General features: G+C 47.7%; 87 protein-coding genes and 1 riboswitch (1 of these 88 running past the window's edge). Of the genes, 24 read left to right on the plus strand and 63 right to left on the minus strand.

What is annotated here, in order from left to right; translation table 11 throughout:
- The 12 genes from V7S65_RS30250 to V7S65_RS30305 form a co-directional block, all read right to left on the minus strand.
- A protein-coding gene (locus V7S65_RS30250; RefSeq protein WP_336389299.1) for an efflux RND transporter periplasmic adaptor subunit crosses the window boundary here: on the minus strand, positions 1-127 show its start. 995 nt of this gene lie to the left of the window's left edge; 127 of the gene's 1,122 nt are visible here — the first part of the coding sequence; the start codon lies at positions 125-127; its stop codon lies beyond the left edge, outside the window.
- 30 nt (positions 128-157) lie between these two features.
- Complete coding sequence (locus V7S65_RS30255) at positions 158-3,430, minus strand: efflux RND transporter permease subunit (protein ID WP_111579807.1); 3,273 nt, start codon at positions 3,428-3,430, stop codon at positions 158-160.
- 53 nt (positions 3,431-3,483) lie between these two features.
- Entirely contained in the window at positions 3,484-4,866 is a 1,383-nt protein-coding gene (locus V7S65_RS30260) for a TolC family protein (RefSeq protein WP_336389298.1), read from the minus strand.
- A 121-nt stretch (positions 4,867-4,987) separates the two neighbouring features.
- Entirely contained in the window at positions 4,988-6,298 is a 1,311-nt protein-coding gene (locus tag V7S65_RS30265) for a sensor histidine kinase (RefSeq protein WP_111579806.1), read from the minus strand.
- Entirely contained in the window at positions 6,295-6,978 is a 684-nt protein-coding gene (locus V7S65_RS30270; protein ID WP_079473001.1) for a response regulator transcription factor, read from the minus strand. Before V7S65_RS30270 ends, V7S65_RS30265 begins: the two co-directional genes overlap by 4 nt.
- Before the next feature lie 443 nt (positions 6,979-7,421).
- Positions 7,422-8,630, minus strand: a complete 1,209-nt coding sequence (locus V7S65_RS30275) for a TlpA disulfide reductase family protein (RefSeq protein WP_336389297.1) — start codon at positions 8,628-8,630, stop codon at positions 7,422-7,424.
- 21 nt (positions 8,631-8,651) lie between these two features.
- Entirely contained in the window at positions 8,652-9,761 is a 1,110-nt protein-coding gene (locus V7S65_RS30280) for a TlpA disulfide reductase family protein (RefSeq protein ID WP_336389296.1), read from the minus strand.
- 14 nt (positions 9,762-9,775) lie between these two features.
- Positions 9,776-10,861, minus strand: coding sequence for a TlpA disulfide reductase family protein (locus V7S65_RS30285; RefSeq protein WP_336389295.1), 1,086 nt, complete (start codon positions 10,859-10,861; stop codon positions 9,776-9,778).
- Positions 10,862-10,880: 19 nt separating this feature from the next.
- Positions 10,881-12,302: a RagB/SusD family nutrient uptake outer membrane protein gene (locus V7S65_RS30290; protein ID WP_336389294.1), complete on the minus strand. Its 1,422-nt coding sequence runs from the start codon at positions 12,300-12,302 to the stop codon at positions 10,881-10,883.
- 18 nt (positions 12,303-12,320) lie between these two features.
- Positions 12,321-15,740, minus strand: coding sequence for a TonB-dependent receptor (locus V7S65_RS30295; protein ID WP_336389293.1), 3,420 nt, complete (start codon positions 15,738-15,740; stop codon positions 12,321-12,323).
- A 403-nt stretch (positions 15,741-16,143) separates the two neighbouring features.
- The gene (locus V7S65_RS30300; RefSeq protein WP_336389292.1) at positions 16,144-17,289 is read right to left on the minus strand and encodes a FecR family protein; all 1,146 of its coding nucleotides are present in this window, start codon (positions 17,287-17,289) and stop codon (positions 16,144-16,146) included.
- 88 nt (positions 17,290-17,377) lie between these two features.
- Entirely contained in the window at positions 17,378-17,932 is a 555-nt protein-coding gene (locus tag V7S65_RS30305) for a sigma-70 family RNA polymerase sigma factor (protein WP_336389291.1), read from the minus strand.
- Positions 17,933-18,090: 158 nt separating this feature from the next.
- On the opposite strand from V7S65_RS30305, the gene V7S65_RS30310 reads away from it, so the two are divergent.
- The 3 genes from V7S65_RS30310 to V7S65_RS30320 all read left to right on the plus strand — a co-directional run bounded on the left by V7S65_RS30310 (position 18,091) and on the right by V7S65_RS30320 (position 20,842).
- Entirely contained in the window at positions 18,091-19,221 is a 1,131-nt protein-coding gene (locus tag V7S65_RS30310; RefSeq protein ID WP_336389290.1) for a serine hydrolase domain-containing protein, read from the plus strand.
- A gap of 360 nt (positions 19,222-19,581) precedes the next feature.
- Positions 19,582-20,361: a hypothetical protein gene (locus V7S65_RS30315; RefSeq protein WP_336389289.1), complete on the plus strand. Its 780-nt coding sequence runs from the start codon at positions 19,582-19,584 to the stop codon at positions 20,359-20,361.
- Positions 20,342-20,842: a hypothetical protein gene (locus tag V7S65_RS30320; protein WP_336389288.1), complete on the plus strand. Its 501-nt coding sequence runs from the start codon at positions 20,342-20,344 to the stop codon at positions 20,840-20,842. The genes V7S65_RS30315 and V7S65_RS30320 overlap by 20 nt, the downstream gene beginning before the upstream one ends.
- A gap of 61 nt (positions 20,843-20,903) precedes the next feature.
- Here V7S65_RS30320 and V7S65_RS30325 read toward each other — a convergent pair whose 3' ends face one another.
- The 10 genes from V7S65_RS30325 to V7S65_RS30370 all read right to left on the minus strand — a co-directional run bounded on the left by V7S65_RS30325 (position 20,904) and on the right by V7S65_RS30370 (position 43,891).
- A complete protein-coding gene (locus V7S65_RS30325; RefSeq protein WP_336389287.1) occupies positions 20,904-23,291 on the minus strand; it encodes an ABC transporter permease in 2,388 nt (795 codons plus the stop codon).
- A gap of 268 nt (positions 23,292-23,559) precedes the next feature.
- Positions 23,560-26,790, minus strand: a complete 3,231-nt coding sequence (locus V7S65_RS30330; RefSeq protein WP_336389286.1) for a S41 family peptidase — start codon at positions 26,788-26,790, stop codon at positions 23,560-23,562.
- 261 nt (positions 26,791-27,051) lie between these two features.
- Positions 27,052-27,894 carry a glycoside hydrolase gene (locus tag V7S65_RS30335; RefSeq protein ID WP_336389285.1) on the minus strand — a complete coding sequence of 281 codons (843 nt, stop codon included), beginning with the start codon at positions 27,892-27,894 and terminating at the stop codon, positions 27,052-27,054.
- Positions 27,895-27,931: 37 nt separating this feature from the next.
- A complete protein-coding gene (locus tag V7S65_RS30340) occupies positions 27,932-29,482 on the minus strand; it encodes a right-handed parallel beta-helix repeat-containing protein (protein ID WP_336389284.1) in 1,551 nt (516 codons plus the stop codon).
- Between the two features lie 22 nt (positions 29,483-29,504).
- Positions 29,505-31,175 carry a RagB/SusD family nutrient uptake outer membrane protein gene (locus V7S65_RS30345; RefSeq protein ID WP_336389283.1) on the minus strand — a complete coding sequence of 557 codons (1,671 nt, stop codon included), beginning with the start codon at positions 31,173-31,175 and terminating at the stop codon, positions 29,505-29,507.
- Between the two features lie 29 nt (positions 31,176-31,204).
- A complete protein-coding gene (locus tag V7S65_RS30350; RefSeq protein WP_336389282.1) occupies positions 31,205-34,000 on the minus strand; it encodes a SusC/RagA family TonB-linked outer membrane protein in 2,796 nt (931 codons plus the stop codon).
- A gap of 28 nt (positions 34,001-34,028) precedes the next feature.
- Positions 34,029-35,756 carry a RagB/SusD family nutrient uptake outer membrane protein gene (locus tag V7S65_RS30355; protein WP_336389281.1) on the minus strand — a complete coding sequence of 576 codons (1,728 nt, stop codon included), beginning with the start codon at positions 35,754-35,756 and terminating at the stop codon, positions 34,029-34,031.
- 12 nt (positions 35,757-35,768) lie between these two features.
- Positions 35,769-38,894, minus strand: a complete 3,126-nt coding sequence (locus V7S65_RS30360; protein WP_079472984.1) for a SusC/RagA family TonB-linked outer membrane protein — start codon at positions 38,892-38,894, stop codon at positions 35,769-35,771.
- 202 nt (positions 38,895-39,096) lie between these two features.
- Positions 39,097-43,179 (minus strand): hybrid sensor histidine kinase/response regulator transcription factor, encoded by a 4,083-nt coding sequence (locus V7S65_RS30365; RefSeq protein ID WP_336389280.1) that lies wholly within the window; start codon positions 43,177-43,179, stop codon positions 39,097-39,099.
- Positions 43,180-43,285: 106 nt separating this feature from the next.
- A complete protein-coding gene (locus V7S65_RS30370) occupies positions 43,286-43,891 on the minus strand; it encodes a sterol desaturase family protein (RefSeq protein WP_111579783.1) in 606 nt (201 codons plus the stop codon).
- A gap of 154 nt (positions 43,892-44,045) precedes the next feature.
- Between V7S65_RS30370 and V7S65_RS30375 the strand changes: the two genes are divergently transcribed.
- The gene (locus V7S65_RS30375) at positions 44,046-44,948 is read left to right on the plus strand and encodes an AraC family transcriptional regulator (RefSeq protein WP_336389279.1); all 903 of its coding nucleotides are present in this window, start codon (positions 44,046-44,048) and stop codon (positions 44,946-44,948) included.
- A gap of 69 nt (positions 44,949-45,017) precedes the next feature.
- Entirely contained in the window at positions 45,018-45,803 is a 786-nt protein-coding gene (locus V7S65_RS30380; protein ID WP_079472980.1) for an SDR family NAD(P)-dependent oxidoreductase, read from the plus strand.
- Positions 45,804-45,837: 34 nt separating this feature from the next.
- Here the strand turns inward: V7S65_RS30380 and V7S65_RS30385 are convergent, their stop codons facing one another.
- The 5 genes from V7S65_RS30385 to V7S65_RS30405 all read right to left on the minus strand — a co-directional run bounded on the left by V7S65_RS30385 (position 45,838) and on the right by V7S65_RS30405 (position 52,621).
- Positions 45,838-46,623 carry a helix-turn-helix domain-containing protein gene (locus tag V7S65_RS30385; RefSeq protein WP_111579781.1) on the minus strand — a complete coding sequence of 262 codons (786 nt, stop codon included), beginning with the start codon at positions 46,621-46,623 and terminating at the stop codon, positions 45,838-45,840.
- Between the two features lie 4 nt (positions 46,624-46,627).
- Entirely contained in the window at positions 46,628-48,043 is a 1,416-nt protein-coding gene (locus V7S65_RS30390) for an aldehyde dehydrogenase family protein (RefSeq protein WP_336389278.1), read from the minus strand.
- Positions 48,040-48,930, minus strand: a complete 891-nt coding sequence (locus V7S65_RS30395; RefSeq protein WP_336389277.1) for an oxidoreductase — start codon at positions 48,928-48,930, stop codon at positions 48,040-48,042. The genes V7S65_RS30390 and V7S65_RS30395 overlap by 4 nt, the downstream gene beginning before the upstream one ends.
- 462 nt (positions 48,931-49,392) lie before the next feature.
- Complete coding sequence (locus V7S65_RS30400; RefSeq protein ID WP_111579778.1) at positions 49,393-49,968, minus strand: Crp/Fnr family transcriptional regulator; 576 nt, start codon at positions 49,966-49,968, stop codon at positions 49,393-49,395.
- Between the two features lie 292 nt (positions 49,969-50,260).
- A complete protein-coding gene (locus tag V7S65_RS30405; RefSeq protein ID WP_336389395.1) occupies positions 50,261-52,621 on the minus strand; it encodes an ABC transporter permease in 2,361 nt (786 codons plus the stop codon).
- A 313-nt stretch (positions 52,622-52,934) separates the two neighbouring features.
- Here V7S65_RS30405 and V7S65_RS30410 point away from each other — a divergent pair, with 313 nt between their 5' ends.
- Positions 52,935-53,777, plus strand: a complete 843-nt coding sequence (locus V7S65_RS30410; RefSeq protein WP_159454463.1) for a universal stress protein — start codon at positions 52,935-52,937, stop codon at positions 53,775-53,777.
- A 25-nt stretch (positions 53,778-53,802) separates the two neighbouring features.
- Positions 53,803-53,899: riboswitch (TPP riboswitch) on the minus strand.
- A 139-nt stretch (positions 53,900-54,038) separates the two neighbouring features.
- Here the strand turns inward: V7S65_RS30410 and V7S65_RS30415 are convergent.
- The 5 genes from V7S65_RS30415 to V7S65_RS30435 all read right to left on the minus strand — a co-directional run bounded on the left by V7S65_RS30415 (position 54,039) and on the right by V7S65_RS30435 (position 56,666).
- Positions 54,039-54,650: a response regulator gene (locus V7S65_RS30415; protein ID WP_079472971.1), complete on the minus strand. Its 612-nt coding sequence runs from the start codon at positions 54,648-54,650 to the stop codon at positions 54,039-54,041.
- A gap of 111 nt (positions 54,651-54,761) precedes the next feature.
- Entirely contained in the window at positions 54,762-55,979 is a 1,218-nt protein-coding gene (locus V7S65_RS30420; RefSeq protein WP_336389276.1) for a lanthionine synthetase C family protein, read from the minus strand.
- 109 nt (positions 55,980-56,088) lie between these two features.
- A complete protein-coding gene (locus tag V7S65_RS30425) occupies positions 56,089-56,274 on the minus strand; it encodes a hypothetical protein (RefSeq protein ID WP_111579775.1) in 186 nt (61 codons plus the stop codon).
- Positions 56,275-56,306: 32 nt separating this feature from the next.
- Positions 56,307-56,489: a hypothetical protein gene (locus tag V7S65_RS30430; protein ID WP_079472968.1), complete on the minus strand. Its 183-nt coding sequence runs from the start codon at positions 56,487-56,489 to the stop codon at positions 56,307-56,309.
- Positions 56,490-56,504: 15 nt separating this feature from the next.
- The gene (locus V7S65_RS30435; protein ID WP_159454461.1) at positions 56,505-56,666 is read right to left on the minus strand and encodes a hypothetical protein; all 162 of its coding nucleotides are present in this window, start codon (positions 56,664-56,666) and stop codon (positions 56,505-56,507) included.
- A 257-nt stretch (positions 56,667-56,923) separates the two neighbouring features.
- On the opposite strand from V7S65_RS30435, the gene V7S65_RS30440 reads away from it, so the two are divergent.
- Entirely contained in the window at positions 56,924-60,037 is a 3,114-nt protein-coding gene (locus tag V7S65_RS30440; protein ID WP_336389275.1) for a lantibiotic dehydratase, read from the plus strand.
- Positions 60,038-60,049: 12 nt separating this feature from the next.
- On the plus strand, positions 60,050-60,190 hold the full coding sequence (locus tag V7S65_RS30445; protein ID WP_159454460.1) for a hypothetical protein: 141 nt from the start codon (positions 60,050-60,052) through the stop codon (positions 60,188-60,190).
- Between the two features lie 45 nt (positions 60,191-60,235).
- Here the strand turns inward: V7S65_RS30445 and V7S65_RS30450 are convergent, their stop codons facing one another.
- Together V7S65_RS30450 and V7S65_RS30455 are read right to left on the minus strand one after the other, a co-directional pair.
- The gene (locus V7S65_RS30450; RefSeq protein WP_111579773.1) at positions 60,236-60,727 is read right to left on the minus strand and encodes a hypothetical protein; all 492 of its coding nucleotides are present in this window, start codon (positions 60,725-60,727) and stop codon (positions 60,236-60,238) included.
- A gap of 175 nt (positions 60,728-60,902) precedes the next feature.
- Complete coding sequence (locus V7S65_RS30455) at positions 60,903-61,460, minus strand: lipocalin family protein (RefSeq protein ID WP_336389274.1); 558 nt, start codon at positions 61,458-61,460, stop codon at positions 60,903-60,905.
- Between the two features lie 310 nt (positions 61,461-61,770).
- Between V7S65_RS30455 and V7S65_RS30460 the strand changes: the two genes are divergently transcribed.
- Together V7S65_RS30460 and V7S65_RS30465 are read left to right on the plus strand one after the other, a co-directional pair.
- The gene (locus V7S65_RS30460; RefSeq protein ID WP_336389273.1) at positions 61,771-62,643 is read left to right on the plus strand and encodes an alpha/beta fold hydrolase; all 873 of its coding nucleotides are present in this window, start codon (positions 61,771-61,773) and stop codon (positions 62,641-62,643) included.
- Positions 62,644-62,728: 85 nt separating this feature from the next.
- Positions 62,729-63,322, plus strand: coding sequence for a dihydrofolate reductase family protein (locus tag V7S65_RS30465; protein WP_336389272.1), 594 nt, complete (start codon positions 62,729-62,731; stop codon positions 63,320-63,322).
- A gap of 42 nt (positions 63,323-63,364) precedes the next feature.
- Here the strand turns inward: V7S65_RS30465 and V7S65_RS30470 are convergent, their stop codons facing one another.
- From V7S65_RS30470 to V7S65_RS30480, 3 genes are all read right to left on the minus strand, one after another.
- Entirely contained in the window at positions 63,365-63,565 is a 201-nt protein-coding gene (locus V7S65_RS30470) for a hypothetical protein (RefSeq protein WP_133256256.1), read from the minus strand.
- 343 nt (positions 63,566-63,908) lie between these two features.
- On the minus strand, positions 63,909-64,532 hold the full coding sequence (locus tag V7S65_RS30475) for a chloramphenicol acetyltransferase (protein ID WP_336389271.1): 624 nt from the start codon (positions 64,530-64,532) through the stop codon (positions 63,909-63,911).
- A complete protein-coding gene (locus V7S65_RS30480; RefSeq protein ID WP_079472961.1) occupies positions 64,529-65,224 on the minus strand; it encodes an HAD family hydrolase in 696 nt (231 codons plus the stop codon). Before V7S65_RS30480 ends, V7S65_RS30475 begins: the two co-directional genes overlap by 4 nt.
- Before the next feature lie 80 nt (positions 65,225-65,304).
- Here V7S65_RS30480 and V7S65_RS30485 point away from each other — a divergent pair, with 80 nt between their 5' ends.
- Positions 65,305-65,958: a Crp/Fnr family transcriptional regulator gene (locus V7S65_RS30485; RefSeq protein ID WP_111579768.1), complete on the plus strand. Its 654-nt coding sequence runs from the start codon at positions 65,305-65,307 to the stop codon at positions 65,956-65,958.
- Positions 65,959-66,018: 60 nt separating this feature from the next.
- Here the strand turns inward: V7S65_RS30485 and V7S65_RS30490 are convergent, their stop codons facing one another.
- The gene (locus tag V7S65_RS30490; protein WP_336389270.1) at positions 66,019-67,419 is read right to left on the minus strand and encodes a hypothetical protein; all 1,401 of its coding nucleotides are present in this window, start codon (positions 67,417-67,419) and stop codon (positions 66,019-66,021) included.
- A 629-nt stretch (positions 67,420-68,048) separates the two neighbouring features.
- Here V7S65_RS30490 and V7S65_RS30495 point away from each other — a divergent pair.
- From V7S65_RS30495 to V7S65_RS30520, 6 genes are read left to right on the plus strand one after another with little or no spacing between them, the layout of a single operon-like run.
- Positions 68,049-68,747 carry an HAD family hydrolase gene (locus V7S65_RS30495; protein ID WP_336389269.1) on the plus strand — a complete coding sequence of 233 codons (699 nt, stop codon included), beginning with the start codon at positions 68,049-68,051 and terminating at the stop codon, positions 68,745-68,747.
- Positions 68,747-69,589 carry a phosphoribosyltransferase family protein gene (locus V7S65_RS30500; RefSeq protein ID WP_336389268.1) on the plus strand — a complete coding sequence of 281 codons (843 nt, stop codon included), beginning with the start codon at positions 68,747-68,749 and terminating at the stop codon, positions 69,587-69,589. The genes V7S65_RS30495 and V7S65_RS30500 overlap by 1 nt, the downstream gene beginning before the upstream one ends.
- Positions 69,579-70,133 (plus strand): TerD family protein, encoded by a 555-nt coding sequence (locus V7S65_RS30505; RefSeq protein ID WP_336389267.1) that lies wholly within the window; start codon positions 69,579-69,581, stop codon positions 70,131-70,133. Before V7S65_RS30500 ends, V7S65_RS30505 begins: the two co-directional genes overlap by 11 nt.
- A gap of 36 nt (positions 70,134-70,169) precedes the next feature.
- Positions 70,170-70,784 (plus strand): TerD family protein, encoded by a 615-nt coding sequence (locus V7S65_RS30510; RefSeq protein WP_079472956.1) that lies wholly within the window; start codon positions 70,170-70,172, stop codon positions 70,782-70,784.
- Positions 70,785-70,829: 45 nt separating this feature from the next.
- Entirely contained in the window at positions 70,830-71,930 is a 1,101-nt protein-coding gene (locus V7S65_RS30515; protein ID WP_336389266.1) for a toxic anion resistance protein, read from the plus strand.
- A 13-nt stretch (positions 71,931-71,943) separates the two neighbouring features.
- Complete coding sequence (locus V7S65_RS30520; RefSeq protein WP_079472954.1) at positions 71,944-72,906, plus strand: hypothetical protein; 963 nt, start codon at positions 71,944-71,946, stop codon at positions 72,904-72,906.
- 71 nt (positions 72,907-72,977) lie between these two features.
- Here V7S65_RS30520 and V7S65_RS30525 read toward each other — a convergent pair whose 3' ends face one another.
- The 10 genes from V7S65_RS30525 to V7S65_RS30570 all read right to left on the minus strand — a co-directional run bounded on the left by V7S65_RS30525 (position 72,978) and on the right by V7S65_RS30570 (position 82,039).
- Positions 72,978-73,766, minus strand: a complete 789-nt coding sequence (locus V7S65_RS30525) for a TerC family protein (protein ID WP_111579764.1) — start codon at positions 73,764-73,766, stop codon at positions 72,978-72,980.
- Positions 73,767-73,792: 26 nt separating this feature from the next.
- Positions 73,793-75,301 carry a helix-hairpin-helix domain-containing protein gene (locus V7S65_RS30530; RefSeq protein ID WP_336389265.1) on the minus strand — a complete coding sequence of 503 codons (1,509 nt, stop codon included), beginning with the start codon at positions 75,299-75,301 and terminating at the stop codon, positions 73,793-73,795.
- A 13-nt stretch (positions 75,302-75,314) separates the two neighbouring features.
- Complete coding sequence (locus V7S65_RS30535; protein WP_336389264.1) at positions 75,315-76,718, minus strand: PP2C family serine/threonine-protein phosphatase; 1,404 nt, start codon at positions 76,716-76,718, stop codon at positions 75,315-75,317.
- A gap of 16 nt (positions 76,719-76,734) precedes the next feature.
- Complete coding sequence (locus V7S65_RS30540) at positions 76,735-77,790, minus strand: TerY-C metal binding domain-containing protein (protein ID WP_336389263.1); 1,056 nt, start codon at positions 77,788-77,790, stop codon at positions 76,735-76,737.
- Positions 77,790-78,419 carry an AIM24 family protein gene (locus V7S65_RS30545; RefSeq protein WP_336389262.1) on the minus strand — a complete coding sequence of 210 codons (630 nt, stop codon included), beginning with the start codon at positions 78,417-78,419 and terminating at the stop codon, positions 77,790-77,792. The genes V7S65_RS30540 and V7S65_RS30545 overlap by 1 nt, the downstream gene beginning before the upstream one ends.
- Before the next feature lie 11 nt (positions 78,420-78,430).
- Positions 78,431-79,066, minus strand: a complete 636-nt coding sequence (locus tag V7S65_RS30550; protein ID WP_079472948.1) for a vWA domain-containing protein — start codon at positions 79,064-79,066, stop codon at positions 78,431-78,433.
- Between the two features lie 17 nt (positions 79,067-79,083).
- Positions 79,084-79,722 (minus strand): vWA domain-containing protein, encoded by a 639-nt coding sequence (locus V7S65_RS30555; protein WP_079472947.1) that lies wholly within the window; start codon positions 79,720-79,722, stop codon positions 79,084-79,086.
- 102 nt (positions 79,723-79,824) lie between these two features.
- The gene (locus V7S65_RS30560; RefSeq protein ID WP_336389261.1) at positions 79,825-80,508 is read right to left on the minus strand and encodes a TerD family protein; all 684 of its coding nucleotides are present in this window, start codon (positions 80,506-80,508) and stop codon (positions 79,825-79,827) included.
- Between the two features lie 20 nt (positions 80,509-80,528).
- Positions 80,529-81,104 (minus strand): TerD family protein, encoded by a 576-nt coding sequence (locus V7S65_RS30565; protein WP_111579760.1) that lies wholly within the window; start codon positions 81,102-81,104, stop codon positions 80,529-80,531.
- Positions 81,105-81,208: 104 nt separating this feature from the next.
- A complete protein-coding gene (locus V7S65_RS30570; RefSeq protein WP_336389260.1) occupies positions 81,209-82,039 on the minus strand; it encodes an SGNH/GDSL hydrolase family protein in 831 nt (276 codons plus the stop codon).
- 165 nt (positions 82,040-82,204) lie between these two features.
- On the opposite strand from V7S65_RS30570, the gene V7S65_RS30575 reads away from it, so the two are divergent.
- Entirely contained in the window at positions 82,205-82,639 is a 435-nt protein-coding gene (locus V7S65_RS30575; protein ID WP_336389259.1) for a DoxX family protein, read from the plus strand.
- A gap of 1 nt (position 82,640) precedes the next feature.
- Here V7S65_RS30575 and V7S65_RS30580 read toward each other — a convergent pair whose 3' ends face one another.
- From V7S65_RS30580 to V7S65_RS30605, 6 genes are all read right to left on the minus strand, one after another.
- Positions 82,641-82,859, minus strand: coding sequence for a DUF4287 domain-containing protein (locus tag V7S65_RS30580; RefSeq protein WP_336389258.1), 219 nt, complete (start codon positions 82,857-82,859; stop codon positions 82,641-82,643).
- Between the two features lie 58 nt (positions 82,860-82,917).
- Positions 82,918-83,436 (minus strand): YybH family protein, encoded by a 519-nt coding sequence (locus V7S65_RS30585; RefSeq protein ID WP_336389257.1) that lies wholly within the window; start codon positions 83,434-83,436, stop codon positions 82,918-82,920.
- A gap of 177 nt (positions 83,437-83,613) precedes the next feature.
- Positions 83,614-85,128 carry a SusD/RagB family nutrient-binding outer membrane lipoprotein gene (locus V7S65_RS30590; RefSeq protein WP_336389256.1) on the minus strand — a complete coding sequence of 505 codons (1,515 nt, stop codon included), beginning with the start codon at positions 85,126-85,128 and terminating at the stop codon, positions 83,614-83,616.
- A gap of 18 nt (positions 85,129-85,146) precedes the next feature.
- Positions 85,147-88,725 carry a SusC/RagA family TonB-linked outer membrane protein gene (locus V7S65_RS30595; protein WP_339546929.1) on the minus strand — a complete coding sequence of 1,193 codons (3,579 nt, stop codon included), beginning with the start codon at positions 88,723-88,725 and terminating at the stop codon, positions 85,147-85,149.
- A gap of 101 nt (positions 88,726-88,826) precedes the next feature.
- Entirely contained in the window at positions 88,827-90,017 is a 1,191-nt protein-coding gene (locus V7S65_RS30600; protein ID WP_336389254.1) for a FecR domain-containing protein, read from the minus strand.
- Positions 90,018-90,097: 80 nt separating this feature from the next.
- Complete coding sequence (locus V7S65_RS30605; RefSeq protein WP_336389253.1) at positions 90,098-90,628, minus strand: RNA polymerase sigma-70 factor; 531 nt, start codon at positions 90,626-90,628, stop codon at positions 90,098-90,100.
- A 14-nt stretch (positions 90,629-90,642) separates the two neighbouring features.
- Between V7S65_RS30605 and V7S65_RS30610 the strand changes: the two genes are divergently transcribed.
- Positions 90,643-90,918 carry a hypothetical protein gene (locus V7S65_RS30610; protein WP_336389252.1) on the plus strand — a complete coding sequence of 92 codons (276 nt, stop codon included), beginning with the start codon at positions 90,643-90,645 and terminating at the stop codon, positions 90,916-90,918.
- A gap of 5 nt (positions 90,919-90,923) precedes the next feature.
- On the opposite strand, the gene V7S65_RS30615 is transcribed toward V7S65_RS30610, so the two are convergent.
- Complete coding sequence (locus V7S65_RS30615; protein ID WP_336389251.1) at positions 90,924-91,565, minus strand: tetratricopeptide repeat protein; 642 nt, start codon at positions 91,563-91,565, stop codon at positions 90,924-90,926.
- A gap of 150 nt (positions 91,566-91,715) precedes the next feature.
- Between V7S65_RS30615 and V7S65_RS30620 the strand changes: the two genes are divergently transcribed.
- Positions 91,716-93,284 (plus strand): discoidin domain-containing protein, encoded by a 1,569-nt coding sequence (locus V7S65_RS30620; protein ID WP_336389250.1) that lies wholly within the window; start codon positions 91,716-91,718, stop codon positions 93,282-93,284.
- 72 nt (positions 93,285-93,356) lie between these two features.
- Here the strand turns inward: V7S65_RS30620 and V7S65_RS30625 are convergent, their stop codons facing one another.
- Together V7S65_RS30625 and V7S65_RS30630 are read right to left on the minus strand one after the other, a co-directional pair.
- Entirely contained in the window at positions 93,357-96,524 is a 3,168-nt protein-coding gene (locus tag V7S65_RS30625) for a TonB-dependent receptor (RefSeq protein ID WP_336389249.1), read from the minus strand.
- A gap of 214 nt (positions 96,525-96,738) precedes the next feature.
- On the minus strand, positions 96,739-97,734 hold the full coding sequence (locus tag V7S65_RS30630) for a Gfo/Idh/MocA family protein (protein WP_336389248.1): 996 nt from the start codon (positions 97,732-97,734) through the stop codon (positions 96,739-96,741).
- A gap of 63 nt (positions 97,735-97,797) precedes the next feature.
- On the opposite strand from V7S65_RS30630, the gene V7S65_RS30635 reads away from it, so the two are divergent.
- Entirely contained in the window at positions 97,798-98,400 is a 603-nt protein-coding gene (locus V7S65_RS30635) for a DNA-3-methyladenine glycosylase (RefSeq protein ID WP_336389247.1), read from the plus strand.
- Positions 98,401-98,403: 3 nt separating this feature from the next.
- On the opposite strand, the gene V7S65_RS30640 is transcribed toward V7S65_RS30635, so the two are convergent.
- Complete coding sequence (locus V7S65_RS30640) at positions 98,404-98,997, minus strand: hypothetical protein (RefSeq protein WP_143313730.1); 594 nt, start codon at positions 98,995-98,997, stop codon at positions 98,404-98,406.
- 152 nt (positions 98,998-99,149) lie between these two features.
- Between V7S65_RS30640 and V7S65_RS30645 the strand changes: the two genes are divergently transcribed.
- From V7S65_RS30645 to V7S65_RS30655, 3 genes are all read left to right on the plus strand, one after another.
- Positions 99,150-100,457: a hypothetical protein gene (locus V7S65_RS30645; RefSeq protein ID WP_336389246.1), complete on the plus strand. Its 1,308-nt coding sequence runs from the start codon at positions 99,150-99,152 to the stop codon at positions 100,455-100,457.
- Positions 100,454-104,221, plus strand: coding sequence for a glycosyltransferase (locus V7S65_RS30650; protein ID WP_336389245.1), 3,768 nt, complete (start codon positions 100,454-100,456; stop codon positions 104,219-104,221). The genes V7S65_RS30645 and V7S65_RS30650 overlap by 4 nt, the downstream gene beginning before the upstream one ends.
- A 126-nt stretch (positions 104,222-104,347) precedes the next feature.
- Positions 104,348-105,178, plus strand: a complete 831-nt coding sequence (locus V7S65_RS30655; RefSeq protein WP_336389244.1) for a nuclear transport factor 2 family protein — start codon at positions 104,348-104,350, stop codon at positions 105,176-105,178.
- Here the strand turns inward: V7S65_RS30655 and V7S65_RS30660 are convergent.
- The 5 genes from V7S65_RS30660 to V7S65_RS30680 all read right to left on the minus strand — a co-directional run bounded on the left by V7S65_RS30660 (position 105,122) and on the right by V7S65_RS30680 (position 109,557).
- Positions 105,122-106,129, minus strand: a complete 1,008-nt coding sequence (locus V7S65_RS30660) for a cyclase family protein (RefSeq protein WP_336389243.1) — start codon at positions 106,127-106,129, stop codon at positions 105,122-105,124. The two genes, V7S65_RS30655 and V7S65_RS30660, sit on opposite strands and share 57 nt — an antisense overlap.
- Before the next feature lie 382 nt (positions 106,130-106,511).
- On the minus strand, positions 106,512-107,597 hold the full coding sequence (locus V7S65_RS30665; RefSeq protein ID WP_079472922.1) for an NADH:flavin oxidoreductase: 1,086 nt from the start codon (positions 107,595-107,597) through the stop codon (positions 106,512-106,514).
- A gap of 75 nt (positions 107,598-107,672) precedes the next feature.
- On the minus strand, positions 107,673-107,933 hold the full coding sequence (locus V7S65_RS30670; RefSeq protein WP_336389242.1) for a dihydrofolate reductase family protein: 261 nt from the start codon (positions 107,931-107,933) through the stop codon (positions 107,673-107,675).
- The gene (locus V7S65_RS30675; RefSeq protein ID WP_336389241.1) at positions 107,899-108,747 is read right to left on the minus strand and encodes an isocitrate lyase/PEP mutase family protein; all 849 of its coding nucleotides are present in this window, start codon (positions 108,745-108,747) and stop codon (positions 107,899-107,901) included. The genes V7S65_RS30670 and V7S65_RS30675 overlap by 35 nt, the downstream gene beginning before the upstream one ends.
- A gap of 33 nt (positions 108,748-108,780) precedes the next feature.
- Positions 108,781-109,557 (minus strand): pseudouridylate synthase, encoded by a 777-nt coding sequence (locus tag V7S65_RS30680; protein ID WP_336389240.1) that lies wholly within the window; start codon positions 109,555-109,557, stop codon positions 108,781-108,783.
- Positions 109,558-110,046 lie beyond the last annotated feature (489 nt).

Here is a 110,046-nt window from a genome sequence, read left to right on the forward strand (position 1 = left end):
CAGGCGCTGCTGCAATGGCGGATGTTTCTTTCCCCTCTTTGGCGCCGGAGGTACTGCAACTGTACAGTCCTGCGATGATCACCATTGCTGACAATAAAGGAAATGTAATACGGAAACCGCTGTTCATAAAATATATTTTAATAGAATTAGATAATGGTCAGGCTTTTTCGTCTGATGGGATATAGTGAATACTTTCTTCGTCTCTTGGATGCAGTGATACGCTTTGTGTACCTGCTTTACCTTGTCCCCATGCAAACGCAAGCGGCAAAATAAACAGTGCGGCAAAGGTGGAAGCTATCAGTCCGCCTACTACTGCCCTTCCCAATGGCGACGACTGATCACCGGCCTCACCCAGTCCGCTGGCCATAGGAATCATACCTACCACCATGGCGAGGGCTGTCATCAGGATAGGCCGCAAACGCAATGCCGCCGCTTCTGTAGCAGACAAGAGCGCATCGCCGTTATGCTTGCGCAGCTGCTCTGCATTTGTGATCAGCAATACCGCGTTGGAAATAGATACCCCTACCGACATGATCATACCCATGTAAGATTGCAGATTCAAAGTAGAACGGCACAACATCAGCAACACCAGTGATCCCAGTAATACCGCCGGCACGGTGGCCAGTACTACGGCAGATACTTTGAACGACTGGAAGTTGGCGGCCAGCATCAGGAAAATTACCACGATAGCCACTAACAAGCCACTCTGCAAACTATCCAGCGTATCGGTGAGCGTATTGCTTAACCCGATCAGGTCCACGTTCAGGCCACGCGGCAGCGTTCCCAACCCGGCAATGGCTTTCTTTACATCCTTTGCCGCCGAACCAAGATCGGTATTATTCAGGTTAGCCGTTACCGTTAGTGTGGGCATGGCGCCGAGGTTATCTACTTCACCATAAGTGGTATCTACCGACATGGTAGCCACATCACTCAGCAACGGGCGGGAGTTATTTCTCAGCAGCGGAATTTCACCAATCTGTTCTTTGCTGTTCATCTTACTTTCCGGTACCTGTACCTGTACGTTATAACTCAAACCCGCTTTTTCATCTACCCATATATTCTTTTCCGTTAACCTGGAAGAAGAAGTAGACGCCACGAGTGAACGGGAAATATCGTTCATATCCACGCCCAGCTGCGCCGCCCGGATACGGTCTATATTTACATTGATAGAAGGGTACTTAATAGATTGCCCTATTTGTACGTCGCGCAGGTAAGGCAGCTTATTTAATTCCGCAATCAGTTTCTGTGCATATTGCTCACCCAGTTTACGGTCACGACCCGCGAACCTTACTTCAATGGGTGTTGGTGAGCCCTGGCTAAGGATCTTATCCGTTAGTTCTATAGGTTCAAAAGAAAGTTTCATCGTTGGATCAATCATCTTTGCCTTCTCCCGGATCTTATCTTTCAACTCATCCAGGTTGGTGTGATAATGTTCGCTGAGTGATACCTGTAATACTGCTTCGTGCGGGCCTGCCATCCAGAGGAAGATAGGCGCGGTGGAAAACAGCTGCGGGTGCATGCCGATGTAGGCCGAAGTAATGGATACATTTTCTTTTCCCACGATCTGGTTAATACCATCCAGCAATTTGATGGTTTGTTGTTCCGTACGTTCAATACGGGTACCATCCGGTACGCGCATTCTTACCTGGAACTGGCTACCATTTACCTTTGGCAGTACATCACGGCCAATGTTGGCGAGCAGCAATACCACGATCCCGCAAACCACCACCAGGTAACCAATCACAATAGGTTTACGGTAAGGCATCATTCTTTTGATAAAGCGCAGGTACCGGTTTCTCAGTTGTTCGAAGCGGCTGATTTTTCCGTTGCCGTTAAAGTCTCCGCGCTCTACCAATACTTTTTTCTGTTCCCAGGTGTCCTTCTCCCCGGAAAGGCCAGCAGCTGCAAATTCTTCGGCGTCGGTCATCTCCCCTCCGTCTGCTTTCTTGTGATGTTTTACTTTCATCACCCAGTTGGCCATGATAGGTACAAATGTTTGTGCCAGGAAGTAAGAGATGATCATGCTGAATCCTATAGCCAAAGCCAGCGGCAGGAACAGGGAGCCGGGGATACCGCCCATTGTAAAGGCCGGCGCAAATACCGCGAGGATACAGAACAGGATCAGTAATTTAGGGAATGCAATTTCCTGACAGGCATCCCAGATAGCCAGTGCTTTGGGTTTCCCCATATCCAGGTGCTGGTGTATATTTTCTATGGTCACCGTACTTTCATCTACCAGGATACCGATGGCCAGCGCCAATCCGCTCAGCGTCATGATATTGATGGTTTGCCCGAACAGGCTCAGGAAAAGTACTGCTGAAATAATGGAGGTGGGAATGGTGAGGATCACAATCATTGCCCCGCGCGGATCGCCCAGGAACAACAGCACCATCAAACCCGTGAGGATAGCGCCGATGGTACCTTCTGTGAGCAAACTTTTTACGGAGTTGATTACGTAGGTCGACTGGTCAAATTCATAGCTCAGTTTCACATCTTCCGGCAACTGCGCCTGCATTTTCGGCAATGATTTCTTCAGGTTCTGCACTACTTCCCAGGTAGAGGCATCCGCGCCTTTGGCGATGCTCAGGTATACTGAGCGACGGCCGTTTACCAGTGCATAACCAGCCGTAACATCGGCGCCGTCTTCTACAGTAGCTACATCTCTCAGGTAAAGATTTTGTACATCTCCCTTAAACAAGGGAATATTTTCAAAATCTTTTACGTTACGGATCGTAGTGTTGGCGGGTGTGATGTAGTTATTATTCCCGATACGCACGTTACCGGAAGGAGCGGTTTGGTTATTGAGACGCATGGCTTCCACCAGTTGATCCGGTGTCATATTATGCTGACGGAGCAGTTCAGGATCGGCTTTGATTACCACGGTACGCATGTTACCACCAAATGGCGTGGAGCCTATCAGCCCCGGAATGGAGGTAAAGGAAGAACGTACATACACGTTCGCCATATCCAGCAATTCGTTGTTGGAGCGTTTATCACTGCTCAATACCAGTTGGCCTACCGGTAAGGTAGAGGCATCAAAGCGGATAATAAACGGCGGGTTGGAACCAGGTGGAAAAATGGCCTGGATCCTGTTGGAAAAGGCGCTCACTTCAGCCGCTGCCTGCGCCATATTGGTGCCAGGATAAAAGTTGATCTTCATCAGCGTAAGCCCCTGGATATTTTTTGTTTCTATACTTTTAACACCGTTTACAAACAGGAATATGTTGATATATTGTTTGGCAAAGAAGGATTCCATTTGTTTGGGAGTATATCCCCCAAAAGGGTGCGACACATAGATTACCGGCATGTCCAGCTTCGGGAAGATGTCAATCTTAATCGTATTGACTGCTTTGATCCCGAAAAAGAACAGGCCGGCAACAAGTACCAGGATGGTAATAGGTTTTTTTAATGCAAAACTGATTAAGTTCATGGTAATGAAGTGTTGATAAATAAAGCCATCAATGGCGTCCGTTTAACGAAAAGCTAATTTTCAAAGATGCTGAAGTCCCCTACTGCGGCGGCTTTCAGCAATAGCGCCTGCCATACATTACTATATGCAATATCCTTGTCTGTTTCTGCCCTGATCAATGCGTACAGCGCCTGTGTTACATCTACCAGGTTGGTCAGTCCGTTTTTATACAATACTGATTTCTGGAGATAGGCGTCTGAAGCGGCTTTCACCTGTACGGGCGATTCCAGGTAGTTATCCAGTGCGTTTTTGATTTTTATATCAGAGAGGTTCAGCTGTGCGCGGATCTGCTGGTCTGCCAGGTTGTATTCGTCCTGTAAGCCCTGGCTGATGAGCTGTTGCGACCTTACCTGCCGCGAAATGCGGAAGGGCTGTGTAATATTCCAGGTAACGCCTACACCGAGCAGGTAGTTGGTGCGGGTAGGTTTTATACCGTCCCAGTAGTTATGCGTAAAGTCTGTTTGATCGGTAGCGTAACCACTGTTAAACCCGGAGCCTCTTGTCTGTAATACGCCGACCAGCGTAAACGCCGGGTAATAAAAGGTTTTAGCATACTTTGCCTGTTCATCGCTGAGGGCGATCCTGCTTTTGTACCATTGCAGCAGCGGGTGACTTTCCGGGGAAAATGTTTGCTGCGGCAGTGCCGGGATGCGGGCTACATAAGAGGTATCCAGTGTAAATTCCCGGGGGCTGATGCCAAGCAGTTGCGCCAGTTCATTGCTTTGTGTTTGTTCAAAATCCCTTGCTTTGGTGAGGGCAATTTTTGCGTTGGAGTATTCCGCGTTGGCCTGTGAGGAGTCAACTCCCGCTATCAGTCCGTTTTTCACGCGGGTAACCACTACCCTTCTGATGGTATCTGCACGTTCCAGGTTTTCCTGGTAGGAGCGCGTGAGTTGCTGCGCTGCTACGAGATTTAAATAAGTGGCCGCCACTTTTATTTTGTGCTTAAAAATCTCCTGTTGCCAGTCTTTATCGTTCTGAGCGGCGGCCGCTAATGCTGTTTTAACTTTTTCCTTTGCCCTGCCGAAAGCAAAGAAGTCCCAGTTGATATTAGTAAGGTATAATGCGCCGAAAGCGGCATTCCAGTTCTGATGATCGAGTGGTAAGCCGGAGGAAGCCACGCTTAAGCCTCCGAAGCCGTACAGGGGGCCGTTCTGGCCGTTTACGGTACCATAGTCCTGCTGTGCTGCCACATTGAAATTAGGCAGGTAATCGCGGCGCGCCTGGGACACCTGTTCCCTGGAAGCTGCGGTGTAGCTGGCTTTGGCACGGATAGTTCCATAGTTGGCAATGGCCGTGTCAATAGCCTGCTTTAAGGTAAATACCTGTTGTGCATATAAATTGTAGCCTGAAAACAGGGATACAACCGCCAACAGCAAATATTTCTTACTCCACATGAATAAATAGATTTTACGGTTGAAATGTCCTGAAGGATATTCAACTGCAAAATTTCTGTATCATTTTGAAGTAAACTTGAAGGAAAGTGGAAATATGGATTTTTTTTTGTGAGATGGACAATTAAACGGCTACTGCGGCCGCTGCGGGCAAGGCATCGCTGTTTACTGTCTGTTTTTTGTAAAAACACACCTGTATTTTATGCCATCCATCGGCATAGTTGTAATCCACATCATAGCCGTTCACCTCGCAGATCTGTTTTACGATGGCCAGTCCGAGCCCGATGCTGTCGTTGCTCTGGTTACTTTTCTTAAACCGCTGGAACAGTTCACACGTAGGGATTTGCGGCGGTATGCCGGTGTTGCTGATGCTCAGCTCCCGGTGGGTGAGCAACATCTTTATTTGTCCGCCGTCACGGTTATGCCGGATGGCATTGCTCAACAAGTTACTGATGAGCATTTCGGCAAGGGCCGGGTGAATATTGAGCGGAATATTTTTATCGAGATTAGTAGTGAGGGCAATTTCGCGCATGCTGATCCAGTCATCATAAGTGGCAATCACATCTTTTACCACGCGGCAAAACTTGAGGCTTTCCGTTACTTTAAACTCCTGGTTTTCCAGCTTGGTGAGCAGGATGAGAGAGCGGTTGATATGCGACAGCTTTTCAATGGCATTCTGCATATCCCCTATCAGCGCGGCCTGCACGCCATCTATATTGGTTTCAGATAACAGTTCTATTTTGCTGCGGATTACGGCCAGCGGTGTTTGTAATTCGTGCGATGCGTTTTCGCTGAATTCTTTTACGGCGGCGTAATCTTCCATTGCTTTATCGGTCATTTTGCCGAGGAATACATTCAGTTCTTTAAATTCGGTGGTGCTGGTTTCCGGCAGCTGCAGTTTATTCTTTTGTTTCAGGTCGAAGCTGTGAATGGCTTTCATGGTGCGGCGCAGCGGGGAAAATATTTTCCCGGAAAGCAACCTTGCGGTAACCGATACTGCGAAGATCATGAGCAGCATTTTCCATACTACGGTGCTGAGCATACCACGGAATATTTCTTCCGACTTGATCACATAGTTATAGGAGGAAATTTTATATTGCTGGTCGCCGATTTTGTACCAGGAGTCTACCGTGATGCGGCATTCCTTCTTCCCAAGATCTTCTGCTATAAAATTGTCTTTTGTTACAACTACCTTCTTTTCCGGCAGCGGGCCGGCTACAGCAGTAATGGCGATGGGGCGGCCGTGGGTGTAGCGGTCGGGCTTTTCGCCGGCCATCATTTGTTGTGCCACGCGGTCGTTTACGGCGGTCATGCGGGCCACTTCTGCTTCATCGAGATGTTTCTTGATATTATTACGCGATATCACCATTGTAACCGGTGTTATCAGGAATACGATCCCTATAAACCAGAGTGTTATTTTATTAAGCAGCTTCATGTTTTGGAGGTATTAAATTTGTACCCTAATCCATAAACCGTTTCTATATAGTCTACTCCTTCTGCGGCGCTGATCTTTTTTCTCAGATTTTTTACGTGCTGGTAAACGAAGTCGAAGTTAGCCAGGTTATCGGTATAGTCTCCCCAGAGGTGAGCGGCGATGGCCTGTCGTGACAGTACACGGTTCTTATTTACCACAAAATACAACAACAGGTCGAATTCCTTGCGTGTTACATCCAGGAGGGAGTTATTAATAAGTGCCTCCATTGTGTCGGTATTGAGTTCTATTTCGTTAAAAACAACGAGGTTATTGCCATCCAGCTTCTTGCGGCGGTAGATAGCCCTCAGGCGGGCATGCAGCTCCGGCAGGTGGAAAGGCTTGGTAACATAGTCGTCCGCACCGCGTTCGAGGCCATTTACCTTATCGTCGAGGGCATCTTTCGCGGAAATGATCAGTACCCCGCTGCTGATATTCTCCTGGCGGATAAAATTGAGGAGTTCCATGCCATTGCCATCCGGCAGCATGATATCCAGCAGGATACAGTCGTAAGTGAAAAGAGAAAGCTTTTCCCGGGCTGTTTCCACATCATAAGCCAGTTCGCTGATATACTTTTCCCCGTTGAGGTAATCGGAAATACCGCTGGCCAGTTCCTTGTTATCTTCTACAATCAATACTTTCATAAAAACACACCTGGGTGCAAAGTGCGGAGTAAATTTATAGCAAATTTGAAGTTTTCGCGGATTTTGTCTTTCGCGGATTTTGTCTTTCCCCGGATTACGCTGATTTTGCTGATTTTACTTTTTCTTTTGGAGATGGGGTATTGAAAGATACGCCTGGAGATGATATAGGCTATACTTTGCAGTTGCTTTGCACATGCTTAGGAGATACATTGAACATGCCTTTGACATGGAGAGAACGTGGAGGTGACGTGGAGGGGATGTGGACTTGATCGGTAACGTATTGGGTATCAATGTGCTATACAGAGTCCGCTTGCGTTCTTTGTGAAGATGTTGCGGAGAAAGATATTGTATATCAATGTTTTACGCATACCATCAAAGATAACCCTGACCGGCGGAAATACCAAAAAAAATCCCCGCAGTTTTGCTGCGGGGACGTTTCTCGTTTATGCGCCAAAAATCTCTTTCAGTTTCTTATTCATGGCTTCATCATCTTCCCCGCCACCGCCGTAGCGGCCGATGATCATGCCATTGGGATCGATCAGGATTTTGGTGGGGAGAGAATGGATGCCGTAGTAGTCGCTCACATCTTCAGGGTTGGGCAGGTTCTTTTCGCGCTTGCTCCAGTCGAGCCCGCGGAGTACATGCCGCCAGATGCCGATACCGTCCTGGTTAACGGCTTTCTTCCAGGCTTCATGGTTGGAATCGTCGTCGGAAATACCGATGATTTCAAAGCCTTTGGCGCTGTATTTACTATATAGCTCCTTCAGGTGGGGATTGCCTTTGCGGCAGGGACCACACCAGCTGGCCCAGAAGTCGAGCATCACGTATTTGCCTTTGAACTCCGCCAGACTGATACTTTTACCATTGATATCGGTTTTGGTGAACCCGTGGGCAGGGCTGCCGGGAGAGCCGGCACGCAAGCCATCCAGTTCCTTTTTGATTTCGAGGCCATCGGCGCTTTGCTGCATGGCCGGCGACATTTTTGCATAAAAGGCTTCGCCTTCCTGCAAAGGCATGTTGCTTACGCGGAAGCGAAGCAGCTGTGCAGATACGTAAGCGTTGGGATGCCGGGTGACAAAGGCTTTATCTGTTTTTTCCATGGCCTCATAGTAAGGCTCCATCTGGTCTTTCAGCTTATCCAGCTTTGTTTTATAGGATTCCAGCGTTGCCTCAGGCTTCTTTGCTCTGATGGCGGCAATGTATTCTTTATTCAGCTTATTAAAAGCGTCCGATAACGGCTGGAGCTTTTTCTGGATAGGTGCGCGGGCAGCGGTGAGCAGATCCTGGTCCTGCTGGGATTTGGAGCCGGTGAGTTTTGCTTCCTTCAGCCGCCCGGTGGCGGATGTCAGCTTCATAGAGGCTGCTTCCATGAAGAAGGAGGCCATGTCTCCTTCGCCGTACCTGGCGGCGTTTTTATCTAAATAAAGACGTCCTTCTACCGGCTGCACCAGTTTACCACTGAAAGTGAACTGCCCGTTTTTCGACAATGCGCTGTCGGTCCGGTATTCCTTGTCGCCTTCCGCATAACTGAGGTACACGTAGCGATTGGGCAGGCCCTTAATATCTCCCGTAAGGGTAAATGGTAACTTTTCCTGCGCCTGTGCCCCAAATTGCAGGGCTATAAAAGGAAGGGCAATGAGACTATATTTCATGCTGCTGTTTTTTTGAGATGATTATAACACTTCCGCGAGTTTCTTCTCCAGTTCCTCACCGTGCAGATTTTTGGCGATAATTTTACCGGTTGGATCTACGAGGAAGTTAGCCGGAATACCATGGATATCATACTGTTTGGCTACGGCGTTGTTCCAGAATTTCAGATCAGACACGTGTGTCCAGGTAAGGTTATCCTGGTGGATGGCGTTGAGCCACTTTTCTTTGCCATTGGGCTGATCCAGCGATATGCCGAGTACAGTGAAATTTTTACTGTTGTATTTCCTAAAGGCTGCCACTACGTTTGGATTTTCTTCCCGGCAGGGGTGGCACCAGCTGGCCCAGAAATCCACGAGTACATATTTACCGCGGAAATCTTTTAAGGAAACGGGGTTGCCTAATGTATCGTTTTGGGTAAAGTCAGGCGCCATACTGCCAATGCCGGTGAGTTTATTCACGCGGATGCTGTGGGCAATCCGTTTTGCCGGGCCATTTTCCTTTGCGGCGGCAGACAATTTATTAAAGATACTTTCTTGTTCATCGAGTGGCACATCGTTGAGGTGCGACAGCAACGATGCACTGATCCCGGATTTGGGATGTTGCAGGATCCATTGTTTGGTGAGGTTTGCTCTCTCTTCCTGCATCCTTTTCAATTCGGGTTGCAGGGCAGCCAGTCCGGCAGAATCCCTTGCTTCATATAATTTATTGGCCTGTTTGTAAAGGTCTTCCTGGCCTTTTAGTCCGGGTGCCTGTTTCAGCATGGCCATGTATTCGTTGTTATCTTTTATGTATTGCGGGCCTGAGAAAACGGCATCCTTAAACATAGGTCCATCGCCTTTTACGGTGATGTTGCCTTTATCCAGGTAATAAAAGATCATGTTATTGGCTTCATACTTTTTCCCGATCTGGATTATGTAGAAGTCGGCTTCGCCGGGGGCGATGTTTGTTTTGATGGTGAATCCGCCGGCGGTAGTTTGTACCGAATCGCGGCGGTCGTCGTTACCCTGTGAGCGCCAGTATACCCATTGTCCTGCGGGCAGGTCTTTGATGGTAGCGGTGATGGTCGTGTTTTGCTGTGCATGGGCCGCTGCGGTAATTAATGCAGCGGCCAGTAAGGTGGTTATTTTTTTCATACCTGCGTTGTTTTTTACTTTAATATTTCAGCCAGTTTGGTATGCAGTGCGGTTCCTCTTAATTCTTTGGCGATGATGATGCCCTGCGGATCTATCAGGAAAGAAGACGGGATGGCCTGGATACCGTATTCCTGCGCTACCTCGTTGCGGAAGCCTTTCAGGTCGGATACCTGCATCCAGGGCATGCCATCCTGCTTAATAGCTTCTTTCCATTTATCAGCCTTATCATCGAGCGATACGCCGAGAACGGTGAAGTTTTTGTCTTTGAATTTGTTGTAAGCCTTCAGCACGTTGGGGTTTTCCGCGCGACAGGGACCGCACCAGCTGGCCCAGAAATCGAGCAGGACGTATTTGCCTTTGAAGTCGGACAGGTGAATGGGTTTACCATCTACATCACCCTGGGTAAAATCGATCATCGGCTGACCGATAGCGCTCTTTTTCAGCACGGCGAGACGCTTTGCCAGTCGTACGCCGGTAGCGGTTTGTTGTGCTGCGGGGGTGAGTGTACGGAACATACTATCTACCGGTGCGTATTCTCCCATCACCGCCATATCGGCCACCATGCTTACACTCAGTGCGCTTTCCGGATGCGCTTTGATGTATGCTTTGGTACGGCCACGGCGTTGATTGCGCAGGGATTCGAGTGTTGCTTCCAGCGCTGCTTTCGCGGTATCATTATCTTTTACCTCATCATACTTGGAATAGAGGGTATCTTCCTGGCTGGTGATATCCGTGATCGATTTTTTAAAGGCTTCGTAAGCATCCTGTGTAGCGGAGCCGGTGATCTTTATCTGGTCTGTTGAATCCATATTTCCGTTTACCTGTATGGCGGCATTTTCCATGAACAGTTCCAGGTAGCGGGTGGAGGTGCCGATATATATTTTTTGTGGCTCCGTGATGCTACCGGTCCAGGTGAAGCGCCCATCTTTTACCGGCACCGTATCTGTTTTAGCCGAATCGGCTACCGGTATGGAGATGAAAACAACGGAGTCTTTCAATCCGCGCAGTTCCGCTGTAATACTGGCAGACGGGGCTTTTGGCTGACTGCAGGCGGCGGCCAGCAGCAGCGTTGTAAACATGGTGGGTGTGTGGATCTTCATACTGAATATTTAAAGGTTATTATTGCTGATAGCCTGGGTTTTGCTCACCGATGGCCGGGTTGTTAAGAAATTCAGTGTGCGGGATAGGCATGATATATTTTACCTTATCGTTTGCCGTGGGCCTCAGTTCCTGTATCAGTGAAGAAGGGAGGCGCAACAGCGACAGCCACTCCTGGCCGTCTTCCCCCACAAGGTTGCGGGCCGTTTCGAGGTACAGCTGTTTGAGCATTTCATTTACGCTTGTAGCGTTATCGGCTGCCGAGAAATCTGTTACGCCGGCATGGCCCATGATATTTTTCAGGATATCGCGGGCGGCGGCGAGGCTGCCGCCGGAACGCACAATGGCTTCTGCTTTCAGGAGGTATACTTCTGTTAAGCGGAGCGCATAAGCTGTTTCTGATAACGGTGTGGGCGTGGATCCTTCCTTGATATATTTCAGGAAGTAAAAGGTACCGGCCGCATACCTGTTGGCCGAGCCTATCATCCAGGCGCCGCGGGGATCGTTCGCCAGCAGGGTTTTCAGCGCTGTTTTGGCTACATAGAGAGAAGATGCGCCTGGCCAGTACTGGCGGCCGAGCACATAGTAGTAGCTTTCCTGGTTTTGCTGTGATTTAATGCCGAGTATTACTTCCGGGCTGGTGAGTCCTTTTACGTAAAAGATATCTTTCATCTGCGGCTCCAGGGTGTATGGGCTGTTGAGGATGATACTGTCTGCCAGCGCGGTTATCACGGGGTAATCAGCAGGTTGGCCATGGCTCATGAGCACTTTCATTTTCAGGGCCATTGCTGCCCAGCGGGTAGCGTAAAATGCTTTGTTTTGTGCCGGGGCGTTGGCGATGGCATCATCGAGGTCGGAGAGGATAGCGGTGTAGCTGTCTTTCACAGAACTGCGTGCCTTTGCGGTGGCCCCTACTGTTACAAATTCATCGCGCAGCAGTGCGCCGTACGGGCTGCTGAGATCGAACCACTGGCCGAAGTAGCTGAGTATTTTAAAATGGCCGTAGGCCCGCAGGAACCGTGCTTCTGCCAATACTTCTTTTTTACGGTTGTTGGTAAATGCTTTGTCTTCCAGCAGGGAAACGCCTTTTATAAGACCGTTTGCTGCGTTTATTAATTGATAGGAGGAAGTCCAGTAAATGCTGCTGAAGAAGGAGTTAGTATAATTGTTGTTTTCCGCGTCATCTTCCCCGTAACCATATCCCATGTACCCCGCAAATACGGCAGGTGGTACTTCGTGTTCAAACCAATCTGTTACGTTATTGGCGGCGTCCACATTGGCAAAGCGGTAGTAAACGCCATTGAGGGCGATTTCCGAGGTCCGTTGATCGATGATGGTATTACCATCTACCTTGGCATTTTCCGGTAATTTTCCCAGCTCCTTTTTGCAGGAAGTTCCTGCTATTAATATTGTGCCGAGCAGGGTATATATGATCCTTTTCATAAAATCTTTTTTGTTGTTTTAAAATCCAAAACGAAGACCGATGTTAAACTGCTTTGTTGTGGGGAAGGTGCTTACATCCGTGCTGCCGTTGATAAGGCTGTAGGGATTGTTGCTTACTTCCGGATCGGGCCCCGGGTACTTCGTGATGGTAAACAGGTTGGTAGCAGATGCGTACATGGAAGCATCCCTGATGTGCATTGAGGAAGCTATTCTTGCAGGCAGCTGGTAGGTAAGCGTAATGGATTTTAATTTGAGATAGGAACCATCGTAGATATCGTTGCTGGAAGGGCCGGTGGCATTTTCACCGAGCATGAGGCGCGGCCGGGTATTACTGTGGTTTTCCGGTGTCCATCGGTCTTTTATGCTCACCCCTCTGTTGGCATAGCTATCGAAATATTTATTCTGGATATCTGTGAGATAAAGCAGGTCTCCGCCATAGGAGAAGGTCAGTAAGGTGATCAGACTGAAATTCTTAAAGGTAAAAGTGTTGGTAAAGCCGCCGAAGAAGTCGGGCTGCGACTTTCCTATTACATCGCTTTTAAAGAATCCGTTGTCGCCGATTTCATACATCGGATCGCCGATACCGAGGTATGGAGCAAAGTACCGGGCCAGGGTGAATTCTTTTTTATAGTCTTCCAGTTGTTTTGCATCCTGTATAATGCCTTTCATTTTATAGCCGTAGAAGAGACCCAGGGGTTCCCCTTTTCTTACGATGCTGTTGCCCTGGATATAGGAGCTGATTTCCCCGGCATTGGTAAAGTCGTCGTTGATGTCGGTTACTTTGCTCCGGTTCCTGGAAATATTGATGGCGCCTGCCCACTGGAATTGTTTGCCTTTGATGAAATCCATGCGGAGGTCCAGTTCCAGTCCTTTGTTATTGATGGTGGCGAAATTGGAGATCACGCTGCTGTAAGATGAGCTGGGCGCCAGTTGTGTAGCCATTAACAGGCCGGTGGTATTTTTTTCGTAGTAGCCGAGCACACCGCGCAGGCGGGAGCCAAACAGTTCAAAGTCGAGGCCCAGATCTTTCTGCAGGGTAGATTCCCATTTAATTTTTTCATTACCCAGCTGTGTTGGAACGAGTGCGTTGACGCCGCCGTAGGAGCCGGGTGTATACAAGGTATAATAGAGGTTATCGCCAAAATTCTGTGTACCGGTGTAACCGCCACTGGCTCTCAGTTTCAGCTCATTTACCCACGTTGCTTTTTTCATGAAGGGTTCTTCAGAAATGCGCCATGCTATACCGCCGGAGGGGAAGTAACCTACACGGTTATCTTTCGGGAATTTGGAAGATGCGTCTGAACGGCCGGTGAAGGTGAACAGGTATTTTTCTTTCAGTGCGTAGTTGGCGCGCATGTAGAAACTCAGCAGGGAGTTCTGGCCGGAGATACCGGTTCCGGGTAAAGTAACTGCTGCCGAGGAAAGGTTGTTCAGGTATTTATCGTCCGGAAAACCCTGTCCGCTGGCGGAAAAGGAGTTGTAGCGGTATTTCTGCCAGGAGGTACCGCCGAGGAGATTTAACCGGTTATTTTTATTGAACTGTTTATCCCAGGTAAGGGTATTTTCAAAGAAGAGGTTTACATCTTCTGTTTGCGACTGTGAGCCGGTGCCGCCATTGGAGTCGTCTACTCCACTGGGGGACGCGATTACTGCCGAACTGGGTACATAGTTCAGCTGGTGGTAGTTGTTATAATTGACAGATACCGTAGATCTGAATTTCAGGTCTTTCAGTACGTCGTAGTCGCCTGAGAGAGATCCCAGGAGGGAAGATGTTTTTCCTTCGTTGATCCCATCCAGGAGGATCATCGGATTTTGATTGCCCTGGTAGTCGTACCCACCTATCTGCGAACCCAGGAAGCGGTAATAAGAGCCGTCGGGGTTGCGCTCAGGCAAGGTTGGCGGTGCAAAGAATGCCGCCGGATAAATACCGTTGGTGATATTATTTTTCGTGAAGCCGTAGTCGAGATTAGTGATGATCCTGAAGCGGCTGGTGATTTCATTATCGAGACTGATTTTACCGGAGATACGGGAGAAATCAGTTCCGAGCACTACGCCCTGCTGTTTGTTATATCCCAGCGAGGTATAGTACCGGGAGCCGGAGCCACCGCCACGCACGGAGATATCGGCGTTCTGTGAAGTAGCGTTACGGAGTACGAGGCCGAGCCAGTCGGTGTTAGCTGTACCAAGACTGGCAGGGTTCTTAATGATATTATCCGCCTTTGTGCTGGAAGCTTCGCCTGCTGCTGCGCGGGCGGTATTCAGGTTTACGGCGGCTTCTGTGAGCAGCGAGATATAATCCGTAGCGTTGAGCAGTTTTTCTTTGATGGGCGTGCTGACGCCTGCATAGTAATTGGCTTCCAGCACTGGTTTCTGGTTCAGTTTACCTTTTTTGGTGTTGATGATAATAACGCCGTTGGCTGCTTTGGAACCGTAGATAGCGGTAGCAGAAGCATCTTTCAGGATATCGATGCTTTCGATATCGTTGATATTTAACCCGGCGAGGCTGTTAAGGCCGCGGGAGAATGAACCGCTTACCGTGTTATTGGGATCATCGCTGCCGGCTCTTTCGATGGGGTTTACCACTTCCGCCTGGTTCTGGATGTACCTGTTTTGAATGGTTACCTGTACGCCATCGATGATGTAGAGGGGATCGTTGCCGCCGAGCAGGGAGGTACCACCACGGATGCGGATTTTTGCCACGCCGCCGGGGGAGCCGTCGGACTGGGTAACCTGTACACCTGCAGCTTTACCGGCGAGCGCCTGGTCGATGCTCACGAAAGAGATGTTCTTTACTTCGTCTACATTTACCGAGGCCACCGAGCCGGTGAGGTCTTTTCTTTTAGTGCTGCCGTAGCCTACTACCACGTATTGATTCAGGTCATCTACTTTAGCTTTCAGTTCCACTTCGATGGTGAATTTGCCGCCCATACTGATGGTTTTGGATTCAAAGCCTACGCATGAAATGAGCAGCACTGCGCGCGCGTCGGTGTTACGAAGAATAAAGAACCCTGTTTGATCGGTGATAGCAGCCGTATTACTGCCTTTTACACGGACCGATACGCCCGGTACGGGATTACCTTTACTGTCCACTATTTTACCGCGCACATCTTCCGGGGGGAGTGCTTCCTCGTTGCTTTGGGTGGTTGCTTTCCTGGAAATAACGATGGTGTTGCCTTCTATGTCGAAGGTTAGCGGTTTATCCTTCAGCAATTTTCCCAGTGCAGCTTTTAGCGGAACTTCCCGGATCTCTGCCGACACAGGACTCACATCTGACAGATCTTTACTCCGGTAAAAAAACACGTACCCGGTTTGTTGTTTGATTACACTGAACAGTTGCTGCAGCGGCATATCCTTGCAGGACACTGTAACCGTTTGTGAAACTCCACTGGCACAAACGTGTAAAGCCAGTACCGTTAATAAAACTGCGGTCATTCTCATTACTCGCCAGATTTTGGTGACATAATTGGTCCCTGGTTGTGGGTACCTTCCAATAACAAGTGAACGAACCAATGACATGGAAAACCCATGCGGGTTGCGAACAACATTAATTTTCATACCTTAGATTGGTTTTTGGTTGACAAAATGTTTCTCATCCGCCTTTGCAGGCAGTGAAAAGCTTTCCTGAACAGGGTTAACCATTAATCAAAACCTGGTGCGGACGCCAATCTTGACACCAGGTTTTTTTTATGGATGAAACATAAGACCTCCGCGTCCGGTGGACCTCATCAATTCATAACATGATATTACTGGATAGCTATCTGTGCAGGCGTTGGTAAGCCTGGCAACATTGGTTGTTTCGCTGACGTTGGTGGTATCAGCTATGGTTGGTTATTGATTTAGCTTATGGATAAATAATGATCCGTCTCCCCTCCTCTACTTTAAAGTTTATTTTTGCCTGTGACAATACTTTTAACAATTGTTCCTGTGTAAGACTTCTTCCTATTTCCCCGGTAAATGTTTCTCCGGGTATTTTATCGCTGTATTTTACTTCTATATTATACCACCTGGATAATTGCCGCATTACGGTAGGGATATCCGCCTCTTCAAAAGAAAAATACCCGTTCTTCCAGGCGATGGCACTGTTTACATCTACCCTGCCCACTTTTATAATCCCGTCGCCTGCCGGTGTAGCCTTTGCCTGCTGACCAGGGTTGAGATGGCGCATCGCGCTGCTTGTTTTTACCAGTACCGCGCCTTCCAGCAGGGTGGTATTGATGGTGCTTTCATCTGCATAGGCATTGATATTGAAATGTGTGCCCAGCACCAATACTTCCATGTTGTTTACCTTTACGGTAAAAGGGCTTTCCACATCGCCGGCCACTTCAAAATACGCTTCACCTGTGATACTCACCGTTCTCTCCTTTCCCGTAAACGCCGTGGGATAGCTGATAGATGAGCTGGCATTCAGCCATACATCTGTACCATCCGGCAGGGTGATTTTATACTGCCCGCCGCGGGGCGTGCGTAATACGTTATAAGCTACTGCAGATGCTGTTGCCTCCTCGTTTTTATATACGATTTGTCCGTGTGTGGTTTTCTCTACTTTACTATTTCCCTGCACTGTGAGTACCCCTGTACCCGCACTATCGAGATTTACCACCGTTCCATCTGCCAGCGTGAGCGTGGCTTTATCGCTTCCGGGCATGATAGTCGCCGCTTTTTCTGCGAGCACCTGTTTTTTACCCGGCTGCCATACATAGAAGCTGGCGCCTGCCGTTACCAGCAATAATACGGCTGCTGCCACTTTCCATCCCTTGCGGCGTTGCATGGGCACTACCCGCGACGCCGGCGCTGTAGCCGCTATCAGCCGGTGGCGCATCCGTTGCTCCATTGCTGCTTCGGTTTCTGTTTCAGCTACGGTTAAGCGAGCCGTCAGGCTTTGCTCATCATACGCATTGTACCATTGCAGCAAACGGTCCTTCTCCTCGTCACTGGCCGCTCCGGCAAGGTACTTTTTTGATAGTATGGCCAGTTCATTCATTTCCATCCGTGATAATAATTTACAGGGTCCTATATAGTAATGTCCGGAAAGAAGGGTGCTACCCTACCTCCGGTAAAAAAAATTTATGAGTATTTTAAAAAAGGGCGTGAAAGTAGTTCCGGAACTGGAGGCGGAGTCGATGCAGGGCTTTGGTGATATGCTTTTCCACGGCTTTTTCGGAGATCTTCAGCTCGGTGGCGATTTCCCGGTTGCTCATGCCCATATTGCGGCTATAGTCGAATACAATGCGGCATTTTTCGGGCAGTTGCTTCAATTGTTCCTGCATGGATTGCTGGAGGAAATGCAGCTGGGCGGTATCGTCTGTAACAGCCTGTACGGCTTCCGGGAGGGTTTCCACGGCTGCTACGGGGATCATTTTTGACAATTGAGTAAATACGGCGTACCTGTTGGCAGTAGCCAGGTAGGCCGGCAGCGACCGGATGATGGTTTGCGACCTGCGTTGCCAAAGGCCGGTAAGTACGTCCTGGACCACATCTTCCGCCAGTTCCCGGGAACGCAGGCGGTCGTAGGCCAATACGTACAAACGTTTCCAGTAACGGTTGTAAATTTCTGTAAAGGCGTTGTGATCATCTTTACCCATCAGCTGAACCAGCTCATCATCAGCATAGTAGGAGTAATCGGTCATCATCTCTTATAAAAATGCCTGCAATAATTAATGATCGGTTGATATTTCCGGAGATTGTTATGAACCCAAAGCTAAGGTATAAGGGGATGAGAAACAAGGGGGGAAGGGGGATTTGTTGATTGGAAGGAAACGAATTATCTTAATCTGCAAGTTTCAATTTTATGGATACTAAAACGACAATAAGAGCTATTACCCTGGTGATTCTTTTTATCTTATCCGGTATGGGGCCGGGTGTTTATGCCCAATCAACAGCTGATAAGGTAGATGTATTCATAAAGACCGAGATGAGAACACGTTCCATTCCGGGATTACAGATGGCTGTTATTCAACATGGACAGATCGTAAAGACGGGCAACTACGGTTTGGCCAATGTGGAATTCTCTGTTCCGGTAACGGATAGTACTGTATTCTCCATCAACTCTATCACCAAAGCTTTTACCGGGGTTGCAATTATGCAGTTGGTGGAGGAAGGGAAAGTGAATATTGAAGCCCCTGTTTCGCAGTACCTCGATAGTTTGCCCCTGGCCTGGCAAAAAGTTACTATACGGCAACTGATGGGGCATGTTTCAGGTCTTCCGGATGTTACAGATACTTTAACTGATGAATTAGTAAGTAAAAAGGGTGAGGATTCCGCCTGGGTAAAAGTAAAAAGCCTGCCCCTGTTCTTTCTGCCAGGCGAACGCTTTAATTACAACACCACCAATTACCTCCTGCTGGGAAAAATCATTGACAAATTAAGCGGTCAGCCATTCGTGCGCTTTATTCAACATAAACAATTAGAGGTAGCGGATATGCAGCAAACTACCTTTGGGAATTCTTTCGATGTAATGCCCAGGAAAGCGCCTACTTATACTTATTATCACAGAAATGATAAAGGGGAATTTGTGAAGCAGCATCATTTGATGCAGACCTATGAGGAATTCCCGGCATTTCTGCTGACCGATGCAGGGATGTTCAGTACAGCAAGAGAATTGGCCCGCTGGATCATGGCATTGCAACAGGGTAAGCTGCTGAAAGACAAAAAAAGTATTCACACCATGTGGACGCCTGTGCGCCTCAACAACGGAAGTCTTGACGGCTTTGGTGGCATTCTTAATGGTTATGCACTTGGATGGCCTGTTGTGGACCGGCCCAGGCATCCGGCTGTAGCGCCGATTGGAGGAGGGCGCGCTTCGTTGTTTATTTATCCGCAGGATGATGTTTCGATTATCATCCTGACCAATTTAACGGGATGTAGCCCGGAATCATTAGTGGAGGGAGTGGCGAAGTATTATGTGGCTAATTCGAATTAAACAGATTTCTTATACGGGAATCCAAACGTTATCAGTATAAATTTCTCTCAGCAGTGCTGAGAGATTTGTATGTACATGCGAACCGCTATTTTGTATGATCTTTCTAAACCCACTGGATAACTTCCCGAACATCTATTATAAATAACCATTGAGATAATTTGGACTTTACTTTTTTGTATTATATCATTGTGTCCGAAATGCCAAATTGGTAATGAAGCATTTTAAGGCTAAGTAAGAACCTTGTTAATCCATTAAGGTATAATATTAAGACCCTATATCAACAAGTTCATCTAGTAACCCGATTACCCATTACTTAAGTTTTTGCAATTCACATATATTCTCATCTTTAAAACGCTATTTATGAAGCAACCAATCGCAACATGGCTAATTGGCTTTACTATTCTTATGTCCGGTTGTCGAAAAGACGATCCGGCAACACTCCAAAAGTTAACTTCAAATGCGTTAGCTAACGTTAACGCCAACACGACAACAGATTCAGATGAGGTAACCGGTAGTAAAAACGATGTCGTAGTTGGAAACCATGACTATAACTGGGGTGGCCCTGGTATTTACAATAGTATTGTAGATGGTCAGGTTCACCAGGTGGACTACTACTACGGCAAGCTGGAAATTATCGGACGTTACAGAACACGTAATCTGCAGGTAATGGTCACTATTCCCTACCAATATGACTACAGCAGATCTAATGGCCGCATTTACAAAATTGGTCCCGCAGAACAAGGTGATGGGAATCCAGTGGTAAGCTTTATTGGAACTCCTGGAGATATAGTAGATACCTATTCATATGGTTCTGTAGGAGTTGTTCAGGCAACAAGCCATCTTCAGACACTGCAAACAAACGGAAATGCAATTTATGGTGCCAGCGAAAAAAGAACTATTGTTACATCCGTAAACGGAGGCATGAAAGTAATAGCTGGCTTTAATGCTGAAGTTATAGAAATTGGTTCGGAAATTGAGGCGGGGTTTACCGTTCAAAGCGCAAAAAACGAAACCGGGGTTCACTCTGGGGAAGTAAGCTATACTTTAAAGGTGGCAGTGAGTGGTTGGACCTCTCAATATCCTAATTTCCAAAGAACAGCGAGTTTAAATGGTGCATTCTATGGTACAGTTAAAGATTAAATATCTACTTTCATTTATATTCCCGGCGCTTATTTCCAATAGCTGCTCTACTGATCATCAAAAAGCTTTCACCAGTGAAATATCTCACACTTCCTTTTTTGATCCAAAGGCTGGTTGGGGTAAAGTATATACCTTTAAACCTATCGGTATTGCCTATCAGCCTAAACAGCAACTCATGATCATAAGCAGGTTAAAAGTACCGGACACTTTGCATATGATTCAGCTTACAAAAGACCAGCAAGATAAAATCACAGCAGAATATGGAGAATTTCGTTTCCTGGGGGCATTTGAAGATCATAACCTCCCTTTTGAATTATCACACCTGATGTATTTAAATCCGTCTAACCTGGATATTTTGCAGATAGACAGAATGACTGCAGATGCAAAAGGGACTGAGAAATTCACACGGGCAATACTTTACATGAAGGATAGCATCAACTATATGACAGAAAACAAGCTTTTTATCGAACAAGGCAAATAATAGAAATGGAGCACCCTGGCTATCCGGTGCTCCATTTTAATCTCATCTCTCAAAAACACTACTATTCAGTACGCAATCTTTTTATCGGATTTGCATTAGCAACCCGGTATACCTTTGTTCCAACAATAACACCGCAGCAGAGCAGCACAATCAGGAATGTACCGATGTAAGGCACAGGTCCAATATCAGCATGATATTGGTAAATGATCCCGTAAATAAATTTGCCTGTAAACAAGTAGCCCAAAGCCGAACCAACTACAAATGCAACCAGGAGAATACGTATAAACTCCCGGTTGACTAAGCCTATAATTTGCAGCACCGATGCGCCCAGTACTTTGCGGATGCCGATTTCTTTACTTCGCTTGTCGATGTTCAATGAAATTTGTGCAAATAAGCCTGATGCTGATAAAAGCAATGTAACTACGGCCAGAAAAAATGCAATCAACCTGAATGCCTGTGTCATCCGGATCTCCTTTTCAATTAAATCTGATTGCAAATATCCACGGTATGGTACATTGGGGATCAATTTGTGCCAGGCTGCCTGCAAGTGCTGAGTTACCTGCGACAATCTATCTTTATCTGATCGAACAACCACAAACTTATAGTCCGCTGGTTTGGCCATACGTAACGCGCAAGGCGGCACAAGACCATGTAAGCCGTATTCTTTGTAATCGTTCACAACTCCGACAATTGTGTAATTGATACTGTCCAGGGTTACGCGATGACCAAGCGGCTCCTTTATCTGTAATCTTTGCAGAAAGGTTTGATTAACCAGGATGGATTCATCGGCATCTGCGCCGTTATCGTAAAAATGACGTCCCTGAAGCAAACGGACTCCCATCGTGTTAAGATAAGCCTCCCCTCCGACCTGCGCGACCTGTACCTGGGCTTGCCCATTTTCAGCTTTTGCCGTTTGGCTGTATGTGCCGTCACCAATTTGCTGCACACATCCGGCCACGCTTTTAATTTCCGGGTACTGCTGAATTGCCTGGGTAAAAACCCCGTACTCGCGGGGACTGCTGATTTCTACAACGGCCACCTCATTAACAGCATAGCCAAAATCGACTTTCTTTTGAAATATGGCGTTCTGTGACATCACAATGCCCACCACCAGTGCGAAGCACGACAGGCTGAATTGCGAGATCAACAGGAAGCGTGTAAAACGGTTGGAAGCCGCAAGTGAAGTTTTGCCTTTGAGAATCTGAACCGGCTGAAAGGAGCTAACGTACATAGCCGGGTACAGGCCAGAGAAAATGGCACTGACTGCGGGAATTGATATCAGGAATAGCCAAAATCCGTAGTCCCTGCTATAGTCAGGTGAAAGTTCAACGTTGGTAAGTTGACTAACAGCCGGCAATAGTAAATGAACAAATAACAACGCCAATACAGATGCTAACAGGCATAGAACAATATTCTCCGTTAAGAATTGACGGATTAACTGGCTCCTGAAACCTCCCATTACCTTACGGATACCGATCTCTTTTAACCGGCCACTGGCAAATGCAATAGAAATATTGGTGAAATTGAAACAGGTGATCATTAAAATAAACAGCGACATGATGGCCGGAACTATAACGAGAACACCACGTGGATTGACCGTTAACTGGTTCCCATATACGTATCCCGGCATGTCAATATCCGAGGTAGCCGCCAATTCAGAGAAAGGTTGGAGGGAAAAGCCTTCAATAGGCCAATTGGAACGATTACGGTTATGAAGCGCTACATAGTTATTAAGATTAGCCACTACAAAACGGGCCGCCTGCTCATTTTTTAATTCCACAAATGTTGTAATGAGATCCGGATTGGCCCAGTCGTCAGGGGCTATCTGCCCATTCACAAATCCGTTATCAAATGAGGTGATAATATCGAACTGAATACTTGAATTTGCCGGGATCTTCTGTGTTACAGCAGCAATCGTATATACCTTAGAACGGCCTTCCGGCCCAATGATCGTCAGCGACTGGCCCAGCGGCATTTGCTTTGGAAAGTATTTGTCTGCAAAATCTTCGCTGATTATTATCTGGTCCGGTTGACCAAAGCCAGACAGGTTACCGGATTTCAGGGGAAAAGTAAAGAAATCAAATAGTGTTTTGTCAGCATAGTGAATCTGCTCATCGAAAGTATTCTCCTTAATTTTTACAACGACTGTCGCGCTACTAAGCCGGGCAACCTGTTCCACCCCGGCAGCTTCTTTCTGCATGGCCTGCGCTAACGGTAAGGGTATAACGGCCCAGGGCTGCCTGCTTCCATCAACCAGGCGCACACTGTTCAGCCGGTAAATTTGTTCAGTGTGAACGTGATGCTGATCAAAGTTAGCCCTGTAGTTATAGTTGAGATACGCCAGGATACAACAGGCAATGGCAAAGCCTAAACCTACCACGTTGAGGACCACATAAATCTTGTTGCGCCAAAGAACACGTAGAGCGATCTTCAAGTAGTTCGAGAACATAAGGTTAATTTATACAGTTTAGTTCTATTACGCCAAACGGGATATTTTAAAGTCAGCGCCGGCATTTTACCTGGGTGACAACTACCATACCACTTGTTACCTGTCTGTTAGCCCCGCCGTGGTGGCTATGTTTGCATTTCTGTGGCGGATACTTTATAAGTATTATGTACGGATACGGACGCGGGTGTTCGGTTTTAATGATCCATAGCTATTACAAAGAAAGCCCCTGCAGCATTCACTACAGGGGCTCTCCTATCATTAACCCATTTTATTTAATTTCCTGCAACATCTCCTTCACCGCAGCTTCCAGCTGGGCATCCTTACCCGCCAGGAACTCTTCATAACGAAGCGGCACCCTGATGTCCGGTTCTATCTGGAGGTTTTCGGTGGGGCGGCCTTCTTTACCGATAGTGCCTACCATTGGAATACCGAATACCATTGTTGGATCGATCTGTGTTTCCCACCAAACGGCGGTACCGGTGCCGGGTACGGGCATACCGATCAATTTACCGATGTTACCCTGTTTGTAAATGTATGGGAAGATGAAGGCATCGCTGTAGTTGCCTTCGCTCATGAGTACGCAGCTCGGCGCCTGCCATTGGCCGGTGGGTTCACCGCCTTTGAGCTTTTCGCCCTGTGGCGCAAACTCGAGGTACTTTTTACCACTGAGGAAGTTGTACAGGTCGTCGTGCAGCCATCCGCCGCCGTTGAAGCGGGTATCTACGATGAGGGCTTTCTTGTCGCGGTTGCGGCCCATTACCTCATCGTATACGGAACGGTAGCTGGCGTCGTTCATGCCTTGTACATGTACGTAGCCTACTTTACCGTTGCTGAGTTTATCTACCATTTCGCGGGTATGTTCTACCCAGCGTTTATACATGAGCGTAGTTTCTTCGCCGGCAGATATGGGCTTCACGGTTTCTTCCCAGCGCGCTTTGGTATCCGGGTTGTAGATGCTTACCAGGATGTTGTTTCCGGCCTTGCGGTTCAGTAACGACGCCCAGTCGGATGCAGCGGTGATGCTTTCGCCATCGATCTTTTCGATGATGTTACCTTTCTTCAGTTTGCTGGCGGCTTTATCAAAGGGACCGCCGGCAATGATGTCGTCTACTTTGAGGCCATCGGCAGTGGAGGTTTCATCATACAGTAAACCTAAGGATGCGGTAGCGTCGCCATTCAGCAGCTGGGGAGAGTAGCGGCCGCCGGTATGGGAGCCATTCAGTTCTCCGAGCAGTTCGCTCAGCAGCTCTTCAAAATCATAGTTGTTGCTGATGTGCGGGAGGAAGCGGGCATAGTTATCGCCGTACATTTTCCAGTCGATGTTACGGATGGTTGGATCATAAAACTTCTCCTTTACCTGTTTCCATGCGTGCCAGAAAATATATTTACGTTCTTCATCCTGGTTGAGCGATAGTTCCGTGCTGATAGACACCGGCGTAATTTTGCCGCTGTTGGCGTCTACTTTTACTACGCTGCCACGGTTGCTGACGAAGAGGGTGCTACCATCTTTGCTTAGTTCAATGCCGCCGGGTGTGCCGCCTAACTTGGCGAGGATCTTTGTTTCGCCGGTTCTTGGTTCTGTTACCCAGAGGTCGTATCCTTTTTCGAAAGCAGCCATGTAGTATAGCTTACCGGCATCTTTGCTCAGCACATAGTCGCTGATGGAGGCGCTGTTGATAGTAAGTTTTACTTTCCTGTTTTCGAGGTTATTGAAATCGGGATGGAATATTTTTTTGGTGTCGGCAGAATCTTTGGCTTTCAGCGCAGAGTCTTTCGCTGCTTTGCCGCCGGCTGCTTCTCTTTCTTTCAGGAGATTGAATTCATCTTTCGACAGCTTATAATTGTCGTATGCTTCCTGGTCGAAGAAGATGGCGTAGATATCTACTTCCCGGCTGCCTTGCTGGGCGAGGGATTTACGACCTTCGCGGCTGCTGGTCCAGGTGAGCATTTTTCCGTTGGCGGCCCATTTGGTGTTGCCTTCGCCGAAGCCGCTGTTCACAGGGTAAATGGATGTTCCTTTACCATCGGTGGGGATGAGCGAAGCATTTTTTGTGATGAAATAACCCTGCTGGTCATCTGCAGCTATCCATTTGCCGTCCGGGCTCCATTCAAAGCTCCAGTCGCCATCCGAGTAGGAATGATTGCGGCCTGCGGGCAACAGCGTGCGGCTTTTACCGGAGGCGATGTTAAATACTTTGAGGATATTACGGTTCTCTACATAGGCAATTTCTTTTCCATCCGGGGAAAACAGCGGCTGGAATTCTTCTGCTGATGTGGCGATCACCGGTTCTTCCTTCAGCAGGGTGGCGGCAAAAAAGTAGGGTTCTTCTTTGCGTACTTTGGTAGTCTGGTAGATGTCCCAGTTACCATTGCGTTCTGCTGCATAGATGAGGCGTTTGCCATCGGGCGACCACTGCACCATTCTTTCCTGTTGGGGCGTATTGGTGATGCGTTTGGTAAGATTGCCCTCCACACTGGTAACAAACACTTCCCCCCTGGCCACAAACGCCATTTCCTTCCCATCCGGGCTCATGGCAAATTCGGTGGTGTTGCCACTCACGGGTACATTTTTTACGGTACCGGCCCTACCGTCGTTGAAGATGCTTACTTCCAGTTTACGTGGTTGTTCGCCTTCTTTCAGCGTATATATTTCACCGTTATAGGTAAAGCAAAGGGTGTTGTTATCTGCCCTGGATAGGTTGCGCACCGGGTGTTTGGTAAAGGTGGTGAGCTGCTGCATACTGGCTTTATCTGTGAGCGCGCCTTTGAAGAGGTTCTGTGAGATACCGCCTTTTTCGCTGAGATAATAAATATCGTTGCCATTACCGAATACGGGTTCCCTGTCTTCCCCAATATATTCTGATACTTTTTCGTAGCTGCCTTTTGTAAGATCCATTACCCAGATATCACGGGTAACAGAAGACACGTGGTGTTTACGCATCGGATCTTCATATCCTTTCCGGTCCTGGAAAATTACTTTATTGCCTGCTTTGTTATAATGCGCTACGTCGGCTCCTGCGGCGCTAAGCAGTGTTGCGCGGCCACCGGTAACCGGAACGGTATACATGTTCCTGAAGAGGCGGTAAGGAAACCTTACGCTGGCTGCGGGCGCGTTTCGTGCACTTCCGAACAGCACCTGTTTATTGTCGGTGGTGAAGTCGTACGGGAAATCGCCAGCGCTGTTGCTGGTGAGGCGTACCGGTGCGCCGCCTGCGGCGGGCATCACAAATACATCGAAGTTGCCATAACGATCGCTGGCAAAGGCAATGTATTTGCCATCGTGACTCCATACCGGGAGCATGTCGTGGGCTTCATGAATGGTAAGTGGAACGGCCACTCCTCCTTTGGTATCTACCCGGTAAATATCTCCTTTATAACCGAAAGCAATGGTGTTACCATCGGGAGAGATAGCGGGGTTCCTGAGCCATAGGGCATTTTCCTGGGCATAGGCAGTAGCGGCCATGAGGATGGCTGCACATCCGAATAATAATCTCTTCATAAGCGGTGATTAGAAATCTGTTGTTAGCCAGCTAAAGAAGCTGGTGCGCCAATGTATAAAAATAACTGCTTTTTATCAAGGGAGAAAGTGACCAGTGGTTATTTGAAGGTAAAGAGGATAAACCGCGGGCGGTACAAATGGGGCTGTAATGCCAGTAGCGTTATCATCTCCCGTAAATTAGTATATCTTTTGGGAGATAGTTTAATAAAAAAACCTTGCAGTAATAAGATACTGCAAGGTCTTCAGTAATATTACTTATTGCTACCAGGCGCGGTTGCGGCCAACGTAGATATTTTTAGCATTGTAATAAGTATCTCCGGCGGGACCACTGTTGCCGCTGGAGCCTTCCATCTGCATGTTGATGATAATATACATAGGCTTGTCTACAAAGTTAGCCACATGCATTCCTTTCCATACGTTGTCGATGTAATAATGAATGTTCACATCAGTAGCGCTTACTTTAGTAATCCAAACGCGGTAGTTGTGCCAGTTGCCGGGGGATGAAACATTTGTTAAGATACTGGACACATCCTGCCAGGTTCTGAAAGTATTCTGCCAGTTGGTAGCGTTTCCTTTGAACTCCAGGATATCGCTTTCCGGAGGCCAGCTGTTAACGCCGGTAAGCCAGAAGGCAGGCCAGGAACCGGCTACAGACGGCGTCTGAAAATCACCTTTTACTTCCCACTCAGGAAACTGGTCGTTGATCAGTACCTGTGCTTTGGCATGTACAGCGCCGCTGTGATAATGAATAGGAAGGTACGGATCGCTGCTGCTGTTGCCTTCGTTCCAGTTGATGCGTGTGGCCTTAATAGTAAGGACTCCTGCGTTCAGGTAAATGTGATTATGATCAGAAGTGCTGCCGTACATACGTGCGGTACCGTTATGATCCGAACCCCAGGGATACAGGTAGTTCCAGGCTGCTTCAAATGCACTGTAACTGGCAAATGAACTGTTGTCCAGCACGGTTTCCCAGGTGAGTGCGGCAGCTGCCTCCGTTTTTGTACGGGCTGATTCAACCGGCTGGAGTTTGTCGGCCGCCTGTTTTCCGCAGGACAGGATCATGGAGCTGGTGAGCGCCAATAGGATTTTCATACTTGGTTTCATAAAGTGGAGTTTTTATGGTGAATAATAGAATGCTTCCTTATTTCCCATCTACGCCTATATTGGGGGGTAACGATAACGGGGTCCCATACAGGTCTGTTGCTATTTTATCCGGTAGTGCAGCGCCTTTTTTCAAAGCGGGTGAACCTGGCTGCAAACGAAAAACTTCCAGCGCTTCCATGCCAGGCATGCCGGTTAACGGGGCTGCCTGGAATTGCGGATCTTTCGTAACAGCCGCTTTGTCGGCCGGCCGGTTAAGGTGTGTGCCGAAATAGAGATTGTTACTGTAGATATTACGTTTGCTTTTATTCATTATGTAATCTGCCGTGCTGCGGGTATAAAAAATGTTGTTGGCGAACCAGGTGCTGTCGGCATAACCAAACCAGTTACCCATTTCCACCAGGGTGCTGTCCATTTTAATGTCTCTTTCCGGCAGATAGATAACGTTGTTGTATATACGCGTATTTACTACGGGGCCGGTTATATGAAAAACCGGCGCGAAGCCGGCATGTTTACCGGTAGTGCGCAGGCCATCGTTCATGCTAACGTTATAACGGATGATGGTTCCTTTATTGCCGCTGCTCTGTGAAGCACTAGCACTTCCGTCGTTACATACCAGTACAAAGCCGCCATCGTTATCATGACTGTAATTATATTGTATCACGGTGTTATTACAGTTCCAGTCGGAGTCAAAACCTTGTCCGTCCCACGGCGCTTTATGATCGCTTACTTCATTGTATTGAATCAGTGCATTATCGCAGCTCCAGGGCCATATGCCTGCAGCTGATTCCGTATCGGGTAATAAGCGGGGGCAATCCCGCATGATATTGTACTCCACCAGTACGCCATCGCAGCCGGTGGGCACAATGCCATCGCCGGGTACGCCTTCTATCAGGTTGCCGCGGATCACTACATGCTCGTTGGGGAACCAGTCTGTTCTGGACCAGTTGCCGTTAACAAGGATGCCGTTGCGCTGACAACGTTTGATAGTGCAATCTGCCACCAGGATGCTGTCGAATTTTGAGCGGGTATGCCGGCCGCCGTTGCTGAAAATGATCCCTGCGCCGCCGCCATCATTCTTCACCAGGCTGCCGTTTACATCATGCACGTCTATATTTTTGAGATAGATATTAGAGGCGATACCATAGTCAGATAACTGTACCTGTACTCCCGCGCGGTGCGCTTTAACGTCCGGGCCGTAGTTGGAAATATCCAGGTTGCGGATTTCCCAGCCTTCTGCATTCAGCAGGTATAACGTTGCTGGCATTACACCATTGCCCTGGATGCGTGGTTTGTATCCTTCGCCATACTGATCAATAGTGATCAGCTGCTGCGCGTGGCCGCTTCCCTGTGGCTTCAATTGGCCTTCGTAGATACGGCCTGCGCGGAAACGGATCTGATCACCCGGTTCAAATACGTGGCTGTTCACCTGCTGTAAACTGCGCCAGGGTTGTTGTTCCGACAGGCCGTTGTTCGTGTCTTTACCGGTCAGCGCATCTATATAATACGTGCGGGGTATGGCCGCAACAGCGGGTAAACTTACTATCATGGCGAATAGCACCACGCTCTGAAAAACCTTTCTGATATTCATTTCAGTTATCTTTAAAATCCATTTACCAGCCGGGTGTTTGTGTAAGGGCAGATGATTTCATTTTCTCCGCCTGTGGTATCGGATACCAGTACATTTTTGGCTGAAACACCCTTCCTTCCACCTCTACTTTTTCATACGTAAATGTAGCAGCGTTGGTGCGGGTAATGTTTACGCCATATACCGGTGTATTAAACAATGCCACACCCAGTTCCCAGCGGCGCACATCCCAATAGCGGTGTTCTTCAAAGGCCAGTTCCACTCTTCTTTCATTACGCAGTTTATCACGGAGAGTGGCTGTGTTCCATTGACCAGCCAGCAGCAGCGGCATCTTTACCGATGCGCGGTCACGTACTTTGTTAATGGCTTCAATGGCGGTTAAGCCAAAGCCCTGCGGGTCCTGATCGGGACCGTATGCCTCGTTCATGGCTTCCGCGTAATTGAGGTAAATTTCACCGAGCCGGAACAGGATCCAGGTGTGTACGCTGGATTTATTCTGTACCAGGTCGAGGTTTTCATCCACATACTTTTTCAGGTAGTAGCCTGTTTTGGTAGCGCGGTCTACTCCCCTGCCTTCGCGGCCACCGGTATATGCTTCCACGGCGCGGCCTTTCCACTGGGAATTATTAAGGATCACGGTCATGGCTAAACGCGGATCGCGGTTATCGTATGGATGCGCGGCCTGATCGGGGTTACTCCAGTTAAAAGTGCTGCCATCAGTCATTTCATAGGCATCCACCAGGTTTTGCGTAGGTGTGGTACCGCTGCCGCCGCCATCATAACCGATGGGATAGTTGGCCCGTTCAAAGCCATTGCCGGGAGCATAGCGATGCGCAAAAATGATTTCTTCACTGGTGGTGCTGCGGAACAGTGCGCGGTAATCATTTTCCAGCTGATAGGCATCCAGGTCGATCACTTCCTTTGCTGCTTTTGCGGCAGCTATCCAGCGCTCCTGTAAGTGTCCTTTATTATTGAGGGTACTTGCATAATAGAGAAGCATACGGCTTTTCAGCGCCAGTGCAGCGCCTTTGGTGGCCCTGCCAAGATCGTTATCAGACACAGTTACTTCCAGATGCGCAGCCGCGGAATCGCATTCCGATGTAATAAACTGTACGCATTCATCGTAGGTATTACGCGGCAGGTTGAGACTATCTGACAACGCCAGTGTTTTGGTAATGAGCGGTACTCCGCCATAGCGTGTTACCAGTTCAAAATAAAAGTAGGCGCGCAGGAAGCGGTTCTCATAGCGCCAGCGCTCCAGGTCGGCCGTCATGTTGCGGTACGTTTGCTGCGCAGTGGCGTCGGGATTGAGCTTATACATGTTGAGATCCACATTACCGGATTGCTCCAGGTAAAGATTGGTACGACGTATAGCCGTGTAAGTGGTATTCCAGTTATCGTCCGGATTTATGTAAGGGTTCCAGCTGCCGTTATTGTAGCGTTGAATGGCGCTGCCTTCCCAGGTAAACTCAGCGTCGTCTGTGGCGGCGTCCAGCATGGCATTATCCAGCCGGTTAAAGCCATCGGGCAGGAAACCGTAAGTACCTATGAGGAAGTCGCGCGTTCTGGCATAGGAAGTAAATACTTCGTCTTTCGTCAGTTCTGTACTTATTTGTCTGTCCAGGAAATCTTTTTTACAGGAGGCTGTGATGAGTGTAACTGCTCCTGTAAAAAATAACCAAAACTTATATTTCATAACCTTGAAATTTTTTGTTGAGATGATGATCATAATTGCACACGTACACCTGCGTTCATGGAGCGCATAGCGGGATACCCGCTGAGTGTTTCAGGATCGGCAAAATGAATGTGGTCCAGTGAAAACACGTTGGTTGCGTTCACATACAGGCGGAGCTGCTGCATCCTGATACGCGACAACAGCGAGGCCGGGAAGGTGTATCCCAGTTCGATGTTGCGCAATTTTACAAAGCTGCCATTGCGCTGCCAGAAATCGGTAGAGCGATAGTTGTTATCATTCGCCGCAGTAGTAAGACGCGGATAAGTGGCAGTAGCTGCTGTTTCCGGCGTCCATCTGCCCATAGCGATGGGCGCTGCTTTCGCATCATTTACAAACGCCCATACCAGCGGACCGGATAACATAACGCTGCGGTTAGTGACACCCTGGAAAAATGCATCGAGATCGAACCCTTTGTATTGTACGCCCAGGTGTAAACCAAAGGTCCATTCCGGCAGTACGGGTTTACCGATGGCTACTTCATCATAAATATCGATGATGTGGTCGCCGTTCTGGTCTTTGTATTTGATATCACCGGGTTTCACGGGTGCAAAAATCTGTTGCGGGCTGTTGCTCACATCTGCCTCATCTTTGAAAAACCCGATGGCCTGTAAGCCAAAAGGCTGCCCGATGCTTTGACCGGTGCGGTTAAGATAGGCATAGGGCTGTTGCGCTTCTGCCATGTATAATATTTTATTCCGGGCGAAGGCTGCGGAGGCGGTGGCAAAATAACTGAAGCTATGTTTTACTTCGCTCTGGTATCCCAGTTGTAATTCAAAGCCCCTGTTCCTTACGCTGCCTACGTTTTCAGCCGGCAGTCCCACGCCTATATAGTCGGGAACAGCGCCATATCTTTCCGCCAGGATATCTGTTCTTTTTTCGTCGAAGAGGTCGAGCATAACGCTGATCCTGTTGTGCAACAGGGAAGCGTCTATCCCGATATTGGCCCTGCGGTTTTTCTCCCAGGTGATATCGGGGTTAGCGAGGCTGCCTTCATCCATGCCACCGGCGTAGCGGTTATCCTTACCAAAGTAATATCCTCCACCGCTGCTGTAGTACTGGTTGTAAGGGAAACGGCGGCCACCTACCTGGTCGTTGCCCACCTGGCCATAGGAGGCCCGTAGTTTCAGGAAGCTGATCCACTGCGCCTGTTGCAGGAAGTGTTCTTCAGACAGGATCCATCCGGCGGATATGGCGGGGAAAAAGCCAAAGCGTTTGCCCTTGGGGAAATTTTCGGAGCCGTTGTAGCCGAAGGAAAAGTCGCCGATATATTTTCGTTTATACGCGTACGTTATCCTGCCGGCGGTACCCTGATGCGCATAGGGAACGTTGTTACCTGATATGGTATAAACATCCTGCTGGTACAGCATCAAGGCATCGATGCTATGTTCACCGAAGGTACGGTTGTAGGTAAGATTGAACTGGGTGTTGGTGCGTCTCCACTGATCGTTCACCCCATCATTTTCTACTATGGTAGTGTTGTCGCCAAACTTATTGTAGATGGTATCTCCTGCCGGATTTTTGAGCAGCTGGAATACCGCGAACTGTTTGGTTTTATCATCATTACCCTGGAACCAGTTATTGAAAGATACTGCTGCACCGGCTTTTAATCCCGGTGTAATCTGATCCAGGGCATAGCTGAGGCGCATGGTAGCTTGCAGGCTGCGGGCGTGCGTGGTAGCTACGCCACGGCCCAGTACCAGTCCTACGGGGTTACCGCGATACACAGAGGTGCCTCCGTAGGAGTTATCGGGGTTGCGCACCGGGAAGGCATTAGGTGGTATAAGCATCATATTGCTCCAGATCTCCGGGGCGCCAACGCCGGGATAGCTGCGGTCTTCCACCCTGCCGGCGAGGTCCAGTGAAGTGCTTAAACGCCTTGTTACTTTAATATCCACATTGGAGCGGAAGTTATAACGGAGGAAATTGGCGTTGGAGCTTTCTTCTCTTTTCTTATCTGTGTTCTTATACAGTCCTGTATTTTTCAGTACGTTCAGCGATACAAAATAGGTAGCGTTGTTGTTGCCGCCGGTGAGGTTCAGGTTGTATTCCGACATGGGCGCCGACTTCTTCAGTACTTCATCATACCAGTTTACGTCAGGATGGAAGTATTTGTCGTTGCCGCTTTTATACGCATCCAGGTCGGCCTGTGAGTACCTGTCTGTTTTACTTTCATTCCTTAGCGCCTCGTTGTAGAGCGTGGCATAGTCGTACGAACCGAGGAAATCCGGTAGTCGCTGTGGGCGCTGGAAGCCAGTTTGCGCGCGGAAGGAGATTTTAGGTTTGCCGTTGAATCCTCTTTTAGTGGTAACAAGCAATACGCCATTGGCGCCGCGGATACCATACATGGCTGTAGCCGTAGCGTCTTTCAGCACAGTGATGCTTTCAATTTCATCTGCCGCCAGCTGATCAAAAGGGCTTTCAAATCCATCTACAAAAGTAAGGAGTCCTGACCCACGATAGGAGCTAACGCCGCGTATAGTCATGGACGGTGCATCATAGCCCGGTTCTCCACCGCCCTGCATAACGGTGAGCCCTGGTATACGGCCATACAAGCCATTGCTGAGGGTAGCGGCGGCCGATTTCCGTAATACGTTGCCGTTCACTCTTCCATAGGCGCCGGTTACTTTCCACCATGCCTGTTCTCCATATGCCACGGGCACCTGCAGGGTGGTATCTGCTGTTACCGAGGCTGAGTCGGCAACGGATTGTGCCAATGCTGCAACGGCGATTAGTGTACCCGTTGCCGTTAGCAAAGCTGTTTTACTTATTTTATATATGCGGTTCATTGTTTCAGTATTGAAGTTTACAATCGGGTTACCAGCCTGGGTTCTGGATCATGTATTGTTTGTAGATTTCCACATTGGGGAAAGGATACAGGTACATTTTATCGTTCCACACCCGTTGTTCAAACACTACCTGGTCGAAATGAAATTCGCTGCTGCCGGCAATAGGCTTTAATCTCAGTCCGTACATCTTTCCGTTCATCACGCCTTCGTCGCCCGCAATTTTCCAGCGGCGCACATCCCAGTAGCGATGTTCTTCAAAGGCCAGTTCCACGGCGCGTTCATTTCGTATAGCCGTTCTCATTTCTTCTTTTGTTTTACCCGAAAGTGCCGGCATACCTGAGCGGGCGCGAACCGTATTAATAGCGGTATACACTTCCGTTACGGGGCCTTGCGCTTCATTCAATGCCTCTGCGTAGTTGAGATAAAATTCTGCCAGGCGGAATACCGGCCAGTTGATGGTAGCGCCGTAGGAAGACCAGGTAACGCTGCGGGGCAGGAACTTATGCAGCCATTGTCCGCCGCCACGGTCGCCACCATGCAGCGCGGGTTTGCCATCTGTTTTAATGTACATCTGCACCGCGCCTATTTCACTGTTCCAGCTGGCGCCGTTGTATCCTATTGATTGTGCAAAGCGTGGGTCCAGCGAAGCGTACATGGCGTTGGCGTTGTCGCCGGATTCAGGCCAGGTTTGGGCACCGCCGGTTTTCTTCTCATAAAGTTTTACGAAGTTCATCGGCACGGAAATACCATACCATCCTCCATACATATTCACCGGCATGGTGAAGTTGAAGTAGTCGCTGTAAATACCCCACCAGCCGTTTGATTTATTGGCGAGGATAATTTCCGCGTTATCGGGTTGCGACCATACATACTCGTAGTTTTTATCTGCGCCAAACTCTGTGATGAGACGGCAGCTGCCGGTGGGCGCCCAGTCGAGCACCGCTTTAGCGGCATCCGCTGCTTTCTGCCAGCGGGAGGCATCATAGTTATGATAGCCTACCAGTGTAGCGGTAGCATCGGTAGTAGGTACATAAGAAGTGGCGCTGTTGAACAAAGGACTTGCCGCATATAACAGCACGCGCGATTTCAGTGAAAGTACCGCGCCTTTGCTGATGCGGCCCCGGAGGAAGCCTTCCTGTGCAGCCGGCAAACCGGTTACGGCGGCGTCGCAATCAGCGATGATAAAGTTGATACATTCTTCCAGTTTGTTACGCGGCAGTTTGAGGTTGTCGCTGTTAAGCAAACGCTTGTCGACGATAGGTACACCTCCGTAACGTTTCACCAGTTCAAAGTACTGGAGGGCGCGCAGGAAGCGGGCTTCCGCTTTCAGCTGTGTTTTATATTCCGCGGTGGCATCTGGTACCCCGTCGATGCGTTCCATAAAAATATTGGCCTTGCGGATGGCTTTATAATGCGTATTAAAATCGTCTTCCGGGTTATCATTGGCATTCCACTGTCCTTCGTTAAACCGGTTGGTACCGGGCCAGCTATCGGCGATATCGCCTTCATCGCAAGCGGCTGCCAATACGCCGGCTACAATGCCGCCGCTGCTGGAAACGCTCCAGCCGGTAGGTAATCCCGAAGGCACGCTGTTGCCGTATACATCATACAGAAATGTTTCTGCATTCCTGATCTTTGAAAAAATGGTATCTTCTGTAATATCCACGGATGGCGGCTTTTCGAGAAAATCCCTTGTGCAGGAAAAGAATGCGCCCAGCAGCAGACTTAATATGATATAGTATTTTACTTGTTGCATAGTTTGTATTTTTTAGAACTGCAGATTCAACCCCACGTTATATACCTTTTGTTGCGGATAGAACTGGCCGCGGCCATCCGGCGCTTCAGGGTCGTATGTTTTCAGGGACGACCAGGTAATGAGGTTCATACCATTGGCATATACCCGTATGCTGCCGATCTTTGCACGTTTCAGGATACCATCCGTAAAGGTGTAGCCTACTTCCACATTTTTCAGGCGCAGGTAGCTGGCATCTTTCAGCCAGTAGCTGGAGCGCTGATAGTTGTTACCGGCAGGGCTTTGCGACAAACGGGGAAAAGTGATTTTTTCACCGGCCTTATACCGTTCTTCATTCCAGCGTTCCATGTGTACTGACATAGCATTACGCCAGTCGGTATCAAATGGCCATGCTGCCATTTGCTCCAGGTATACCGATGCTTTATCAGCTCCCTGGAACAGTACTGAGCAATCGAATCCCTTATAGGCGGCGCCGAAGGAGAAGCCATAAATGATTTGCGGGAACTGGGAGTAGCCGATGGGCATCTGGTCGTCGTTATTGATGACACCATCGCCGTTTACATCTTTATAGCGGATATCGCCGGGCTGGAGGGCATCCCTGCCGTTGGCGCCGGGCGCGTAGGAAGACTGTGGTCTTTTTGTATCATTGATTTCGTCCCAGGTATTGAACAGTCCTTCTGCCACCAGGCCAAAGTACTGACCTACCGGGTTACCGGTTTCATTTTGATAAGGATAAGAGCGCGGGGCTTCATCTTTAAATTCTATTTTATTACGGGCAAAGGAATAGTTAGCCTTTACCCAGTAGTTCAATTTGCCAACATAGTCGTTATAGCCGGCATCGAGCTCAAACCCTTTGTTGCTAACCCTTCCCAGGTTATAGGCCGGCAGGTCGTTCACACCTACAATGCCCGGTACTGCGCCACGCATGGCCAGGATATTATTACGCTTTTCCTGGAAATAGTCGCCGGTGAAAGAGAACCGGTTATTAAACAATTTCATTTCAAGACCGATGTTGGATTTCTTTGCTCTTTCCCAGGTAATATCGGGGTTACCGAGTTTACCTTCGTAGGAGCCGCCATACCATTGGTAAGAAGAACCTACTTCGCCGAAATTATATCCGCCACCGTATGCGAAAGCAGAGGGAAGATAGAGAAACCGGGAGCCGCCATTGAAGATATCGGAGAGTTTATCGTTTCCTACTTCTCCATAAGATCCTCTTACTTTCAGGAAAGTGAGGTATTTATTTTTGGGGAAGAAGGGCTCATCTGAAGCTACCCAACCCAGGGAGTAAGCGGGGAACCAGCCAAATCTTTTGCCTTCGGGGAAGTTTTCCGAACCGTTATAACCCATATTAAACTCCACCAGGTAGCGGCTTTTGAAGTTATAAGCAACACGCGCTGCCATTCCGAGGTAGGCATTGGGTACTTTATAAGTAAGCGAGGGTGCATAGGCTTTACTTTGATTATACAGCAGTAAACCGGTTACGTTGTGCGCACCGAAGGTGCGGTTATAATCCAGTGCCAGTTCACCATATATTTTGCGGCGCTTGTCATAGCTTTCGCTAAAGCCCAGGGTGGTTTCTTCCCCTTGTGGTATATAGAGAATATTATCTGCGTTGGCCGGGTCTTTTACGGCGAGGTAGGTGACGTTGTTTTTAGAACGCCTGATAGAGTGGCTGTACCAGCTATCGTACGCAATGGTACCTCGGGCCGACAAACCGGCTGTTATAAAATCAAGTTTGTGGTTCAGGATAACGGAAGAATTCACGTTACTCTTGAACAATTGCTGGTAGCCTGCATTGAGCATGGTGAGCAGCGGGTTCCTGCCATTTACGGCGCCGGAAATCGTTACCAGTTTGCCGTCTACAATACCGGGGCTGCTGAAAGGATTGGCAGAAAGTACATCGAAGAAGATGTCGCCGGCGGATTTGGCCGGGTAGTTCTGGTTCTCAACCTGCCCGCCGAGGTTTACTTTTACCGTAAACAGGGGCGTTACATCAAAATCGAAATTAGAGCGGAAGTTGTACCGTTTGTATTTGGGGTTGGCGCTGAACTCCGGGTTATAGTCCGCATAACGGTAAGCCCCGTTCTGTTCAAAGTAGCCACCTGAAATAAAGTATCTCGCCAGCGAGGTACCGCCGCTGATGTTCAGGTTGTGTTGTGACTGAAGAGAGTAAGGTTTCAGCATCATATCGAACCAGTCAACGCTGGGATGAAACACGGGGTCCTTTCCTGATTTAAACAGTTCCAGGTCTTCCGCCGTGAAATAAGGCTCCTTTCCGTCGTTTTTGAGCGCTTCATTTTTCAGGGTGGCATACTCATAGCTGCTCACCATTTTGGGCAGCTGTGTAGGGCTTTGCCGGCCCAGGTTGGAAGTTAAGCTCAGTTTGGGTGGTCCCATTTTGCCGCGGCGGGTAGTGATGAGGATAACGCCGTTGGCGCCCCGCACCCCATATACTGCCGTAGAGGAGGCATCTTTCAGGATATTGATGGTTTCTATTTCGTTGGGATCTATCTGGTTGATATTGGATCGTTCGATGCCATCGACCATGATAAGCGGGTCTGACCCCGAGCCGGCATCCAGTGTACCGATACCGCGGATCTTCAGGCTGGAGCCATCCTGGCCCGGTTCACCGCTGCGTTGTACCGCAATGAGGCCCGGCAGGCGGCCTACCAGCATATTGGATACGTTGGCCACGGGGGATTGCAACAGTTCTTTGGTGCCGATAGACGCCACGGCGCCGGTAACGGTTACCTTTTTCTGCACGCCGTATCCCACTACAACCACTTCCCCGAGATTCTTTTCGTCCGGCTGCATCTTTACATTCAAAACCGACCCGCTGCCCAGCGGTACTTTGCGGGTAATATACCCGATACAGGAGAACACCAGTACCCGTTTGCCATCGGGCACGTCTATACGGTAATTGCCATCTGAATCAGCAGAGGTGGACTTCTGGGTACCCTCTACTACGATGGTGGTACCTATCAGGGCGCTTCCTTTTTCATCCGTTACCTTACCGGTAATGATGACGCCGGCCGGTTTTACGGCGGCAAAAGTAAACAGAGGTAATGAGGTCAGGGACAAGAGGACAACATAAGTTATCCGTAAAAAAGACCGCACACTACAGTAGCTTTTTTTCATAACGTTGGGTATTACTTTTGAAAATGAAGGTGGCTGTATGCCCCTCATTGCGTTGGTTGACAGGGGTAAAATTCGGATGAATCATCCTGAATCATGGGGGAGAGATTCGCCTATTTAGGGGGAGGAATTGGGAATAAGGCGCTAATATTCAAGGGATTTTGATTCCGGGAGACAGGAATATGCATTTCTATCTCCCGAAAACTTATACCTGCTTCTGGTTATCAAATTTTTTACGGTATTTCCGGATGTAGGCAGATGGGTTCATCTCGAACACCTTACAAAATTGTTCCCGGAAATATTTCACGTCATTAAATCCTACCTGGAAGGCGGCTTCACTTACATTGCAGCCGGTATTAATGAGCAGTTCTGCGGCTTTCCTCAACCGGATGAAACGGATAAATTCATTTACCGAGTGGCCGGAAATGGATTTTACCTTTTTATAGAGGGTGGAGTGGCTGATCCCGATTTCGAGGGCGAACTGTTTGATGTTAAAGTCGGGGTTATCGAGATGTTTCTCCGTAACTGCAATACAGCGGTGCAGGAACTCTTTATACTCCGCCGATATTTTCTGGTTACCGGTATTGAGGGTAATTTCCTTGTAGAAATATTGCTGCAGGGTGTTGCGGCTGCGGATAATATTGGTGATACGGGCAACGAAGAGGTCTTTATCAAATGGTTTACTAAGGTAGTCGTCAGCTCCGCCTTCAATACCTTTTAGTTTTATTTCCGGAGAAGAACTGGCGGTGAGTAATACTACGGGGATATGCCCCAGCGCGGGGTCTGACTTTATCTGCCGGCACAATTCAATACCGCTTTGTCCTTCCATTAATACATCGCTGATAATGATATCCGGCAGGTGGCGGCTGGCCAGCTGGTAGCCCTCCCCTCCTTCAGACGCTTCGTAGATATTGAAGGTAGCTTTAAAAATGCTTTTGATATAATCGCGTATCTGGCCGTTATCGTCTACAATGAGCATGCTGGGGCGGGGCGACAACAGCACATCCAGGGTATCTTCCGCGGCAGCTTCCTCTGCTTCCATCAGTGCCAGGTCGTCTTCTTCCACCAGTTCTTCCAACAGGGATTCCATCTTGGCTGTTTCCTCAAAAACCGAGTAGCCATGCAGGTGATCTTTTCCTTTTTGGAGGGTAATAGTAAAGGTAGTACCGTTGCCGGGTTCACTTTCGTATGCCACGGTGCCTTTGTGCGCCTGTACAAATTTTTTCACGAGGTACAAACCGATACCAAAGCCATTTTTCAGGGTGGTATCTTTTTCTGATACCTGGTAAAAGCGCTCAAAGAGCTTGTTGCCTACCTGGCCGGGGATGCCGCAGCCGCTGTCGGCAACACTGATGACGATGCCTTCCGGGAGATCTGACAGGGAGAAATGGATGCTGCCTCCGTCGGGCGTATACTTAAAGGCGTTGGACAGCAGGTTAAACAGGGTTACTTCAATTTTTTCGCGGTCGGCATATGCCATTACCTGTTCCGCGTTGCAGCTGAAGTCGAACTGCAGTTTCTTCATGCCTGCCTGGTGTGTAAAGCAGAGATATACTTCCCGGCAGATAGCGGCCATGTCAAGTGGCACAATTTTCAGCTGATCTTCTTCCTGGTCGGCTTTCCTGAACAACAGGAGCTGATCTACCAGGCTCAGTAGGCGGCGTGCATTGCGGTATACGATGGTGAGGTCTTTACTTTCGATCTGGCGGCCATCGCTGTAAAGGAGTTCTTTTACCGGGTTGATGATCAGGGTGAGTGGTGTACGGAACTCATGGGATACGTTGGTAAAGAAGGAGAGTCTTTTTTCATGCACTTCTTTTTCTTTTTCCGAACGGATATGCGACAGTTCTATTTCATACCGGAGGCGGGCCTGCCGGCGCTGGTAAAAGCGATAGGCGTATAAGAGGCCGCCTGTGAGCAATGCGTAAACGATATATGCCAGCCAGGTGCGGTACCAGGGAGGCAGCACTTTAATTTTTATAATGCGTTCCTGCGGGTTCCATATGCCATCTGCATTGGTGCTTTTTATACGGAAGCGGTAGTTACCTTCACGCAGGCGGGTATAGTTGGCGGTTCGTTGGGTGTTCACATAGTTCCAGTCGTTATCCCAACCCTCCATATAATATGCATAGGCGATTTTATCCGGGGAGGAGTATTCCAGCGCTACATAATCGAGCGAAAATACGGCCTTATCGTAAGGCAGTACCAGTTCCTCGAGGTAGCAAAGCGGCTGGTGGCTGCTTTTGGCGTGTTCCTGGTCGTATGGCGTATTGGAAATGCGGAGGCCCGCGATGAGCAGCGGCGGGAAATCGTTTTTTTCCGCGATGGCTGCCGGGTCAAAAATGTTGAATCCTTTGATGCCGCCAAAAAGCAGTTCCCCGGATGAGAGTCGTAATGACGCGTTGTAATTGAACTGGTTACTTTGCAATCCGTCCGACTCATAAAAATTTTTGCATTGCCCGGTGGATGGGCTGTAACGGGCGATGCCGTTGTAGGTACTCATCCAGAGGTTTCCTTTATTGTCTTCTTCAATATTCAGTACCGCGTTATTGGGTAGTCCTTCCTGTTCTGCGATGGTGGTGGTTTTACCGGTAGCGCGATCGAACTGTACGAGTCCTCCTCCTTCTGTGCCTATCCAGAAATGATGGGCTTTATCTTCATAGATAGCACGGACGTTGAAGTCCATGTTATAATACTGGTGCTGGCGTTTTTTTGTATCTGCTTTTATCAGCCTGTTGAAAGTGCCGAACCAAAGGTCGCCGGCTTTATCTTCCGAGATGGTGATGATATCACGAAGGCCCGGATCAAAACATTCGAAACGGTTGGTGGCTTTATTCAGGCGGTAAATGGTGCCTCCCATGCAGGCGCCGGCCCACAGTGTATTCTGGCTATCGAGGTATAGCTTCCATACGAACTTATCTTCATAACCATTCAGGCTGCACGTGTATTTTTCAAAAGTATGGTTTGCCCTGTTGTAGCGGTTGATGCCGCCGCCGAAAGTGGCCACCCAGATATTATTATCCTGGTCCTTTACGATGCTGGTAACATTGTTATTACTGAGTGAACCGGGACTGTTTGCTTTGTGGGCGAATGCGGTGTAGCAGTTTTGTTTCCGGTTCCATATAGAGATGCCGCCGCCATCGGTTCCTATCCAGATATCTTTATTTCCATCTTCACAAAATGAAAAAGCAAAATTGGCTGCCGGGCTGTTACCTGGTAAAGGATTGGGGGTAATAGTGGTAAAGCGTGACTTTTGTTTATCGATGATATTAACGCCACCGCGCAGGGTGCCGATCCATTTACGCTGATCACGATCTTCATACACGGCATACACGGCGTTGCTGGTAAGGGACGATTTATCTTTACCGGTTTGGAGTTGCCAGGCAGTATCTCCGTGTTCCGGCATTACAAAAATGCCATCGCCATCGGTAGCTACCCATAGTTGCCGGGTGGCATCGATGGTTAAGCTGATCACTTTACTATCCTGGTGGCGGGTGGCTGCGAGCGACCGGGAGAGCATGTTGGTGGCGGGATTGTAGCAATATACGCCTTCGTCTGTACCCATCCAGAGTTGCCCGGAGGCATCGGCGATGAGGCAATTTCCTCTTTTCTGTTGTTCATTTACCCGTATGATCTGTTGTTTTTCTTCATCATACCGGCAGAGGCCAACGTTTTGTACAATGAGCCAGCACCGGCCCTGCTGATCATTCACAATAGCGGGAACATTGTTGGCGATGATGGTGTTTGCACCTGTCAGCGGAATTTGCCGCGCGAGGCTGCCGGCAGGCGGATAAACGAGCAGACCGTGACTGGCAGTTCCCATGAGCACTAATCCTTTCCGGTTTGTGACGATGGTATATACTTCTGAAGAAACGGGCAGCGTGTCGCCCTTCGTTAAGCTGCGGTAATAAACAGGTTGAAACACGCCTGTGGGGCCATTCAACCGGTTTGCACCATGTTTGGTACCTACCCACATGTAGCCGGAAGAATCTTCTGCGATGGTAACGATGCGGTTATTGGTGAGGGAGTTGGGCGCTTTGAGTTGTTGCCGGCTTACTTTGAAGCTGTATCCATCGTAGCGGTTTAATCCGTCGTAAGTGCCAAACCACATGAAACCATAACGATCTTTATGGATGCAGGTAACGGAGTTATTGGACAGTCCCCGTTCGATGCCGAGATGACTGATAGGTTGTTGCTGTGCGTGCGCATCACTCCGTGTGAGCAGCATTGCCAGGAACAGGTATATTACACTAGCCGGGATATTGATGCGTGGATTGGTATAGATCACTACTTCCTTCTTTGAAGATGCTATTTAACAGGCGTCTTTAACTAAGGTAATAATTAAATGTAAACCCGACAATAATCAGATTACTTTTATTTCCGGTGATCCTCTATCAGAACATAGTACCAAACACGCGGTCCCACAAAGTAGAGCTTACGCCGAAACCCAGTTCCTCATTTTTATAGTGATGCAGGTGGTGGTTACGCCATAAGGGTTTCAGCCATTTGAAGGGTGGCGCCCAGGCGTGGATGGCGTAGTGCATACTTCCGTAGGCGAGGTAGCCGGAAATGAAGCCCGGGAAAAATACCCAGGCTGCATTGTTCATCAACAGATAAAAGACAGCAAAAAGAAAAGAAGAGATGATAACGCTTGGCACCGGCGGCATAAACAGCCGCTGGCGGTCGCGCGGATATTCGTGATGATTGCCATGCATGGTATAGGTAACTTTCTTTGCCAGCGGATGCTCGCTGACCCAGTGAAAGATGAACCGGTGAGCGAGGTATTCGAAGAGTGTCCAGCCGAGTACGGCTACCAGGTAGATAAAGCCGATCTTCCACCAGGAGTAATGTAATGAAGTGCGGCTGTGGTATAACATATAGCTGATCACAGGCAGATATATCCCGAAGATAATGATGGGATGGGTTTTTGTGAGAAACTCCAGGTACCTGTTGCTGAAAATCTGCGCCTGACCTTTGTTGTGCACTTTTTCAAATTTCATATGCGGCTGTTTTTATACGTAGCATCCGGTGTAAAAATGCAACAGGCACGGGTTACAGCCATCCAATTTTTCATGAACTGCGGATTTAACGGGTTGAATTGTTGAAAAACGGGGTTTACCCGGATATTACGTTTGAATTGCATAACTTTACCGGATGAAAGCAAAAGAAAGTGTGACATCCTTTTTTGAGTTACACGGGAAGGAGTATTCAAGCGGGCAGTTCAGTGTAAACCGGCTGGAGGAATTTGGTTGCAGTGCTACCAATTTACCATCCAACAGGAGGGATTTTTATAAGATCTCGCTCATTGTGGAAGGCGGTGGTATTTTATCTTATTCTGATAAAAGCATCCGGATCGAAGGCGCCTGTCTTTCTTTCATGAACCCTATGATCCCTTATTCCTGGGAACCCACTACCAACCTGCAAACCGGCTACTTTTGCCTGTTCCAGGAAAGCTTTATAGACGCTCATTTAAAGAATGGCAGTCTTGCGCAATCACCGCTGTTTAAAACTGGTGGCAATCACATCTTTTTTCCTGATAAAGAGAAAGTGGATTTTCTCCGGCAGATATTTGAAAACATGCTGCGGGAGATGAATTCCGGCTACGCCAATAAACAGGAATTGCAGAAGAGTTATGTGCAGATCATTATGCATGAAGCGCTCAAAATGCAGCCACCTGAAACCTATTACCAGGCGGGCAACGCGTCTCAGCGAATCAGTGAATTATTTATAGAGTTGCTGGAAAGGCAATTCCCTATTGATCCGCCGCACCAGGTGATCCGGTTGAAAAACGCCAATGAGTATGCCGAGCATTTATCTGTTCATACCAATCATTTGAACCGGGCATTAAAGGAAACCACCGGGAAAACCACTACCGAATGGATTTCGGAGAAAATAACCGCCGAAGCAAAGGCGCTGCTGCTGCACAGCAACTGCGATATCGCGGAAATTGGTTACTGCCTGGGCTTTGAGCATGCTTCTAACTTTAATATCTTCTTTAAAAAACAAGCTGGACAAACACCCAACCAGTTCCGGAAGGCGACTGTTTCCATTTCATAACTACCTGTTTGATTCGCATAATTCCGGGAGTAATGCGCCGGCTATCTTTGTGTCATAAATAAAAAATATATGGCACAGGAAGTATTAAAAGACAAAGTAGCCCTGATTACAGGAGGCACTACCGGTATAGGTTTCGCAACGGCTGAATTATTTCTGCGCAATGGCGCCAAAGTGGTGATTGCAGGACGCCGGGAAACAGAAGGACAAAAAGCATTACACGCATTACAGCAAATCAGTTCCGATGTACATTTTATTGCGGCCGATGTATCGCAGGGTGCGATGGTGCAAAAGCTGGTAGCGGATACGGTAGCGCGTTTCGGGCGGCTGGACATTGCGTTTAATAACGCCGGTATTGAAGGCCAATTCGGGTTGATTGAAAATACACCGGAAGAAGAATTTGATAAAGTAATTGGCATCAACTTAAAAGGTGTGTGGTTATCCTGCAAATATGAAATTGAACAATTCAAGAAGCAAGGCACCGGTGGGGCGATTGTAAATACCTCATCATGGCTGGCCCGCGGGGCCGGCGCCGGTTCTGGCGTATATTCCGCCAGTAAAGCAGGTACCGATGGTTTGATCCGGGCACTGGCTATTGAAGCAGCGCCGGCGGGAATCCGGGTGAACAATGTTCAGCCTGGCTATATTCATACCCCGATGTTTGACCGTTTCTTTCCAACGGAAGGTGCGGAAGCATTACAGGAGCCTTTCAAGAAACATGCGCCTCTTGGCCGTTTTGCGAAACCTGAAGAGGTGGCAGAACTGGTGTTGTGGCTGAGTAGTCCGGCGGCATCGTTTGTTACCGGGGAGAGTATTTTGGTAGATGGCGGTTTGGCCATTGGTGGTCAAAGGTTCTAAGCAAAAAAGGGCTGTCTTAAACGATAGCCCTTTTTTATATCAGCGTCGACGGTGCCACGCCAAACGTCTTCTTAAAAGCAAAAGAAAAGTGCGACAGATCTTCAAATCCTACTTCAAGATATACATCTGATATTTTCCTTCCTTTTTCCTTAATGAGATAGTAAGCTTCCTGGAGCCGCTTCTGTTGCAGCCAGCGGCTGGGCGAAGTATGAAAAATCTTTTCAAAATCGCGTTTAAAGGTGGCGAGGCTTCTGCCGGTCAGATATGCAAAGCGTTTTATTTCTACATTGAAGTGATAGTTTTGCTGCATAAAAGCTTCCAGGTCTATTTTGCCTGGCTCTGTAAAATCGAACAATATATTTTTGAGTGCAGGATTTACTTTCAGCAGGATGAGAATAGCTTCTTTCAGTTTCAGGGCTGACAGGTTATCGTTGTCCGGTTCGTTCAGCTTTTCGTAGGGCTGCAGTGAGGCCACATAACTTTGCAGCAGCAGGTGGGGCTTCAGTTCCATCACGGTTTCGCTGTCCACCTGTTTATCGGCAGTGTAGCCGTATTCCATACTGAAATTCCGCAGGGTGGTTTCATCGAGGTAAACGGAGATAGTTTTAAACTCACCATTTTCCGGTGGTTGTTTAAAGAATTTGAGCAGTTTATTCCGTCTGCAGAAACGGAATGTTCCTTCATCAAAAGTTTGTGTGCGTTGCCCGTCGTTGAAGGTGATAGCCCCCGCAATCTGGTAACTAAAAACGTGTACCGGAACAAACTGCTCTCCTTCCCTGCTCCTGTTCACGTAACAGGAATAAACAATTTCCTTCGACATAATATTATAGAATGATGGTTTTCGGTTCAAGGTATTCTTCCAGTCCGTATGCACCAAATTCCCTTCCGATACCTGATTGTTTAAATCCTCCGAAAGGTGCCAGGGGATCATGGTTCAGTGTATTGATCAACACTCTTCCTGCTATAATTTTTCCGGCTATTTCCCTTGCTTTCTTTTCGTTGGATGAGCTGATGTATGCCATCAGGCCATATGCAGTATCATTAGCGATATCGATGGCTTCTTCGGTTGTTTTGTAAGTCATCACGGACATAACCGGTCCGAATATTTCTTCGCTGGCGATCCGCATATCCCGTGTAACCCCTGTAAACACCGTTGGCTGTACGAAGTTCCCGGCTTCCAGTCCTGCGGGCTGTCCTACCCCGCCTGTCAGTAATTCCGCGCCCTGATCGATGCCCAGTTGAATATACTGCTGTACGCGGTCGTATTGTTTCCTGCTTACGAGCGGGCCTATGGTCGTTGTTTCGTTCATAGGATCGCCTGTTTTCACGTTTGCCACGGCCGTTTTCAGCAGGGCCTTTACTTCTTCCAGTCGTGCTTCCGGTACCAGCAGCCGTGTACCTGCGATGCATGCCTGTCCGTTGTTCATAAAGCAGGCCGCTACTGCCAATGGAATGGCGGTATGAAAGTCGGCATCATCGAGGATGATATTGGCCGACTTGCCGCCGAGTTCCAGTGTAACCCGTTTCATGGTATCTGCTGCGCCGCGTGCGATCATTTTGCCTACGGCAGTAGAGCCGGTGAAAGAGATCTTTGCAATATCGGGATGCAGCGTAATTGCTGATCCTACCACGTTTCCGAGGCCATTCACGATATTGAATACTCCCGGCGGCAGCTGTGCTTCATGAAGCGCTTCTGTCACAATCTGCGTTTGAATAGCGCTCATTTCACTGGGCTTGATAACGGCTGTACAACCAGCCGCGATAGCCGTAGCCAGCTTATTGCAAATATAACTGGCATTCGCATTCCAGGGCGTAATAATTCCAACTACGCCTAATGGTTCCATGACCACTTCGGAGGTACCTGCTTTGCGGGTGAATGAGAAATCTTCCAGTACTTTTTTATAATGCAGGAAGCTGTCGGCTGCCAGTTGATTGCTGGCTAGCGCCCTTTGCCTGGGTGCGCCGTATTCAATGACAGAGGCTTCCACTAAATCCGGCAGTCTTTTTATCATTGCATCGTGCAGGCGTTGGAGGTAGTTGCTCCGTTGCTGCACTGTAGTTTTTGAGAAAGTGGAGAAGGCTGCCTTTGCCGCGGCGATGGCCCTGTTGACATCTGTTTCATCGCCCAGTGTTACCCGTCCTATCTGTTGGTTGGTAGTGGGGTTAATGAGATCGAAGGTAGTGGCGCCATGTGGTGTTACAAAGGCGCCGTTGATATAAATCTGATCTATTATTTTCATGATTGTGTTGTTTTTGTGGCGAACTTATCTGCTGCAGTTGTTCCGAAGAAGTCCACTGCATCGTTGTGATCAGTAGACCTGCTAACAGGCAGCCATTTTTCAAATTCCGTTTGTCGTGCAGCATCTGCCTGTTTTAAAATTCCTGCCGCTTCGCTACCTAAAACGAGATGTACCGGTGGCGCGGGATGATCGGCCAATTCCACCATTACTTTCGCTGCTTTTTCAGGATCGCCTACCGGCACATAATTGCCTTCACGGAGATATTTTATCATCCAGCCAACGGTAGGTTCATAGTCTTCGATAGGTGTGGCGAAGGTCATGGAGGCACCGCCCCAATCTGTGCGGAAGCCGCCGGGTTCCACAGCTGTAACGAAGATGCCCAGCGGGGCTACTTCTTTGCCCAGGGCTTCCGTGAATCCACCGAGGCCAAACTTCGCCGCCTGGTAGATGGTGAGGCCGGGGTTTCCTACACGACCGCCTATGGAGCTGATCTGGAGAATACGGCCGGCGCGTTGTTGGCGCATGTGCGGCAATACTGCCCTGGTAATAGCGATGGGCGCATAGAGATTTGTTTCCAGCTGGCTGCGCACCTGTTCTTCTGTAAAGGCTTCCGCTGCGCCGGTGACACCGAAGCCGGCATTATTCACCAACACATCAATTTTGCCGAAGTGTGCGATGGCTGTATCTACCGCCTGTTGGATCTGTTTATTATCTGTTACATCGAGTTGTATAGGCAGTAGCTGACCGGGGTATTGTGCGGCAAGGTCGTTTAACTGTTCGGGGTTACGGGCGGTACCAGCCACCAGAGCACCATTGGCGAGAACTGCCTGCGTAAGACTGCGGCCGAGGCCCCGTGAGCTTCCTGTGATAAACCAAACTTTTGTCATGAATATTGTTTTTGTTTAGGCAAAGGTCGGGTGGAAATAATTGCAGGATTTTGTTGCAGGGCTCAAATGTAGTTTGTGGAGAAGCTCAGGTATGCCATATTTCAGGTTTTTATGCGGGGAGAACAGCCTCCCGTATTCCCCCACCCCGAAACGGATGGAGGAAAGGGAGAGCTTACCACTTTAATTGCACGCCCAGTACAATCAAGAGCGGTGAAGTGGGTTTGTTTTGGTTGGTTGGGTTATTTAATGGATGAATGAAATTCTTGTTCCATGCGATGGCCTCTTCAATATCTGGTATTGAGTCAATGTCCTGTTAATTGGAAGTAAAGATTGATTGTAGCTACTACGGGATTTCGTCTTTTAAAAAGATAATGGATTTGTTGCTTTGATAATGTTTGATAAGTGTTTAGCGCTTCGGGATCAAAATTAGGGGATTTGAATTGAATTGTCGTGTGACAAATGTCAATAAATTATTCTCGATGAAGATCTTATTCTTGAGAGCGTTTCCCTCGAAATCCCAAGATAAGAAGCTATATATGCCGATGGAACTCTCTTAATTAATTCCGGATGCTTTTGAAGCAGGAAGTCATATCTGTCAGAGGCTTTCTGTTTTCTCATTGCCAGTAAGCGTTCTTCACTTCTGCAATAATAGTATTCAGTAAGCTTTCGTCCGATAATATTAAACTCAAGAGAGTGCGCATAAAGATACATGAGATCATCATAATGGATGTATGCCAGTTCACAATCTTCCAATGCTTCAATTGCTTCATGACTCTTGCTCCTCTCAAAGAAAGATAAAACTGATACAATAAAATCATTGTCCATCATAAACCAGCTTGTAACGTCTTCTCCATCCTTATCATAGTAAGCCCTTAAAAGTCCCTTTGATACAAAAAAGAGATGATCACAAACATCCTCCTGCTTCAACACTATCTGTTTCCTTTTGAATTCTGCGAACTGTAGCTTGTTGGATATCTTAGCTTTCAAGTCGTCAGAAACAGGCCCCAACTGCGAGAGTAAAGTGAACAAGGCTTCCATTGTGGTCAGTCATTTTGAGGTGAGTGATAATTTAGATTATAAATATAATAAAAATCAGGGCATAACACCTACCGGATATATCAATGGAAATCATTTAACCTGAGTTGTAATCCAATCACCCCACCTTCAAACTCGCCACCGGATTCGCCAGGGCTGTCTTAACCGCCTGGGAACTCACGGTTACCACAGCAATAAGCATCGCAAACACTCCGGAAATCATAAACGCTCACCAACTTGCATGAATACGATAGGAAAACAATACCTGCCTGTCATGCTATTATTTATTATTTAGCTACTCTGCCTTCAACGACCTCACAGGATTCATCCTTGCAGCTTTCAGCGCCAGCAATCCTACCGTGAGCAAAGCAATAATCACCGCTGCCAATCCTGCAAGGCCAAATGTCCACCAATGGATATCTACCCGGTAGGCGAAACCATTCAGCCAACGGTGCATACCCCACCAGCCCAGCGGCGTTGCGATCACGATGGCAATGAGTACCAGCTTAATAAAGTCGCCGGATAATAAACCGACGATGCTGGTGATAGATGCACCCAGCACTTTGCGGATGCCTATTTCTTTCAGGCGTTTCTCGGTGGAGAAAGTAGCCAGGCCGAATAAACCAAGACAAGCAATCAATATAGTAAGCGTTCCAAAGGCGGCAAAAATTTCTCCGAAGCGGAGGTCTTTCAGGTATTGTTCGTTGAACGCCTGGTCCAGGAAGCTGTATTTAAAGGGTCTTTGTGGTTCCAGCTCATTCCAGGTATGTTCCAGTTCCGAGATGGTTTTGTTTATCTGTGCCGTTTTAATACGCAGGGAAAGCCTGTTCAGTACATAAGATGGCGCCATTCTCAACGCCAGCGGCTCTACTTTTTTGTGCAGCGACTGATAATTGAAATCCTTTACAACGCCGATAACGGTGCCTTTACGGCCCCACTGCTCGAATTTTTTCCCGATAATTTCCTGCGGATTGGCATAGCCCCATTGCTTTGCAGCAGCTTCGTTAATGACCAGCGACTGCTCCAGGTCTGCCGGGAAATCGCGGGAGTATGCCCTGCCGGCGGCCATCTTCATTTCATATGCGGGTAAAAAATCTGCATCTATTTCATATAGCCCCGGGGCAAAAGATTGCATTTCACCACTTCGGGAAGCGATGAAAGTAGTTGCATTCGGAAAAAATTCTCCCGGTACAGCACGGGAAGCGGTTACAGTTATTACCGCCGGGTTGTTGGCCAGCGTAGCTTTTACAGCCTCTATGTTCTTATTTACTTTGTTATCGCCACCGTAATCAATCACCAGCATCTGGTCCTGCCGGAAGCCCAGGCTATGCGACCGCAGGTGATCCAGCTGGGAAAATACAATCGCTGTGCATGCAATCAACGCAATGGATAAACTAAACTGGAATACCACCAGGCCCTTTCTCAGCTGAATCCCTTTCCCGGATGAATGGAACTTTCCTTTTAACACGAGAGCCGGCTTGAAACGCGACAGCACCATCGCCGGGTAAATACCTGCGGGGATTCCTACCAAAAAAGGTGTGAATATCAGAACAATCATCATCTTCCAGGACATGAGATCACCATATGGCAAGGGCTTTCCTGAGATATTACGCACCATCGGCAGTAAAAGAAATACCAACGCAAATGCTAATACCGTGGCCAGCATGGAAATCACTACTGCTTCTACAAGATACTGGAGGATTAAACTCTGCTGATGAGCGCCCACTGCTTTTCGCACACCTATTTCCTTTGCCCTTTCCATAGACCGGGCAGTGGTAAGATTGATGAAGTTAATAGCTGCAATAAACAGGATGAAAGCGGCTACCAGCGAAAAAATATACACATTCGATAAGCTGCCGGTAGTTCCTGGCTGCCGCATTGCTTGTGAACGGAGATAAGCATTTTTCAGGGGTTCGAAAGCGATCATATAACCGATCTGACCGGGAATACGCCGTTTTAAAAATTCAGGCACCTTTGCCGACATCATTTTGATATCGGCATTTTCATTCAGTAAGAAATAAGTGTAGAAGTCGATATACCCCCACTCATTAAAGATATCCGGCCTGAAGCGATAAAAAGTACTCATCGACAACAATCCTGAAAACGTAAAGTGAGAATTGGAAGGCACATCTTCCATTACACCGGTAACTGTTAAAGAAGTACTATCCTGATCGGTTTGAAATACCTGCCCTACCGGGTTACTGTCTCCAAAATATTTCTTTGCAATACGCTCGGTGAGTACAATACTATTGGGTGCATTTAATGCCGTTTCCCGGTTCCCGTATAACAGTTTCCAGCTGAAGATGTCAAACGTGGTAGAATCAGCAAACATCAGGTTACCTTCCTGGAAACGCTTATCTCCATTCTGCAGTAACAGGGTTATAGGGCTGGTGAACCTGGCTGTCTTTTTTATTTCGGGGAAGTCTGCCTGTAAAGCCGGTGCTACAGGCGCATTGCCCCATACCTGGTATTCATCTGGTGACGGCGGGCGCAAGTTCTCACCGGATATCTCACGATAGGAATGCAACACCCGGTAAATCTGGTGGTAGTTTTTATGATATTGGTCGTACGACAATTCATCTTTCACATATAACACTATCAGGATACAACAGGCAATACCTACGGTTAACCCAATAATATTGATCAAAGAGTACATTTTACTCCTTGAAAGGCTCCGCCAGGCAATTTTAAAATAGTTGCTGATCATAGTTTCAGGTAATTACGACGATATAAATATACCCCCTGCCCGGCCAAAACAAATGCCACATAGCTGAAACCAGTACCCTAGCGGATTTTAATAATCCGCCCGTTCCTTTTTGTTCAAATATGAACACTTTTCTGTACAAAAATGGACATTACCAGCCTGGCATCCGATTGTTAATTTTCACTGAACATAAGGTTCCTTCGATTGTTCATACAGTTATTGGTAGTAATTTCGTACTAATCTGTTTGCACCAAAACACATGCATATGAAAACAATGCTCATCCTGACGGATTTCTCAGAAAATGCCTTCCGGGCAACGGAATATGCAGCCCAGCTGGTGGATCCTCTTCAAATCAGCCGGATCGTTTTGTATCATGCTTACCAAAGCACCATTATAGGTACCGATTTACCTGTAGCCAATACTGCCAATGACCAGCAGATATATCTCGAAAGTATGGAAAACCTGGGCCTGCAGCAGGACCGCTTATCCGCGCTCACAAAAAATGTAAGGATCGACCTTATGGCGGAAGATGTTTCCCTGCCTGTTCATATCAGTACTTTATGCAAAAGTGAAGAAATAGATATTGTGGTGATGGGGGTTTCCGGCCGGTCGGGCCTGGAGAAACTATTACTCGGCAGCACTACTTCCATGATGATACAGGAAAGTACCGTACCTGTACTCATCGTTCCCAACAGCACACTGATTGGCAAACCCATAAATTCGGTGGTATTTACTACCGATCTTAAAGACCATGCCTCCATACCGGCGCATCAGCTGTATGAGTTCCTGGATGCTTTTCCCGGAGCTGCCCTACAGGTGATAAACGTTGATAAAGCCGCAGGTGAAAGTTATACGGTAGAAACAAAAGAATCTATTGCCACACTGCACAACATTTTTGATAAATACAATGCTACGTTTGACTATATCAATAAAGATAACACGGTAGAAGGCATCTTATCATATGCCAATAGTCACCATGCTTCCATCATTATTGTGGTGCCTAAAAAACTGGGAGTGGTCGCTTCTTTCTTCCATAACAGCATCTCCAAAAAACTGGCGTATGATTCCAATATACCATTGTTGTCGTTACCGGCGGTAAAGGCATAAAAAAAGCTCCGGTTGTGGCCGGAGCTGTTAGTTGTTTCGTTTTCCCTACGCTGGCATTACCCAGATCAGGTGCTTGGGTTTGATCTCAGATCTGTTTTACCAGACCACCCCATTCTGAAACATCTGATAATAAATGTCGAAAAATCGTGCCAGTGAAAAAGGGCGGTTTTCCGGTATTTTACTGGTAAAAATCTCTACAGGATGTAAAAAATGTGCTGCACCACTGTGAAAAAAATCCCTGTTTATATGCACGAGCCTGGCTCAGATCAGCACTTTATTATCTACGGCACATTTTATGAGCATCGCGGTATTCCGTGCGTTAAATTTGCCCAGCAGGTTCCGGCGATGACTATCTACCGTATCTGAACTGATAAACAGCTTTTCTGCAATTTCATGATTGGTATGGCCGTTGGCAATGAGCCATAACACTTCCTTTTCTCTTTTGGTTATATGTAACGGCAGCAGGTCTTTTTTAAGCACCTGTTTTAATTCTGCAGATAGATAGGTGCGCCCGGAATATACATCGTGTATGGCCCTCAGCAGCTCTTCTTTATCGGCATTTTTCATCAGGCAGCCACTTGCACCGCTGTCCAGCATCCCGGCAATACCGCTGTCGTTTTTATGGTAACTTAATCCCAGTACTGCCACATCGGGGTACCGTTTTTTAATGCAGGCACAAAGTTCTGCGCCACTGATATCGGGCAACAGGGTATCCAGTAGTACTACGTCGGCGGTGTGCTGATCGAGGAAATGAAGACAGGATAATCCGTTCCTGGTTTCACCTGCCAATTGAATATCTTTTTCCCTGCTGAGTAAAGATCGCAATCCTTCGAGTATCAATGGATGATCATCAACGAAATATAAACGGATCATGGTTTTTCTGTTTGCTGTAACGTCTGTATGCGATGGCATAAATAATATCGGGCGAACAACTGAAATGCTCATTTACTATGTATGTAATATAGTAAAAAAATCAAGACAAGTTTAATCTATCAGCATACATTCTCCCCATGCAGGTTTGATGGAGGTATCTGCAAAGCTGATCAACGACAGCCCGATGCCCGCAATACCTTCCAATACATTATGACTGTTGATATAATCGGGATGATGATAAAATTTATATCCTGCGGGCCCATCATCCCAGGTATTCATTTGCAGGGTATTTTGCAGCCAGTATCGGGAAGCATTGAGCAGTGCGGCATCACCACCGGCGGCGAGTCCCGCCTGTTGCAGGATATGGGCAATACCTGCGCTGCCATGACATAAACAGCCATCATGCACTGCGCCGTTTTTCACATTCCTGTGCGCGGCAATATGTTTAAAAAGTTGTTGCGCTTCCTCCTGGTAATCTGTTCTGTTTAGCCGTTTGCCGGCGCCCTGCAAGGTGAGGGCAATACCCAGATCACCGTAGCACCAGCCAAGCCTGCTATGCGCGTCGCCCATTACTTTATTGGCAGTATTTACAATAGTAGGATAGCGTGAATGTGTAGCTTCAGCTGCGTTATTTTTTGTACGCAGCAACCATTGAACACTTTGGTCTATTAACCGGCGGGAGCGTTCCTTTGCAATCCCTTTTTCATAACACCGCGCCAGCACCGAAATGATGGCAGGCACGCCATGCGCCAGCCCGAGATTGAAGAGGTCTTCGTCAGGATGCTCCTGGCTTCTGCTGGAGAAATGATCCTTCCAGGCGATGCCGCCCGGTAAAGAGATAGCGCTTTTTTCGAGATGCGCCACCAGGTTTTCCAACTGGGTAACTGCTGTGGCGGCCGGCAATCGTTCCAGGAAATAAAGCGCGGTACCAAGACCATGATGCAGGAAATCATTCCTCCCTTCCGCCAACTCTGAGGCCATAAAATCAGCTACCAGCAGATCGATGTCTGCAAAAGTATCGTCCGTATCATCTGCCTCAATAAACCCCATCGTACCCAGGTGCTGGATACACCAGGATACGCCTGCAATGCCGCTGCAGTGAGAACCGTTCATGGGTTCTTCGGATAGCGCCTGCAAACATTTTTCAATGATGTGATGTACTTTGTCCAGGTGTTCTTCATTGCCGGTGAGCTGGTAGTAGTAGGCATAAAACAAAGCTACGCCGGTATATCCTCCCAGCAGGCTGGTATTGGTATCTTCCAGGATAAATGGGTCCAGCGCTGCGCAGATCCTTTGCAGTGCGGAGGTAGCTTCTTGCTGTTGATCCATAAAATAAATTGCCGTTATAAAATATATAATGGCAAAACACGTATGCATACTGCAATACATGTTTTGCCATACAGTCAGGTTGCTGTGAATATTATCGATCCGTTATTGATCAGTAGCGACAGGAGTCGAGGCTGCAGATAGGTGCGCCCTGGCTGATATTGTCAGTACAAATCCTGAGCGAGCACAGAACGGAACAGGTGCCGACAGTAGCCGCCATCTGTTGTCCTGTTGCATTGGAAAGACTGGCCACTTTTATTTTACCCAGACTGAGTTTTTTGCCTGATGCTTTTTTCATGACACAATTTTTTAAACAGTACAATGATGAAATTAGAAAATGCAGGAATCTTCACTGCAAACGGGTGCACCCTGGCTAAGACAGGTGATCTTAATGCTGGGCACACAAGCCAGTGACTGGATAAACTGAGCAGCTTCCCTGTTTTCAGTATTTACTTTGCTGAGGTCGGCTACTTTGATTTTACCGAGGCTCAGTTTCTTACCGGATTTTTTCATGGTTGTTCAGTTTAATTAGAAGCAAGGATCTTTGGAAATAGGTGGAGTACATTTCATAAACAGGCTGCAGCCGGTATATGTAGGTGCTTTACCATCGGCCTGTTCCTGGCTGCTGATACTGAGTTTAGCCACTTTTAATTTACCGAGGGCCAACTTTTTTACAGGTGTTTTTCTCATTTCGCAAATGTTTATGGTTGAAAAATAAATAGACAATAAGATTTGGCAGGTGTAATATTATAGGGTCATCCGAAATACAGGTTTTTATAAGATTACAGGATTGATGATAAATGTAGGGAGAAAGTAAGAATATCGGGATCACGTAAAAACGTGATTTTTCAGATAACCATGTTTAAACATCTTTTTTACCGGTTTTACGTGATACTTTGCTGTGGCAGAAAAAATTACCTTCATTTTTTTAATGTTGACCTTGCGCCATGATCAGAGCTGAAAACTTCTATGTGGTAAGAACACCGTTATTACCGGTGAATATTGTCACTCAGTTACACCATATCTCTCACGCCTCCCTTGCTCCTGTTATCAAAGCTATTTTCCGGGACGAATTCCTGCAGGAAGCTATCTATATTGCCTCTCCGGAGTTATACCAGGAATTGCAGAAGTGGCTGGCCACCGACAGCGAAAACCAGAAGCTGGCATCCGCACTGTACCGGTATCTGCTGCGGATGAGCAGCCGGTGCACGCCTTACGGCCTCTTTGCAGGCTGCGCCACCGGCGGATTATCTGATTATACAGCTATTCAACTGAACGATAAACAGTTACATAAAAAGCATTGCCGCCTCGACATGAACTACGTGGCAGAGCTGACCGCCGCCATTACCGCCGTACCCGCTATCAGGGAACAACTGTTGTATTATCCCAATAACTCTTTATACGCTGCCGGCACCCAATACCGCTACGCCGCCTACAGCGTTAAAAATAAGATCCGCAATTATTATCTCACGGCCGTAAACTATAGCAGCTACCTGGAAAAAATGCTGGAAACAGCCAGTACCGGCGCTACGCTAACGGATATACGCAATAGCATTGTAAGCGAAGAAGAAGACATCAGCGCTGAAGAAGCCGCGGCCTTTACGGAGGAACTATTACAGAACCAGCTGCTGGTAAGCGAACTGGAACCCACCGTTACCGGGGAAGAGTTTTTTATACACCTGGTAAACCGGTTGAAAAACCTGGAGCATACGGAAGAAACAACGGCCCTGCTGACGGCCATACAAAGTATGCTTAACGGGCAACAAACAGGCACCGCTAAGTATACCACCACGCATGAACTGGTGCAGTCGCTGCTCACGGAAACCAGCAATAAAGACCTGGTACAAACCGACCTGTTTCTTTCCACCACAAAAAACACCCTGAGCCATACTGTGATCAATGAATTGTCGGCCCAGGTGGCGCAGCTGTGGAAGCTGGCCAGCAACGACAACAACAGTGACCTGCGGCAATTTTGCGACGCCTTCCGGCAGCGATATGAAGAACAGGAAATTCCGCTCAGCCTGGCGCTGGACAGTGAAGCCGGTATCGGCTACGGCGCCCACAGCCAAAGCAATACAGATCATACACCGCTGGTAGATCATATACACGTTCCCCCGCGTAATACTGCAGCGACAAGCACCCGCAGTAAACTGCAGGACTTCCAGCTGCAGCAATTGCACCAGTGCCTGAAGGAAAATAAAAAGGTGATCACCCTCACCCGCGACCACCTGGAAAGCTTCCGGGAAAAGGAAACGCCTTCCCTCCCACACAGCATGTACCTGATGGGAAGCATTTTAAGCAACAGCGCCGCCGCTATTGATAACGGCGACTACCTCTTTGATATGAATGGCTGCAGCGGCCCTTCAGCGGCTAACCTGCTGGGTAGGTTTTGTCATGGTGATGAAGAACTCGCCGCCCATGTAAAAGCCTGCTTAAAAGCAGAAGAAGCCAGCGACCCGGAAAAAATCTATGCAGAAATTATTCACCTGCCGGAATCACGGACAGGCAATATCCTGATGCGGCCACGGCTACGGGAGTACGAAATTGTATATCTCGCCAATAGCCTCGCGCCGGAAGAATACCAGCTGCACCTCTCCGACCTGATGGTGAGCGTACAGCGTAATAAAGTAGTACTGCGTTCCCGGCGGCTGAATAAAATCATCGTACCACGGCTCAGTACCGCGCACAACTACCGGCAGGGACTACCGGTATATAAATTCCTTTGCGATCTGCAATTCCAGGACTATCATACCGGCATCGGCTGGCACTGGCAGATCCCCGGTGAGGTTTCCTTTTACCCGCGCGTGCAATACGGCAATATCATCCTCAGCAAAAGCACCTGGATGCTGCACAAAAAAACATACCCGGCGCTGGCTAAAGCAACCCCGGAAAAGTATATGGAAATTTTCCGGGAGATCCACGCCCAGCTGGAACTCCCCCGCTATGTAGTAGTGAAGGAAGGCGACAATGAACTGCCCGCCGACCTGGAAAACGAAGTGGCAGTGCAGCTGCTGGTAACCACCCTGCTTAAAAAAGAACAGGTAACCCTGCAGGAATTTCTTCATACACCTGAAAACTGCTGGATCAACGGGCCCGATGGCGCGCATACGAACGAATTTATTATTCCGCTCAGGAATATATCTTCCGAAAAAGAAAAAAAACAAACAACTGAAATAATTACCGCACATACGGCTACGCCTCAACGAAAATTCAGTACCGGCAGCGAATGGCTGTATGTTAAACTATACGCCGGCACACGGAGCGCAGAAAATATCCTGAAAGAAAAGATCCTGCCGTTAACGCAGGAGCTGATGCAGGAAAACATCATTGACCAATGGTTTTTTATCCGGTACACCGATCCCGAACATCACCTGCGGATCAGGTTTCATCATAGCACTAACCCGCATTTTTGGAGTACGGTGCTGGAAAGATTGCACGCGGTACTGGCCACTGATAGTATATACCGGATTCAAACAGATACTTACGAAAGAGAAATTGAACGCTATGGTTCAGATACCATGCTATTTAGTGAAGCGGTGTTTCACTACGACAGTACCTGCGTAATCGGTATCCTGGATCTTTTGGAAGAAGAAGAAGGCGAAAACTACCGCTGGATGCTGGCGTTAAGAGGTGTGGACATGCTGCTGGATGATTTCGGGTATACGCTCTCCGCCAAATCGGTCCTGTTAAAAATGCTCCAGAAAAGTTTCTTTGAAGAATTTGGTGGTGAAAAGCCCCTGCTGGTACAGCTCAACGACAAATACCGGGAAGAAATGCGGAAAGTGAGCAGTGTGCTTGATCCCCTGCAGGATGGCGAACATGGTATTGAAGCAGCGGTGGCTTGTTTTCAGACCCGCTCAACCCAAATACAGCAACAGCTTGCGGGTGTACAGCTTACCAACCGCGACGACCTCCTTTGCAGCTATATTCATATGTTCCTTAACAGGATCCTGTTATCCAATCAGCGTAAACATGAACTGGTGATTTATCATTTCCTCAGCAGGTATTATGAATCTATGCTGGCCATCTCTAAAAAACAACTCAAAGCAATTACTCACTAAATACATATTCGTATGAAAAAGAAGAATGAGCAAAAAATGAAGCTGGGCGCAATTAAAGTGGCCAGGCTAAATGCTGGTGTTACACCCGTTGATCAACAGCAGAAAAAGGCTACCCATCCTACCACTACGGTAATCAGGACTTTTGACTGCTAACTGTTCCTTACGGGTACCGGGCAGTTTTTATCACCGGTACCCTGTTTAGCACTTTTCCACTTCGCTTAAAGACAACCTGATTTCCCCCACCGGGTTCACCAGCTTCAGCATCAGTTCTCCGTAATGCAGGTAAAGATCGGCCACTATAGCCCCATCTTTTACTTTCCATTTGGTGTTTGTTTGCAGGTAGTGTTTAAGTTTCTCCTGCAACTGCGCGGTACCTTTCCATTTCCGGACTTTCAGCAAAGCCACATACACTTTATATCCTTTGGGTTGCGTGGCGGCAGTCATTAGCTTCTCCATTTCTTCCGGGTTGGCGGTATGATAAATGCCTTTTCTATGATCCGCTGAAATGTGCAGCAAGTGCTCATTGGCCTGCGCGAGAGTTTTATAGGGCGTGATAAGAAAGGTTTCTATGGTGTCCGGATCAAAATGATCTTTCCCGCGCGGATAGCTTTGTCTTATGAAAGCAATGAAGCCATGCTTTGCTAAAGACATCACTAATTCGGGAGAGAGCAGCGCCAGGGGATTATGCATGAACTGAATTTAACGTTCCAGGGAAGATACTAAGATAGTTAGTACCTACATAAAATAAAAAAGCCCTGATGGCCACTACAGCATGGTTCTCAAGGCTTTTTTACATTATTCATTTGCTTTCTGAAACAAAAATACTAATATTTTTAGTAAATCCTAATTTATTTTTCCGCCGGCTTTAACTCAGTCCCACGTAACTATCGTGTTTAGTCCATATAAGCGCACCGGTATCATATCCCAATGCTGCGGCCGTCGCCAGGAAACGGATTTTAATGTCTTCAGGAATCGTTTTGGTGCGTGATAAAATCCAGATATAGTTCAGGTTATTTCCCGCTACCAACGCATACTGATATTTTTCATCGATATCAATTACATTATAGCCTGCGTAAAACGGACCGGAGGAAGATACTTTCAACCGGGCTTCACCGGAACCGTTTACGAACGCGGCTTTCCCTTCGCTTTCCTTCCAGCGGTATTTCTTCGTATCATATCCTTTGTTATCCACCTTTATTTCTCCGTTTTCCTTTAATGAATAGGTAGCTGAAACATTACTGAGATGATATTCAAGCCGGTAATCCAGCCGGGCAATTTCATACCAGGTGCCCAGGTACTTCTCCAGGTCAAAAGGAGAAACGGCTTTGGCCCCTTTGGGGATGGATACTTTAGTATTGTTGTATAGCAAATATGCCGCGGCAGCAGACGCAGCTGCTCCCAGAACCAGCAATTTTTTATTCATAAAGCATGATTTTAAATAATGTGCCTGAATTTGCGGGTGGTACCGCAAAAAGGCTGCCTGACCGGAAGCGCCTGATGGTAGCGGGTTTATGAAATAAAAAGGAGACCGGAAGTGTTGCAAAATTGCTACAAATAGAGGTGGGAAGAAAAAAACCTTTCTCTGAAGATGTAATAACATCATTCCAAACTGTTATGCGTACATTTTGTCGGAATTCATCCCTCAAGTTGTCGTTTTCCCCCCGGGTCAAATCCTGAAGCGGATGCTAGTTTTGTATTGTCAATAAAATTCAAACTATCAATTAAACGACCTTATGAAAAATTTACTCCGCACACCTCATCTTCTTAAATCAATCATACTCATTGCGATTACTATGTTTGCAGCATCTCCCTCAAACGGACAATCCCAATCTTCCGACAGTGGTTACGTGCCTGTTAATGGCATCAAAGTGTATTATGAAGTACATGGCGAAGGCCAGCCTATAGTTTTATTACATGGCGCCTTTATGACCATTGGTACCAACTGGGGCGAATTAATCCCTGAGCTGTCAAAAACCAGGAAAGTAATTGCCATTGAATTGCAGGGCCATGGACGTACACAGTATTCAGATAGAAAATTATCGCGTGCTACTTTAGCCAGTGATGTAGCAGGAGTAATGGATTACCTGAAAATTGACAGCGCTGATGTAGCAGGATATAGTTTTGGCGGCACCGTGGCTTACCAGCTTGCTATACAAAGTCCTAAACGGGTAAGAAAATTAGTAATCATTTCTTCTACCTATAAAAGTGATGGCTGGCTACCCGAAGTAAACAATGCGTTTAAAGCAATGAAGCCTGAACTTTTTGCAAACACGCCTATGAAAGCCGCATACGATGCAGTAGCGCCAGATAAAACAAAATGGACCAAGTTCCTCGAACAGATGATTGCTCTTAGTAATGTACCATTCAACATGGGTGACGCCAATATTGCGAAAATCAGTTCGCCTGTATTACTGATCTCGGGCGACAATGATGGCCTGGATAAAATTGAGTTGATAAAAACATATCAGCTACTGGGAGGCGCCATCTGTGCTGATTTTGGAGTAATGCCTAAATCGCAGCTGGCCGTTGTTCCTTCGCAGAGCCATGTCAGCCTGATGATGCAGACCAAAACAATATTGGGTTACCTGGATATTTTTTTAAAGTAACTATAATAAGAGATGTTGCCAGGCATTTTGAAAGCAAACCTTAAATCATAACAAAACCTTTTTTTAAACAATAAACGATAATTGTATGAGAAGAATAACTGTTTTATCAATGATTACCTTAGATGGTGTAATGCAGGCCCCGGGCGGCCCACAGGAAGACACATCAGGCGGCTTCAAATATGGCGGCTGGACAGTATCTTATGGTGATGAGGTTTTTGGTGAGATCATGAAAGAAGAGATGAAACCCGCAACATATCTTTTAGGTAGAAAAACATTTGATATTTTCGCATCCTACTGGCCTCAACATGCCGACTTCTGGCCAGGCATCAATGATGGCAACAAATACGTACTGTCGGAAACCCTGGAAAAATCAGATTGGGAAAATACCTTTTTCCTCAAAGGCCTCGCAGACATCGAAAAGCTTAAGAATTCGGAGGGTGCTGACATCCAGGTTTGGGGAAGCGGTAAGCTCATTCAGCTGTTACTTAAGCACGACCTGGTGGACGAATTCCGGCTCAAAATTTACCCGGTGATTCTTGGTGAAGGAAAAAAGCTGTTCGAAAACGGCACGATCCCGGCAGCATTTACCTTAACAGAAAGCCATGTGACACCAAAAGGGGTTATTATAGCCAGCTACAAGCGCGCCGGAGAAGTCGTTACAGGCGATGTTGGACCTTGAGCGAAAAGCAGGGGCTTTCTCCAGGCCTGACAAGTGTCTTTATTAAAATCCAATACCCCTGCGTAACTGGCCAGATGCCACTCCCGGGTCCTGTGGATCATTTTCTTTGGCGGCTGTTATGCGGATAAACGCCGTTACGCCGCTAAAGACATCCGTTAAAGCCTGGGGAAGCCGACCCAACCTGATCGCCCTGCTGAAGCTGGCGGAGGCCTGACCACATTTGCCGCTATCTGATATTCTCAAAAACCGATATATGAGCCGGTAAAAATGACCCTAAGTGTATTGGGAGTGTATGGGAAGTGTATGGTGAGTGTATTGTGAGTGTATGGGGAGTGTATGGTAACAGTATAGTGACTGTATAGTGACTGTATGGGGACTGTATAGGGACTGTATAGGAACTGTATAGGGAATACGACGCATAGACGACTCCTAAGTATCCAAGAAGTAACCCAGAAGTATCCGGGAAGTAACCCCGCACTACCGGGAATACATATTAATTTTTAACTACGTGATTTTATTTCAGTATTTACCTGACTCAATCTGATTATGCTACCAAACTATACAATTCCGGCTATGCTCTAAATATTCATTCTTCCATCCTCTGCTGAAAGCCATCCAGGAACTGCGCCACATGAAACCCATCCATCAGCGCATGATGCACATGTACCGACACCGGCATCATTTTCCGCGCTCCCACTTCTTTCACTTTACCGAAAGTAATTTTAGGGCAGCTATCTTTAAACGAAAAACTCCGTGCATGGGATACTGCGGTAAAATTAATCCAGGGCAGGGAGGAATAATGGATCACATTTTCTCCTGACACAGCGGGGATCAGCCCTGTACTTTGACGTACTCTTTCTATTTCCGCTTTGCTGCTGGCTTCGAACGCAGCAGCATCTTCATAAAAATTCATATATGCGAAACCAAAAGTACCGTCGGGCCGGTTAATGGTGGGCGATGCGTGTACCTGGTCGTACACCCATACTTCGTCGCCGGCAATGCGGTAACGGAAAGGGACAACTTCATTGGCGGCTGCCAGTGATTTGTGCAGGTAGCTTAGGAAGAAGGAATCCCCGCTGGCTTTGGCCTTGTTAAAGGCAGTGGTGCAGTCGATATCTGTGGTGACCCCAAAAAAGGGTTCCTCAAACTGGCGAAAGAAATTAAAGTGTTCTTTTCTCGCCCAGGTATCCAGGTTCAATAATTGTTTCATGATATTAAATGCGGCAGGATGTCTGCCATTGTATTAAACTGGTAAAAACGGGGATCTTCAATGGTATGATCAATGTGTTCATGCTGCCAGGTGGTATGATACGGAATATGGATAGCATGACCGCCCAATGCCAGCACCGGCAATACATCCGATTTCAGGGAGTTGCCCATCATCAGGAATTCTTCGGGGCGGCAGTCGAGGTGCTTTATTAATTTGCTGTAGTCGCGCTCCTTTTTGTCGCTCATAATTTCAATATGATGGAAATAATGTTCCAGGCCCGATTTCCTCAGTTTGCGTTCCTGGTCCAGCAGATCGCCTTTTGTGGCCACTACCAGGCGATATTTGCCGGAGAGCGCCTGCAGCACGTCTTCCACCCCATCGAGCAGCACAATGGGTTTATCCAGCATTTCTTTTCCGTACTGGAGCACTTTATGGAATACTTCCGGGCTGGCGGTATTTTCAGATACGCGCAACACGGTTTCTATCATGCAGAGCATAAAAGATTTTATGCCATAGCCATAGAGTTCCAGGTTGGCCATTTCTGTTTTAAACAGTTCCTGCGACACGGTATGATGCGGCAGATAATCTTCCAGCAGGCCGCAAAAAAGGGCTTCTGTTTCCTGGAAGTATGGCTCGTTTACCCAAAGGGTGTCATCGGCATCAAATGCGATCACGCTAATATCAGAGATCATTGTTATTTTTACGTTTTTCCGGGTGCAAAAATAGAAACCGGCGGTTTATAAATCGGGACATTTGTCTCACTCTTAAAAATATGTTACGGACTAATCCTGCTTTTCTTCATTTCATGGAACGGTTCACTGCCAGCGGCGGGGAAAGCGAAGCAGTGGCGATAAAGACCTTCACTGCCGGTACGCGGCTCATCCGCCAGGGCGATACCATCAGCCATGTTTATATTATACGGGAAGGTATTACAAAATGTTATATCGAAGAAGATAACGGGAAAGACTATATTTTCGAATTCCTGGGCAAGGGCGAAATTACGGGTGACCTGGAAGGGATCAGGAAAGAAAAATGTCTTTGTAATATTGAAGCCATTACGCCCGTAACGGTGTATGCCATTCCGCATACCTTGTTTAGCTGGCTGCTGCTCAACAATACAGCGTTCAACGGGTTGATGCTGGAAGAACTGGTTATCCGTATCCGTCAAACCTGTATCCGTGCGTCTTACCAGCAGCTATACCCGGTGGAGTATGCGTTGCTTCGCCTGCTGGCGCTGGAAGCGGAACAGGACATTGTTATTCCAAAAAAGGATATGGCGGCTTACCTGGGTATTACTACCCGGAGTTTTAACAGGACATTGAAAGAACTGAGGGCCAAAAATATCCTGGATCCGCAGGGGATGAATATTGACCTCACCAGGAAGCAACTGGAAGAAATACTGCGCCGGTTTGAGGATATGAAATAACGGTTACCTGCCTACGAAAATAAAGGGCTGTTCCTTTTTACAGCAACAGCCCTCTCCTGTTTATTTAAACAATCTCCATTCGCTTAGCTGAAAATCCACGCTGCCATTGGTGGCGGTTACATACACCGCATAATACTTATACGCCGTGGTATTGGGAATAACAAACTGCCTGGTTTGATTCCTGGCGCTGAATACCTGGTTGGTTTGCGTATCCAGTACAGTCCAGGTAATACCATTATCAGAGCCTTTCAGCTGCCAGTTTTTAGGATCGCGGTCTATGGCGTCGTTACCGGAAGTGAGGGTATATGATTTTACGGTTTGCGCGGTGGCGAACTGCAGCTGCATTTTGAAATCCGTAGGCACGGTGTTTACAAACAACTTGGTGCTGTATACATTATCGGTGAGCTTCAGGGAGCCTTCTGCTGCGGAGGCGCCGCCGGTGTTTTCCTTGCTCACGGTAATAGTGCCCGAACCGGTGATGTCGTCCGACGGATAGGTGATGCCCGGGAAATCTGTTTTTGCCTGCTTTAGTTGTGCGGTCCAGTCGTTGCCCTGTTCGTCTTTATTGCCAAAGGCGGTGAGTGCAAGTTGCTTCAGGTCTTTATTGGCTGCGCCGCTCCAGTAATGTACAAACTCCCCGAAGTTAAGCCCGCGGGTGTATTCGGGGTAAGTGGTGATGCCGTTGTTGAAGGTTTGCCTGGGGAAGTGCTGCGCCAGCAGTGCGAAGAATTTATTCAGTGCAGTTACACCGCCGTAGTTATTATAGATCGGATAAAACCAATCCCTGAACCAGTAGGTGCCTGCGCGGGGGTAAGCATCTGTTTGGGTGATCTTCATGTTGTACCAGCGGGTCACATCAGCGCTGCGGCCCAGGGCCAGGTATACATCATACTGGTAAATCTCCATCCATTTGCTGTCGTGCCAGATGCCAAAGGCCGGGGAGCCGTGTACGCCTTTGGAAGCGCCTTCCACGATATGCCCCACTTCATGGGTGGTGAGGTCGATGTCGTTGCCGGTGCCGGAGATCCAGGCATTGGGATCGGAGGAACCTACATCTATTACGTTGCGGTAATCATGACCGGCATCCATATACGTAGAAGGGTGGCCACCGGAATATTTACCGGAATGCAGGATTACAAAAAGGCGGGAATCATCGCCAAAAGCGCCGTAGGTACTTTTGGTATAGTTCCATACCTGCGCGAGATAGGTATTGGGCCAGGTGATGCTGCTGTTTACGTCGTTATCGAAATACACGGCCACGCTGGTATCATAAAAAACGCGGTTCAGCAATTGCACGTGTTCAAACCAGTGTTCCTGCCAGGTGGCGGGTGGCGTGGCTAATACCTGCAGGTTTGTTTTTCCGGGAACGGGTTGAAGGTCACTGCCGGGAGCGCTTTTCTTTTCGCATCCGTACAGTATGCCCAGCACAATGAATGCTGCAGCAAACAATGAAGTTTTCATACATTTTTTTTTAAGATGAATTAATGAAAGGGGGTTTCGGGTTTTCAATTATAAGCAACTGCCCCTGGTGAGGCAGTTGCTGCTCAATGTAGTTTTGGTTGTTCAGGTAGATAAGTTAATACATCTTTCTACGGTAACCTGTCAACGGATTTTAAACAATTGTAAACGGATGTTAAAATGGCGGTACGTGGCAGGCGGATAAAGACAACAGCCTGGCATTCACAGTGGGCCGGCTCATAGAGTATGCCAAATACAGCACCTGCCGCCTGAGAATTTCCACAGGTGAAGAATAGCTGCTTTTTGGTAGCTTAGCCGCATGAAATTGCATAAAGAATACTAGATAACTTAAAAACCAACTTACTTTATTACCAATACATTAACAGATCGTTTTGGGTTTTTGTGAAAGATAAAATCCTATATTAGGAGCTTGAAAAAAGCAATATGCTGGCTTTTTTTAGTATTAACCCATAACAAACTGATTTGGTAACAAAAAGATTAAACGGGAGCAACTAAATATTACTTATATTAATGTTACGCTACCACATTGGATTAACCCTTACAGGTATGCTGCTACAGGGAACCGGACCAACTAACAATTACCGGCGTGACGTAAATGCTATAAAAAGTACATGAACATATACCAACATTATTCTTTTGATCTATGGTTAACTTTAATAAAATCGAATCCTTTATTTAAACAGGAAAGGACGCGCTTTTTTTACAACCATTTCAATCAACACCAAAAAACGCTGGAAGAGGTAGGCCGTATTTTCCGCAAAACAGATCTGCTGTGCAATGCCATCAATGAAAAAACAGGCGGCAATATTGATGCGGAAGAAATGTATCTCATGGTGATCAGTGAAATAAATGATTACGGTAACGACTTCGGCAACATTGATCTGGCCGGGCTTTACCAGGAGATGGACGCCTTGGTGCTTAAATACCTCCCGGTTATTTATTGCTCGGAAACAGTGAAAACATTGCGCAGGATAAAAGAATCGTCCGATAGTACCATCAGTTTACTCAGTAATACGGCCTTTATAAAAGGCAGCACGTTAAGACGCGTATTACAGGAGCTGGAACTGGATCGCTTTTTCGATTTCCAGTTGTATTCAGATGAAACCGGCATGTCGAAACCCAATGAAAAAATGTTTCGCCTCATGCTGGAAAACGTGGCAACAGTAAGAAATGATACGGCAATCCCGCTAAGTAACATCATACATATTGGCGATAATGTAAAAGCAGATATCAACGGGGCGCAGGTGACAGGCATTCGTACTTTACTGGTCAACTCCAATAATCAATGTATTTCAAGTTTACTTAACTGATGACAACAACCTATTCACTTCATAAGATCACCCATCCTGGCCATTTCGGGTTTTGCCCCGATGACTACAGCCGTTTTAAATTCGGGGACGATGCCGTTGCCGAAAAATTCGGGACCAGCCTGGCGGAAGGGTTTATTGAGCATCACCTGAAAGGACAGGAAGTACCGCAGTTTGTAGTGGTTTCCAGTCCGTATTCCTTCATTCCAACGGCTACCTTTGCCATGAAAAACTATTTCGTTTTTCATCTGAACCGGTGGCTGGCCGCACACGGGCACCCCGTTTTACAGGAAACCAAAGTGCATCGTACCATTACTTACAAGGAGGATTACGGCGAGCTGGATGCGGAGCAACGGCTAAAGCTGATCGGCAACGACAGCTTCCACATCGACCGCCACTTCCTGACCGGGAAAAAGGTGATTTTCCTGGACGACATCAAAATTACGGGCGGCCATGAAAGGATGATCCTGAAAATGGTGGATGCCTACGACCTTTCCAATGATGTGTACCTGCTTTATTATGCGGAACTGCAAAATAAAAGCATTCATCCCAACATTGAAAACCACCTGAACTATCATTTTGTAAAGTCAATATTCCACCTGGAAAAGATTATCCAGGGGGAACATTTTTTCATTAATACACGGATTGTAAAGTATATTTTGAACTACGATTTTGATTCATTTTGTATTTTCCTGCAAAATCAAACAGATAAATTCGTAAATCTTTTGTATAATATGGCCCTGGGAAACGGTTATCATACGATAGAAGTGTACCAGAAAAATCTGAATTTTATTAAAAATTACTTATTTAACAGAAAACATAAAAGCATACAACATGGCAATTAATTTGCAAAAAGGTCAGCGGCAAACAATTAATGCGCCCAAATTCGTAATTGGCCTGGGCTGGGACGCGAATGCTTCATCTACCGGCACCAGCTTCGATCTGGATGCTTCCCTGTTTGTAATGGGAGAGAATAAAAAAATTTTATCTGATCAGCACTTTATTTTTTACAATAACCTCGTAACGCCCGATGGCAGCGTAGAGCATACCGGCGATAACCTCACCGGCGATGGCGGCGGCGATGATGAACAGATCAAGATTGACCTGTCCAAAGCAGATTCAAAAATCACGGAAATATGCGTGGTGGTTACCATCCATGATGCGGAAGCACGCCGGCAGAACTTCGGCCAGGTAAGGAATTCCTTTGTGCGTATATTCGACCCGGTTACCAACGAGGTATTGCTGAAATACGAGCTGGAAGAAGATTTCTCTATTGAAACAGCCGTTGAATTCGGAAGAATTTACAAACGTAACGACGAATGGAAGTTTGAAGCAGTAGGCGTTGGCATGAAAGGCGGCCTGCAGGACTACCTGAATAAATACAACTAATTTATACACCACTATATCTAAAAATATTAGCTCAATATGGCAATCAATCTTCAAAAAGGTCAGCGTATAAATCTTGAAAAAAGCAATGGTGCCAAACTCCAGAATATCTGTGTAGGGATCAACTGGGGGGCCATTGAAAAGAAAGGCCTGTTTGGCCTGTCTAAAACCAAAGAAGCGGTAGACCTGGACGGCAGCTGCGCCATGTTCACAGAACAGAAACAGCTGCAGGAAGTGGTTTACTTCGGTAACCTGAGATCCAAAGACAACGCGGTAAAGCACAGCGGCGATGATCTTACCGGTGACCTGAACGGCAACGACGGCCTGGACAACGAGGTGATCACCCTCGATTTTTCCCGGCTGGATGCCAATACCAACTACGTGGCGTTTGTGCTGAACAGCTTCCGCGGACACGATTTCGGTACCATTCCTTTTGCGTCTATCCGCATCTATGAAGGTACCCCTGCCCGCGTGAATGAAGTATTTGCCACCTATGATATTGCCAGCGGCCCCGGCTTTGCAGGACACGTATCTATGGTGATGGGTGTTTTTTACAAGAAGAACGGCGAATGGAAATTTAATGCGATCGGTGAACCTACAAAAGATAAAAAACTGCAGGAAACCGTGAACACCGTTGCGCAGAACTACCTGTAGGATTTACTTTTGATAAGATAATATCAATTTATAATCAGATACCTTATGGAAGCAAACCCAAATACCACCGACCAAACCCTTCCCGCGGTGAGGCTCGACAAAGAAGGAAATGTGGATCTGGCGGTTATTACGCCGGACGACGCCAAGAAATACGGGGAAATAAGTAAAACACTGGTGATCACCGATGTAAATTCCATCCTGAATTACGGTACAGAAGTACAGAATTCAATGGAAAAATACAGTAATGAGTTCCTGACTTCTGTACGTACCTATAACTCCGGCGAAGTAGGCGGATTGATCAACGATCTGCTGACCGAACTGAATTATATCGACGTAGATGAGCTGAACCAGGGTGCTTTGCAGAGTTTTATCTCCAAAATACCTTTTCTGAAAAAGCTGGTATTTGATGCCAAAAAGCTTTTCCAGAAATACGATACCGTTATCAGCAACATCGATAAGATCACCAACAAGATCAAAGCGGGGCGTATCAATTCACTGAAAGACAACAGTTCTTTGCAAACCATGTTTGATAGTAACGTATCTTACATCAAGCAAATGGAAGATCTCATTATTTCAGGTCAGCTGAAATACAATGAGCTTAGCCAGAAACTGGCTGAAATGGAAGTGAATGCCGCCAATTACAACGATTATGAGATCGCTGATTTGAGGGATTTCGTTACCCGCCTGGATAAAAGACTGGCTGATATGAAGATTGTACGCTTTATTATGCTGCAGTCTTTAGCCCAGATCAGGCTGGTACAAAATAACAATACTTCTATTGCGGAAAAGGCGCAATCAATCATTTCCACCACGATCCCTGTCTGGAAAAACCAGCTCACCATTGCGGTGGCGTTGCAAAGACAGAAAGCCAACGTGGAAATGCAGAAGAAAATTTCCGATACCACCAATACCATTCTCCAGAAGAATGCCGACCTGCTGAAACAAAACAGTATTGAGGTAGCGAAAGAGAACGAGAAAACGGTAGTATCCATTGAAACATTGAAAAGAACTACCCAGTCGCTGATTGAAACTTTACATGAAGTGAAGAAGATCCACGAACAGGGCACCGAAAGCCGGAAAGTGCTGAATGGTGAATTGCAGACGCTGGAAACAGAGCTGAAGAAAAATGTAACAAACGTTAGCTAACGGAGGATAAGTAATGGAGGATAACCTGGCAATCATATTAAATGACTCAAATAAAACTATCAGCAAATTACAATTGCTGTCCACTTTTTTTGAAGAAGAGATAATATACAAGATCTATCTCCGAAGCCAGGTTGTCCATAAATTATTTGAAACCAATCCGGAACTCGATATCAATAAGCTAGAACTCTTTCACCTGCAATACACCACCACAGTGATCGAGCTCCTGCGGAAAATAAAAGCCAGCAACGAAAGGAACGTGAGTATTTTGTATGATGAAATCCAGATCAACAAAGACCTGATCGAAAATATAAACGACTCCGTTTTTTCAGAGAAAAATTACCAGCTGGATAAACAGAAGCAATCCCTGAAGATCAATTTATCTTTGCGGAAGCTGTACCAGGTGCTGTCTGACAACTCTGAAGACTACCCCTTTTCCAAAAATATCAATGCTTTCAGCGCCCGCTTCTCCCAGGATTTTTATTTTGATATTTCTACCGAAGCGCTCAACGAGCTGATTAAATTCAACCCGGCAGACGTGTACCGGAACAACTCCGCCATCATACAACGCAAGCTGATGGGATTGTTGTGCAAAATGGATTTTAAAACCGAGTTCTTTTGCGGGCTCAGTGCCGGTAACCTCATCCTGGAAGTGTACCGCTTCCTTAATATGGACCGCTACTTTCTCTTCTTCCCCGCAAAAAATTTATTCCTGTTCTGCGATCTTTCAAAAATTACGGATGTCGACTGGTCCAATACCCTCTCTAAAAAAACAAGGATCGTACAGGAACTAACGGATAAGAATGATAACCTGATGAGCCGCGCCAATGTACTGAAAACGGTGATCCCGGACAATGTACAGGCGTTGCTGAAGGAATATTATGAGAAGATTTCCGATGTTGATTTCCTCCAGCATATTGGTCGCTTTGACGTACAGACCAACATCCTCAAAACGATGCTGAATACCAATGTCATTTAAATAAAAAGGCACCAGTCCGGAGACTGGCGCCATAGAAACCTTTATTAAGTTGATCCGGTTTGTGACCGGCATCATTTTTTCTCCAACTCTGCAGCAGGGGTCTTTTTAGGGAAGTTTAACAGCGCCGAAGTAATGATCGGAACAATAAACACGCCTACGGTGATGATCGACGTAATGATATCTGCCTGTGAACTTTCCAGGAAATGCGTGATAGGCGATTCCGGGAAGAAGTGTTCGTAGATAGATAAGGTCAGTTTAATACCGAGAATAGCAATAACGATATACGCTGCTGATTCCAGGAAGGTAAACTTCGTCATCAGTTTCACGAAAGCCTGCGCCACAAAACGCATGGCAAGGATACCGATAAACACGCCCAAACACACCAGTAATATATTATCGGTAAAAGCTACCGCAGCAAAAATATTATCTATAGAGAAGGCCATATCCATCAGCTCCACCAGTGCCACTGTAGCCCAGAAAGGCCCGATAGCCCCCACGGTGGCCTTGTATAGCCAGTTCTGGCCTTTATCGATGCTCTCTTCTTCTTTCTCTCCTTCTGTTTTCTTATTTTTCCACCAGCTGAATACCAGGTACAGGAGATATAAACCGCCCAATGGTTTCAGCCACCAGATCTTGATCAGGAAAGACGCAAACAGCATAGCCAGACCACGGAACAGGTAAGCGCCGAAGATCCCGTATTTAAGGGCGCGGTCGCGTTGTTTTTCGGGCAGGTCCATTACCATTGTAGCCAGTACGGCGGCGTTATCTACCGACAGTAAGCTTTCAATGATAACCAGGTTCCCGACAATGATCGCCGAAGGTATTGGGTTGTCAATAATTTGTTGGATTAATTCATTCATTTCAGTTTATTTTTTTATATAGGTTTCTACTTGTTGGCAATTGTTATTATTACTACTCTTCCACCCTCTTCCCTCGACAGCAGCAGTCTTTTTCCATCCGTTAATTCCACCATGGCGCCGATGGGAATTTCTTTGTCTTCTGTAAGATCCTTTAAAGAAGTGAGCTGCTGGTTTACCAGCACCCATTTTCCCTGGTGAAATACAAAATACCCGACCGGCACTTTTTGCGCGGGGGTGATCCTTTCATTGCGGATGGTATTCCTGTTTACGTGCCACTGGAACAGGTATTGATTATTATACACCATCAGCCGGTGGTTTTCCGGTTTCCATACCGTTGGCTTAAACTCGTAATAGAGGTCCAGCACGGGCAGGGTACCTTTATGCGGCGTGCCGCAGAAGGGGCATTTGGGAGAATGGGTGTTATCAAAAACGTACCATTTCTGTTCGCAGGCGGCATTGCTGCAGGGCTGCATGAGGTCTGTTGTTTTTAATAACGCCTGTTCCCACATTTCCGCCGGCGGACGTTCGGTTGGCTGGTGCAAACCGGTTACAAACGCCTGGTAGAACAGCTCCTTCAGGTAAGGCCCTGTAATGGTGTATGGCAGCTTATTTACATCTGCCCAGGGCAATTCCTTCGGATTAACGTGATTCAGTTTCGGCCGGTTGGAAGTATCCTGCGGATGTTCAATAAACAGCGCCTTCTCTCCCATTGCCAGCAGGTCGTCTTTTTCTGCGTCGAGATCGTGGATCTTCCCTCCTTTCAAGGGATGACGGTATAAAAGATACATGTAGATCATTACCGCCAGTGCGTGCAGGTCGGTAAGGCGATTAGGCAGTTTCCTGCCGGGATCTTTCAGGTCCAGGTGTTTGGTGGCCAATACTTCCGGTGCGATGAAATCGGCGGTGCCAATTACATCGGGTGGAAACAGGCCCGGTACCACGAGGCCATCAATATCAATGATGGTAGCCGATTTACTTACCGGGTCTACCAGCACATTTTTATACGACAGGTCGGAATGTGCGAGTCCGGCGGCGTGGAGGCGTTTCACGCCTCTTGAAATATTTACACCAATCTGGAAATAGCTTAACCAGTTGCCCAGTTCTGCTTCATCCAGGCGCAGGGTAAACTGTTTATTCCTGAATTTGGGTGAAGCAAACCATTTCCCTTCTTTTTCCTTTCCTTTAATCAGGTCGTTTGAGGCGTATCCCTTCTTGAAAAAAAAGTTAGCATGATAACACGGTACTACGAGGCCCACCTTTTTATCCGCTTCCACCATATCTGTGGGCCAGCAATAAAGAGCCCGGTAGTAGTCGCCGCCTTCGCGGTTAAAGAAGCTGTTATAGTAATCCGTTACAATTTTCCGTAACCGTTCTCTCGAGGCGTAGTCCTGCGCATCACGATAAAATGCCACCACGTATGATTTATCCGGGCTGAAGTAAACGTCCTTCATACCGCCCCGCATAGGTTCTCCATTATCAACGTACTGATAACTTTTTCCTGCATTGATGACGGAATTCACCGTTTTTGTACTCATATAGTCCGCATACTTAACTGATGATCATTAAAGTTCTGTCGTCATGATTCCCGGGGCTCCAGAAGTCCATCCAGGCAGATAGCTGGTTGGCGGTTTCCGTTGTATGGCTGGCCAGGTCTACTTTTACGTTGTCATCGTTCTTTCCGCTGAGGTCTTCCAGCAGTGCTTTCCACGCTGTCAGCTTCTCCAGGTTGGCTTCTACTTCAAACTTGGGGTCATAAATACCGTCTGTCATCAGCATGAGGTACGAAAAATCCGGCACCAGCCTGAACCCGAAGCGGGTTGCAAATGTATCACTTTTAAAGATTTCCTGCATGGTAATAAACCGGGTTCCCCCGCTAAACTCCCCTACATCCAGGCGGTTCAGCAATGCAATATCTGAAAAGTCCTTATTTATCAAAGCAATGGGGCAGTCGCCTACGCCAAAGCTCATGATCACATAGCCTGATTCGTACTTTTTTAAAAGTACAAATATAAGTGTGGAATGAAGATCTTTCACCGGTGCGGCGGCGGTGGCGGCAAATTCTTCCAGCTTTTTATGTATGGTGAACGCTGCTTTGCCGAGGTTATCGTATACAAAGCGGGTGAGTTCTTTTTGTGTTTTATCGCCTGGGGTGGCGGTGTGTGCGGCGATCAGCGTATCAAATGTGCTTATTAGTTCAGGCGTAAAGTGCTGTTCAAAGTACTCCACGATGCCGTTGCAGGCGATCCTGGACCCTGCGCGCGACAGCCGCGCGCTGCCGGCGCCGTCTGAAACGGCCAATACACTCCAGCCGGTGTCGGCGAAGTGTTTAAAGGCAAAATCATCTTCCCGGAAACCGCCGGTATTAGCGTGTGAGCGGCCTCTTTTGGAAGCTGCCAGCAGGTGCCGGTCGCCCAGCGGGGCATATATGGCTACATTGTCTTCTTTCCAGTAAGGATCGTTTTTATCGCTCTCCATATTTTTCCAGAGCGACTTTGGATTGGGGTTGATCACCAGCGGCACCTTTTTTTCGTTTGGTGCGGAGGCTTCGTCTTCCCCGTTGATGCGGTATTTCAGCGTGAGTTTAAAGTCGCCGCTTTTAACGGGCGTGCCGTGAATCACCTTTGTTTCCGGGTCATATTGCAGACCGGATTCCTCGAGCCCGTCGATATGGAAATAAGAAAAGTCGTTCCAGTTCAGCTGCGCGAAGTCCAGTTTTACCTCGTAAGGCTTTCCGGCAGTGGCATTCGGGATGCTGACGGGTTGTTGCTGAATGTCTGCTAACCGGTTTTTAAACTGCCAGGTATCCATTAGTAGCTTTTTATTTTCCATGATCAGCTTCACTGCCAGCCTGTTTTTCTCATCGTTTACAAATGTGTCGAACAGGTGCTGCCGGTTAGTGCCAACCGTAATATTATTTGCTTTAAATAATTCCTGGATAAAGGATTTGTCCATGTTGATCTTTTGTCGGTTAGCCTTGTGCCCGGTTTACATCGAAACCGCCTTCGCTGGCGCCGTAGGCCGCGGTGTTGCCGCAGGTGGGGCAGGTACTGAGCTTTTCTTCGCCGATGCAATGGATCTGGCCACAGGAGCAAAGTGCAAATCCCCACTGGTTGCCGCAGCAGGGGCAGGTGGGATTGCCGATCAGTTCTTCACTGTTGATGCTGGCTGGTTTGGCGTTGCTGTCGGACAGTTCGTGATAGGTTTTATCTACCTGGAACGCCCCTACCAGCCGGTAATACAGCCGGTTCAGGTTCAAACCGTATATTTCTGCGTCCTGTTCTGCGCGGCGGTATTTCATGAGATAGTCGCGTTGCATGTGCTGGCACTTCCCTACCATTACCACGAAGTTGCTGTCGGTATAACTGGCGGGAGGCAATGGTTTGGAGAGATCTATCTTCGACAATGTATCCGTGTCATGTATTTTCGACAGTTCAAATCCGGAAGCGTTTTTCTCTACGCTTTCGCTGCTGGTTTTGATAGAGTCCGTGATCCACTTGAAGAACTGTTTGTACGCTGCGGGAGAGCTGTTTTTAAAATGCACCACGTTTTCTGTCAGTTCTTTCAGCACGTTGGTATCCGCTTCGTTGCCAAAGGAAACGGCCACCATATTGGCGGTGCGTTGCCAGTTCTGTTTCCATTCCGTGATCGCTGCAGCGGTATCGTCGGTAGGTACGCCATCTGTGAAAAGAAAGATGATGGGTTTCCAGTCGCCTTTCATATCATAGGTGGTTTTCACCTGGTTTTTTCTCAGTTCATACATGAGGTGTCCCAGTCCCCTGCTTAAAGAGGTACCGCCACCGATGGGGAAACGTGGCGGATAAAAGTTGATGATTTCCTGCAGGGGTACCAGTGTTTTTGCCTGGCCTGCGAAAACAATAATAGAGATCCACGCTGTTTCTATGGCGTAGGGATCTGTTTTCAGCGCCTGGATGATTTGTCCCAGGCCTTCTTCCACCTGTTGAATGGGTTCTCCTACCATTGATTCGGAGACGTCTATGAGGAAATAAACAGGAAGTCTTCTCATTATCCAAAATTTACGGAAGTGATATATACTGTACCCGGACCGGTAATTTTCAACATACTTAATCCTTCTCCTCCCAGGAGATTATTTCCTGAGAAATGTGACGACATCCGGCTTACCATATCTGCATTCATGCAGATGAAACTCTTTTCATCCACAAAAACGGTTTGCCCGGGTGCGAGGTCCAGCGTAATGGGTGTGCCAATCACATCTAAAAAAACAGTACAAAATCCTGTTATTTTCTGCATGATCAGGCCCGTGCCGCCGATGAGGGAGGTGAGGTTCATTTTTACATCAATATCAATTTTGTCGGAGGAGGCTACATACGCGCCTGCTTTACAAACAATGCCGGTGGTGAGTTGCTTGAGGTTAATGGGCAGCAGCCCTACTTTACCGGCTACCACCAGTTTGCGCGGATTGAGATTGGTATTGCACAGTTCTACCTGGAAAATACTTTCGCCGGTGAGTTTTCTTTTTATCAGTCCGGCTACGCCTTTATCGAATACGTTGACCTTTGAAGTAATTCCTTCTTCATGATAGATCAGTGCGCCTTTCTCACAGAAGAATTTCTCCTGTTGGGATAATTCTACTTCCAGACATTTAAAATCATGTCCGATCAATTTTACGTTCATTCTTTTTATTATCAGATGACTAAATTCACTTCATTGGGGGGCGGCGGCAATGTTACCTGCTCGGTGGTGCCCATGCTTTTGTTTCCCTGTTCTATGGTGTCGGATACCCACTTAAAAAATTGTTTAAGTGTGGCGCTGTCGGCGGTATCGAGATGCACCACGGTATCTGTCAGTTCTTTCAGCATGCCGTTGTCTGCTGCTTTGCCTGCCGCGCAACCTACAATGGTGGCGAAGTTCAATTCCTTTATCAGCGGGATCATTTTACGGTACAGCTGCAGATCCGAGGGTTTACCATCGGTGAAGAGGAATAACAACGGGCGCCAGTCGCCTTTTTGTGTGGGGGTACCTTTGCGTACTTCGCTATTCACTTTTGCGTGGAGGAATTCCAGTGCATAGCCGGTGTGCGTGGGGCCGCTCTGGGGGCAGGTAATTTCCGGCAGCTGGAAGTTGGCCAGTTCCACCAGTGGTGTCAGTTCTTTTACTTCCCGGTCGAAAGTGATGATGCTGAGCCATAGGGAATCCATTGCCTGGGGGTCCATCCGCAAAGTGTTTACCATGCCGCTCAGGGCGTTGTTGAGCGCCTGTATGGGTTCACCGTACATAGATCCGGAGGTATCCAATAAGAAAAAAACCGGTAATCGTCGCATATCAGTATTTTAATTTCTTACACCACGATATTCAGCTCTGCCGGTGGTGGCGGCAGTTCGTTTAAGCCTATTAATTCTTTGCCGGCATCTTCCACTTTTGTGGAGGTGACGCCGATAGAAGCGGTTACCCATGCAAAGAAGCGGGCGATGCTCTGACTGTCGGCAGTATCCAGGCTGAGTACATTATCCGTTATTTGTTTCAGGATAGCGGTATCAGCACCGGAGCCGGCGGCACAAGCGATTGTATAAGCTACTTTGCGTTGTTTAAATGCGGCCAGTCCGCTTTGCCAGCTATCGGTAGGAATGCCGTCCGTCATGATGAACACGAGTGGTTTCCAGTCGCCTTTCTTTTCCGTAGTGGTTTTGGCCACTTCATGATCGATGCAGTTGCTTACCAGCTGCAGGGCTTCTCCCAGTGCGGTAGTACCGGTGGCTTTTATATCCACCATCTGGAAAGACGCAAGATCGGTAAGGGGTACTACCTGTCTTGCAGAGCTATCGAAAGTGATGATGCTGATAAAGGCGGTTTCAATGGCCTGTGGGTTTTGGCGTAATGAGTTAATCATTATCTGTACACCATTTTTTACTGCCTCAATAGGTTCTCCATTCATAGAACCGGAAGTATCTAACAAAAGATACACGGGTAATCTTCTCATACTGCATTAATTTAATACCAGTGTTGGCATGTTGAAAATGGGTAACATTTCATCCTGCGTTTTCCGCAGGATGAAGGTATGCTGAATATAGGTTTTTTGTTATCAGGAATAGGTTAACTTTTTCAATTCATCCACAAAGCTATCGGATTGATGTGGAATACCAATGGCCCTGAATTTCCAGGCGCCATCTTTACGATAAATTTCCGCAAATGTCATGGAGCACATACCGTTGTAGGTGCTGTCGCCCGACAGGCTGAATTTTGCAATTTCCTTTCCCCGGTTGTCCATCGCGCGGATAAAGGCATTATCGATCATACCAAAGTGCTGGTTAGTGGCGCGGCCATTGTAGATGGTGACCATAAACAGGATCTTTTCGTATTTACTTTCCAGCTGATCCAGCTTGATGATAATTTGTTCATCATCGCCATCGCCTGCGCCGGTGCGGTTATCGCCGGTTAACCAGATATTGCCGGAAGGGTGGCGCATGGAATTGAAGAAGATCACATCTCCCTCAAACAATCCTACTGACCGGCCATCCCTTGTTTGAACGGTTCTGCCGAGGTTGGCCACTTTGCCGCTGCTGTCCAGCAACATAGCCACTGCATCCAGGTCGTATTCTGCTTCTTTTTTTTCGCCGCCGAATAATTTTCCGAGGAAGCCTTCCTTGCTTTTTGTTTGCCGTACGTCCCAGCCCAATCCGATAGTGACCGTTGATAAATCGAATTCTTCTCCTTTGTCGTTTTTACGGAGGTCGATAGTTTGACCTTTTACTAAATTGATAGCCATAGGTAGTAGTTTATCAGGGATTATTTAATAATCTGACCTTTGAAATATTTGGATAAGAAGTAAGCCAGATCTTCCCTGTAGCCAATACCGGATGCTTCAAATTTCCATTTACCATCTTTCAGGTAAAGGCGGCCAAATTCCACGCCTGTTTCAATGGAGAAATCTTCTCCCAGTTCATACTTTGCAATTTCATTGCCGGTGCCTTCATCAACAACACGGATATACGAATCTCTTACCTGTCCGAAGTTTTGTCTTCTGCTGATGGCTTCATGGATGGTTACCACGAATAAGATTTCCCTTACGCGGGGATCTATTTTTGTGAGGTCTACCTGGATGGTTTCATCATCGCCATCGGCGCTGTTGCCGCCGGTAGGGTCATCGCCGGTGTGATGCAGCGCGCCATCGGGAGAATCTGTATTTCCGTAGAAGATAAAATATTCTTCCTGGAGAATGTGCCGGGTTTCATCGATCATAAATGCAGAGGCGTCCAGGTCGAAAGCCGAGCCTGTTCCTTCATTAGGATGCCAGCCTAAACCAATACTGATTTTTGAGAGGCCGATGTCGATCCTTTGCCCCTTTTGTAAGTTAATCGCCATTATTCAAAATTTAAACCAGGGGTAATATAGCATATTTATTTCAGACGATATATAGCGTTAATGTTATCAGCACTTAACCAACTTTTCAAGTATCAAAAAGGAGGCTAATACCGCTTTATTATCTCCACCAGCATATCCGCAATTACGGCAAATCCTTTATCGGAAGGATGCAAACCATCGTACGTCATATCGATGGCGGAAACGGGATAAGGGTATTCGTCGGTGTCCGGATGAAAGGGAATGTCTTTATACTCCGGCCAGTGGTAGTCCTTGTATTCGCCGGTGGCAGGGTCTTTCAGGCGTTTATACTTCACCATATTTTCCAGGGTGATACCGCTGTTATGATACAGATCTAATTTATCGAAGTGCTCGTAGCCGGCAATAGAATCGATGGCAGCCACCACCTGTGAAAGCTGCTGTCCCTTATTTTCTTTGTAGGAACCCCAGGCGTTGTTATGCATATCGGCGATGTATACAAAATCGCCGCGTTGCAGCGGGGTGATCAGGATAATGTGCGCGTTTTTATTCAGCGACTTCAGCTTATCAATGATGGTCCGGAATGCACCGTACACGGTGCTGTTGCCGGTTTTATGAAGATAGTCGGAGAAAGTACCAACCGGACGGCCGCCCCACCAGTCGTTGGTACCGAGGAATACGGAGTATACATCTGCTTTTACGAGATCCAGTTTTTCTATGGCATCAGCGATACCGCCGGAAGTCCAGCCGTTATAGCCTTTATTGATGTACTGTATATCCGGGAGCTTTTCTGTTACGCGGGTCAGGTATCCTTTGGTGATCCTGTTCCCGGTTTCATCGGGGTGTTCATTCAGATACGTAATAGAGTCCCCGATGGCCACCCACGTGATTTTCCGGGGCGTAAAAGCGGTAACGGCCACTATTGCAGCGATGAGCAGGACCGGCAACCATTTCTTCATAATAACATTTTTTTGATCCCTGAAAATAGTAAATAGCGGGGAGATTTACAGACCGGGTAACGATAATGGATATACGGAAGTTAGCTGGACTATCCCCTGATTATAAACTGGACTACCTGCAGCAGCGGAATCTGCGTTATTTTTGCCTGTCAAAAATACCTGGCGATGAATATTAAACAGGATCTCATTCAGCTCTTTTTGCGGGTGGCGTTAGGCGCCAGTTATTTGTGCGCAGGGCTCGACAGGTTCGGCGTGTGGGGCCCTCCGGGTGCGCCTAATATCGGCTGGGGCGACTGGCAGCATTTCATGCAGTATGCACACAAGCTGATGTTCTTTCTCCCCTACTCCGTAGCGGAAATCTTTGCCGCATTGGCATCGGGCTTAGAAATACTTTTTGCCATAATGCTGATCGCAGGCTTTTGGACACGATGGGCGGCCATTGGCAGCGGTGTTTTGTTACTGGGATTTGCACTGGCCATGACTGTAGCGCTGGGTGTAGCCGCGCCATTGAATTATTCTGTATTCACCGCCAGTGCCGGCAGCTTTTTATTATCTACCTTACCTGCATACCGCTGGAGTGTAGATCAGCTGCGGAGATGAATCATTCCCGCTTCCCTTTGAAGTACGCGAATATCGCCATCGCATGACCGTGGCCCAGTTCATATTCTTCTTTCAGCCAGTTTACAATTTCGCCGGCTTTTACTTTTGGATCCAGTTCCCCGTTTTGCAGGAACTTTTTCTTCTCTGCCAGCTTTTTAAAATCGTCACCTGTTTTGCCGGTTTTCGCTTTGATATTGTCTAAATAAGCCTGGAATGACATAATGCCTGTTTTTTGTTTTGAATAATCTTGTAAGATGTATCTCTTAAAACAAAATTATTCATTCCGGAGCATACTCCGGGGGTGTGGTTCCGACAATCCAGGGGGCTATTTGCGGCTTCTTTTCGTCAGGCTTCTTTTTTACAGACCCCATGATCCACCTGGTCAGCCAGTTCATTTTCTTTATGCGGCAATTGTGAAAGGCGGACATCTGCCATTGTCCTTCGGGGCTTTTCACCCATACGGTGGTGTTCACCGACTGACGGCTTTCCGGTACTCTTTTCTGCCAGCGGAAACGGATGGCACCGGTGGCTACCACGATGGCTACATTTTCATTCAGGAAACGTACCTGTTCAATGTGTCCATGTAACCGCGCGCCCCTGAACATAAAGTTGTTCATCAGCCGCTCATGCAGCGTGATGTATTCCTCCCGCCCTTTTAAGTGCATGCCGTTAAAGGTAATGTAGTCGCAATCTTCCGTGAGGTACACGGAAGCCCCGCGGAAATCCAGCGTACGGAAGGAGTGATAGATGGCGTTGTTCGCCTGCGTGATCGCATTAATTTCATATGCCTGGTTCATACGATAGCTGTTTAGATATGAATACGAAAATAGGCAGCCGGGCTACTGCAGCATAGTTAAAATGGGTTAATGACAGTATCATGCCGGTAAAAACAACTTTTTTACCGGTAAAGCGGCAGGTGGGGCAATAAAAAAAGGGCCGCCTGTAAAAGACGACCCTTCTCTATCATTCACTATCTATTTCTTCTGATCCCACCAAACCTTCGACAGATAGGAATCTCCATTGCTTAAACCGGACACGGCAGCCTTATAATTATCTGTATTCAGCAACGCTTCCAGCGATGAGTATACCGCCCTGCGGGGAATGGTGCCATTGGTAGATCCCTGGTTGGGCCCCGGCGTTAAAACGGGGTAGCCCGTGCGGCGCCATTCAGCATAAGCTTCATAGTCGCGGCCAAATAACAGGATCCATTTCTGGGTCATAATCTTCTCCAGCTGTTTTTCTGACGTAAGTCCGGCGAGTGAAAACTCCGCATCAATATACGCCTGCGGAATGGTGGTAATATTGTACGGCTGCATGGCCATTGCCGCCCTGATACCATCCTGGTAAAATTTCTCTGCCTCTGCCGGTGTGGCGCCCCATCCCATCAACGCCGCTTCTGCCTTGAAGAAACACACATCTGCATACGTGAATACATACGCAGGGATAGGCGTAGCCAATGTTTTATTAAAGTAGGTAGTCATGGAAGCGGTAGAGTAATCATCCTTGATGATGCCGGACAACAACGCATCGGTTAATGCCACGCCAATACCTTTGTACACGGGCGTTCCGCTGTTTCTTGAATTTACGGTAGGCGCCGCAATAAAGGTAAGGCGCGGATCATTTTTATCATTGAGCGTAGCCACAAAAGCCGATGCCAGGTAACGCAGATCGGGGCTGCCGCTGATAAACTGCGCCAGGATAGGGTTTGCGTTGGTGGTTTGTGCATCGTTGAAAGTAGGTACGGCGGCATTGTCTTTATTATCTGAAAAAAGCGGCTGACTCATCGCTTCGCGCACTGTTTTTTCTGCCAGTTGCGGCGCAGCATATTTAATGCGCATGCCTAAACGGAGTTTCAGTGAGTTACCGAATTTCTTCCAGTTATCGGTAGCGCCTTTGTAATAGAAATCGGCATTGCCGTACGATACGTCGCTGGCGTTGATACTGGCAATAGCGGCATCGAGGTCGGCAATGAGGTGTTCATAAACCGACTGCTGGCTATCGTACACCGGTTTGTTGTTTACGTCGGTAGCATCTTCTGTTGTTTGCGAAAATGGTACGGCGCCAAAAAGATCCGTTAACCGTTGCCATATAAATATTTCGAGGATGCGGGCAATAGCGAGCTTCGTTCTTCCTGTGGGATCATTTTCTTTTCCTTTCAATGCCTGGTTGCGGATCTGGCCGAGGTTGCGCAGCAAGGTATAATGCGCCGCCCACATGTTATTATCCGGCTGTTGAATGTAGCGGGAAGTAGGCGCCACCAGTCCACCGGCCCAGTATTGCACCCAGGAACCCACCTGTATATTGGCGGTTTCTGTGCCTTCAGAAAAGGCCGCATCTTTCTGTACTTTCGACAACAACAGGGCGGGATCAATGTTGGTAACCGTTGTTGGCGGCGTGTTTAAATCGCTGAAGTTTTTGGTACAGCCGCCCAGTAACAGCCCTGCAGTTAACACCAGCACTTTTCTATATATCGATGATTTGTTTTTCATATGCTTCGTTTTTACAGATTAAAGATCCAGGCTTACGTTCACACCAAAGCTCCGCATCATCGGCAGCGCCGTTGATTCCAGGCCGAGGGAAGAGTTGTTTACGTTGAAGGAAGAGGCTTCGGGAGAGAAGCCATCTGTTTTCCGCTGGAAGTAAAAAAGATTCCTGCCATAAATGCCTACATTCATTCTGCGGATAATTTTACCGGAGAATAATTTCGACGGCAGCGCGTAACTCAAACTGATTTCCCGCATGGCTACATAGCTGGCATCGTTCATCATTTCTTCCGACACCACGTTTTCTTTATCGCTCGCCACTACGTTCCAGTAGTCCTGTGCCAGTACTTTCATGGTATTTTCTTTACCGGTGCTAACCCAGTTGCCGCTGCTGTTTTTCTCTGCAATCATACCGGAAGCCACATAGCTGCCATCCCTGCCGGCCAGCGTTTTCTTTGTGGTGCCATAGATCAGCTCTTCGCGGTTGCTTTGGGAATATACCAGTCCGCCCTGGCGGATATCCACCAATGCTGCTAAGGCAAAGCCTTTGTAACGGAAGGTGTTGGCGAAACCGCCGGTCCAGTCGGGCATGGCATTTCCCAGCTCTGTAAGCTGGCGGCCCTGCGTGCGCAGTGGCAACCCTGTTGCCGGATCTATCAGCCGGTTGCCGGCTTCATCTTTCAGCCAGGCGAAGCCAGTTCCGATCATGGTACCGAAAGGCTTACCTGGTGCAGCAATCACGTTGATCCCCCTGTCGCTGCCCAATACAAATGTTTCCACTCCTTCGGTCAGCGATACCACTTCATTTTTGTTGCGGGAAAAAGTAAAGGTGCTTTCCCAGGTAAATCCATTCGCCAGCTTCACTGGTGTTCCGTTTAACGATAGTTCGATTCCCTTGTTCCGGATTTCACCGGCATTGATCCTGCGCGCTTCGAATTTGCTGGAAGGCGGTAAGGGCACATCCAGGATCTGGTTTTTCGTAGCGGCGTTATAGTAAGTAAAGCTGATGCCCAGGCGATTATTCAGGAGACGTACATCGGTACCAAATTCCACCGAGGTAGTCAGTTCATTTTTCAGGTTAGGGTCCGGGATGATGGAGGTAAACGCGGCCAGCGGCTGACCGCCATGTGTGAACTGATCCAGGCTGTAGGCGCCGGTGAGCTGGTAAGGATTACCGGAGCTGCCGGCCTGTGCCAGTGATCCGCGCAGCTTCCAGAAACTTACGATATTGCTGTTCATCTTCAGCAGATCAGTCATAATTAAACTGGTGCTCACAGAAGGATAAAAGAAAGAATTGTTGCTGGCAGATAAAGTAGATGACCAGTCGTTTCGTGCGGAGAAATCCACAAACCAGTAGTTCCGGAAGGCCAGCTGTCCAAAGCCATATACGGAGTTGATTTCAGATTCCTGTAAGTCGAAAAGATAGGAATTGGTCAGCGTGTTATTGATCACGTGCAGGTCCGGCACAATAAATTCTTTCCCGGTATTGCCGGTCATGCGCATAAACTTTTTCTGGTGACTGGCGCCTGCATTCAGCCCCAGGGTGAAGTCCTTGCTCAGTTCCAGGTTGCCGTTCAGCAATACATCATAGTTATCTTCCCGTACTCTTATTACCCGGTCTTCAATATCACCATTCCTGTTCTGGCTCTGGTAAGTGCCTTTGGCTCTCCAGCGCAGGCGTTCTTCTGTATAAAAATCGGTACCGCCGCGGGCTGTTAATTTCAGCCATTTATTAAAATCATACGACAACCGCAGCATGCCCAGGAGCCTGTCGCGGTGATCAGTATTTTGTGTTTTATGGATGGTCCAGTAAGGATTAGCCGTAGAACTGTTGGTAGCGTATGTTTTCTCCAGCCCGGGTGTTACGCCGCTGTAGCCGAATTGCCGGGCCACGTCCTGGGCGGTCCAGGTGTAATCTGCAAGGATACTCAACGGCATGCTCCGCGGCTGACTGATAAACAGGTAAGCCGGATTATCGGATGCATCGGAAAGTGTAGGCCTGTTTTTACCTTTCTGGGAGATGTAGTTCAGCTTTGCATCCAACTGTAATTTAGGCGTAATAGACGCCTGTGTGCGGAGGGTAAATGTGTTCCTGTCCAGCGTATTGGTGGGTACATATCCGTTTACGTGCGTGTTGGAATAAGAGAAGCGGTAGTTCACTTTATCGTTTCCACCATCCGCGGCGATGTTATTAACGAACTGTTTTTCCTGGTTAAAAAAATCTTTATAGGTATTAGGTTGCGGCGTTAGCTTCAATACGTTTCCCCACTGGTCTTCATACTCCTGCCCTTCCATTTTTGCGCCCCAGCTGCTGCGGGCGATCCTGTCGCGGCCGGCGCTCATTTTAGGCATGCCCTGCAAGCCTTGCGCTTTGGCCTGCGCCATGGTATATACCTTACCATCTGTAGCGCGGAAGTGCGTAAAATCACCGTTCAGGCCCTGTCCGTATTCATCCTGGAAATCGGGTGTTACCAGTGCGTTGCCGATAGCGTAATCGCTGCTGAACTTCAGCCCGATACCTTTGCGGGAGCTGCCGGATTTGGTAGTGATGAGCACTACGCCGTTGCTGCCGCGCTGGCCGTACAATGCCGCAGCATTCGGTCCTTTCAGGATGGAAATGCTTTCAATATCTTCCTGGTTAATATTGGAGATGCCATCGCCATAGTCCACACCGCCGGTGCTGCCGGCAGCGCCGATGTTCTGGTTATCGAGGGGTACTCCGTCTACTACATACAGCGGCTGGCTGTTTCCCTGCAAAGAGTTGTTTCCGCGGATCAGGATCTTGGAAGATCCGCCGGCGCCGGAGGCAGGCTGACTCACCTGTACACCGGCCACTTTACCGGATAAGGCGTTGGCCACATTTACTTCTTTCCCCTCCGACAGGTCGGCGCCTTTCAGCTCTGCTACGGTATATCCGAGCGATTTACTTTCGCGTTTAATACCCAGCGCCGTTACCACTACCTCCGACAAGCCTTTTGAGCTTTCTGTTAATTTTACATCCAGCGTGGTGTTGCCGGCGGTTTCCACACGTTGTTTGTTAAACCCGATAAAGGAGAATAACAATGCATTAGCGCCGGATGGCAGCTGGATGCTGTATTTTCCTGTGGCATCTGTTACAGCGCCTCTTGCGGAACCTTCCACTGTAACGGTTACACCGGGCAGCGGCACGCCTTTTTCATCGGTTACCCTGCCGGTAATCAGTGTATCTGCCACCAATTCCGAAGTAGCTTTTTTCACCGGCACTTCCTTCAGGGTGATGGTGCGGTCGATGATTTTATATTCCAGCGGCTGGCCTGCCAGGCATTGATTCAATACCGCAGTTACTTCCGCATCCTTTACGTTTAAAGAAACGGGCGTAGTGTTTTTCAGGATATCGTTGTTGTACAAAAAGTAATAGCCGGTTTGTTGTTTGATGGCGTCAAACACCTGCTGCAGCGGTACTTTCTTTACCGACAACGTAATTTTCTGCGCGTAAGCAGTGGCTGCGGCACTTAATGCGAAAAGGAAAAGCAGCAGGGTGGTCAGCTTTAAGGCCACCTTCGTTTTTACAGGCAATGGGAGTAGTATACCCCGCCCGAAAGCGGAAATAAATCTTTTCATCATCGGTTTAATTTTAAATTAATAGCGATTGATTCGTTTAAATTCTGGTCTTTGTTTATTACAGGTACTTATATTTCGTGCATCCGTTCCAGTTATAACTGATTTTATTTCGACAGTGTTATAGTTACGTCTTTTCCATTTACCCTGAAGTTGGCGCCGCTCACGAAGTTGAGCATTTCCAGCACCTGCGACAACTTAGCCTGACGGCTGATATTACCGCTGATAAGCTTTGCGGGCAGCGGACCTTCGTAGTGAACATCCAGGTCGTACCATCGTGCCACCTGCTCCATAATTTCCCGGAAATCATCATCTTTAAAAAAGAAAATTCCCTCTTTCCAGGCGATGGCTTTTTCCGTATCTGCTGCGGAGATACGTACCTGGTCGCCCTGTACATTGGCCTGCAGACCTGGCGCCAGCTGCCAGGAGCGTTTATCCTTTACCTGGATTTTTACCGCACCGGTGATCAGCGTGGTTTTCACCACTTTGCTGTAGGCGCCTACGTTAAAGTGGGTGCCCAGTACCAGTACTTCCATGTTCTGCACCATTACCCGGAAAGGTTTATCCGGACTGGCAGCCACTTCAAAATATCCTTCACCGGTGAGTTCCACACGGCGTTCACCATTGGTGAAGTGTACCGGGAATCGCAGGGAGGATGCGGCATTAAGCCATACGCGTGTGCCGTCTTCCAGCGTGAGCTGGTATTGCCCGGCCTTTGCGGTAGACAAGGTATTGAATAACGCAGCCGTGTGCGGTTCATTTGTTTTATTGTATACAAGGCCGCCTGATTGCTGTGCAATAGTGGTTCCATCTTCCTCTTTGATGGCTCCTTCCGGCTGATTGCCCAGGTGTATGGTTTTCCCGTTGCCCAGTTGCAGCGTGGCGTTGTTACTGCCGGGGAGCACGTCGTTTTTTATTGAAGGAGTAGTGGCCGCCATCATTTTTACAGGCTTTGTTTCCGTTGTGCGCCAGTTGTATGCAAGGATCACGCCTCCCAGTATAGCGGCAGCGGCGGCCGTCCATCCGATGAGGCGACGCCATGCTATGCTCTTGCCGGAAGCGGCCGGGGTGGCGCGGGCCAGCACGGACTGCCAGTCGGCATCCACATCGATGGCCTCATGAAACGCCAGTGCATCACGCAGGGTCTCCTGGTCTTTCAGGGACGCCAGCAGCTGCTGATGCCGCACATCCTTTTCCAGCCAGGCTTCCAGATCCCGCTGTTCCGCTGCGGTAGCCTGTTCCCGGAGATATTTTAAAATTAAATCGGCGTATTTATACAGATCCTGGTTTTGCTCCATAAAGGTTGCTTACCAGGTAAAGAAACGCGGGATGAAAAAAGGGGTGAAAGAAATAATAATATTTTTTTTGAGAGAAGGATTTACAGGAATAGCACGGCGTAGATTTCGGGGTTAAGACGTTGTCTTAACAGGTGTAGTCCCCTTTTCTTTTGTGTTTTAACCGTATTAATGCTGATGTTCAGCTGGTCGGCGATTTCCTGGTTTTTGAGCCCGGAGATATAGCCCATCCTGATAATCACCTGGCAGGCTTCCGGCAATGTTTCCAGTGCGCGGTTGATTTCCCCGATCACTTCAGACCGGATCATTGTTAATATAACAGAAGGATCGTTTTCAGACATTCCTTCCTGTGCTGCCGCAAATTTCTCCACTACTTTCTCATGCCGGATAGCATTTAAACAGGCGTTACGCACGGTGCTATACAGGAAATTTTTGATTGCCACGGGATGCGCGGTCACCTGCCCCTGTTGCCCCAGGTAGCTTACAAAGGCCTCCTGGGCAATATCCCTGGCTTTGTCTTTATCACCGGTAAACTGAAAGGCAAAGTAGCAAAGCCGGGTGTAGTAAGTTTTGAAAAGTATGGCTGGCTCCAGTGCTTCGGATGGCGTTGACATAAAATATACCTTTCGTGATCAATTCTGACAATCCGGAAACCATAGATAATGGTATCTCACCGGAAAAAATAAGACATTTATTCCGAAAAAACCAGGAAAACAATATTTGCGCCTGCCAGTGGGCATTGGGCATTAAAAAAGGCCTGCGTATGATGCAGGCCTTCTCATTTATGCTTATGATGATATTAATCACGATTTATCTTCCGGATTATTATCCGCTGGCGGTGCATCTACTGGAGCGTCAGCCACCTGCTCTCCGGCATCATCTGGTGCTGTATGATCATCTGTAACCGTATTAAAAACAACACTTTCCTTCTCTTCTTTCTTCCGGCTGAACATAATTCTTTAATTGCCTCAAGGCTCTCTTATGCCCTTCCTTTCCTGCTTTTTCAAAATAATATTTTGCCCACCGGTCAGACTGTACCACACCATCTCCCCATTTATAACACAGGGCTAAATTGTAAACCGCTTTAAGGTCTTGTTTCCCGGCTGCCATTCGATACCAGTAAACAGCTTTCTGATGATCTTCTGCCACACCCTGACCATAGAAATAACTATACCCTAATTCTCTCCAGGCTTCGATGCCTCCCTGTTTTGCTGAACGCATAAACCATGCTATTGCCTTTCCATAATCCTGGTTCACATATTCTCCTGTCTTAAAAAAGAGCCCCACATTAAACTGTGCATCCATATGTCCCTGCATAGCGGCTTTCAGGTACCAGTAAAATGCCTCCTCCGTATTCTTCTCCACTCCTTTCCCATAATCATAGCAGGTACCCACATAAAACTGTGCTCTTTTATGACCATTTGATGCAGCCGGATACCATAAAGCAAAAATCTTCTTCCAGTTACGCCTTTTGGGCGAACCATCAAAAGCATAGCTGTATCCTGAAAGGAATCTTCTTTGCTGTTCTTTTTTGCTTAATTCTTCAGCCATTTACCGAATATTATTATTTTTTTTTGCTTTCTGAAACAATTACTTAATTTAGTTTACCTGAATATGTGAAACGCCAACTGCGTAACCTGGAAAACCGTAAACCAAAATCTGTCGATTCTTACTGTCTTTGTTAATCAATAAATCCGAACAATGAAAAGGAAAAACCTTCATTCCCTGTTAGCAGGTATGCTATTGCTGCCTACCCTTTTTATGGCCTGTAAACGATCCCCCGGCGGGGAGTTGCAGCCCGTAACAGATAAAACCAAATCCGGCCTGCAAAACTTAGTACCCAGCGCGTACGCCTTAAACGTTGTTTACTTTGTGCCTTCCGATGGCGACACCATCGTGAACTACCGGGCACGGCTAAACGGCATTTTACAACAAGGACAACGCTTCTACGGAAAGTGGATGAACTACTACGGCTATGGCGACCGCTCCTTCGGACTGCCACTGGATTCCACCGGTAAAGTAAAGATCACGGTAGTAAAAGGTGCACTGCCAAAAACCGGCTATCCTTATGAAGGCGGCGGCAACACTGCTATCGGTGAACTGAACACCTGGTTTGCTGCACATCCGGCAGATAAGCACAGTGAACACACGTTGGTTATTATGCCCGCCAGCACCTATGCTTCCGATGGCGATCCCGGCGGCGTACCCTTCTATGGTTTGGGCCGGTGGTGCTTTGCACTGGACTATGCCGAAATGGATACCAGCTATCTCGGTCAGAATACCACGCTGGGCAACCGCGCTACCAAATGGATCGGTGGCCTCATGCACGAACTGGGCCACGGCCTTAACCTGCCGCATAACAAAGAAAAAGTATCCGAAGCCGCAGATCCGGCCAAAGGCACCGCACTCATGGGCAGCGGCAACTACACCTACGGCAAAAGCCCTACCTTTCTTACTGCCGCCAGCGCCGCTATCCTCAACAACTCGCAGGTATTCCGCACCAGCACCGCCACCGGTATTTACGGCGGAGGAAACACTACTATCAATATCATCAAAGCCAGTTATACCGGCGGCAACATTGAACTGAAAGTGAAGTTCTCTTCCACACAAACAGTGAACAATGTAAACGTATATAACGATCCGGAAGGCGGAAATGATTATGATGCCGTACCCTGGGTGGCTGCGCCCTCCGGCGATAGTTTCCAGCTGAGTATGCCCATCAGTGAATTTCATAAGAAGACAGGCAACTACGCCCTGCGTATCCGTTTCCTGTATACCAATGGTTCTTCTACAGAAATCTCTTACCCGTATACTTTTGTAAACAATGAACCCGTACTGGATATCAGCACCAAAGATGAACTGAACAAATCTTCCTGGAGTATCACGTTTGTAAGCAGCCAGGAAGACGATGGCCCCGCCACCAACCTGTTGGACAACGACCAGGCAACAGTATGGCACACGCAGTGGAAAACGGTACAACCCGCGCATCCGCATACGGTGATCGTAAATATGAATGCAATAAAATCCATACAGGGACTGGCATTCCTGCAACGGGCAAATCTGAATGGTTCATTAAAAGATATTTCGGTATTCACCAGTACCGATAATGTAACGTATACATCGAGGGGGAACTATACGCTGACGAATGTAAACAGTAAGCAGTATATCTCTTTCGGGGCTACTATTTCTGCAAAATATATCAAGATCGTAACCGCCTCCAATTACTCGGGCTCGCATTATGCGGTGCTGTCGGAGTTGGGCGCGTGGTAATCATTTCTTTCTAAAAAATAAAAACAGGGTACGGTATTATCGCCGTACCCTGTTCTCTTTATATCTTCTCTGTTAAAAACCGTAACGAAGACCCAGCTGAATCTGCCACGGGTTACCGCCCGGCACTACTACACCTGAGTTCACGTTCACGTTATATTTATAAGTGGAGGTAACAGGATCGAAACCACCTAAAGAATAAATATTCTGTTTGCCCAGTAATTTACTGGTACCCCATTCTTTATTAAACATATTGGCGAGGTTAAAGAAATCGGCAGATGGCTCCAGGTACTGCTTCTTACCAAACCGGATCTTTTTAGCGATCCTCAGATCCCATACACCATAGAAACCATTTACACCACCATTTCTTTCTGCTACTTTCCCGCTGCTTCTGCGAATGTAATCTTTCACGCTTTCATCGGCTAAAGGATTATCTAAAATCGCCTGGAGATCGGTACGGATCTTCTGCGGCACATTGGCATTGTTCACGTCAAATACATAGGCCAGGTCGTTTGAGTTTACGAAGTCGCCATTCACGTTACCGCCTACAGCCAGTGAATAACGTGTACCGCCTATACCGGAATAACGCACACCTACATTAATTCCCCAGAAGGTGGGCAGTGTACCGTATACCACTACCTTATGACGGAACTGGTTATCGGAATAGCTCATGGTGCTGAGATTACGCGGATCGTCTTTTACCATCAGCGACAAAGTAGCGGTGTTGGCTACGTCGCCGTTATAGGAGGTATTATCTTTTGCATCGTTCCAGGTGTAGCTAACGGAAACTTCCCCGTCTCTGAAATAACGGAAAGTACCATCTACCACAAATGCAAACTGGTTCACTTTACCATCGCTGTTCAGTTCCAGCACACGGCCTACATTGGTGCTCTTACGGCCTTTGGTCCAATCGGTAGCGCCATTGGTTACGTTGATCGTAGATGCAGGCACATATACGCCGCGGTTACCTTCATTCGACAAACGGAAGAAAGGCTGATCCGCCATGTTACGATCTACATACATATAGTTGTGACGCGCAATAGTGGTGAAGAAAGTCACGCCCATTTTAAAGCGGTCGGAGAACAGGTGATTATAGGAGATGTTCGCTTTGTACACAACCGGGATCCTGGCATCTTTACCATTCATGTTAATGGTACCCTGGCGTGGCAGTCCGAGCTTATCGAACATTTCCTTACCCGGTGCGGTAGACGGATCTTTGCGGTATGCCGGAAAATCAGGAACGGGTACACCGGCGCCCTGTATATCCACGGTAAGTACTTTTGTACCATCAAACAGCATGTTGTTGATCATGGCATAGTTGTTTATGTCTGATCCGAAGATGGCCGCACCGAAGCGCAGGTAATCTGTATGCTTTTCCTTGATGTCCCAGTTGAACTGGATACGTGGCTGCAGCTGGAAAGTTTTCAGCGAGTTATCAGTGCTCAGTCCCAGCTCGTCATACACGGTTTGATTGAAGTTGGGTTTGTTCAGGTAAGTGGTATAATCGGCACGGAGACCGGCGATCATTTCAAAACCAGGGAACAGGTAGGTTTGCATCTGTGCGTATAAGGCGCCGCTGAGAATGTTCTGGTTCACGCTGGGATCATCTGCCAGTGCTACTTCGCGGGCATAACGGTAAGGTTTCAGGTTATTGAAATTATCCATACCGGTGAAATAAAAACGGCCGTTCATTTCACTGCCATACAGTGAGTTCATGTGACTATACATCACATCAGCGCCAAAAGTATAGTTTGCTTTATTGGTATTGTAATAAAGATTGTCTACCAGCTGGAATACGTTATTGTAGAAATGTTCCGGCGAGTAACGTTGTCCGCCGAGCTGGATGGAGGTAAACACGGATTTATTGTCAATGCTGGACTCCACTCTCTCCACGATAGCACGTGGAATATTCTGTGCAGGCAGCTGGCTGCCGGGTGAGCTTTCTTCAAAAGTATACAGGTGTTGCAGTTTCAGCTCATTCGTAATCCTGGGATTCACTACGGTACGCAGGGTAGCCAGCAAGCTGTTGTTGATGGCATGCGCATCTGCATATACTTCGTAGAGATTGATGGAGGTATTATCGTCACGGCCCAGCGGTGCGCGGTCGTTTACATAGTTATCGCGGATGGTGAGGAGGTTCCGTTCGTTGAGCTGCCAGTCGATACGTGCAAAAGCCGCATCTGTACCGCGTTTCTTATTAAAAGACCCGAACTGCGGCGTGGAGGCTACGCCGTATTTGCTGCGTGCAATACCGAGGTAGGTATCCAGTGTTGACTGTGTAACGTTGAACCGTTTTTCATCTGCCGGTGTTTTGATATCCGCCAGTTGCAGGGGGCGTGAATCGGCCTGGTGATCCCATGCTACGAAGAAGTGCAGTTTATTTTTAATGATAGGGCCGCCTAAAGAGAAGCCATATTGATAGGTGGAGAAGTCGTTCTGGCGCCTGTTACCGCGGGCGTCGTATTTGCTGGATAACGCATCGGCCCTTACGAAGGTGAAGGCGCTACCTGAAAAAGTGTTGGTACCTGATTTGGTTACCGTGCTGATGGTACCACCACCACTGCGGCCAAAGGTAACATCATACTGGTTGGTAACTACTTTAAATTCCCGGATGGCTTCCATTGAAATAGCGTATGGGCCGCCGATACGGGTGTTGGTGCCGCTGCTGGAAGTTGGGTTCTTTGCGGAGGTACCATCGATGGTGATGTTGGTAGAAGAGCCGAGCTGTCCTGCCAGGTTGCTTCCGCTGCTGAGTGGCGAAAGATCTATAAGACTGCTGAAGTTACGGCCATTCACCGGCAGGCGGGCAATATCCCTTGCCGTTACCGTGGTGGCTGCGCCAAAGTTTTCTGTTTTATTGCGAAGCGCTGCGCCCGACACCGTGATTTCCTTCATGGCTACCGCGGTTGTCTGCATCTGGAAGTTGGCGCGGATCACATCGCCCTGGTTGAGTGAGTACCCGGTGCGTTTTTGTTCGGCAAATCCCATCGCTGTTACCTGGATGGTATATGGTCCGCCGAGTGGCAACTCTTTAATAAGGTACTCTCCTTTGGCGTTTGAAATAGTACGGCTGCTAAAGCCGGTTGATTCGTTGCGCACCAGTACAGATGCGCCTGGAATCAGTTGTTTGGTATCATCAGAGACAATCCCTGAAATCGACGCCTGCGTTGTTTGTGCAAGCAATGGCTGCCTGATTATGCAGCATAATAACAGTACTGACAGAAGTGTGAAGATAGGTTTCATGAGCGCGAAAATATTACAGGATAATTTGAATATTAAGTGTTCACTGCATTCGTAACATAAAGTTCATATCCGGGAGGATATGCCTGCATCACACTACTCGGTCAAGTAGTTAATCAATAACGTGGGTCCTGTTCAACTGGTTCTTCTGAATGAGCGATATGGTTAAATGCTGCTCTCTGCAGGAATTAAGATACGCAAATAGTTGGGTATTCACCTAATTGCCAGTACTTTTTTTCGAGGATTTCGTGAACTGGTCCATCAACTCCATTGATAAAATAGCCTGCTCTGCGGAACAGGGATTAGCGCCTTTGCCGAGGAAATAGGCCGTTACCTTTTCTATCATGGGTTGCTGCACATGTTGCAACGGGTCAAAAATAAATTCTTCTGTATGTCCGTCTTTGCTCAATGTTATTTTACTGCCAAACACGGGGAAGCTGATTTTGCCGGATGATCCGGTTATTTCGCAACAGTCCTTCTGATCAGCGGGCGACACCGTAAAGCACCACATGCCATTAAACACTACGCCGTTTTCAAATAAGATATGCCCGGTTACCAGGTCATCAGCCTGGTTGACTCCCGCCTGGTTCGCGGCGATCCCGGCAGCGTGCTTTGGCTTTCCGAAGAAATAGATCATCAGGTCGAGCTGATGCGGGGCCAGGTCGTGAAACAGGCCACCACCGGAAACAGCGGGATCTATCCGCCAGTTGACCTCCGAACCTGCTATCAGGTTAGAAGCCGGCGGCTGCAGCATTTGCAGCGATACAAAACGGATATCACCGATGGCGTTATCCGCCAGCAGCTCTTTTATTTTTAAGAATACCGGCTGCTCGCGCCGGTAGTGTGCCACGCTTAATTTTACGTTGTATTTATCCGATGCGGCTTTCATCCTGATGGCCGATGCGGCATCCAGCGTCATTGGCTTTTCCACGTACACCGGTTTTCCTTTCGACAAAGCAAGGAGGGTATATTCCTCATGTTGCAAAGGCGGTGTGGCAATATATATGGCGTTGATCTCCGGGTCGTTGATCAGCTGTTCAGCATTGCTGTACCATTTGGGCACGCCATGCCGCAGGGCGTAGTCCTGCGCTTTTGCAGCATCTCTGCGCATAACCGCTGCCAGTGATGAATGCGGCACTTTGTTAAAAGCCGGGCCACTTTTGACTTCTGTCACATCTCCACAACCTATGATTCCCCATTTTATTTCTTCCATAATGATGTTTATAATTATGCAAATAACATAAATTCATTTTTTAAAACAGGGATATTTATTTCGATGGCTAAGTTAAAGCATGAATTTTATCAGCAGCACGAGGTGACGACCATTGCGAAACAATTGCTGGGGAAAATACTGGTTACAGATATCAATGGCGTTCGCACCGCTGGTATGATTGTGGAAACAGAAGCCTATGCAGGCAGCGGCGACCGGGCCTCGCATGCCTGGAATAACCGCCGTACCAAACGCACGGAAGTGATGTACAAGCCGGGCGGATTTGCGTATGTGTATTTATGTTATGGTATTCACTATCTTTTTAACGTGGTTACCAACATTGAAGATACGCCGCATGCGGTATTGATCAGGGCGCTGCAGCCTGTTGATGGTATAGAGGTGATGAAGCAGCGTTATAACAACAAGCCCTCCGCCAAACTCACTGCGGGCCCGGGCAGCCTCTGCAAGGCAATGGGCATCGATGCCGGCCTGAACGGGGAAAGCCTTACCGGGAAGAAAGTATGGATTGAATCCGGCAAGGATTTTCCGGAAGATGCGATTACGGTATCTACCCGTGTAGGCGTGCAATACGCCGGGGAAGATGCCTATCTCCCCTATCGTTTCAGTATTAAAAATAATGATTGGGTAAGCAAAGGGAAAGGCTTGTGAAGATCACTGCCCCATCTTCCTGTTAATTTTTCCTTCCAGTGAAGCGATGATATTCACACAATCTCCGAGGCGTGAATAAGCCGTGCTGCCATCCAGTGCCAGGTCTTTTTTAGTGACCTCCAAACCGCCCAGGAATGCTTCCAGGTAAGATAAATACTTAGGCTGGTCGCTGTATAAAGCATTGTAAATTTCTTCGTTGAGTTTATCTCCTTCCGCCTGGAGTTCAGGATTTACCAGGTCAGTTACCCCACGCAGTTTTTCCATCACCGCACTCATTTTTACTTTCAGCGCTTCCAGGTTATAGTCGTCTTTTTTACCGGGGGCAATATTATTCCGGAACAAACTGTCTGAAAGTGTTTTCCTGGCTTTGCGGTAATTATTCAATTCCTGTTTCAGGGCTTCCAGCTGTTGGTTCAGCTGTTCTCCTTTTTCACGTTTAAAATATTTATCGACGTCGTTATCCAGGTGTTTCACCCAGGTGAGCATGTGGAAGGTGATATCTGTAACGCCTGGTTTTCCCGATTGTGCCAGCACGCTGGCAGAAAAGAACAGCATACAGCAAAGCGCTGCCCCGGTGAGTACTTTTCGTAGTTTCATCATAATCGTTTAATGGCCTGTACCATTGAAAATAAGCAATTTTCTTTTATGTCCGGGAAAATGAGGATACTATCCCCCGGCGGCATAAGTTTCTGATTTTATATTATATTCGGTTTCGTGTTGTAAGTAATATATTATATTATACCTGGTGAATGCTTAAGAAGATTTGTTTTCATGCTGCGTTGCTCACTGTTCTTACCGGCTGCCTGTCATCCCCCGCTCCGTTGCGTAAGGGCAAGGTTTACATCGGCAAACAGGGCGACCAATACCAGTTATACCGCGAAGGACAACCCTTTACAATAAAGGGGGCAGCTGGTTTTGAAAATCTCCGGGAACTATCTGCGGCCGGTGGTAATACCATCCGTACCTGGGATACCTTACACCTCGGTAAGATACTGGACGACGCGTACGCCAATCATATAGCAGTGATAGCAGGTTTCCCCATGCCTGTCAGCGGATTTTTACCCTACTATAACGATACGGCTAAAGTAGCCACCCAATACACGGCTTTCAGGAACGTGGTAAACCGGTATAAATCGCATCCCGCATTGCTGATGTGGTGCCTGGGCAATGAAATTGATTTCCCCTACAAACCGCAGTACAACAGCTTTTACACGGCTTATAACCGCCTTTTGAAAATGATCCATACGGAAGATCCCGATCACCCGGTAACTACCGCGCTGATAAATTTCAACAAACGGTGTATTTATAACATCCGGTTAAAAGTGACGGGCCTCGACCTTATTTCGATGAATATTTTTGGTGAGCTGCATGACCTGCAACGCAACCTGGACAACTTTTCGTGGTTCTGGGATGGTCCTTTCCTGATCACAGAATGGGGTATCAACGGCCCGTGGGAGTCGGCGGCGTTCACCACATGGGGAGCGCCGGTTGAGTACAGCAGCACCCAAAAAGCGGAAGAATACCTGCAGCGTTACCAGGAGTACATGCCGGTGAAAGATCCGCGCTTCCTCGGCGCCTGCGTTTTTTACTGGGGCAATAAACAGGAAGTAACACATACCTGGTTCAGCTTATTTACAAAAGAGGGTGAAGCTTCGGAAACCGTAGCCGTGATGGAATACCTGTGGACCGGCAAATGGCCTCCTTACAAGGCTCCGGCATTAAAGTATGTATTACTGAACGGCAAAGGCGCCAGGGACAACATCTTATTAAATCCCAACAGCCTGCAAACCGCGGAAGTACTGTTACGCGACACCGCCGGTGGCCCCTTACGGATTACCTGGGAGATACTGGCGGAAGACTGGCACACCAAAAACCAGGACGAGCCCAACCTGCAGAAACCCGTTGCTTACAACAACCTGTTGCTGCCTCCGCAGGGAAATAAGATCACATTCCGTTCTCCTGTAAAAGAAGGACCTTACAGAATCTTTGCTACCGTTTCCGATAATAAAGGACATTTTGCTACCGCCAATACACCATTTTACGTAGTCAGTCGATGATAGATAGACCATCACCTATTTTACCACCTTCGCGCCGGGAACGCTTTACGCTACGGCTCATGATCCTGCTGGGCGCCTGCAGCATGATTTACCTGCTGTATTGTCTCTTAAACAAGGCGCAGATAGGTTATGCTCCTTTTTACTGGATCCTGATGGCTGGTCTTGTTTTTAACTGCCTCACGATACTCCACGAATGGTATCACTATTTTTCCATTTCAGTACCGGAAACGCCGGAAACGCAACATCCCTTTACGGTTGACATCTTTACAACCTTTTGTCCGGGCGAACCCTATGCCATGATCGTGGAAACGTTAACGGCTATACAGGCCATCACCTACCCGCATACTACCTATCTCTGCGATGAAGCCAACGACCCTTACCTGATTGAAGTATGTAAACAGCTGGGCGTAAAACATGTAACAAGATTTACCCGTGAAGATGCCAAAGCCGGCAACATCAACAATGCCTTGAAACAGGCTACCGGGGAGCTCTGCGTGGTGATGGACCCGGATCATGTTCCTTCGCCGGACTTCCTCGACGTAATTGTATCACATTTCAATAACCCCGAAGTAGGGTTTGTACAGATTGTTCAGGCATACAGCAACCTGGGCGACAGCCTCGTGGCCAAAGGTGCGGCCCAGCAAACCTTCCAGTTCTACGGCCCTATCATGGCCACCATGAATAGTTATGGCACCGTGCTGGCCATCGGCGCTAACTGTACCTTCAGGAGAGCCGCGCTGGATTCTATCGGTGGGCATGCCAGCGGTCTTGCGGAAGACATGCATACCGCTATGCAGCTGCATGCCAAAGGCTGGAAATCGGTGTATGTACCGGCTGTACTCACCAGGGGCCTGGTACCGGCCACCATGTCGGCCTATTACGCCCAACAACTGAAATGGGCGCGTGGCACCCTGGAATTACTGGTTACCTCCTACCCGAAATTATTCCGGTCTTTTACCTGGCGGCAACGCCTGCACTACGGCACCATTCCCTTTCATTATTTATCCGGCATTGTTTTCTTTATAAATTTCCTCATCCCCGTTCTCTCCCTGTTTACCGGGCTGATACCTTTGCGGGTAGACTTTATCAACTTTGCCATGCTGGGATTGCCTACCGTTACGGCAATTATCCTGATCCGTCATTTTGTACAACGATGGGTGATGGAAGAAACAGAAAGAGGCTTTCACGTGGTAGGCGGACTCCTGCTGATCGGTACCTGGTGGATCTATATCCTCGGATTGGTGTATACCGTTATCCGGAAGAAGGTACCGTATATTCCCACTCCTAAAGACGACAGCGGAGCTGATAACTGGCAGCTGAACATACCTAATATATTGGTGCTGCTTACTTCACTGGCGGCGATTGTTTACGGATTGTCGTACGACTGGAATCCCTATTCCCTTGTGATGGCCGGCATCGCTGGCGTGAACTGCCTGATCATGATGTTCAATATTATTGCCAGTCTGCGCCTGCGCCGCCTGGCGGTAAAATATCATTGGCTAAGGATCGTGCTCATATACCCGTTACTGTTAAAGAAGCAATTATGGCTTTTCCGGCATCTTCATTTATATGCTGCCTTCCGTAAGCTGGGGTTGCCCTTACTCCTGGCCATTGTTGTGTTAACGGGGTATATGATTCGAAGCAATCCCGAACCCGCTGCTGTTGTGCATCCGCCAACACAAAAACAAAAAACATTTTACACCGGGATATTCAGTCCGGATGAAGCAAACGGTCTCACTGCCATTCAACAGGTAAAAGACTACCAGCAACAGTTTAACGCCCGCTTCAACATCATATCGTTGTATCTGCCTTGGGGAGATGCGCCGCAATGCAACTTACCCGACTCGCTGATAGCCGCCATTTACAACAACGGATCGCTGCCCATGATCACCTGGGAACCCTGGACCTCCCTGTTTGAAAATGCGGCACTGCATAAAGAACAAAAGGTGTTTGCGCGCATCAGCGCAGGCGCTTTCGATGAATACCTGCTGAGGTTTGCTGCCCGGATTAAATCATTGAACCGGCCGGTGTACCTTCGTTTTGCGCATGAAGCGGATAACCCCGCCTATCCCTGGTCGCAAACCGGTAACAACACACCGGAAGAGTTCAAAGCCGCCTGGAGATATGTATATGACCTCTTTCAACGCAATGGCGCCGGCAATGTTATCTGGGTATGGAACCCCTGGCGCGCTGCTGCGGCAACGGAATATTTTCCCGGAACATCGTATGTCGACTGGATTGGGGTGACGGGGCTTAACTATGGACCGCAAAATGAAAACGGGCAATCCTATGCTTTCCGGGAATTGTATGCGCCGTTTCATCAGCTGCCGGTATTCCGTTCCGGCCTGCCCGTAATGGTAGCTGAAATGGGCTCGCTCGCCGCCGCCGGCAACCAACAGCTATGGCTAAACGATGCCTTTAACGCAATTGATCATTCCTTCAGTGAAATACACGCCTTCATACTATTTAACAGCGACCAGGATAAAAACGTATTACGCCCCGTTGCAGGAGACAAGCTTAACTGGAAATTACAGGAGCCTGGAAAAGTATTTGCTGCAGCAGAAAAGTATACCCGTATCCGTGAGTCCGGGAAAACAATCCCTTACGGCAATATCATCGCAACGCCGCCATCCGGCCGGGTAACGGCTGCCATACCACTGCCGGACAGCATCCGGGGAATAAATTATCAGAAAGGAGAAAACTGGTTCAGGAATTTACACGCGCTTACCCGCCGGGAGATCACCAGAGATTTCGCGGGCATGAAAGCACTTGGCGCCAATACCATACGCCGCTTTGGCCCTGGTGTATACGACAGGAACATCCTGCATGTGGCAAAAGAACTGGATATAAATATTCATTATGGCTTCTGGATTCCTGCCATAACAGATATGGATAAAGATGCGGCCATGCTTTCTGATCTCCGGAAAACCATCCTTCACCGGGTAGCAGCACTGAAACACGACCGCAGCATAGTAGCCTGGAACATCGGCGACACTGTATGGCAGCAGCTTTCAAAAGAGTACTTTAAGCCGGAACTACTTTATCAGCAACAAAACTTTATCACCTGGCTCGGCAACCTGATGACCGCCATTAAGGCCATAGATGCTACCAGGCCACTGACAATAGATGTAGCTATGAACAGCCACATAGCCGGCGACCTGGAAATGCTGCATCAGCAGTTACCACAGGCAGATGCATTCGGCATTGTGATGGGGAACGATACCACCGGTTTGTCGCAACTGGCATCCGTCACCCTTCCCCATTATTTCAGCCAGATACCGGTAGCGGCTTATGCCCACCTGCCAGGGAACCGGCAACCAGCTTTCATTACCAGCTGGCAGGACCTGGAAACACGGGACTACGTGACATTTGATGGCCTCACCGACCATTGGGGAAGATATAAATCATCCTTCTACCAGCTGGGATACTTATGGAGCAACACCTTCCGCGAACCGGCTATTCCGAGAATCCATATACTACGACCGGCCAGAGCCACCTATCCGGACGACCGGCTCACCTATCATGCACTTATTTACAACAACAATGAATGGAAACCCGCTGCTAACAACTCCGGTGTAAAGCTTGAATGGTATCTTGTAAAAACAGATGGTGATGGCAACAACATCTTTTTAAGAAAACTGGGCACGGGCGCCTTCATTACTATCTCCATACCAGAAAATCCGGAACACTACCGGTTGTACCTCGAAGCCGTGAAAGATGATCATGTGGCTACGGTGCAATCAAAGCTGAATACGCCGCTCTAACGTGTAATTATTACCACTTGTAAAGTTTATTATAAATAACATAGTACTATGTATTGAATAGTACCATGTAATAATCTATCTTTGTACCAGACAAGCCGTCATTCTATTACATAAACAATTTCCCTAATGAAAAAACAACTTATAGCCGCCACCCTGGTACTGGTAAGTATGCTCTCCTTCCGCAGCATATCCGTGGCACAGAACAACGATCAACAACTGTCTGCCGTCATACTGCATAACGATAGTCTTTTCTGGCAGGCGTATAATAATTGTGACGTATCAAAAATGATGAGTTACTTCTCGGAAGACATAGAATTCTATCACGACAAAGGAGGCATCACGCTCGGTATACCCGCTTTGGCGCAATCATTTGAAAAAGGAGTTTGCAGCAACAGGGATAGTTTTACTTTAAGAAGAGAAGTGATCGACAGCAGCACCAAAGTATTCCCGCTCAAAAAAGATGGCGTGATATACGGCGCCATACTTACCGGCAGCCACCTGTTTTATGTACAGGAAAAAGGAAAGAAGGAACGTGCAGAGGGACTCGCAAAATTCACTCATCTGTGGCTGCTGAAAAACGGTAGCTGGAAAATGACGCGGGTACTGAGTTACGACCACGGTCCTGCGCCTTATATCAATAAAAGAAAGGCCCTTACATTACCGGCTGATGTACTGCGTAACTACGCCGGTAAATATAAAGGCCCGCAAACCGCTGCTATGTATATAAAGGCGGAAGCCGGATCACTCATTATGCAGATAGGCGATAAAAACTTTTCGCTTTATGCTGAGAAAGAAAATCTCTTCTTTTCGAAAGACCGTGACCTCACTTTTGAGTTTATAAAAAAGGGAAATGAGGTGATGAAACTGATCGTACGTGAACGCGATGAAATAGCGGAAGAATTACAACGGGATAGCCAGGGGACGGACGGGCGCGCCACTGGCGCCTCTCAGCTTTAAAGGCTGCCCGATAAAAACAAACTCCTTTATCTTTGCAACAGACAATTCTTCGAGATACAACAACTCAATAAACATCACGCCTTTTTGTGCGAGCAGGTAAGTATGCCCCGGCAACCAGTTTTTATCGTTGCCGGAAGGCATTACCTCTACGCTCAGGTTATCAGCGCCCAGCGTCATCACCCCTTTTTCTTCTATCAGCCATTTTATGGCTTCCATGCTCATGCCTGGTGTGTTGCTCATGAACCGTTCCGTATCGGTGTAGAAATATTTCATGAGTCCTGTTCTGATCAGCACAATGTCTCCTTTTTGAATGCCGAGGTGTTGCGCTTGTAACAGTTGCCGTAGCTCTGCCAATGTGATCACGTAGTTTCCGGGAAGCACCTCCACGCCTTTCCAGGCGGGAATGTCGATCAGCACAGCCCTTCCGATAATGGGCGGAATATTTTCTGCCCCACCTTTATCCCAGCCACGGTCGCCCAGGTGTTCATCTGCCGTGTATCCGTTCCAGATCCTGCCATTCAAACCAAAGTGGGAAAGTGCGTCGATGTGTGTGCCGGTATGCGTGTACATGGATACGGCATCACCGGTATAGCTTACTTTCCTGTTCATCTCATCGCCCTGTTTGGTAACGTTGCCAACAACAGTACCGCGGGGTGTATGTGTAAGCCAGTATTGATAGGGAGGGTCGCCCAGGGCAGTGAAGCCGGGCATTCCCGTAAAGTATTCCACACCGAGATCATAAACTTTCCCCGTTCTTATCCTGGAGAACAGGGAAAGATTATTACTGTCGCTCATCATATTCAGTGTGCCAATTTCGTCTGATTTTCCCCAGGGACTGATCCCTGCCTGTTCCGTTGCATGCGTGTTTTGTCCTGCTGCGGTGATGGCTCCTGCTAATGGCATTACCAGCAGTAACTGCTTATACCAGCTGTACCTGTTTCGTGTATTCATCTTCGTTAGTTTTTATGTTACTCACACAAAAGTAAAGAGGATGATAACCACGCCACAGGTACAATGCGGGGATTGTGCTGTAATTTCAGGGGTATGTTATTACCAATAATATCCGTGATGATAATAATGATGATGATGACGCGGATAATACCCTGGCCTGTCGCGCACAACCAGGCAACTGCTTAACCCGGATATGAGTATAACTGTAACGATAAGATATTTTAACGTTCTCATAATGACAAAATTTGAATGTGTGATGAATAGATGGAAGTTAAGCGACTGCAGGCGGTTTAAGCTTCTTGTTCATCTACCATAAATGATAAAACTATGCCAGAGTGATGGGAGAACTGTTATCTATTGTTAACGCGTTATTGATACCGGGTTACACGAGGCTGTACAACGCTTCCCTGTTGAATCCCTGCAGTTCGCCCAACCGGTTTTCTTTTACTTTTTGCACCCAGTAAGGATCTGTAAGAATAGACCGTCCTACTGCCACCAGGTCAAATTCGTTATCGTCCATCCTGCGCACCAGGTTTTCGAGAGATGCGGGCGCGGAATCCTCTCCCCGGTGCAATGAAATAATATCTTTATCCAAACCTACAGAACCCACGGTGATAGTGGCTTTGCCGGTAAGCTTTTTTGCCCAGCCGGCGAAGTTCAGTCCTGATCCTTCAAACTCAGGTTCCCAGAAACGGCGTGTAGAACAATGGAAGATATCGATTCCTGCATCTGCCAGTGGCGTTAACCACGCAGCCATTTCCGCCGGCGTTGCGGCGAGTTTACTATGCAGATCTGTAAGATGCCATTGCGATAGCCGCATCATAACAGCAAAATCATCTCCCACCTGCCTGCGTATTTCTTTGGTGACTGCTATGGCAAACCGGCTGCGTTCTGCCAGTGTTTTACCGCCAAAAAAATCGGTCCGTGTATTGGTGTTGCTACGGAAAAACTGGTCGATTAAATAACCATGCGCGCCCTGTACTTCCACGCTGTTAAATCCCATGCGTCTGGCATCGGCGGCGGCGCGGCCAAAGGCCATGATTGTATCTGCAATAGCTGCGTCGGTCATGGCGATACCATTGCCTGCTCCGGAAGGCCCTTCAAACGGCGCCGGCGGCAGCCATCCGGATGCGTGATTTTCCTGGATGCCGCAATGCCAGAGCTGTGGCGCCATCTGGCCACCGGCAGCCAACACACTGTCGATCACCTGCTGCCATCCGGCCAGCGATTCCTCTCCATAAAACCTGGGAACATTGGCTTCATTTGCCGAAGAAGGCCGGTCGATCACCGTGCCTTCCGAGATGATGAGGCCCACTTCTCCTTCGGCCCGCCGTTTATAATAACCCGCTACGTCGGCGGCAGGAACGCCGCCCGGAGAACACGACCGGGTCATCGGGGACATTACAAAGCGATTCTTTGTATGCAATGATTTCAGGGCGAATGGCCTGAATAAGCTGCTGGTATTCATACTGCGTTGTTTATATCCTATGACGATCGACATCGCCGGACGGGGACAACGCGTTTATTCTTCCTGATATAAATCTTATACGTGGTAAGTATGTGCGATGATTCCTTTCGGGAAAACCTTTACCTCTGCCAACTTCAGGTAAACCGGTGTTTTCAGCGCGCTGAAGATGGGCAATCCCGAACCTAGTGCAACGGGATGAACAGCCAGGTGATACTCATAGATGAGCCCTGTTGCTATGAGTTGCTGCATAAATCCTGCGCCGGGCAATTGTTCCGGTCTTTCTGGTTGCGGACTAAAACGCTCAATATTCGCTGAACAGTGTATTGATCTCTCCATAAGGTTTTGCTTCCTCCGCATAAGCGAAGGTGCCTTTATGCAATATTTCCTCCGCGGCCCGGAACATGGCGCCATAGGCAGCTCTTATCAGGGAGGAGCCAAGGCTTACACGTTTTACGCCCAGGTCTTCCAGCTGCTGCAATGAAAAGTTGCCACCGGAAAGTCCCATCACCACGTTTACAGGACGGGGCGCTACGGCTTTTACCACAGCGGTTATCTCCTCCGGCGTTTTCAGTCCGGGGGCAAACAGCACATCGGCACCGGCATCTGCAAAAGCTTCCAGCCGCTTTATGGTGTCTTTAAAATCGGGGCGGCCATAGATGAGGTTCTCTGCTCTTGCGGTGAGTGTAAAAGGATAAGGTAAAGTCCGCGCTGCCGCCACAGCAGCCTTCACGCGCGCTACCGCGAGGTCGAATGGATAGATCGGATCATCCGGCTTACCCGTGGCATCTTCTATAGAACCTCCTGCCAACCCGGCTTTTGCCGCAAGCAGTATCGTTTCGGCGCATACGGATGGATCATCGCCGTAACCATTTTCCAGGTCGGCCGCCACGGGTAACGCAGTGGCGTTAATAATGTCCCGGACGTTTTGCAGCGTTTCCTCCCGGGTAACGGCTGCGTGGCCATCGGGTTTACCCAAAGAAAAAGCGAGGCCGGCGCTGGTGGTAGCCAGCGCTTTGAATCCGAGTGATTCCAATACCCTTGCGGAGCCTGCATCCCAGGGGTTGGGAGCAATAAAAATACCGGAACGCTGGTGGAGCGCCTGAAAGGCTTCGGCCCTGGCGCGTAATGAGTTGTTTGCTGATGGTTTCATATCGGATATTTACGGGGGTAAATATAGTAACTCCTACTCTCCCAGCATGTGTGCTAATATGGCCGCACATTTTTCACGGCAGGGAGCGTAAAAGTGACCATGCTGCCAGTAGTCTGATTTAGGCGATTGCCCCCACCAGAATTCAGCCAGCGCCAGTGGCTCCATTGCATGCCGGAAAGCGTATTGCAGTAACTTCGGCGCTGCGCATTCGCCAGCGCCGGCGGGTGGCTTACCGGAGGGCGTGTGCTCAAAAATCTCGATTAAGCTTTTGGATGTCCCGGCTTTATTCAGGAAATGATACTGTTCAAAAATTTTATGTTGCAGTGCAGTAGAATGATTTTTCCGTAATATTTTGAGAAGACGGACCTGTTCTGCGCTTGCGTCATCATCAAACGCTTCCAGGATGCCGATTTCTTCATTGATTGCTGTGAGTTTCAGCATGCCGGTATTCACAAACCCGCCGGGTTCCAGTCCGTCGAAAATGGGCGGCACAAATTTCGCGTGGTGGTTGCCACCCGCTAATTTGCCGGAGAATGCCGCCAGGTAGCCCAGCTTATTATCTTTCGTTCTTACAATCAATACGCCGAACATCTTCCCGATAATTGTGCCTGCCGCATTACCCGGTAAACCAAAATTATGCTCCCACTCCTGCTGTTGCTGCAAATGTGCCTGTAAATGGCCTGCTGCCAGCAGGCAAAGCGGATGAGGCGCATCGTTCAATGAAAAGGTAAGCCCTGCAGCTAATTCATTAACAGCTGTTGACTCGTCGAAAGGGCTGAACACAGACGGCTCATAAACCACACTATCCATTACCAACGTTGTGAATTTTAATATAAAAAGCTTCAGAAAAAATCTGAAGCTTTTTATTGATGTCCCTGAGGGAATTATATATGTCTTATAATGTGGCTTTCCGGGGATCGTTACCCCGACCGGCTTCACCTGATCAGACCTAAAAAACTTTTAATCGCCGCAAAGGTACTAAAATACTGGTCGTTTCTGCTATTTTGTCACGCCGGGTGGTTACTTCTCCCATACTTCTCCGATACTTCTTGGATACTTAGGAGTCGTCTATGTGTCGTATTCCCTATACAGTTCCCATACAGTCCCTATACTGTCCCCATACTCTCACTATACTGTTCCCATACACTCCCCATACTCTCACCATACACTCACAATACACTCCCCATACACTCCCTATACACTATGCCAACTTTTGGACCGGCGGTCTAGTCCTGGTATAGGTTTACACTTTTGTTAGATAATCCTGTTTGAAGTTTACAATATAAGTTTTTAGTCCTA

This window comes from Chitinophaga sp. CCNWYY40, assembly GCF_037483205.1.
In the GTDB taxonomy this organism is placed as follows: Bacteria; Bacteroidota; Bacteroidia; order Chitinophagales; family Chitinophagaceae; genus Chitinophaga; species Chitinophaga ginsengisegetis.

Excerpts from the sequence above, each read along its gene's own strand:
- V7S65_RS30400 (WP_111579778.1), bottom strand. The coding sequence starts at position 49,968 with ATGGAAGCCTTGTTCACTTTACTCTCGCAGTTGGGGCCTGTTTCTGAC.
- V7S65_RS30455 (WP_336389274.1), bottom strand. The coding sequence starts at position 61,460 with ATGAATAAAAAATTGCTGGTTCTGGGAGCAGCTGCGTCTGCTGCCGCG.
- V7S65_RS30480 (WP_079472961.1), bottom strand. The coding sequence starts at position 65,224 with ATGATCTCTGATATTAGCGTGATCGCATTTGATGCCGATGACACCCTT.
- V7S65_RS30330 (WP_336389286.1), bottom strand. The coding sequence starts at position 26,790 with ATGAAGAGATTATTATTCGGATGTGCAGCCATCCTCATGGCCGCTACT.
- V7S65_RS30535 (WP_336389264.1), bottom strand. The coding sequence starts at position 76,718 with ATGGACAAATCCTTTATCCAGGAATTATTTAAAGCAAATAATATTACG.
- V7S65_RS30380 (WP_079472980.1), top strand. The coding sequence starts at position 45,018 with ATGGCACAGGAAGTATTAAAAGACAAAGTAGCCCTGATTACAGGAGGC.
- V7S65_RS30425 (WP_111579775.1), bottom strand. The coding sequence starts at position 56,274 with ATGAAAAAAGCATCAGGCAAAAAACTCAGTCTGGGTAAAATAAAAGTG.
- V7S65_RS30280 (WP_336389296.1), bottom strand. The coding sequence starts at position 9,761 with ATGAAAAAAATAACCACCTTACTGGCCGCTGCATTAATTACCGCAGCG.
- V7S65_RS30335 (WP_336389285.1), bottom strand. The coding sequence starts at position 27,894 with ATGAAACCAAGTATGAAAATCCTATTGGCGCTCACCAGCTCCATGATC.
- V7S65_RS30510 (WP_079472956.1), top strand. The coding sequence starts at position 70,170 with ATGGCAATCAATCTTCAAAAAGGTCAGCGTATAAATCTTGAAAAAAGC.
- V7S65_RS30430 (WP_079472968.1), bottom strand. The coding sequence starts at position 56,489 with ATGAAAAAATCCGGTAAGAAACTGAGCCTCGGTAAAATCAAAGTAGCC.
- V7S65_RS30590 (WP_336389256.1), bottom strand. The coding sequence starts at position 85,128 with ATGAAAAACAAATCATCGATATATAGAAAAGTGCTGGTGTTAACTGCA.
- V7S65_RS30530 (WP_336389265.1), bottom strand. The coding sequence starts at position 75,301 with ATGAGTACAAAAACGGTGAATTCCGTCATCAATGCAGGAAAAAGTTAT.
- V7S65_RS30525 (WP_111579764.1), bottom strand. The coding sequence starts at position 73,766 with ATGAATGAATTAATCCAACAAATTATTGACAACCCAATACCTTCGGCG.
- V7S65_RS30375 (WP_336389279.1), top strand. The coding sequence starts at position 44,046 with ATGAAAGCAAAAGAAAGTGTGACATCCTTTTTTGAGTTACACGGGAAG.
- V7S65_RS30505 (WP_336389267.1), top strand. The coding sequence starts at position 69,579 with ATGGCAATTAATTTGCAAAAAGGTCAGCGGCAAACAATTAATGCGCCC.
- V7S65_RS30605 (WP_336389253.1), bottom strand. The coding sequence starts at position 90,628 with ATGTCAACGCCATCCGAAGCACTGGAGCCAGCCATACTTTTCAAAACT.
- V7S65_RS30565 (WP_111579760.1), bottom strand. The coding sequence starts at position 81,104 with ATGGCGATTAACTTACAAAAGGGGCAAAGGATCGACATCGGCCTCTCA.
- V7S65_RS30670 (WP_336389242.1), bottom strand. The coding sequence starts at position 107,933 with ATGGAGAGATCAATACACTGTTCAGCGAATATTGAGCGTTTTAGTCCG.
- V7S65_RS30570 (WP_336389260.1), bottom strand. The coding sequence starts at position 82,039 with ATGAAGAAATGGTTGCCGGTCCTGCTCATCGCTGCAATAGTGGCCGTT.
- V7S65_RS30260 (WP_336389298.1), bottom strand. The coding sequence starts at position 4,866 with ATGTGGAGTAAGAAATATTTGCTGTTGGCGGTTGTATCCCTGTTTTCA.
- V7S65_RS30555 (WP_079472947.1), bottom strand. The coding sequence starts at position 79,722 with ATGAGAAGATTACCCGTGTATCTTTTGTTAGATACTTCCGGTTCTATG.
- V7S65_RS30300 (WP_336389292.1), bottom strand. The coding sequence starts at position 17,289 with ATGGAAATGAATGAACTGGCCATACTATCAAAAAAGTACCTTGCCGGA.
- V7S65_RS30550 (WP_079472948.1), bottom strand. The coding sequence starts at position 79,066 with ATGCGACGATTACCGGTTTTTTTCTTATTGGATACCTCCGGATCTATG.
- V7S65_RS30320 (WP_336389288.1), top strand. The coding sequence starts at position 20,342 with ATGGTACAGTTAAAGATTAAATATCTACTTTCATTTATATTCCCGGCG.
- V7S65_RS30580 (WP_336389258.1), bottom strand. The coding sequence starts at position 82,859 with ATGTCATTCCAGGCTTATTTAGACAATATCAAAGCGAAAACCGGCAAA.
- V7S65_RS30515 (WP_336389266.1), top strand. The coding sequence starts at position 70,830 with ATGGAAGCAAACCCAAATACCACCGACCAAACCCTTCCCGCGGTGAGG.
- V7S65_RS30545 (WP_336389262.1), bottom strand. The coding sequence starts at position 78,419 with ATGAACGTAAAATTGATCGGACATGATTTTAAATGTCTGGAAGTAGAA.
- V7S65_RS30385 (WP_111579781.1), bottom strand. The coding sequence starts at position 46,623 with ATGTCGAAGGAAATTGTTTATTCCTGTTACGTGAACAGGAGCAGGGAA.
- V7S65_RS30625 (WP_336389249.1), bottom strand. The coding sequence starts at position 96,524 with ATGAAACCTATCTTCACACTTCTGTCAGTACTGTTATTATGCTGCATA.
- V7S65_RS30420 (WP_336389276.1), bottom strand. The coding sequence starts at position 55,979 with ATGGATCAACAGCAAGAAGCTACCTCCGCACTGCAAAGGATCTGCGCA.
- V7S65_RS30600 (WP_336389254.1), bottom strand. The coding sequence starts at position 90,017 with ATGGAGCAAAACCAGGATCTGTATAAATACGCCGATTTAATTTTAAAA.
- V7S65_RS30435 (WP_159454461.1), bottom strand. The coding sequence starts at position 56,666 with ATGAGAAAAACACCTGTAAAAAAGTTGGCCCTCGGTAAATTAAAAGTG.
- V7S65_RS30485 (WP_111579768.1), top strand. The coding sequence starts at position 65,305 with ATGTTACGGACTAATCCTGCTTTTCTTCATTTCATGGAACGGTTCACT.
- V7S65_RS30465 (WP_336389272.1), top strand. The coding sequence starts at position 62,729 with ATGAGAAGAATAACTGTTTTATCAATGATTACCTTAGATGGTGTAATG.
- V7S65_RS30635 (WP_336389247.1), top strand. The coding sequence starts at position 97,798 with ATGGCTAAGTTAAAGCATGAATTTTATCAGCAGCACGAGGTGACGACC.
- V7S65_RS30475 (WP_336389271.1), bottom strand. The coding sequence starts at position 64,532 with ATGAAACAATTATTGAACCTGGATACCTGGGCGAGAAAAGAACACTTT.
- V7S65_RS30415 (WP_079472971.1), bottom strand. The coding sequence starts at position 54,650 with ATGATCCGTTTATATTTCGTTGATGATCATCCATTGATACTCGAAGGA.
- V7S65_RS30620 (WP_336389250.1), top strand. The coding sequence starts at position 91,716 with ATGAAAAGGAAAAACCTTCATTCCCTGTTAGCAGGTATGCTATTGCTG.
- V7S65_RS30305 (WP_336389291.1), bottom strand. The coding sequence starts at position 17,932 with ATGATGACCGATTACTCCTACTATGCTGATGATGAGCTGGTTCAGCTG.
- V7S65_RS30390 (WP_336389278.1), bottom strand. The coding sequence starts at position 48,043 with ATGAAAATAATAGATCAGATTTATATCAACGGCGCCTTTGTAACACCA.
- V7S65_RS30500 (WP_336389268.1), top strand. The coding sequence starts at position 68,747 with ATGACAACAACCTATTCACTTCATAAGATCACCCATCCTGGCCATTTC.
- V7S65_RS30490 (WP_336389270.1), bottom strand. The coding sequence starts at position 67,419 with ATGAAAACTTCATTGTTTGCTGCAGCATTCATTGTGCTGGGCATACTG.
- V7S65_RS30295 (WP_336389293.1), bottom strand. The coding sequence starts at position 15,740 with ATGAGAATGACCGCAGTTTTATTAACGGTACTGGCTTTACACGTTTGT.
- V7S65_RS30680 (WP_336389240.1), bottom strand. The coding sequence starts at position 109,557 with ATGGATAGTGTGGTTTATGAGCCGTCTGTGTTCAGCCCTTTCGACGAG.
- V7S65_RS30660 (WP_336389243.1), bottom strand. The coding sequence starts at position 106,129 with ATGAATACACGAAACAGGTACAGCTGGTATAAGCAGTTACTGCTGGTA.
- V7S65_RS30270 (WP_079473001.1), bottom strand. The coding sequence starts at position 6,978 with ATGAAAGTATTGATTGTAGAAGATAACAAGGAACTGGCCAGCGGTATT.
- V7S65_RS30575 (WP_336389259.1), top strand. The coding sequence starts at position 82,205 with ATGAATATTAAACAGGATCTCATTCAGCTCTTTTTGCGGGTGGCGTTA.
- V7S65_RS30495 (WP_336389269.1), top strand. The coding sequence starts at position 68,049 with ATGAACATATACCAACATTATTCTTTTGATCTATGGTTAACTTTAATA.
- V7S65_RS30450 (WP_111579773.1), bottom strand. The coding sequence starts at position 60,727 with ATGCATAATCCCCTGGCGCTGCTCTCTCCCGAATTAGTGATGTCTTTA.
- V7S65_RS30585 (WP_336389257.1), bottom strand. The coding sequence starts at position 83,436 with ATGAACCAGGCATATGAAATTAATGCGATCACGCAGGCGAACAACGCC.
- V7S65_RS30275 (WP_336389297.1), bottom strand. The coding sequence starts at position 8,630 with ATGAAATATAGTCTCATTGCCCTTCCTTTTATAGCCCTGCAATTTGGG.
- V7S65_RS30445 (WP_159454460.1), top strand. The coding sequence starts at position 60,050 with ATGAAAAAGAAGAATGAGCAAAAAATGAAGCTGGGCGCAATTAAAGTG.
- V7S65_RS30630 (WP_336389248.1), bottom strand. The coding sequence starts at position 97,734 with ATGGAAGAAATAAAATGGGGAATCATAGGTTGTGGAGATGTGACAGAA.
- V7S65_RS30325 (WP_336389287.1), bottom strand. The coding sequence starts at position 23,291 with ATGTTCTCGAACTACTTGAAGATCGCTCTACGTGTTCTTTGGCGCAAC.
- V7S65_RS30315 (WP_336389289.1), top strand. The coding sequence starts at position 19,582 with ATGAAGCAACCAATCGCAACATGGCTAATTGGCTTTACTATTCTTATG.
- V7S65_RS30340 (WP_336389284.1), bottom strand. The coding sequence starts at position 29,482 with ATGAATATCAGAAAGGTTTTTCAGAGCGTGGTGCTATTCGCCATGATA.
- V7S65_RS30395 (WP_336389277.1), bottom strand. The coding sequence starts at position 48,930 with ATGACAAAAGTTTGGTTTATCACAGGAAGCTCACGGGGCCTCGGCCGC.
- V7S65_RS30285 (WP_336389295.1), bottom strand. The coding sequence starts at position 10,861 with ATGAAGATCCACACACCCACCATGTTTACAACGCTGCTGCTGGCCGCC.
- V7S65_RS30405 (WP_336389395.1), bottom strand. The coding sequence starts at position 52,621 with ATGTACTCTTTGATCAATATTATTGGGTTAACCGTAGGTATTGCCTGT.
- V7S65_RS30310 (WP_336389290.1), top strand. The coding sequence starts at position 18,091 with ATGGATACTAAAACGACAATAAGAGCTATTACCCTGGTGATTCTTTTT.
- V7S65_RS30675 (WP_336389241.1), bottom strand. The coding sequence starts at position 108,747 with ATGAAACCATCAGCAAACAACTCATTACGCGCCAGGGCCGAAGCCTTT.
- V7S65_RS30350 (WP_336389282.1), bottom strand. The coding sequence starts at position 34,000 with ATGAACCGCATATATAAAATAAGTAAAACAGCTTTGCTAACGGCAACG.
- V7S65_RS30345 (WP_336389283.1), bottom strand. The coding sequence starts at position 31,175 with ATGAAATATAAGTTTTGGTTATTTTTTACAGGAGCAGTTACACTCATC.
- V7S65_RS30665 (WP_079472922.1), bottom strand. The coding sequence starts at position 107,597 with ATGAATACCAGCAGCTTATTCAGGCCATTCGCCCTGAAATCATTGCAT.
- V7S65_RS30540 (WP_336389263.1), bottom strand. The coding sequence starts at position 77,790 with ATGAGAAGACTTCCTGTTTATTTCCTCATAGACGTCTCCGAATCAATG.
- V7S65_RS30640 (WP_143313730.1), bottom strand. The coding sequence starts at position 98,997 with ATGAAACTACGAAAAGTACTCACCGGGGCAGCGCTTTGCTGTATGCTG.
- V7S65_RS30265 (WP_111579806.1), bottom strand. The coding sequence starts at position 6,298 with ATGAAGCTGCTTAATAAAATAACACTCTGGTTTATAGGGATCGTATTC.
- V7S65_RS30655 (WP_336389244.1), top strand. The coding sequence starts at position 104,348 with ATGAAAAAACAACTTATAGCCGCCACCCTGGTACTGGTAAGTATGCTC.
- V7S65_RS30355 (WP_336389281.1), bottom strand. The coding sequence starts at position 35,756 with ATGCAACAAGTAAAATACTATATCATATTAAGTCTGCTGCTGGGCGCA.
- V7S65_RS30440 (WP_336389275.1), top strand. The coding sequence starts at position 56,924 with ATGATCAGAGCTGAAAACTTCTATGTGGTAAGAACACCGTTATTACCG.
- V7S65_RS30460 (WP_336389273.1), top strand. The coding sequence starts at position 61,771 with ATGAAAAATTTACTCCGCACACCTCATCTTCTTAAATCAATCATACTC.
- V7S65_RS30645 (WP_336389246.1), top strand. The coding sequence starts at position 99,150 with ATGCTTAAGAAGATTTGTTTTCATGCTGCGTTGCTCACTGTTCTTACC.
- V7S65_RS30255 (WP_111579807.1), bottom strand. The coding sequence starts at position 3,430 with ATGAACTTAATCAGTTTTGCATTAAAAAAACCTATTACCATCCTGGTA.
- V7S65_RS30370 (WP_111579783.1), bottom strand. The coding sequence starts at position 43,891 with ATGAAATTTGAAAAAGTGCACAACAAAGGTCAGGCGCAGATTTTCAGC.
- V7S65_RS30410 (WP_159454463.1), top strand. The coding sequence starts at position 52,935 with ATGAAAACAATGCTCATCCTGACGGATTTCTCAGAAAATGCCTTCCGG.
- V7S65_RS30520 (WP_079472954.1), top strand. The coding sequence starts at position 71,944 with ATGGAGGATAACCTGGCAATCATATTAAATGACTCAAATAAAACTATC.
- V7S65_RS30560 (WP_336389261.1), bottom strand. The coding sequence starts at position 80,508 with ATGGCTATCAATTTAGTAAAAGGTCAAACTATCGACCTCCGTAAAAAC.
- V7S65_RS30290 (WP_336389294.1), bottom strand. The coding sequence starts at position 12,302 with ATGAAAAGGATCATATATACCCTGCTCGGCACAATATTAATAGCAGGA.
- V7S65_RS30595 (WP_339546929.1), bottom strand. The coding sequence starts at position 88,725 with ATGATGAAAAGATTTATTTCCGCTTTCGGGCGGGGTATACTACTCCCA.
- V7S65_RS30360 (WP_079472984.1), bottom strand. The coding sequence starts at position 38,894 with ATGAAAAAAAGCTACTGTAGTGTGCGGTCTTTTTTACGGATAACTTAT.
- V7S65_RS30650 (WP_336389245.1), top strand. The coding sequence starts at position 100,454 with ATGATAGATAGACCATCACCTATTTTACCACCTTCGCGCCGGGAACGC.
- V7S65_RS30615 (WP_336389251.1), bottom strand. The coding sequence starts at position 91,565 with ATGGCTGAAGAATTAAGCAAAAAAGAACAGCAAAGAAGATTCCTTTCA.